The 115343-nt window shown below is 44.6% G+C and carries 107 protein-coding genes, 1 other RNA gene and 1 riboswitch (1 of these 109 only partly in view); of the genes, 37 read left to right on the top strand and 71 right to left on the bottom strand.

What is annotated here, in order from left to right; all coding sequences use genetic code 11:
• Positions 1-6: 6 nt before the first annotated feature.
• From KJ365_RS06945 to KJ365_RS06935, 3 genes are all read left to right on the top strand, one after another.
• Positions 7-504, top strand: coding sequence for a hotdog fold domain-containing protein (locus KJ365_RS06945; RefSeq protein ID WP_214450896.1), 498 nt, complete (start codon positions 7-9; stop codon positions 502-504).
• A gap of 1 nt (position 505) precedes the next feature.
• Entirely contained in the window at positions 506-1594 is a 1089-nt protein-coding gene (locus KJ365_RS06940; protein ID WP_214450895.1) for a hypothetical protein, read from the top strand.
• Between the two features lie 68 nt (positions 1595-1662).
• The gene (locus KJ365_RS06935) at positions 1663-3186 is read left to right on the top strand and encodes a serine hydrolase (protein WP_214450894.1); all 1524 of its coding nucleotides are present in this window, start codon (positions 1663-1665) and stop codon (positions 3184-3186) included.
• 160 nt (positions 3187-3346) lie between these two features.
• Here KJ365_RS06935 and KJ365_RS06930 read toward each other — a convergent pair whose 3' ends face one another.
• The 7 genes from KJ365_RS06930 to KJ365_RS06900 all read right to left on the bottom strand — a co-directional run bounded on the left by KJ365_RS06930 (position 3347) and on the right by KJ365_RS06900 (position 9475).
• On the bottom strand, positions 3347-5098 hold the full coding sequence (locus tag KJ365_RS06930) for a monovalent cation:proton antiporter-2 (CPA2) family protein (protein WP_214450893.1): 1752 nt from the start codon (positions 5096-5098) through the stop codon (positions 3347-3349).
• Between the two features lie 169 nt (positions 5099-5267).
• On the bottom strand, positions 5268-5699 hold the full coding sequence (locus tag KJ365_RS06925) for a DoxX family protein (protein ID WP_214450892.1): 432 nt from the start codon (positions 5697-5699) through the stop codon (positions 5268-5270).
• Between the two features lie 42 nt (positions 5700-5741).
• Positions 5742-6515, bottom strand: a complete 774-nt coding sequence (locus KJ365_RS06920) for an HvfC/BufC family peptide modification chaperone (RefSeq protein ID WP_214450891.1) — start codon at positions 6513-6515, stop codon at positions 5742-5744.
• Positions 6516-6613: 98 nt separating this feature from the next.
• Positions 6614-7510, bottom strand: a complete 897-nt coding sequence (locus tag KJ365_RS06915; RefSeq protein ID WP_214450890.1) for an MbnB/TglH/ChrH family RiPP precursor modification enzyme — start codon at positions 7508-7510, stop codon at positions 6614-6616.
• 32 nt (positions 7511-7542) lie between these two features.
• The gene (locus KJ365_RS06910; RefSeq protein ID WP_214450889.1) at positions 7543-7839 is read right to left on the bottom strand and encodes a BufA1 family periplasmic bufferin-type metallophore; all 297 of its coding nucleotides are present in this window, start codon (positions 7837-7839) and stop codon (positions 7543-7545) included.
• Between the two features lie 122 nt (positions 7840-7961).
• A complete protein-coding gene (locus KJ365_RS06905) occupies positions 7962-8447 on the bottom strand; it encodes a YHS domain-containing (seleno)protein (RefSeq protein ID WP_214450888.1) in 486 nt (161 codons plus the stop codon).
• A 200-nt stretch (positions 8448-8647) separates the two neighbouring features.
• Entirely contained in the window at positions 8648-9475 is an 828-nt protein-coding gene (locus tag KJ365_RS06900; protein ID WP_214450887.1) for a mechanosensitive ion channel family protein, read from the bottom strand.
• Between the two features lie 380 nt (positions 9476-9855).
• On the opposite strand from KJ365_RS06900, the gene KJ365_RS06895 reads away from it, so the two are divergent.
• Entirely contained in the window at positions 9856-11445 is a 1590-nt protein-coding gene (locus KJ365_RS06895) for an ABC-F family ATPase (protein WP_214450886.1), read from the top strand.
• Positions 11446-11471: 26 nt separating this feature from the next.
• Here KJ365_RS06895 and KJ365_RS06890 read toward each other — a convergent pair whose 3' ends face one another.
• Positions 11472-12491 (bottom strand): AraC family transcriptional regulator, encoded by a 1020-nt coding sequence (locus KJ365_RS06890; protein ID WP_214450885.1) that lies wholly within the window; start codon positions 12489-12491, stop codon positions 11472-11474.
• Positions 12492-13388 (bottom strand): GGDEF domain-containing protein, encoded by an 897-nt coding sequence (locus KJ365_RS06885; protein ID WP_214450884.1) that lies wholly within the window; start codon positions 13386-13388, stop codon positions 12492-12494.
• A gap of 312 nt (positions 13389-13700) precedes the next feature.
• Here KJ365_RS06885 and KJ365_RS06880 point away from each other — a divergent pair, with 312 nt between their 5' ends.
• The 3 genes from KJ365_RS06880 (at position 13701) to KJ365_RS06870 (ending at position 19566) form a co-directional block, all read left to right on the top strand.
• Positions 13701-16400 (top strand): TonB-dependent receptor, encoded by a 2700-nt coding sequence (locus KJ365_RS06880; RefSeq protein WP_214450883.1) that lies wholly within the window; start codon positions 13701-13703, stop codon positions 16398-16400.
• A 138-nt stretch (positions 16401-16538) separates the two neighbouring features.
• Positions 16539-18464 (top strand): phytase, encoded by a 1926-nt coding sequence (locus KJ365_RS06875; protein WP_214450882.1) that lies wholly within the window; start codon positions 16539-16541, stop codon positions 18462-18464.
• Between the two features lie 325 nt (positions 18465-18789).
• Positions 18790-19566: a substrate-binding periplasmic protein gene (locus KJ365_RS06870; RefSeq protein WP_214450881.1), complete on the top strand. Its 777-nt coding sequence runs from the start codon at positions 18790-18792 to the stop codon at positions 19564-19566.
• Positions 19567-19625: 59 nt separating this feature from the next.
• Here KJ365_RS06870 and KJ365_RS06865 read toward each other — a convergent pair whose 3' ends face one another.
• The gene (locus KJ365_RS06865) at positions 19626-19967 is read right to left on the bottom strand and encodes an MGMT family protein (protein WP_214450880.1); all 342 of its coding nucleotides are present in this window, start codon (positions 19965-19967) and stop codon (positions 19626-19628) included.
• Positions 19968-20170: 203 nt separating this feature from the next.
• On the opposite strand from KJ365_RS06865, the gene KJ365_RS06860 reads away from it, so the two are divergent.
• The gene (locus KJ365_RS06860) at positions 20171-21649 is read left to right on the top strand and encodes a methyl-accepting chemotaxis protein (protein ID WP_214450879.1); all 1479 of its coding nucleotides are present in this window, start codon (positions 20171-20173) and stop codon (positions 21647-21649) included.
• A gap of 26 nt (positions 21650-21675) precedes the next feature.
• Here the strand turns inward: KJ365_RS06860 and kynU are convergent, their stop codons facing one another.
• From kynU to KJ365_RS06830, 6 genes are all read right to left on the bottom strand, one after another.
• Positions 21676-22944 carry a kynureninase gene (gene kynU, locus KJ365_RS06855; protein WP_214450878.1) on the bottom strand — a complete coding sequence of 423 codons (1269 nt, stop codon included), beginning with the start codon at positions 22942-22944 and terminating at the stop codon, positions 21676-21678.
• 5 nt (positions 22945-22949) lie between these two features.
• Complete coding sequence (locus KJ365_RS06850) at positions 22950-23804, bottom strand: alpha/beta hydrolase (RefSeq protein ID WP_214450877.1); 855 nt, start codon at positions 23802-23804, stop codon at positions 22950-22952.
• Between the two features lie 72 nt (positions 23805-23876).
• On the bottom strand, positions 23877-24611 hold the full coding sequence (locus KJ365_RS06845; RefSeq protein WP_214450876.1) for a HugZ family pyridoxamine 5'-phosphate oxidase: 735 nt from the start codon (positions 24609-24611) through the stop codon (positions 23877-23879).
• Positions 24612-24622: 11 nt separating this feature from the next.
• Positions 24623-25492, bottom strand: coding sequence for an ATP-binding cassette domain-containing protein (locus KJ365_RS06840; RefSeq protein WP_214450875.1), 870 nt, complete (start codon positions 25490-25492; stop codon positions 24623-24625).
• Positions 25485-26528, bottom strand: coding sequence for a FecCD family ABC transporter permease (locus KJ365_RS06835; protein WP_250884060.1), 1044 nt, complete (start codon positions 26526-26528; stop codon positions 25485-25487). The genes KJ365_RS06840 and KJ365_RS06835 overlap by 8 nt, the downstream gene beginning before the upstream one ends.
• 86 nt (positions 26529-26614) lie before the next feature.
• On the bottom strand, positions 26615-27451 hold the full coding sequence (locus KJ365_RS06830; protein WP_250884059.1) for a heme/hemin ABC transporter substrate-binding protein: 837 nt from the start codon (positions 27449-27451) through the stop codon (positions 26615-26617).
• Between the two features lie 94 nt (positions 27452-27545).
• Here KJ365_RS06830 and KJ365_RS06825 point away from each other — a divergent pair, with 94 nt between their 5' ends.
• Complete coding sequence (locus KJ365_RS06825) at positions 27546-29831, top strand: TonB-dependent hemoglobin/transferrin/lactoferrin family receptor (protein ID WP_214450874.1); 2286 nt, start codon at positions 27546-27548, stop codon at positions 29829-29831.
• A 219-nt stretch (positions 29832-30050) separates the two neighbouring features.
• On the opposite strand, the gene KJ365_RS06820 is transcribed toward KJ365_RS06825, so the two are convergent.
• Positions 30051-31787: an amidohydrolase gene (locus KJ365_RS06820; RefSeq protein ID WP_214450873.1), complete on the bottom strand. Its 1737-nt coding sequence runs from the start codon at positions 31785-31787 to the stop codon at positions 30051-30053.
• Between the two features lie 308 nt (positions 31788-32095).
• Positions 32096-32503 (bottom strand): DUF4149 domain-containing protein, encoded by a 408-nt coding sequence (locus KJ365_RS06815; protein ID WP_214450872.1) that lies wholly within the window; start codon positions 32501-32503, stop codon positions 32096-32098.
• 407 nt (positions 32504-32910) lie between these two features.
• On the opposite strand from KJ365_RS06815, the gene KJ365_RS06810 reads away from it, so the two are divergent.
• Together KJ365_RS06810 and KJ365_RS06805 are read left to right on the top strand one after the other, a co-directional pair.
• A complete protein-coding gene (locus KJ365_RS06810) occupies positions 32911-33105 on the top strand; it encodes a DUF8622 domain-containing protein (RefSeq protein WP_214450871.1) in 195 nt (64 codons plus the stop codon).
• Complete coding sequence (locus KJ365_RS06805) at positions 33106-33444, top strand: hypothetical protein (RefSeq protein ID WP_214450870.1); 339 nt, start codon at positions 33106-33108, stop codon at positions 33442-33444.
• An 85-nt stretch (positions 33445-33529) separates the two neighbouring features.
• On the opposite strand, the gene KJ365_RS06800 is transcribed toward KJ365_RS06805, so the two are convergent.
• The 9 genes from KJ365_RS06800 to ilvD form a co-directional block, all read right to left on the bottom strand.
• A complete protein-coding gene (locus KJ365_RS06800) occupies positions 33530-34090 on the bottom strand; it encodes a DUF2780 domain-containing protein (protein ID WP_214450869.1) in 561 nt (186 codons plus the stop codon).
• 144 nt (positions 34091-34234) lie between these two features.
• Positions 34235-34906, bottom strand: coding sequence for an Npun_F0296 family exosortase-dependent surface protein (locus KJ365_RS06795; protein WP_214450868.1), 672 nt, complete (start codon positions 34904-34906; stop codon positions 34235-34237).
• 224 nt (positions 34907-35130) lie between these two features.
• Positions 35131-35703 (bottom strand): LemA family protein, encoded by a 573-nt coding sequence (locus KJ365_RS06790; RefSeq protein ID WP_214450867.1) that lies wholly within the window; start codon positions 35701-35703, stop codon positions 35131-35133.
• Positions 35704-35712: 9 nt separating this feature from the next.
• A complete protein-coding gene (locus KJ365_RS06785) occupies positions 35713-36741 on the bottom strand; it encodes a hypothetical protein (RefSeq protein ID WP_214450866.1) in 1029 nt (342 codons plus the stop codon).
• Positions 36742-36850: 109 nt separating this feature from the next.
• Positions 36851-38053: a formate-dependent phosphoribosylglycinamide formyltransferase gene (purT, locus tag KJ365_RS06780; protein WP_214450865.1), complete on the bottom strand. Its 1203-nt coding sequence runs from the start codon at positions 38051-38053 to the stop codon at positions 36851-36853.
• A 63-nt stretch (positions 38054-38116) separates the two neighbouring features.
• Positions 38117-39133 (bottom strand): alkaline phosphatase D family protein, encoded by a 1017-nt coding sequence (locus KJ365_RS06775; protein ID WP_250884058.1) that lies wholly within the window; start codon positions 39131-39133, stop codon positions 38117-38119.
• Positions 39134-39380: 247 nt separating this feature from the next.
• Positions 39381-39845, bottom strand: coding sequence for a YchJ family protein (locus tag KJ365_RS06770; RefSeq protein ID WP_214450863.1), 465 nt, complete (start codon positions 39843-39845; stop codon positions 39381-39383).
• 12 nt (positions 39846-39857) lie between these two features.
• Complete coding sequence (locus tag KJ365_RS06765) at positions 39858-40847, bottom strand: catalase family peroxidase (RefSeq protein ID WP_214450862.1); 990 nt, start codon at positions 40845-40847, stop codon at positions 39858-39860.
• 44 nt (positions 40848-40891) lie between these two features.
• Entirely contained in the window at positions 40892-42568 is a 1677-nt protein-coding gene (ilvD, locus tag KJ365_RS06760) for a dihydroxy-acid dehydratase (RefSeq protein ID WP_214450861.1), read from the bottom strand.
• A gap of 199 nt (positions 42569-42767) precedes the next feature.
• On the opposite strand from ilvD, the gene KJ365_RS06755 reads away from it, so the two are divergent.
• Positions 42768-43220 carry a DUF3010 family protein gene (locus tag KJ365_RS06755; protein WP_214450860.1) on the top strand — a complete coding sequence of 151 codons (453 nt, stop codon included), beginning with the start codon at positions 42768-42770 and terminating at the stop codon, positions 43218-43220.
• A gap of 130 nt (positions 43221-43350) precedes the next feature.
• On the top strand, positions 43351-44271 hold the full coding sequence (gene cysD, locus KJ365_RS06750) for a sulfate adenylyltransferase subunit CysD (RefSeq protein WP_214450859.1): 921 nt from the start codon (positions 43351-43353) through the stop codon (positions 44269-44271).
• A gap of 392 nt (positions 44272-44663) precedes the next feature.
• Here cysD and KJ365_RS06745 read toward each other — a convergent pair whose 3' ends face one another.
• Positions 44664-46796, bottom strand: a complete 2133-nt coding sequence (locus tag KJ365_RS06745) for a sensor domain-containing diguanylate cyclase (protein WP_214450858.1) — start codon at positions 46794-46796, stop codon at positions 44664-44666.
• A 73-nt stretch (positions 46797-46869) separates the two neighbouring features.
• Entirely contained in the window at positions 46870-47289 is a 420-nt protein-coding gene (locus KJ365_RS06740; RefSeq protein WP_214450857.1) for a DUF1801 domain-containing protein, read from the bottom strand.
• 167 nt (positions 47290-47456) lie between these two features.
• Here KJ365_RS06740 and KJ365_RS06735 point away from each other — a divergent pair, with 167 nt between their 5' ends.
• Together KJ365_RS06735 and KJ365_RS06730 are read left to right on the top strand one after the other, a co-directional pair.
• The gene (locus KJ365_RS06735) at positions 47457-48185 is read left to right on the top strand and encodes a transporter substrate-binding domain-containing protein (RefSeq protein ID WP_214450856.1); all 729 of its coding nucleotides are present in this window, start codon (positions 47457-47459) and stop codon (positions 48183-48185) included.
• 36 nt (positions 48186-48221) lie between these two features.
• Positions 48222-49175: a calcium/sodium antiporter gene (locus KJ365_RS06730; protein WP_214450855.1), complete on the top strand. Its 954-nt coding sequence runs from the start codon at positions 48222-48224 to the stop codon at positions 49173-49175.
• A 103-nt stretch (positions 49176-49278) separates the two neighbouring features.
• Here KJ365_RS06730 and KJ365_RS06725 read toward each other — a convergent pair whose 3' ends face one another.
• The 11 genes from KJ365_RS06725 to KJ365_RS06675 form a co-directional block, all read right to left on the bottom strand.
• Positions 49279-49863, bottom strand: coding sequence for a hypothetical protein (locus tag KJ365_RS06725; protein ID WP_214450854.1), 585 nt, complete (start codon positions 49861-49863; stop codon positions 49279-49281).
• A 720-nt stretch (positions 49864-50583) separates the two neighbouring features.
• The gene (locus KJ365_RS06720) at positions 50584-50841 is read right to left on the bottom strand and encodes a hypothetical protein (protein ID WP_214450853.1); all 258 of its coding nucleotides are present in this window, start codon (positions 50839-50841) and stop codon (positions 50584-50586) included.
• Between the two features lie 62 nt (positions 50842-50903).
• A complete protein-coding gene (locus KJ365_RS06715; RefSeq protein ID WP_214450852.1) occupies positions 50904-51560 on the bottom strand; it encodes a hypothetical protein in 657 nt (218 codons plus the stop codon).
• 80 nt (positions 51561-51640) lie between these two features.
• Positions 51641-51976 (bottom strand): hypothetical protein, encoded by a 336-nt coding sequence (locus tag KJ365_RS06710; protein WP_214450851.1) that lies wholly within the window; start codon positions 51974-51976, stop codon positions 51641-51643.
• A 231-nt stretch (positions 51977-52207) separates the two neighbouring features.
• Entirely contained in the window at positions 52208-53752 is a 1545-nt protein-coding gene (tnpC, locus tag KJ365_RS06705; protein ID WP_214450850.1) for an IS66 family transposase, read from the bottom strand.
• 87 nt (positions 53753-53839) lie between these two features.
• Entirely contained in the window at positions 53840-54190 is a 351-nt protein-coding gene (tnpB, locus tag KJ365_RS06700) for an IS66 family insertion sequence element accessory protein TnpB (protein WP_214450849.1), read from the bottom strand.
• The gene (tnpA, locus tag KJ365_RS06695; RefSeq protein WP_214450848.1) at positions 54187-54501 is read right to left on the bottom strand and encodes an IS66 family insertion sequence element accessory protein TnpA; all 315 of its coding nucleotides are present in this window, start codon (positions 54499-54501) and stop codon (positions 54187-54189) included. Before tnpA ends, tnpB begins: the two co-directional genes overlap by 4 nt.
• 45 nt (positions 54502-54546) lie before the next feature.
• A complete protein-coding gene (locus KJ365_RS06690; protein WP_250884057.1) occupies positions 54547-54741 on the bottom strand; it encodes an RHS repeat-associated core domain-containing protein in 195 nt (64 codons plus the stop codon).
• 125 nt (positions 54742-54866) lie between these two features.
• A complete protein-coding gene (locus KJ365_RS06685) occupies positions 54867-57134 on the bottom strand; it encodes an ankyrin repeat domain-containing protein (protein ID WP_214450846.1) in 2268 nt (755 codons plus the stop codon).
• Positions 57127-57366 (bottom strand): hypothetical protein, encoded by a 240-nt coding sequence (locus KJ365_RS06680; RefSeq protein ID WP_214450845.1) that lies wholly within the window; start codon positions 57364-57366, stop codon positions 57127-57129. The genes KJ365_RS06685 and KJ365_RS06680 overlap by 8 nt, the downstream gene beginning before the upstream one ends.
• Before the next feature lie 15 nt (positions 57367-57381).
• Positions 57382-57537, bottom strand: coding sequence for a hypothetical protein (locus KJ365_RS06675; protein ID WP_214450844.1), 156 nt, complete (start codon positions 57535-57537; stop codon positions 57382-57384).
• Between the two features lie 245 nt (positions 57538-57782).
• Here KJ365_RS06675 and KJ365_RS06670 point away from each other — a divergent pair, with 245 nt between their 5' ends.
• On the top strand, positions 57783-58100 hold the full coding sequence (locus KJ365_RS06670; RefSeq protein WP_214450843.1) for a hypothetical protein: 318 nt from the start codon (positions 57783-57785) through the stop codon (positions 58098-58100).
• Between the two features lie 22 nt (positions 58101-58122).
• On the top strand, positions 58123-58389 hold the full coding sequence (locus tag KJ365_RS06665) for a hypothetical protein (RefSeq protein WP_214450842.1): 267 nt from the start codon (positions 58123-58125) through the stop codon (positions 58387-58389).
• Between the two features lie 204 nt (positions 58390-58593).
• Here the strand turns inward: KJ365_RS06665 and gcvP are convergent, their stop codons facing one another.
• The 3 genes from gcvP to gcvT all read right to left on the bottom strand — a co-directional run bounded on the left by gcvP (position 58594) and on the right by gcvT (position 63236).
• Positions 58594-61530 (bottom strand): aminomethyl-transferring glycine dehydrogenase, encoded by a 2937-nt coding sequence (gcvP, locus tag KJ365_RS06660; protein ID WP_214450841.1) that lies wholly within the window; start codon positions 61528-61530, stop codon positions 58594-58596.
• A 167-nt stretch (positions 61531-61697) separates the two neighbouring features.
• Positions 61698-62087: a glycine cleavage system protein GcvH gene (gene gcvH / locus KJ365_RS06655; RefSeq protein ID WP_214450840.1), complete on the bottom strand. Its 390-nt coding sequence runs from the start codon at positions 62085-62087 to the stop codon at positions 61698-61700.
• Positions 62088-62147: 60 nt separating this feature from the next.
• A complete protein-coding gene (gene gcvT, locus KJ365_RS06650) occupies positions 62148-63236 on the bottom strand; it encodes a glycine cleavage system aminomethyltransferase GcvT (protein WP_214450839.1) in 1089 nt (362 codons plus the stop codon).
• 162 nt (positions 63237-63398) lie between these two features.
• On the opposite strand from gcvT, the gene KJ365_RS06645 reads away from it, so the two are divergent.
• The 3 genes from KJ365_RS06645 (at position 63399) to KJ365_RS06635 (ending at position 67173) form a co-directional block, all read left to right on the top strand.
• On the top strand, positions 63399-64247 hold the full coding sequence (locus KJ365_RS06645; RefSeq protein ID WP_214450838.1) for a LysR family transcriptional regulator: 849 nt from the start codon (positions 63399-63401) through the stop codon (positions 64245-64247).
• Between the two features lie 132 nt (positions 64248-64379).
• Entirely contained in the window at positions 64380-65942 is a 1563-nt protein-coding gene (locus tag KJ365_RS06640; RefSeq protein WP_214451309.1) for an amidohydrolase family protein, read from the top strand.
• Between the two features lie 112 nt (positions 65943-66054).
• Positions 66055-67173, top strand: a complete 1119-nt coding sequence (locus KJ365_RS06635) for a zinc-binding dehydrogenase (RefSeq protein WP_214450837.1) — start codon at positions 66055-66057, stop codon at positions 67171-67173.
• Between the two features lie 115 nt (positions 67174-67288).
• On the opposite strand, the gene KJ365_RS06630 is transcribed toward KJ365_RS06635, so the two are convergent.
• Complete coding sequence (locus KJ365_RS06630; protein ID WP_214450836.1) at positions 67289-68017, bottom strand: THxN family PEP-CTERM protein; 729 nt, start codon at positions 68015-68017, stop codon at positions 67289-67291.
• 332 nt (positions 68018-68349) lie between these two features.
• Here KJ365_RS06630 and KJ365_RS06625 point away from each other — a divergent pair, with 332 nt between their 5' ends.
• Entirely contained in the window at positions 68350-70491 is a 2142-nt protein-coding gene (locus KJ365_RS06625; RefSeq protein WP_214450835.1) for a TonB-dependent receptor family protein, read from the top strand.
• 143 nt (positions 70492-70634) lie between these two features.
• Here KJ365_RS06625 and KJ365_RS06620 read toward each other — a convergent pair whose 3' ends face one another.
• The 5 genes from KJ365_RS06620 to KJ365_RS06600 all read right to left on the bottom strand — a co-directional run bounded on the left by KJ365_RS06620 (position 70635) and on the right by KJ365_RS06600 (position 75556).
• Positions 70635-71021, bottom strand: a complete 387-nt coding sequence (locus tag KJ365_RS06620) for a hypothetical protein (RefSeq protein ID WP_214450834.1) — start codon at positions 71019-71021, stop codon at positions 70635-70637.
• Between the two features lie 43 nt (positions 71022-71064).
• Positions 71065-71173: riboswitch (SAM-I-IV-variant riboswitch) on the bottom strand.
• A 53-nt stretch (positions 71174-71226) separates the two neighbouring features.
• Positions 71227-72453 carry a UbiH/UbiF/VisC/COQ6 family ubiquinone biosynthesis hydroxylase gene (locus tag KJ365_RS06615; protein ID WP_214450833.1) on the bottom strand — a complete coding sequence of 409 codons (1227 nt, stop codon included), beginning with the start codon at positions 72451-72453 and terminating at the stop codon, positions 71227-71229.
• A 6-nt stretch (positions 72454-72459) separates the two neighbouring features.
• Positions 72460-73647, bottom strand: coding sequence for a 2-octaprenyl-6-methoxyphenyl hydroxylase (gene ubiH / locus KJ365_RS06610; protein ID WP_214450832.1), 1188 nt, complete (start codon positions 73645-73647; stop codon positions 72460-72462).
• Between the two features lie 2 nt (positions 73648-73649).
• Positions 73650-74978 (bottom strand): Xaa-Pro aminopeptidase, encoded by a 1329-nt coding sequence (gene pepP, locus KJ365_RS06605; protein ID WP_214450831.1) that lies wholly within the window; start codon positions 74976-74978, stop codon positions 73650-73652.
• Positions 74975-75556, bottom strand: coding sequence for a UPF0149 family protein (locus KJ365_RS06600; protein WP_214450830.1), 582 nt, complete (start codon positions 75554-75556; stop codon positions 74975-74977). The genes pepP and KJ365_RS06600 overlap by 4 nt, the downstream gene beginning before the upstream one ends.
• A gap of 174 nt (positions 75557-75730) precedes the next feature.
• Between KJ365_RS06600 and ssrS the strand changes: the two genes are divergently transcribed.
• From ssrS to KJ365_RS06565, 7 genes are all read left to right on the top strand, one after another.
• A non-coding RNA gene (ssrS, locus tag KJ365_RS06595) (6S RNA) lies at positions 75731-75914 on the top strand.
• A gap of 44 nt (positions 75915-75958) precedes the next feature.
• On the top strand, positions 75959-76855 hold the full coding sequence (locus KJ365_RS06590) for a ribokinase (RefSeq protein WP_214450829.1): 897 nt from the start codon (positions 75959-75961) through the stop codon (positions 76853-76855).
• A 35-nt stretch (positions 76856-76890) separates the two neighbouring features.
• The gene (locus KJ365_RS06585; protein ID WP_214450828.1) at positions 76891-77832 is read left to right on the top strand and encodes a nucleoside hydrolase; all 942 of its coding nucleotides are present in this window, start codon (positions 76891-76893) and stop codon (positions 77830-77832) included.
• Positions 77822-78436, top strand: a complete 615-nt coding sequence (locus tag KJ365_RS06580) for a 5-formyltetrahydrofolate cyclo-ligase (protein ID WP_214450827.1) — start codon at positions 77822-77824, stop codon at positions 78434-78436. The genes KJ365_RS06585 and KJ365_RS06580 overlap by 11 nt, the downstream gene beginning before the upstream one ends.
• 10 nt (positions 78437-78446) lie before the next feature.
• A complete protein-coding gene (gene rpiA, locus KJ365_RS06575) occupies positions 78447-79100 on the top strand; it encodes a ribose-5-phosphate isomerase RpiA (protein ID WP_214450826.1) in 654 nt (217 codons plus the stop codon).
• Positions 79101-79239: 139 nt separating this feature from the next.
• Positions 79240-80472, top strand: a complete 1233-nt coding sequence (gene serA, locus KJ365_RS06570) for a phosphoglycerate dehydrogenase (RefSeq protein WP_214450825.1) — start codon at positions 79240-79242, stop codon at positions 80470-80472.
• A 275-nt stretch (positions 80473-80747) separates the two neighbouring features.
• On the top strand, positions 80748-81518 hold the full coding sequence (locus KJ365_RS06565; protein ID WP_214450824.1) for a substrate-binding periplasmic protein: 771 nt from the start codon (positions 80748-80750) through the stop codon (positions 81516-81518).
• 134 nt (positions 81519-81652) lie between these two features.
• Here KJ365_RS06565 and KJ365_RS06560 read toward each other — a convergent pair whose 3' ends face one another.
• From KJ365_RS06560 to KJ365_RS06545, 4 genes are all read right to left on the bottom strand, one after another.
• A complete protein-coding gene (locus tag KJ365_RS06560) occupies positions 81653-82402 on the bottom strand; it encodes a DUF481 domain-containing protein (protein WP_214450823.1) in 750 nt (249 codons plus the stop codon).
• Between the two features lie 110 nt (positions 82403-82512).
• Positions 82513-83358: a DUF481 domain-containing protein gene (locus KJ365_RS06555; protein WP_214450822.1), complete on the bottom strand. Its 846-nt coding sequence runs from the start codon at positions 83356-83358 to the stop codon at positions 82513-82515.
• A gap of 57 nt (positions 83359-83415) precedes the next feature.
• Positions 83416-84234, bottom strand: coding sequence for an HDOD domain-containing protein (locus KJ365_RS06550; protein ID WP_214450821.1), 819 nt, complete (start codon positions 84232-84234; stop codon positions 83416-83418).
• Positions 84235-84344: 110 nt separating this feature from the next.
• Entirely contained in the window at positions 84345-84587 is a 243-nt protein-coding gene (locus KJ365_RS06545) for a DUF1289 domain-containing protein (RefSeq protein ID WP_214450820.1), read from the bottom strand.
• Between the two features lie 176 nt (positions 84588-84763).
• Here KJ365_RS06545 and KJ365_RS06540 point away from each other — a divergent pair, with 176 nt between their 5' ends.
• On the top strand, positions 84764-85036 hold the full coding sequence (locus KJ365_RS06540) for a hypothetical protein (protein ID WP_214450819.1): 273 nt from the start codon (positions 84764-84766) through the stop codon (positions 85034-85036).
• Positions 85037-85084: 48 nt separating this feature from the next.
• On the opposite strand, the gene lpdA is transcribed toward KJ365_RS06540, so the two are convergent.
• The 5 genes from lpdA to ampE all read right to left on the bottom strand — a co-directional run bounded on the left by lpdA (position 85085) and on the right by ampE (position 93267).
• On the bottom strand, positions 85085-86506 hold the full coding sequence (gene lpdA, locus KJ365_RS06535; RefSeq protein ID WP_214450818.1) for a dihydrolipoyl dehydrogenase: 1422 nt from the start codon (positions 86504-86506) through the stop codon (positions 85085-85087).
• Between the two features lie 164 nt (positions 86507-86670).
• Positions 86671-88644 carry a pyruvate dehydrogenase complex dihydrolipoyllysine-residue acetyltransferase gene (gene aceF / locus KJ365_RS06530; protein WP_214450817.1) on the bottom strand — a complete coding sequence of 658 codons (1974 nt, stop codon included), beginning with the start codon at positions 88642-88644 and terminating at the stop codon, positions 86671-86673.
• Positions 88645-88655: 11 nt separating this feature from the next.
• Positions 88656-91340, bottom strand: a complete 2685-nt coding sequence (gene aceE / locus KJ365_RS06525) for a pyruvate dehydrogenase (acetyl-transferring), homodimeric type (protein WP_214450816.1) — start codon at positions 91338-91340, stop codon at positions 88656-88658.
• A gap of 130 nt (positions 91341-91470) precedes the next feature.
• On the bottom strand, positions 91471-92217 hold the full coding sequence (gene pdhR / locus KJ365_RS06520) for a pyruvate dehydrogenase complex transcriptional repressor PdhR (protein ID WP_214450815.1): 747 nt from the start codon (positions 92215-92217) through the stop codon (positions 91471-91473).
• Positions 92218-92328: 111 nt separating this feature from the next.
• A complete protein-coding gene (gene ampE / locus KJ365_RS06515; protein WP_214450814.1) occupies positions 92329-93267 on the bottom strand; it encodes a regulatory signaling modulator protein AmpE in 939 nt (312 codons plus the stop codon).
• Between the two features lie 155 nt (positions 93268-93422).
• Here ampE and nadC point away from each other — a divergent pair, with 155 nt between their 5' ends.
• The 8 genes from nadC to KJ365_RS06475 all read left to right on the top strand — a co-directional run bounded on the left by nadC (position 93423) and on the right by KJ365_RS06475 (position 99996).
• Positions 93423-94271: a carboxylating nicotinate-nucleotide diphosphorylase gene (gene nadC / locus KJ365_RS06510; RefSeq protein ID WP_214451308.1), complete on the top strand. Its 849-nt coding sequence runs from the start codon at positions 93423-93425 to the stop codon at positions 94269-94271.
• A gap of 228 nt (positions 94272-94499) precedes the next feature.
• A complete protein-coding gene (locus tag KJ365_RS06505; protein WP_214450813.1) occupies positions 94500-94934 on the top strand; it encodes a pilin in 435 nt (144 codons plus the stop codon).
• Between the two features lie 103 nt (positions 94935-95037).
• Positions 95038-96249, top strand: a complete 1212-nt coding sequence (locus KJ365_RS06500; RefSeq protein WP_214450812.1) for a type II secretion system F family protein — start codon at positions 95038-95040, stop codon at positions 96247-96249.
• Positions 96250-96428: 179 nt separating this feature from the next.
• Positions 96429-97292, top strand: a complete 864-nt coding sequence (locus KJ365_RS06495; protein ID WP_250884056.1) for a prepilin peptidase — start codon at positions 96429-96431, stop codon at positions 97290-97292.
• A gap of 85 nt (positions 97293-97377) precedes the next feature.
• On the top strand, positions 97378-97989 hold the full coding sequence (coaE, locus tag KJ365_RS06490; protein WP_214450810.1) for a dephospho-CoA kinase: 612 nt from the start codon (positions 97378-97380) through the stop codon (positions 97987-97989).
• 83 nt (positions 97990-98072) lie between these two features.
• On the top strand, positions 98073-98825 hold the full coding sequence (zapD, locus tag KJ365_RS06485) for a cell division protein ZapD (RefSeq protein ID WP_214450809.1): 753 nt from the start codon (positions 98073-98075) through the stop codon (positions 98823-98825).
• A gap of 32 nt (positions 98826-98857) precedes the next feature.
• Positions 98858-99091 carry a DNA gyrase inhibitor YacG gene (gene yacG / locus KJ365_RS06480; RefSeq protein WP_214450808.1) on the top strand — a complete coding sequence of 78 codons (234 nt, stop codon included), beginning with the start codon at positions 98858-98860 and terminating at the stop codon, positions 99089-99091.
• On the top strand, positions 99091-99996 hold the full coding sequence (locus KJ365_RS06475) for an aspartoacylase (protein ID WP_214450807.1): 906 nt from the start codon (positions 99091-99093) through the stop codon (positions 99994-99996). Before yacG ends, KJ365_RS06475 begins: the two co-directional genes overlap by 1 nt.
• Before the next feature lie 7 nt (positions 99997-100003).
• On the opposite strand, the gene KJ365_RS06470 is transcribed toward KJ365_RS06475, so the two are convergent.
• The 13 genes from KJ365_RS06470 to murD form a co-directional block, all read right to left on the bottom strand.
• On the bottom strand, positions 100004-100720 hold the full coding sequence (locus KJ365_RS06470; protein ID WP_214450806.1) for an aspartate/glutamate racemase family protein: 717 nt from the start codon (positions 100718-100720) through the stop codon (positions 100004-100006).
• Between the two features lie 14 nt (positions 100721-100734).
• Positions 100735-101133 (bottom strand): 8-oxo-dGTP diphosphatase MutT, encoded by a 399-nt coding sequence (mutT, locus tag KJ365_RS06465; protein ID WP_214450805.1) that lies wholly within the window; start codon positions 101131-101133, stop codon positions 100735-100737.
• 1 nt (position 101134) lies between these two features.
• Entirely contained in the window at positions 101135-103855 is a 2721-nt protein-coding gene (gene secA / locus KJ365_RS06460; protein WP_214450804.1) for a preprotein translocase subunit SecA, read from the bottom strand.
• A 162-nt stretch (positions 103856-104017) separates the two neighbouring features.
• The gene (locus tag KJ365_RS06455; RefSeq protein WP_214450803.1) at positions 104018-104890 is read right to left on the bottom strand and encodes a M23 family metallopeptidase; all 873 of its coding nucleotides are present in this window, start codon (positions 104888-104890) and stop codon (positions 104018-104020) included.
• Between the two features lie 353 nt (positions 104891-105243).
• Positions 105244-106173, bottom strand: a complete 930-nt coding sequence (gene lpxC / locus KJ365_RS06450) for a UDP-3-O-acyl-N-acetylglucosamine deacetylase (RefSeq protein ID WP_214450802.1) — start codon at positions 106171-106173, stop codon at positions 105244-105246.
• Positions 106174-106287: 114 nt separating this feature from the next.
• The gene (gene ftsZ, locus KJ365_RS06445) at positions 106288-107424 is read right to left on the bottom strand and encodes a cell division protein FtsZ (protein ID WP_214450801.1); all 1137 of its coding nucleotides are present in this window, start codon (positions 107422-107424) and stop codon (positions 106288-106290) included.
• A gap of 68 nt (positions 107425-107492) precedes the next feature.
• The gene (gene ftsA, locus KJ365_RS06440) at positions 107493-108722 is read right to left on the bottom strand and encodes a cell division protein FtsA (RefSeq protein ID WP_214450800.1); all 1230 of its coding nucleotides are present in this window, start codon (positions 108720-108722) and stop codon (positions 107493-107495) included.
• 14 nt (positions 108723-108736) lie between these two features.
• Positions 108737-109552 carry a cell division protein FtsQ/DivIB gene (locus KJ365_RS06435; RefSeq protein WP_214450799.1) on the bottom strand — a complete coding sequence of 272 codons (816 nt, stop codon included), beginning with the start codon at positions 109550-109552 and terminating at the stop codon, positions 108737-108739.
• A complete protein-coding gene (locus tag KJ365_RS06430) occupies positions 109545-110495 on the bottom strand; it encodes a D-alanine--D-alanine ligase (RefSeq protein ID WP_214450798.1) in 951 nt (316 codons plus the stop codon). The genes KJ365_RS06435 and KJ365_RS06430 overlap by 8 nt, the downstream gene beginning before the upstream one ends.
• Positions 110492-111967 carry a UDP-N-acetylmuramate--L-alanine ligase gene (gene murC / locus KJ365_RS06425; RefSeq protein ID WP_214450797.1) on the bottom strand — a complete coding sequence of 492 codons (1476 nt, stop codon included), beginning with the start codon at positions 111965-111967 and terminating at the stop codon, positions 110492-110494. The genes KJ365_RS06430 and murC overlap by 4 nt, the downstream gene beginning before the upstream one ends.
• The gene (gene murG, locus KJ365_RS06420; RefSeq protein WP_214450796.1) at positions 111957-113057 is read right to left on the bottom strand and encodes an undecaprenyldiphospho-muramoylpentapeptide beta-N-acetylglucosaminyltransferase; all 1101 of its coding nucleotides are present in this window, start codon (positions 113055-113057) and stop codon (positions 111957-111959) included. Before murG ends, murC begins: the two co-directional genes overlap by 11 nt.
• On the bottom strand, positions 113050-114306 hold the full coding sequence (gene ftsW / locus KJ365_RS06415; protein WP_214450795.1) for a cell division protein FtsW: 1257 nt from the start codon (positions 114304-114306) through the stop codon (positions 113050-113052). Before ftsW ends, murG begins: the two co-directional genes overlap by 8 nt.
• Positions 114303-115343: the 3' portion of a UDP-N-acetylmuramoyl-L-alanine--D-glutamate ligase gene (murD, locus tag KJ365_RS06410; RefSeq protein WP_214450794.1), read on the bottom strand. It continues 330 nt past the right edge of the window; 1041 of the gene's 1371 nt are visible here — the last part of the coding sequence; its start codon lies beyond the right edge, outside the window; its stop codon occupies positions 114303-114305. Before murD ends, ftsW begins: the two co-directional genes overlap by 4 nt.

The following is a 115343-nucleotide window of genomic DNA, read 5'->3' as shown; positions in this document are numbered from 1 at the left end:
TTAATCATGGCTATTCCGTTACCACCAAAATTAGAGAAATATTTTAATCGTTTGTCGATAAAGAGCCGCTTTTTTAATAGAGTGCTTAGCTTCTTTTTTATGCCTTTTGTGCACAAAAGCGGGTTAAAAATGAACTTTGTCGAAGATGACTATTATGCCATTTTGCCTAAACGCCGCATTAATACCAACTGGTACGGCACCATGGCCGGCGGTGCGATATTAGGTAATTCGGAGCTTGCAGCAGGTTCGTACTTGTTTATGCTGAGCAAAGGCGAATATCGCATGATTTGTACTCGCCTAAACTATCGATTTTTGCTGCCAAGCCTAGATTCCATTATGTACAAGGCATATGTAGACTTAGAAGAACTCGCCGAAAAAATAAAAGCCGGTGGTAAATTCAATATCGACATGACCCTCAAAGTATTCAGAATCAACAACGACAAAGCAGGCCGACGCATTGGCTCTGGCACGATCAGCTTTCACATGTGGCCAGTAGGTAGCTAATTTGCCAACTTATCTACAGTACAGCTTTTATCTTGCCTGCTCGTGGCTGTGGTGTTTGGGTGGCTTTTTTCCGTTAATTCTCAATCGCGATTATGGATGGCCTGCGTTACTTGCCTTCACAGTGTTTAATGTGGGCGGCGCAACCGCCATGGGGTTTTACTTAAAAAACCGCGAGCACCAAAAGCGCTTTGTATCTGAACATAAAACCGCAATCACAAGCTTCTCTTACGTCACTCTTGCCTATCAGCTGTTTTTCATCGCATGGCTGGGTAGCGTTATCGGGCATCCTCTATTAATTGGCGCAGTGCTTGTCATTGCCTTAGCCATTTACCTTAGCAAAAACATGATCACCCAATGGGCTTGGGTGCTTTACGCCATTTCTTTCGGTCTGTTTATCGCCTTTATTGGTAGCGATTGGCCGCCGGTGGATTTTAGTGCAAGAGGATACTGGCCGCATGCTTTGTTACCGCTGGCTATCGGATTTATATTTTCTCCTTATTTAGACATCACCTTTCATCGCGCTTATCGACAAAGCGACAAACCTAAAGCAAGTTTTGTGATTGGGTTTTGCGTGTTGTTTTTAAGCCTTATCGGATTTGTGTTTTTATATTCGGCCGCTTTAGGCGATGTATTTTTCTTCAACGCCATACCCGCTGCCATCATTTACCCTATTGTAGGCTTTCTTGTGCTGCAAACAGCCTTTACCGTTGCTGCCCATTGTGGTGAGTTACGCGAACAAAACATTATGCAGTCTCGTGGCCTTGCTACCCTCATCGGCGGTATATCAATGGCGGCCCTTGGCATATTAACGCTGTTTAAAGACACCACCATCCCATTAGTGAATCTCCCCCTTGAAGAAACCATCTATAAGAGCTTTTTGTTCTTTTATAGCTTGGTCTTTCCGCTGTACCTGCTCCTTAAAAACGCAAAGTCTATGTACTTTTGGACCTTAGCAATATGCACCCCCGCCTACTCCATTGGCTTTTTAATCGGCGGTAGCTACAGTTTCACTTTGAGTATCGGTTCGCTGCTGATTCTTGCCGTCATTGCCTTTAAATGGCGACAAGGCGCGCGCTTGCAATATCAATAATCATTGAATTGTTGCACAAATTTGCGCACACTTAAGTTTGTTAAAAACCAAAGAGATGATGCGCTTAGATGAAATATTTTGTTGTTTTAATCCTGATATTTAGCTCGTCTAATCTTGCTGCGCAGTTAGACTCAAAAGCGCTCGATGCCGTCATTGAAGATGCGCTTAGTACCTTTCACACACCCGGCATGAGTGTCTCGATTGTTTATCAACAGCAAGTCATTTATGAGAAAGGATTTGGTAAAGCCAATATTGCAGAGCATCAAGATGTTCGTCCAGATACCTATTTTCGCCTTGCCTCCACCAGCAAAGCCTTTACCGCAGCATCACTCGCCCTTTTAGTCGACCAAGAAAAGTTAGACTGGCAAGACCTTGTTATCGACTATTTACCGCACTTTAGATTACACGACAGCTACGCCACCGAGCATTTTACAATAGAAGACTTGCTGACCCACAAGAGCGGTTTAGTAGGCGGTGCTGGCGACAGCATGATTTGGCCTGAGCCCAGTGGTTTTAGCCGAGAAGAGGTAGTCAGCAATGTAAAGTACCTCACACCAGGCTCACAATTTCGTGAGCAATATGCTTATAGTAACGTGATGTACATCACCGCTGGCGAGGTGGTTGAAGCGGTCTCAGGTAAACCTTTTGAAGACTTTGTAGACCAATATATTTTTAAACCGCTTGGCATGCAATGCTACGCCGGCGATATGCCAAAGGCCACATTACAAAATAGCGCTATGGCATATGGTCACAACGACCGCCTTGGCGTATACGAAATACCTCGCAATGCCATTCATGGTGATGCATTGATGTCAGCGGCAGCCGGCGGCATGGTGTGTAGCGCAAGCGAAATGAGTAAATGGATTAAGGCCCTGCTACAACCCAGTCAACTGCCATTTTCTGAAGAGCAACTTGAGAAAATGTGGCAACCTCACACCATTTTAGGCGTGTCAGATGTCGATACCGAATGGGACAACACTTACTTTAGAAACTACGGTTTGGGCTGGCGTTTAAGTAATTACGACGGTTATCTGCACATTTCCCATACCGGCACGCTGTCGGGTTATCAGGCCTTTGTAGTGGTGATGCCGCAATTAGAGTTAGGCGTAGTGGTATTAAACAATGGCTCTAACTATGGTGCCCGCGGGGCGGTGATGCAGAGCATTTTAAAAATGTTCACGGGCGATACCAAAGATAATTGGGTAGAACAATATGTTGATTATCAAGCAGAGCGCGAGGCGATTTTCCTTGCCAGAGACGACACCCCCGAAAGCCTAGCACCCTCATCACTTAATGATGAGCAGATTGTTGGCGTGTATTCAGACCAATGGTTTGGAGATTTCACCATCTCAAAACAAGGCGATGAGCTTAGGATAGTGTCATCGCGCATGGAAAACCTCAAAGGCACTTTAAGCGCCTTTCAAGATACCAGTTACAAAATAGACTGGGACAATGAAAACGCAGCGTCCGACGCGTTTATTCATTTCGACATCAATGTGAAACGCGAGGTGCTTAGCGCAACATTACATCCTTTCACTACTCGTGAACTTACGTCTCATGAGTGGCGGGATATGCATTTTATAAAGCAGTAGGCCAAAATTGTGTACCGACCATTGCCAGTGAAATTGCTGGCAATGGTGTTGTGAGCGAGAGTAGCAAGTGTTTGCAGTAATCGCTTGCGAGCGTTTGATGCTATACCTACATTTTTACTAAGCTACGATGCTAGATGCTAGATGCTACCCAAAGCATTGATTATTGCTTTCTGTCATTCACAAACAATTCCTGCAGCTCTTCTCTGCCTTGCTTGGCAGTTTTTACCAACTCATCAAAGGCTAAATCTTCGGTAATGACTTTGTTTAACATTTCGCGATCGTGTTGGTTAAATATCTCTACCATATTGTCAGCTTGGCCAAGAGTATAGCCATATGCATTTAGCACTCCTTTACAAGCGTTCAACCCCCCATCGAACATCTCGCGCACAAAAAACTCAATACCAAGCTTTCCTAACTCAGTGGCATGAATGCGATCCCGTGCTCTTGCGATAATTTTAACCTCTGGGTATTCTCGCTTTACCAACTTGGCAAGCGCCGTGATCTGCTGTGGGTCGTCAATGGCAATTAACAACACTCTCGCCTGGTCAATACCTGACTTTTTAAGCAAGTCTAAACGCGTTGCATCCCCATAAAACACGCGATTCCCAAACTGTTGGACAAAGGCAATGTGCTCTGCATCTTTATCCATAGCGGTAAAAGCGATGTTGTTTGCAGATAAAACGCGGGCGGTAATTTGCCCAAATCGCCCAAAGCCAGCAATAATGACCTGAGGCTCTTCACTGTCTCGTTGAGTGTCGTACACCGCGGGGCAGTTCTTGGTGTTGTAAAATAACGAATGTAAAATTACCACGGGCGATGTTAGAGCCATCGACAATCCAACAACCAAGTTAACCTGCCCGGCTAAGTCATTGCCTAAAACTGCGCTGCTCACCGCAAGGGTCATCACCACAAAGGCAAACTCCCCCCCTTGTGAAAGCATTAGTGCCACACGTGTAGAGTCGGTGTTTGATTGTTTAGCTGCGCGCAAAATAGCATAGATTATGAGTGCCTTAACCAGCACCAACAAAAGGCTCATGCCAACAATAAACACAGGCTCTGCAACGAGCAGGCTTAAATCTAAATTCATGCCAATGGCAATGAAAAACAGGCCCAACAATAGCCCTTTGAAAGGCTCAATTTCGGTTTCTAGCTGATGTTTAAAACTGCTATCCGCTAGCAAAATTCCTGCGATAAATGCGCCCATACCCATCGAAAGCCCCGACGCTGACATACCCAAGGCGGTCACTAACACAATAAACAAGGCGGCGGCTGTCATCACCTCTGAGCTGCCGTAGCGAGCAACAATGCGCAAAAACGGATTAATTAAGAAGCGACCAATCACCAACACAGCCACCACTGCGCTAAGGCTTATGTACCATGCGGGGCCTGCATCACCCTGAGAAGGTGAAAAGGAAGCCACTAGCAGTAGAATAGGGATAACGGCAACGTCCTGCATCAATAAAATAGAAAATCCCTGTTGACCGGGAGGCGTTTTGAGAATGCGCTGCTCGGTCATCAGCTGAATAGCAAAGGCGGTGGAAGATAGCGCGAGGGCAAGACCAATGGTCACACTCACAGGTATGCTTAAGTAAAACGCAAAATGACATAATGCAGCAATCATCCCAGCGCTTACAAACAGCTGACTACCACCACTGAACATAATTTGATTGCGCATGCGCCAAAGGGTTTGGGGTTGCAGCTCTAAACCAATTACAAACAACAGTAACACCACGCCAAGTTCAGCAAAGTGCAAAATAGTGTAAGGGTCGTCAATAAAATTGAGTGCTGAGGGGCCAATGATAATGCCCGCAATCAAATATCCGAGAATGCCCCCAAGTTTGAGCTTTTTAAACAACGGAACCGCGATGAGTGTCGCACCCAGAAATATTGCGACAGACCCTAATAGACTCATGCTTTGTCTCTACTTGTATGTTTACGTTGAAAGGCAGTGTAGCTTGGATTGAATATTGAGCGATAGTGTAAAAAAGCAAATGCCGCATTAAAGCGGCATTTGATGGCACAGATATTTGTGATAAGCGTCTTTATGGCATGCACCTTTTAGGCTGCTACCTTTACAAAGACTACTTAATCTTTGCGAAATGGTCAGCGCTTAATTTACCAGCACCCCATACAATATTCGCTAGCAACATTAATCCCCAAATGTAATGCAAGTTAAGGGCGGCAGGCGCGATATCTTCAAGGCTTAATACTGCTACGTAGTTAACGATGAACAAACCAATAGCTGCTTTACGAGTAAACAAACCTATTGCCAGTAACACCGGCAAAACCAACTCGCCAATCGTGGCTAAATAGGCTGCGGTAGTAAAATCTAATACAGGCACGGCATACTCATATTCAAAGAGTAAGAGCGTTGATTCCCAGTCGTTTAGCTTGGTTAATCCAGACTTAAAGAACACCCAAGCTACATAAAGACGCGCAGCAAAAAGGGCCGGGATATCTAAGTGACTCAATAGGCCAAAGATGCGATTGTACAACTCAATTAACTTTTTCATTTCAATAAAATTCCGTAGTTTAGCAGCCATATGCTGCTGCGATTAATGTGTTGATCGCACGCCGTAAAGTCGTTTTTGTGAGATTTGCTCGGTTAACCACGGTGATAATTGTTCGGGTTGCTCGGCAAACGCTGCAAAAATATTAGCGATGCTATCTTGGTTATGTAAGTGCTGAAACACTTCTTTCACGTCGTCACTTACGTTTAGCATTTCAGCTTTATAATCAGGACGCCACACCACAATAGACCGAGCTTGTTCGGAATTTATTGCATCTCGCATAGATTTATTTAAATCGCCCATAAAAATGGACCGGGTTTCTCCCTCCACTTGCAGTTGAGGTTCATGGGCTAATTGATAGAGTTTATCCACGGGGAAGACAAAGCGTGCGAGGGCAAAACCCGGGGCTGTCTCAAATACCAACTCATTGGGGTCACGCTCATTCAGCAGCCCAAAAGACTCACCATCAAATGTTTTATCTTCAGCGCGCTGAATACCTTGCAACAACCAGTCTAGTTCTGCCACCTCACTCAGGTAAGGTACTTCGCTTAAATTTGGGTGGGTCATAATAAAGTCTGAAAAGCTTTCCCCGTAATCTGCCCAATCAAAATGAGTTTTGGGTTCGGCTAAAAGATAGGCGCGTGCTAGAGCGCGAAAGTCACCTTCGTCCATTAGCGCAAATACACTTGAAAAGGTGATGCTTAAAGCGCGAATGCCATTTTCAATAAAGTTGTTGTGATACACCTTCATGCCAGGCAAGGAGTGGCGGCTCGATTCGGCGTCGAATATCTCTTGAATAATGCGTGTTTGGTAACTCACAAGACGCTCCTCGCGCTGATGGAATGGTGATAAGGCTATTTTTGCTGCGGCGCTATTTTTGCTGCGGCGCTATCTTTGCTGCGGCGCTATGTCTCTGGCTATTTTTGCTGCAGCGCTATGTCTCTGGCTTTATTCGCTTGCTCCACAAGCGTTGCCCACGGCGGCAAATTAGTATCCCACTCAATCAAGGTGGGTACACTGGGAAAGCACTTAATGGTTTGCTTATAAACCTCCCAACATTGCTGCGATACCGCTTGGCCGTGGTCATCAACGATAAAGCCTGCCACCTTCTGCTCGCTAAAGCCTGCGAGGTGAATTTCGCCCACCAGATGCTGGGGCAGTTGCTTCACGTGGCGCATGACCGCCTCGATGGGGTCTGCATGCTTTTGATTAAGAGCATTAACAATCAAATTATTCAAATCGAGCAACATGGTGCACCCTGCCGCGTCGCAAAGGCGCAACAAAAACTCAGTTTCGGTCATGCTATCGCGGCTGTATGGATCCATCTCACTGACATCTAAGTACGCCGACAAATTCTCAATTAATAACGCTCTGCCAATGGCCTCTTGCACTTGTTGGATATTGCTCACGGTTTGTGCCAAGCTCGCTTCGTTAAAGGCAATGGGGAGCAAATCACCAGAGTGATAGATTTTGTCGTCAATCATCGCTCGGTTAAAACACAAGTGCTCAGATACTAGCTTAGGCTGCGTGCTTTTCACCAGCTCGGCAAACTGACTCAAAGTCTGTTGTGGCAGCGGTAAATTTGAACCTAAACCCAACGATGTACCATGCACACTGAGTTGATAGTGCTCACATACGTCGCTTAAAAGAGCCTGTGTAATACCGCCTTTGGCAAAAAAGTTCTCAGCGTGAATCTCTACAAAATCGATGGGGGTTTGGCTTTGGTTATGTGCTAACGCTTCGTCGTAATGTAAATGACGAAGCCCGACACCTATGCAGGCGTCGGGCTTTGAGGATAACGATGAAGTATTCAAAATTATCTTAACTTTACTTTGAGGCGGCTAAATTAACCGTTTTTCTTAGCCTGCATTTTGTCAAAGATTTCTTTTGCTTCTTTGCGGCTGTAACCACCGAGGTCTTTACAAGTGCCGCCTGGTACTAAGCGCCATTCGCCGATATCGTTATCTACGGTAGATTGGCCAGCGCAGCTATGTGTACCCGCAAGGTTTCCACAATCGTTTTGTCCAGCAGGCGAAATGCCGTAACATTTTTCTTTCTTCTTGCTTGCCGCTTCAACAGCGTCGGCAACACCAAGGGTCATAACAGTAGCTAGAGCAGCGGCAACAGCGATATTCGTTTTCATAATAAATCCTCTTTTGATTATTCAGTCCCAATGACTTGGGTATTTAATTAAACCGGTGAAAATATATTTTTCTTTCACCATAGTAGTTATTTTTTACACTTTTTTTACGATTGTCTTAAAACTTATAGCTCAGATACTGACTTATCTTCAATATTCAACCAGATTGAGTCACCGCTTTCAATGTTTCCAGCGCGATCTTTGTCCCATACACGCTGTGCTCCGGCATTGAGGTTTAAGTATAGCTTACCATCTACAACAGCCCAGGCGGTTGGGTCAATATCGTATTTTTTCTCTTGTGTCACACCAAACGCGCAGTAACCGCCGTACTGAGGTGCATATTTTGCCGGTGTGCCGTTAAACAGTGCTTGATTCTCTGCACTCGCAAAGTAGTAGACTGCTCCGTTATATTCAGCGGTGAACTGCTGATTGCCCTGCACCGCATCTGCCTGCGTAAAATAGGCAACTGGATCATACCCTTTAATGGCTAAGCGATTTTGATCTACGTTTACCGCTTCAATCGCAGACGTTGCTTGAGTAGGAATCAGCCCACAAGATGTAAGCGTAAATGCAATAACAACTGCAAAGATAGTGAGTAGTTTAGATGGCATGGTAAAGCTCCGTTGTTTCGTTCAGGTTAAAGTGGTTTCATGTAACAGTCACATATAAGACCTGAGGGAATTTAAAAAGCTTTCAACTCCGATTAAAAAAATACCCTTATTTCAGCAAATCATCGTCAATTCACTCACATAAAAGGGCGCGGCATCAATGTTAAACACGGCGCCCTCACTGGCTTGCTTGTGTGATTACTTTACTCTTCTTTCACCAAAATAACTTTACGATGCGGGAACGGAATTTCGATTTTCGCTTCATCTAGCGCCTTTTTCATGAGCTCTGGCAACGAGTAGCGAATGTCAAAATAGTGCTCGCCTTTACAAAACGGTCTCACGATAAAATCCACCGAACTGTTGTTTAGCTCACTGACCTCAACAAAAGGTGCAGGGTCTTTTAATATGTGAGGATGGGCAGCAAGCACGTTGTTGATCACAGAACGGGTTTTATCGATGTCTTCGTTATACGCCACGCCAAAAGTTAGGTCTACGCCACGTATTTCATGAAACGAATGATTAGTAATTTGCTGACCCCATATTTGACTGTTGGGGATGATGATCCTTTGGTTGTCAAAGGTTTGCATCACTGTAGTGAACAGGTCAATTTCGGTGACTTTGCCAAACTGCCCTGCCGCTTCAATAAATTCATCCACTTTATACGGACGGAAAATCATCAGCATAACGCCAGCGGCTAAATTAGACATGGCACCTTGTAATGCTAAACCAATCGCTAAACCGGCAGCACCGATTAAGGCAACAATAGAGGTCGTTTCAACACCAAAACGGTTAAGTACGGCGATGAACACAAATGCAAGAATGACATATCGGGCGATACTGCCGAAGAAACGAAACAAGGTGTCGTCGAGGCGTTCGTACTTTTTGCCAATAGCAAACACGGCTTTGTACGCTCTCCCGCTTATCCAAAAGCCAACAATCAGTATGATGGCTGCAAGTAAAATATTGGTCGCCCACGCGATTGCGGCGGGCATGTATTGGTTTATGTCGAAATTTTGCAAGAATTCAGGCATCGGTCTATTCCATGATTATTGGTTTTATTGAGTGTAATGCAGCGCGTTAACACAGCGGGTAAACCTGCACATCAATCGATGCCCGACCACTATTTTCCCATTCAAAACACAGCACAATGTGTACCTATAGCTACCATACGAGAAAATGAATGCTCCCTACAAGCTTTTATGCATATCTACGAGAGTTAATTCTATGCGTGCATTCTATGTTGCGCCGCAGCAATTTTACTATGAAATGTGCGCTACGGGTGTTCATAATAACGACAATAAGGTATAGTGCGCGCGCTTTATTACGGCATTGAGATAATTTCTGCTAATGCCTCTATAGATACACGCTCCACCCGCTATTTCGCCAAAACCACCAGTATAGGAAAGTAACTTTGATTACCGCCGCTAATATCACCATGCAGTTTGGTGCCGCCCCTTTATTTGAAAACATCAATGCAAAATTTGGTAATGGCAATCGCTATGGCCTAATTGGCGCTAACGGCTGCGGTAAATCAACCCTAATGAAAATCATGAGCGGTGAGCTTGCCCCTACTTCTGGCAATATATCGATTACGCCAGGCGAACGCATTGGCACACTCAGTCAAAACCAGTTTGCATTTGAAGCGCTAAGCGTAGTAGATGCGGTTATTTGCGGCGATGCTCACTTGTGGGAAATCAAACAAGAGCGCGACCGTATTTATAGCCTGCCTGAGATGTCGGAAGAAGAAGGCATGAAAGTGGCCGACCTTGAGTCGGAATTTGCAGAGCTTGACGGTTACACCGCCGAAACCCGCGCCATCGAATTATTAGTAGAAGCAGGCATAGACGAACAATATCATTTTGGTTTGATGTCTCAAGTCGCTCCGGGTTTAAAACTGCGTGTGCTTATCGCCCAAGCGTTGTTTTCAGAGCCTGACATTTTACTGCTCGACGAACCTACCAACAACCTCGACATATACACCATTAAATGGCTAGAAGATGTGCTCAACCAGCGCAAATGCACCATGGTGATTATTTCGCACGACCGCCACTTTCTTAACGAAGTGTGCACGCATATGGCAGATATCGATTATGGCGAGCTGCGTATTTATCCAGGTAACTACGAAGCCTACATGGCGGCCTCTTCGCTAGTGCAAGAGCAACTGCACAGTGAAAATGCCAAGAAAACGGCTGAAATTGCAGAGTTGCAGAGCTTTGTCAATCGCTTCTCGGCCAACGCATCAAAAGCCAAGCAAGCCACTTCACGTGCCAGACGAATGGAAAAAATAGAGTTAGAAGAGGTCGTTGCTTCGTCAAGACAATCTCCATTTATCACCTACAAACAACATAAAAAACTGCATCGCCTCGCCTTAGAAATGCACAACTTAGAGCATGGGTTTGACGGCGAAACGCTATTTAAAGGCGGCGACATACTCCTAGAAGCGGGCTCAAAACTGGCCGTTATTGGTGAAAACGGCGCCGGCAAAACTACTTTCTTACGCTGCCTAATGCAAGAATTAAGCGCCAGCGGCGGCACCATGAAATGGTCTGAAAACGCCACCATTGGCTATTGCCCTCAAGATGTGAGTAACGACTTTGCCGTGAGCATGAACTTGTTTGATTGGATGAGTCAGTGGCGCACACCCAAACACGACGATTTGGCGGTACGCGCCATTTTGGGCCGTTTGTTGTTTACCTCAGACGATATTAATAAAGATGTAAAGGTCTGTTCTGGAGGTGAAAAAAACCGCTTAATGTTTGGCAAGTTGATGATGCAGGATATCAACGTGCTGATTATGGACGAGCCCACCAACCACATGGATATGGAAGCGATTGAAGCGCTTAATAAAGCGTTAAAGGCCTTCGACGGCACACTGATTTTTGTCAGCCATGACCGAGAGTTTGTATCGACTCTTGCCACCAGCATCATTGAGATTAAAGACAAAAAGCTCCACTTTTTCAGTGGTACGTTTGATGAGTATATGTCGGATAGGAAGCGATAGGACATACTATATAGTGCTTCGAGTGCTTATGCGCCTCGCAACTGACTGGGCGTGAGGCCTGTCCACCGTTTGACGGCCCTGCGAAAGTTTGTCACGTCATTAAAGTGCATTTTTTGGGCGCTTTGTTCATTTTTAAGCTTCTTCACTTGTAAATAATACAACGCTTCTTGGCGTCGCAATTCATCGCGAATGTGTTGAAAGCTAAACCCTTGCTCATGCAGTATCCGTTTCAAAGTAGCCGCGCTAACATCAAAACGTTGAGCAACCTCTGGCAGTGTTGCCTGCGGCTGGCTTCGTAAGTGCGATCTGACTTTATCAACAATACTCGCCGAACATCTTTTTTGAGGCAGTGCTTTTGCAAGGGCATATCTCATCAAACGCGGATTTGCTTGCTCACAAGGCGCTCGCATTTCAGCCTTGGAGATTTCAATACTCAAATAAGCATGAGAAAAAGACAATCGATATCCAAGACTTTCTTCATATTCATAGATATGACGCGGTTTTGAAAAAGGAAAACAGAAGGAACATTTGAGCCGTCTGCCAAAGCATTCGGTTAACAGCGCCATCATTGCTGAACAGGCGGCCTCCGTATAAAACTGCTTTTGTTTTTCTAGTGAATGCGCCTCTTGCAGCAGCAAGTGTACCGTTTTTTCATCACCAAATTTGTGCGCTGACATAAAAGGAAAATATTGCGCGTTAAATATAGAAATTAAACGTAAACACTGCTCAATGTTGCGTGCGCTTTTTAAGCTGATCAGCACGTCGGGATCTAGCGTTTCAACCAAATAGCGCCCTAGCAAAAAAGATATGTCATGGCCATTTGACTGCTTTTGCACGTTGCTTGAAAGTGCCAACAACTGCCTGACGCTGATGCGGGTATCACCTTCCAAATCATTCAAAAAAATACCTGTGCCATGAAGCACTTTTTGTGCATGTAAACCTCGAGCAACCGCCAGTGCATATAAACTCTTGCCGATATGTTTGGCATCATAATCCTTGCATCTTCTTGTGGTATAACAGGGACTTTTTGAATTTGAAGGCTTCATTTAGGCAGCTCTTTCGCTTTGCTTATCAAGCGATTGGTTGAGAATGCGCAAGGTTTGTTCCAGTGAACTCGCATCGGTCAAGGTACCAAGTGCGCACCTAACCCTGTTCACTAAAAGCGCGTTGCCGTTGGGCTTAAACACAACGCTTTCAATGCTATGTTGAATCTGCTTTGCTAGCACATCAGCTTGTACGATGGACATGCCGGGCAATAGCAAAATGAACCGGTCTCCTGCATAGCGACATGCCAAATCTGTATTTCTAATATTCATCAAGAGCAGTTGTGCAATTTCGCGCAAAACACGGTCGCCTTCCTCTAGACCAAATTGACGATTTACCCTTGTAAACTTGACCACATCAACGACAATCAGCGCCGCCTCTTTTTGCTCATCGATTAGCTGCTGTGCTCGCTGTTGAAAATAGTTTGCCCGATACAACAAGGTAATGGTGTCGATATCTTGATGTTGTCGGTAATTGAGCTCTCGTCGTCGCAGTTGCCCGTTTAACGCAACTTGCTCTTTGTGCCAACCGTAAAGTGCAAAACTCATTATTACCATGCCCATAGCCGCAGGAAGCGATTCAAAGACGCTTATCCATTCACCTAAAACGCCTGGCTCTGTAAATTCGTCAAAAAAATCTAGCAACGCAGAAAAGGTAAACAGATTCAGTCCAAGCACTAATAGACTCGTGACCTTTCCCGCAGGGCGCGAGATAAGAACAGCAACCGTCCAAACCACAGTGAGCATAACCACGCTGCCTTCACCAACGGCGTCAGACCACTCAACATTCAAAAGCGATGTTGACTCACTGCCCAATACACTCACGAGCACCGCTGAAATGAACATAGTGATAGAGGTCGCTGCAAGCATCCAATGTTGCTTTATTAACTCAAAATTCATTGTGTGTTTCCAAGCTTATATTCACCCCACTTTGACGCGCGACAGTCTTTCGTTGAAGGGTCATATTGGCTCAAGGATATGACAAAATGATGAATTAGAAGCTCGTATTTTTACCAATAGACGCGTATCTCTCGGGGTCATCCTGCCTAAGCAAGGGGGTCAAAATAGCTCATTGCAAGCTGAACATAGCAGATTAAATCATGTTGAGCTTGCGTGTCGTCATCATGTCAAAAATCTGTCAATGAAATGTCATATTCAACACTTAAGTTTGCTCACCTCAACATATATGCAACTCACTTTTAGGACATTTTTATGCGCTTCCCATTCAATAAATTATCGATAGCCTTAGCAGCATGTTTGGCGATATCGCCCATGACCAGTATTGCTCAAGAAACCGGCACTATTTTTGGAAAACTCGTTGATAAAGAAAACGAACGAGTGTTCAGTGGCGCAAAGGTAGAAATAAAGTCGTTAAACCGCACGTCTATGACTCGCTCAGACGGCACCTTCAGGTTCCCAAATCTGCCTGAGGGAGAATACGAACTGACCATTACCTACGTGGGCGCTCAAGCAATAACGCAGCGCATATTGGTCAAGCAAGGCGAAAACATCTTGCCCGACATTGTGCTGCTCGCTTCCGTTGAGGCAATGGAAGAAGTCATTACACGCGGACAGAGAAGCGGTAAAGCTAGTGCGATTAACCAGCAGCGAAATGCTAGCAATATCGTGTCGGTTGTATCGTCCGACGCAATCGGTGACTTTCCTGATCAAAACGCAGCTGAATCACTTCAGCGATTACCTGGTGTTTCAATTGAGCGCGACCAAGGAGAAGGCCGATTTGTTGGCATCCGCGGTATTGACCCGAACCTTAACAGCGTTACCATTAACGGATTAAGTATTCCTTCACCCGAAGCAGGCGTTCGCTCGGTCGCTCTAGACGTTATTCCCTCTGAATTAATTCAAAGCTTAGAGGTGTCAAAATCGACCTCTGCAGATATGGATGGTGACGCAGTGGGCGGCGCAATTAACGTAAAAAGCATTAGCGCCTTTGATAGAACGCAAGACACAACCATTATTTCTGCGCAACTGAGTCAAAATGATTTGCGAGACGAGTTGTCTCCAAAAGCGTCGTTTACGATTACTCGTTTACTTAGCGATACACTGGGCATTGCTGCTGCCGCATCCTATTTCAAGCGTGACTTTGGTTCAGACAATATTGAATCCAATGGCGAAGATGAAGTTGAGCAGCGTCATTACACCATTACCAGAGAGCGTTTAGGCGCGGCAATAAACCTAGATTATAGACCGAACTTCAATGATGAATACTACCTGCGCTCTTTGTTCAGTGAGTTTGCAGATGATGAACTGCGCCTAGCAAATGTATATACCCTAGATGGCGAAGACTCATCAATAGAACGCGAAGCGAGAGACAGAGAAGAAACCCAAACCATCTTTACTATCTCAGCCGGTGGCGAGCATCAGCGTGACCAATGGTTATTTGATTATCAGCTTGGCTATGCAAAATCTGATGAAGACCAGCCAGCAGCGCTAACGCATTTGTTTGCCTCAGACAACGACAGTATCGACGCGAACCTATTGGAAGTCATACCCACGATTACGGCCAATGCCGACGTTAACGATTTAGGCGCTTTTGAACTTGATGAGATTGAGTTTGAAAATAGCTTAGCAGAAGACACAGAGAGCAGCTTCCAGCTTAACGTAAGCCGTCTGTTTAACAATTCTTCGGGTTTGAGCATGCTAAAAACCGGTTTCAAATATCGTGACCGCACCAAAGAGGCCAATGTGCTTGCTAATATTTTTGGTGGTGATTTTGATGATATTGACCCAACACGTTACGCAACGCAAACACCTGACTACGGGCTTGGTGATTTTGGGCCAGGTCTAAACAAAGACCTTTTACGCTCTGATTTTAACGACCAACGAAGTGCTTTTGAATTAGAAGAGTTCGACTCACAAATTGCATCTCAAGGTGCTTCGTATGAAAACAACGAGGACATATTTGCTGCCTACGTATTAAGTGAATTCACATGGGACAAACTCACCCTTGTGGCTGGTGTGCGCTACGAACAAACTGATTTTAGTACCTCTGGCGTGCGTATAGAGCTCATCGAAGATGAACAAAACGACGTTGAAGAGCTTGTCAGCACACCCATTCAAATAGAAAAAGACTATGACAACCTTTTATTTAGCGCCAACCTTCGTTATGACTACAGCGACAAGATTGTGCTTAGAGGTGCCTTCTCACAAACAATATCAAGACCTATTTTTGAGCAATCTGCCGCATTTCAAATTATTGAGTCGGTGACGCAAGAGGATGACGGAGAATTTGTAACCGAGCGCGAGGCAGAAGTGGGCAATCCAAATCTTGAACCGCTTGAGTCTAATAACTTTGATATCAGCGTTGAATACTACCCAGGCGAAATTGGCGTCTTGTCTGCGGGGCTATTTTACAAAGAGATTGACAACTTTGTGGTCTTTGCAGATGTCGCTGGCATTGGTCAATTCGAAGGATTTGATGAGGTTGTGCAGCCCATTAATGGTGAGCAAGCCACATTGACGGGCGTGGAATTATCATGGGTCAAGACCTTTGACAACGGGCTTTTAATATCGGCCAACGGTACCTTTAGTTCGTCAGATGCGTCAACACTGCTCGACGGAGAGCGTTTTGACACCGATTTGCCTAATCAGTCTGACACCATCGGTAATCTCACAGTCGGATATGAAGATAAAAACTGGTCACTGCGCTTAACCGGCGCATACAAAAGCGAAAACTTTGAGGAACTCGACGGTGACTTCTTGTTGTTTGAAGATGATCACTTGCAAATCGATTTCTCAGGGAAATACTTTTTCAACGAGGATCTCAATGTTTACTTCAACATCATCAATATCAGTGACGAACCTTTTTACACTTACTTTAATCAACGCAATGCAAACGCGCAATTTGAAGAGTATGGACGCACCTTTGAAGTAGGGTTCCGTTGGCAGCTATAACGACGCTTGAGTGGTTCGTTCGCTAGCCATAATGCACAAAATGGCTGCAAAAGCGTTTTAATGCTTTTGTAGCCGCACTGAATTCATTGAGCATGCATTTGCCATGCTCACACACTATACAAAGGTTTACACAATAATATGAAAACTCATTCTACACTCACTTTCTACTTGTTATGCGCATTGCTCGCAATAAGCCTAAGCGCTTGTTCGAGTGCAACATCGCCAATCGAAGATGCGCAGGTACAAGCCAACATAACTGAGATGCAGGTTACGGGAGAGGCTGCCTACCCTGTCAATACTGACAATGGCATTCATTGGTTAGTTGCGAGCGCATCAGACGGGCTAAAATGGCTAGATAATAAAACCGATACAATTAGCTCATTAGACATCAGTTCTGTAACCTTGGATTGGCGTTATATAGGCACTAGCAATCAAGACATCTTGATAGCGGCGCTAGATTATCAAACAACAAGCGTGCACTTGCTTCACCTTGATACAAAAAGTGGCACGTTTACACAGATGCTCGAAATACCGGCGGTCTTAGCAGATATTGAAACGGTGTGCTTGGCCAATCATGCAAACCAACTCACCCTATTTACGGCAGATAGTCTTGGCGTTGTTGAGCAAAGCGCGATTATACTTAGGCAAGAAAGCCCGCTTAACGGCGCCTCCACCATACCAATTCGGCGCTTAAACGTAGGTCCAAATCTTTCGCATTGCTATGTCAACGATGAGAGTAACCGACTGTATGTGGGTGAGGAAGAAACGGGTATATGGATGTACGATGCCCATCCAGAAGCTGAAAATGAGCGCACTTTTATTCCATTTGCAAGCCAGGCTGAAATTGAAAGCTTTTCAGTTTTTCATGACCAGTTAGTCATAAGTGTTAGTCCAGATGAAAACCAGATTTGGCTCTCTGACATTCGCGCGCTCGATAAGGTTGAGCACAGCGCGATCGGCTTGGATAACGCCATAAGCCTTGCAAATATTGCCATGGCAAGTACCGATAACAATATTGTTTTAGGCGGCTATGATGAATCACAATCACGCCTTTATCGCGTTAGTTTCGACATGTCACCCGAACATTCTAGCCAGATAACCAACCCAAAACTGCCAGCAGATGCCACCTTTTATGCAAACGCACAAACCCACCCAGTAAATCGATTTGGTGATGCCGCGGACGATCCAGCAATTTGGTTAAACAACGCGGCCCCTGAGAAAAGCCTCGTATTTGGCACCGATAAAAAATACGGATTGAACGTATATGACTTATCAGGAAAGCTCGTTCAAAGCCTCGCCTCTGGGCGTATCAACAATATCGATATTCGAGGTAATATGGCGGTTGCGAGTAATCGCACCTACCAGTCAATGACGTTTTTTAATATCGACGAAAGTTCTGGTCTGGCGTCTGAATTAGCAAATGTGCCAACCCAGCTAAATGACGTATATGGCCTTTGCTTATATCAAAACGACGAGCAATTAGAAGTTTTTATTAACGACACTGATGGTCGCTTTGAGCACTACGCTGTTGAGCAGTCGCAAGGTGAGATAAGCGCTCGTTTATTAGATACATTTAACTCAGATAGTCAGCCCGAGGGATGCATTGTTGATGACGCCACTCAAACGCTTTACTTTGGTGAGGAGTCTACAGGCGTTTGGGAAAAATCATTAGCCCAGCCTAAATTACCTGCCGTATTAATTGCAACGGTAAACGAACGCGTTAATGCTGATATTGAAGGGATGGGTATTTACATGGTCGATGGTGAAAAGTTTCTCATCGTATCTAGCCAAGGCAACAATCGTTTTGCGGTATATGCGATTGAACGCAACAACCAGCTGATTGGCGTGTTCGACATAGGCGTTAATTACGAATTGGGCATAGACGCAGTATCTGAAACCGACGGGCTTGAAGTGATAAGCACGCCATTGGGAAACAACTACCCAATGGGCTTGCTGGTGGTGCAAGACGGCAGGAACGTCATGCCACTTGAGCCTCAAAACTTTAAACTGGTGTCAGCAACGCAGCTATACCGCTTCATTAAGGGTCAGATAGACACGAAATAAATCGGTTTGCGCACACTATGTCAGTTCAACAAGGGCATAGTGTGCATAGCTGTTGACTTATGTTTTAAATATTAAGTTGATCATGTTACCGCTAAGACCACAAAACGCGGCAATACAAGCGAAATGAGCAATATTGCTTACACAGCTGAAAAATATAAACGTTTGTAAGCAATAGGTAGCTAAACAATACGCAAAGTAATTGAAGCGCCATACCTACACTTTCATAGTGACGCGTTGAAAACTGCTGAATCGATAAGTTAGGTTGAATTATGTTGAACAATAGCTGACTATAGACCACTAAAGCCGTTATTTATATTTGAGTTCCATGAACCTTTCTGTCACCCAACGTGTTTGCTTTGCTTATCTGCTTTTGTTGGGCTCTGCATTTAGTTTTGCATCCAACCCAGCAGTGGAAAGCTCCGAACTGCAATTCTATACACATTCAGTTCGTAACGCTGTGGTCGAAAATGACGACGGCGAGCTTGTTGGTGTGGAAAATGGTGGCAGGCGAGCTCTCGATGTAGAGATTGTTAGATGGATAATGAACGACTTAGGCATTGCAAACAATATGCAAGTTGTGCCGTTTAGGCGTGGTTTGCGAGAAGTACAGACCGAGGATAACATTGTGCTTTTCAATGTATTAAAAACCGAAGAGCGACAACGTACTATGCAGTGGGTTGGTCCGCTCGATAGCTACCGCTCATTCTTTTATGAGTCGGTAGAGCGCCCAACGGGCATAACATCTTTAGAGGATGCTAAAAATGTCGACCGTATATGCGTACTCTCCGGCAACGTTCAGCATTCACACTTGCTTAAAATGGGGTTTGATAACTTAGTCTTGGCGAACTCCTATGCGCAGTGCGCCAAGCTACTTTTGCACGGCAGAGTCTCATTATTACCAGCCAGCGAGAACCTCCTATCCTTAAACTACGACGGTTTTGAAAGATTGAGACGCACGGGAATTGTCATTTACAAAAATGAGGGCTATTTGGGCCTATCAGCAAACATCTCTGAGGCTGTTGTTGAGCAAATGCAAGCATCATTAGACAAACTCAAAGGTAGTGAGGATTATCAGCGCCTGCGCCTTGAGTATTCGAATTAAAGTCATTAGCCCTTTTATGGACATACCGACACGCTCGCTTGCATAGGCAGATGCGCTGCTTAAAACTCCAAATCTTGCAGTAAGGTGAGCATATCAGGTTGCCATTGAAACGCTTTTAGCTTAACCCGATGGTTGATCACCGCCACGTTCTCTTCTTGCAATTTTCCGATTTGAAGCTGCGCCAAGTCACTCCCTTTTGCAAAGGCTATCTGGCCGTTACTTCTAAGCACCCGATGCCAATTCACCTGCATGCTTTCAGGTACATGCCCAAGTGCTTTTCCAGTGAGACGTGCTCTACCGGGTAAACCGGCTAAGTCGGCGACTTGACCGTAGCTTGCCACTTTGCCTTTAGGAATAAGATTAACCACCTTAAATATGGCTAGGTAGTGTGGATTATCCATAGCGGCTTAAACTTTAGTATACAAAAAGGGCACTAAAAATACCTCTGTAAGTCAATAGACATCTAGGTTTGCATCTAAATTAGCTTTTTATTCATGAACTTACAAGCGCTAGCCCATCTAACTATTAACCACAAAAAAAGTAAGCCGATACCTTCATATAAGATATTTTAATACCTTCCCTATAAAACAATGGTGGAAAATATATGAATTTACCTTGGATTGACAAAGGCAATCAAATTTACCGCGGCGTGTTGATATTTCAATTTATACTAACGCTTGTTATCGGTTTTCTAACAGACTCGTTGCTGTTAGGCGGCATAGTCGGTGCGGTCATATTGGCCTTGCCGCTAGCACTTTTTGCATTTGACAAGCACGCAGCATATACCCGCCACGTTGCCGTCATCGCCACGCAGTTATTTGCGGCGCTGCACATACAACAAAGTATGGGCGCAACTTATATGCATTTTGAAATTTTCGCGGTGATGGCAGTGACAACTGTGTATCGCGACTGGAAGGTTGTGCTCTCAAGCGTTTTGGTAGTGGCAATTCACCACATCGGCTTCTTCTTTATGCAATTGAGCGGCGCGCCTACCATTGTTTTTGAAAGCGGCGATTTACAATTCTCAGTGTTGGTCATACATGCCCTGTTTGCCATCGCAGAAGGCATTATTCTTGGCTTTATGGCAGTCCAGGCACGTAATGATGGCGATGCTGCGCAAGAGCTTTCTGAAGCAATTAGTACCATCATGAAAGACGAAGGCAAATTCAATATCAATGTAAAAACGTCAAATAAAACACAGAGTTTACAAGAGTTTTCAAGTCTCATTGCAGCCTTCTCTGACTTTATAGGGCAGACCAAACAAGTCACCAGTTCCATCTCAGACATGTCAGATGAAGTTGAAGCGCTTGCGAGGAATGTAAAACAGGCAAGCTTTGATACTAGCGGACAGGTAACCACGATTGCCGCAGCCACAGAAGAAATGACAGTGAACAATACAGCAGTTGCTGAAAGTGCACTCGGTGTTGCTGATTTATCCAAAAAAGCCAAAGGCGCCACTGACAAAGCCAAAGTGGCCGTTGAAGAGTCAAATAATGAATTATCCATATTGCAAGGTGACTTAGCGCAAACGTCGGGTGCAATTGGCAATCTTGCTGAAAAGTGTTTTCAAATCGAAAGCGTCATGGCGTCAATTAAGGCTATTTCTGAACAAACCAACCTGCTTGCACTTAATGCAGCGATTGAGTCAGCGCGGGCAGGAGAGCATGGTAGAGGTTTTGCCGTGGTGGCGGATGAAGTTAGGCAACTAGCTATGCGCACAAAAGAAAACACCGAACAAATCAGCGATATCACCGCGACCTTGATTACTGAATCTAAGCAATCGGTTGAAAATATGCAGCAGTGCGTATCTAAATCGCAAAATGTATCGAGCTCGTCAAATGCTGCAAAAGAGATGATTGATACGGTTGTTGAGCATATCACCTCAGTCACGCAAAACATTGATTCTGTCTCTAGCGCCATTAAAGAGCAATCCATCGCGGCGACCGAAATCGCCAAATCCACGGGCTTGTTAGATAATACCTCACAGTCTTTGTCGGAAAACTCTGAAGCGACCGAGCGCACGTTCACCGCATTAAAAGATGAAATCGTCTCACTAGAGCACCAGCTCACCCGTTTTGTATAAAAACGCGTAAACCTATGCAATCGGTATCAAGTCACGGCATGTTTGACTTGATACTGAGCTTGCATGTAGGTTTTATCTTCCATCACTTGTTTTATCCTTGTCACCGCATCGAGCAAATCGACATGGCTTAGGAATAAGGGCGAAAAGCCAATTCGCAGAATATTCGGCGCCCTAAAATCTGCAATCACCTTATTATCAATTAGCGTTTGGCAGATCGCGTAGGATTGATCGTGCGCATACGCTAGCTGACTGCCTCTAATCGCCGTATCGGTTGGACTGACTAAGGTAAAGTCTTGCTCGCTTAGATACTGTGAAAACGCGTCTTGAAAAAACTGCGTCAAACTTATCGATTTTTGTCTAATTTGTGCGGGCTTGATGCCTGAGAATATGTCTAACGCAGCATCTAAAATACTCATAGATATAACCGCAGGCGTGCCGGCTAAAAAGCTTTGCATACCATCACCCGCTTCATAATCGTGAGTAAATTCAAAGGGCCGTTTATGCCCCATCCAGCCAGATACCGGTTGCTTAATATTGCCAATATGCTTTTGTGCCGCATAAATGAACGCAGGCGCACCGGGGCCACCATTTAAGTATTTATATGTGCAGCCAACAGCAAAATCGACTTCACATGCGTCAAGGTGCAAGTCTAAGGCGCCAGCACTGTGCGCCAAATCCCATATGACTAATACGCCTTTCTCGTGGGCGGCTTGGGTAATCAATTGCATATCGTGGATAAACCCAGACCGAAAGTTAACGTGGGTAAGCAGCAAAACCGCCGCGCTGTCGCCAAACTCTTCAATGCTCTCTAAAATCGCCTCCGGCTCTACACTCACAAGCTCACATCGCGACTGACCCAATATATCGCTTAGGCCCTGAACCATATACAAGTCAGTAGGAAAGTTATCTTTTTGCGAAATCACGAGGCGCCTAGATTGGCTTTTTTGTTGCTGGATTTGCAAGGCAGCGCAAAGCACCTTCGTTAAATTTACAGAGATAGAATCACACGCAATCACCTCAGAGGGCTGGGCACCAATTAGCGGTGCGATTTTTGCCCCCACTCGCGAGGGCAAATCAATCCACTGATGCTTATTCCAGCTGGTAATTAAATCCTCTCCCCACTGCTGCTCAACCACTTCTCGCGCCCTGTGCTTTGCTTTGATGGGCAAAGGACCTAGCGAGTTACCGTCTAAATAAATACAGTCATGTGGTAACGCAAACTCTTTAATGAGATGTGATAACGGGTCTTGTGCGTCGAGCGCTTGTGCACGCTTTGCTAAATCAGTATTAGCCATAACATCTATTGTTCCAAAAGAGATAAGACTAACTTAAACGCATGAGTGTCAGGATGGATCCAATCAAAATGCCCTGCTTGCTCAATTACCCTTGATTGTGCCTGTGGGTGAAACGTAAAATTTGGCGGTACAATAGTGTCTTGGCCACCGGCTAAGCTATACACCATAAGCTTTTCATCAAAAGATACATTCAGCACGTTTGCCGCTTCATACTTTGCTGCTTGCTCACTTACCGTGCCTCCCATAAAGGCTGGTGCTGCGCTTTGACATGAATTATTACCCATAGCGTAAGCAGAAATATCAACAATAGGGGCTAAGCCCAATACTTGAATACGACTGTTTGAAGGCAACCTTAACGCATTTATATCACCAGCCGCCAGCATGCCAAGATGCCCACCAGCACTGTGCCCGAGAATGCTAATATTCGACAAGTCGATTTCGTTGCCTTTTTGCTGATTGAGCGCAGCAATCCCTAAGCGAATATCTTCAAGTGCGACGGGCCACTGGCCACCATTTCCGCTGCGGCGATACTCGATGTTCCATACAGCATACCCTTCATCTGCCAGCGCAGACGCCATCCCTTGGGTATGCGTAATATCAAACTGTGATAGCCAACATCCACCATGCACCATCACCACCACCCCTTGCATCGATTGAGAGGGGTTTGCCTGCCAATACCACACCTTTTGTTGCGTATCTTCACCATAGGCTAACACCTCGGTGGGCGCGGTAAAGGGCACCTCTAACACAGATGAGTAGGTCACATTGTTGAGTAAATGAGCGTCTTTTTGCAGTGCGGTACAACCGCCTAAAAGCGCTAATAAAGAGAATAAAACAAAAAGATGTGTAAAACGTGACATAGGATTCAAAGCAAAGTAACACGGGAGATGGAGCATGCCACTTTGCCGATCCTAGGTCAAATGCATCAGCGACTAAGCAGGTTCTAGCTGCTCGGCTCTGGCCGCCTTGGTTAAATCCACCATCGCCTTGCGCACATCATACTGGCGCCCAAGCGGCTTGATAAACTTTATGAAACGCACATGATGCTGGTAATTAACATGAAAGCCTTCTGCGGTGCAGCTTAACATTTTCACTTCGCCATCTTTCGCGTGAGACGCGGTAACATGATTAAAAATTTCGGCCAGTGCATCACTGTGGTCATCATGCATATGTTCAATCACGCCAGCAGCCTGTTTGCCCATTTGCGGGATATTCTCTTGCCAGTCGGACTGACTAAACCAGTAAATTTCGCCAAAACCACCGATGTAACGCACACGCTCTGTGCGCAAGAGATAAAAACGAAAGTCGTGGGCTTTTACGTAGGCTCTCGCTTGTTCAAACAAAGCAAAGTAACGCTCCTGTAGCGCTTCACTTACTTCGTCGGCCATGGCATGGGCCAATATTGTGACCCGGGCACTGGCTTGGCTGTCGGCTTTCGCACCGTCGTACACACATAAACTAACATGAGAGTTGGCTTTCATGTTTCGCGAATGTTGCGCAATGTCTGACGCATAAATAACAATATCGCCCTCTTCGGTCATCAAATATGGCGTTACCGAACCGAAAGGAAACCCTTTTACCGATAGGCTCTGTGTAGCAAGTACGCCGCTGTGTTGCTCGCGCATTAACGTGCGCGCCTGATGAATATGTTGGGATTTATCGCTCATAAATAGACTCCTTAATAGCAAATATCAACGTGAAAAATGGATTGTGAATGAGGTTTCTTTTGCAGCAACGTACGCCGCTTATTCTGCTTTGTGGATGCAGTTGAAGGCTCAATTAAGTTTGCATGTGGCTGATACAAATTACCGTGTACATCGAAACACGTATTGAGCATGGGTTCGACAAATACTTGCTCAGTTGAGCCGGCTGCAAGCACACTGCCTTCTTTTAAAAGCACCATGTTGTCTGCGATGCTGGCCATGGCATTGATATCATGATCAATCAAAACTACCGTGCCGCCTTGCGCTTTAAAAGCTAATAAAAACTGATACAAGCGTTTGGTTTGTTTGATATCCAAGGCACTAGCTGGCTCATCTAATAATAAACACTTATCTTGCAGCGGAGCGGATAACGAGCCAGCATTGCTTGGGTAAAGCTGTAAATACGCCCGCGTGAACTCAATCAACTGCGCTTCGCCGCCCGACAAACGCGCCATATCTTGTTCAAGCAAGTGCAGTATTTGAAAATCACTGCATGCTTGCTGAAGTGCAGCGAAGGCATCTGATTCGGACTCACAAAGATGTTCGCGAGCAAGTAATAAGTATTCAAAAACAGGTAGGCTAAACGCAAGTCGATGATGCTGCGCAACGAAGGCGCGCTGCTTGGCTAATTCGTTTAGGCTATAGTGGCTTAGTGGCTTGTGGCAAAACAAGATGTGCTCTGACTCTACTGGTAACTCACCTAACAAGGCATTAAACAAAGTGGATTTGCCTGCTCCATTCGCGCCGATGATGGCGGTTATGGTATTGACTTCAAAACTCACATTAATATCTTTAAGCAGGGCTTTGTTGCCCACTCGATAGTGCAAATCACGACATTCAAACATGAGAAAGCTTCCTTTTTTCACGAACGATTAAATACAAGAAAAACGGCACGCCAATTAACGAAGTAAGTAAGCCGATAGGTAGTTCAGCAGGAATAATCACCGTGCGTGCAAGGGTATCTGCGATGGTGACAATGAGTGCACCACAGAGCACACTGGTGGGTAAAAGCACGCGTAAATGCGCCCCAACCAACATGCGACAAATATGCGGTACCACCAAACCAACAAAGCCAACTATGCCGGTAAAGCTTACGCAAACTGCCACCACAAGGGCGACTACCATCAATGATTGTACTTTTACTTTGCCCACATCTACGCCTTGAAACTTAGCTTGTTTTTCGCCAGTGCTGATGAGCATTAAGGTGTGCACGCGCCTGATGAAGAACATCACTGCAAAGCCAACGACGAATGCGCTGAGCACAAAAATACCATGGTCGATACCGGCGTAGCTCCCCATGCTCCAAAAGGTAATTTGTCGCAGCGTTGCATCATCCACCAAGTATGTAATAAAGCCTAACAAGGTCATCGCGCCAGCATTGATGGCAACACCGGCAAGTATCAGCATAAGCGTATTAAGCCCGCCTTGACCACTGGCAATTTTGAGCAGTAAAAATAGTGATAGCGACGCACCAATAGCCGCTAGAAACGGAATGAACCCTGTTGCTAAAAAACTCGGTAACCATGGAGGCAATGCTGATGTGCTGATGAACAAAAATCCCAACGCCGCAAACAACGCTGCGCCCGACGATACGCCAATCAACCCAGGATCTGCCAATGGATTGCGACAAAGCGATTGCAGTACCACGCCACAAAGTGCCAAACCAGCTCCGGTAACTAAAGTCATACCAATGCGCGGTAAGCGAATTTCCCAAAGCACCTGCTGTGCAAGCATGCTTTGTGGGGTGTGTGACAGATCAAACAGCCAAGCACTTAAGGTATCGTAAAGTCGGATATCCAATGCGCCACTGCTCGCGGCCCATAAAACCACCACAGGTAGGGTAAACCCGCACAAAAGCATAAACCGCTTTTGTTTAAACATGTTGCGCCGTGCGAGCTGTTTAATGTCAGTGTTGTATGGGTTGCTGGCCAACATCATCTATACCTTTGTTCTGCTTTACGGTTCACTTATGGGGCTGCATTGATTGCTTGTGCCATTTGCTTTGCAGCACTAGGTAAGCGTGGCGTTAGTCCTAAAAACAATAGAGAGTCGACCACCTGTATATTGCATCCATGTAGGCTTGCCCAGCTTGAAAGCGCTGGTGTCTTACATATTGCGTCGGTGCCCAAACCTCGCGTTTGATGTTCAGGCAAAAAGATTAGATTGGCCCCACTTGCCAATAGGGACTCACTGGATATTGGTTTAAAACCATCTAGGGATGCAAAAGGATTTTCTAGAGACAATACGTCCAGCAAAAGGTCGGGTACAGTATTGCTGCCGGCCGCCATAAGGCCGCGCTCATTTGCCGACATTAAAAATATAGGTGAGACGTTGTGCTCTACTTTTGGCAAGGCGCTAATTTGATTACGAATTTGTGCATTCAACGCGTCAGCCTCAGTGGTGCGACCAACACGCTGACCAATATTACTAATGAGGGTATAGAGTCCTTGCTCGCTTCGCTCTTGTTCAAAATAAAAAACGTTCACGCCCAGCGCTTCAAGTTGTTGTAACACCGCCTCAGGCCCTGCGCCCTTGATTGCAAAGATGTGCGTGGGCAGCATTTTTAAAACGCCTTCAGTGCTCAGCTGACGATAATATCCAATTTTTGGCAATGCACTCGCCGCCTCTGGGTATGCGCTGCTGGTATCACTTGCCACAATATTTGACCCCATGCCAAGAGCAAACAAAATTTCGGTCACACTGCCACCTGCGCTCACAATCCGCATGTCTTGATTGGCTGATGCTTGCGAGTGCGAAACAAAGAGCAAACCGGCGGCAATGACAATTTTTAACAACATGTTCATAAACATTATCTCAATTAATTTCAAAAACGTATTGCAAATGATAATAGTTCTTATTAGCATTTATGTAAATACCCAATCTTGTTAAAGAGTAAAAATGTTTAATTCAATGAATCATCAAGACCCAATACCCAAGTTACATAACAAACTTCCACATAAGTGCGCTGCATCTGCATTCGCTGTATTAACCTTATTAAGCGCGCCTGTACTTAGCAAAACCTTAGAAGACAATGCTGAGCTTTCTATGGAAAGTATTGAAACCATTAGCGTAAGCGGCACTCGTACCAGCAGAGAAATAAACGAAATTGCTGCCAGCGTTACTCGAATCAGCAGCGAAAAAATAGATGCCATAAGCGCCACAAATATTCGCGACATGCTGCGCTATGAGCCAGGTATTAGCGTCGAGGGTAACGGGCGTTACGGCCTATCTAGCTTTAATATTCGTGGCATCAATGGCGATCGCGTTTTGATATTATTAGACGGTGTGCCCATTGCCGATGAGTTTAGCTTTGGACCAAACTTATCTGCTCGCAGAGACTTTGTAGACATTGATCTTATTGGCTCCGTAGATATCGTGCGCGGCCCTGCATCTACATTATATGGCAGCGACGCCATCGGCGGTGTGGTCGCCTTTAAAAGTAAAGACCCAAGTGATCTTCTTGATACAGGAGAGTCGTTTACTGCCCGCGCTAAACTGGGTTTTGCTAGTGAGTCCAACCAGTATTTAGGCAATGCCTTGCTTGCGGGTAGCGTTAATAACTGGCAATGGCTGATCAGCGTTAGCCACCAGCAAAGCGACGAATTTGAGTCCTTTTTTACCAACGACAATCAACAAGGTAGCGAGCGCAAAAGCGCAGATCCGCAAGATAACGATGGTACTAACGGTCTAGCAAAACTTATCTACAGCGCATCAGATGAGCATCGATTTGAGTTAACAATCGATGGTGTAGACCAGCACTCAACCACTAACCTCTTGTCTGAAAGCGGCGAAGTATCCCGCGGTGTCATGACCACCGCCAGCCAAGGCATAGACTCGCAAGAGCGCGCTAGAATTTCTGGACAATATACCTACCAAGCCTCTAATAGTAATGCGCATCTTCAACGCATTCATGCGCTTGGCTTTTACCAAAAAACTCGCTCTGCCCAAGATACGCAAACCTCTCGCAACACTTTGGCGACACAAGCATTAAGCACGCGCACACGCTTTAGTGAGTTTGAACAGGATATTTCTGGCCTCTACCTGCAGTTCGACCATCGTTTTGACTTCTTTGGCAGTCATTATTTAATTTATGGGAGTAGCTATGAAAATACCGACTCTATTTCATTGCGAGAAGGACAAACACTGAGCGAAACGGGCACGGTGCTACCAGAATTTTCAGTGTTTCCCGCGCGGGATTTCCCGCCGTCGGAGCTGACAGAATGGTCGGTGTTTATTCAAGATGAAATCACGCTTTTAGATGGCAGCTTAACCCTCAGCCCTGGCCTGCGATACGACCGATTTAGTTTAAACGTGTCTAACGACCCAATCTTTTCATCAGCAAATCCTGGCGTTTCAGTTGAGGATTATAAAGATAATCAGGTTTCTGCAAAGCTTGGGGCCGTGTATCGACTTTCAGACCAATATTCTCTGTGGTATCAATATGCCGAGGGCTTTCGTATTCCACCTATGGACGACGTAAACGTTGGCTTTACTAATTTTGCGGGCGGCTACACCTCACTTGCCAACCCTGAACTAGAAGCCGAAAGTGTGGTGAGTCACGAACTCGGTCTAAGGGGATACTCACAAGCTTTTGAGTGGTCGGTGAGCGCATATGTAAATCAGTATGATGATTTTATTGAATCGCTAGCCGTTGTGGGCTTCAACCCAGAAACTAGATTATTAGAATTTCAAGCGCGCAATATTGATGAGCTAGAAATCACTGGCTTTGACCTGCAGGCAACATGGTTCTTAGGTGAGCAGTTCGACGCCCTGCAAAACTACTTAATTCGTGCATCTCATAGCTATCAAGATAGTGAAGATAAAAGTACGGGCCTACCATTAGATTCCCTGCTGCCTGCCCAAAGCGTTGTAGGCTTTAGCTACGGTGATTATGATTCGAAGTGGCGAGCCGAGCTTGCGATAACCTACACCGACCGAGCAACCGTCACACCAAGCACGGAGGCTGATATCCCATTCTTCCAAGCACCTTCACACACACTTGTTGACCTGATTGGCCACTATCAAGTGAATGAAGACGTGCGCATTAACCTAGGATTGTTCAATATAACAGATGAGGAGTACTATTTAGCTTCTGAGGTAAGAGGTCGCACAGAGGGTGAAAACTTGGCACGGTTTTCATCAGCGGGACGCAATGTATCTATGAATGTGGTGGTGAACTTTTAGCTTTTAAAGTAACGCCGTAAGCTCATAGGTGTAAGAACAATTTGCATGCTCCAGTCTTCAAGAAGCTCATTTCCAGACATAACAGAAAATAGTCTAGTGCTTATTTTCACATCGATTGAGCTGATGAGTTGGCTGCACAGCTTACTCGTAGATACGGCTCAATAGTGATTATACGGCTAGCAACCTAGCTAGCCGTGTAATCAATAATTGATAATGTTATTAGGCGCTCGGACGAGTGTATAACACATTGCCATTCTTAATTGTCTGTAGCACCAATATGTCTTGTATGGCATCAGGTTCAACTTCAACGGGGTTTGCATCTAGCACAACTAAATCAGCCAGCTTTCCAACTTCTATTGTCCCTTTTTCACTCTCTTCAAAGTGTTGATACGCGCCCCAAATCGTTATGGCTTGTAAGGCCTCATAAGGCGTTAATCGTTCACCCTCGCCTATTATTTCTCCGCTACGTGAGGTTCTATTTACCGCTGTCCAAACGACACGCATTAGGTTGGGCAAAGCAACCGGCGCATCGGTATGAATCGAGATTTTAAGGCCTTTATTCAGTGCTGTTCTGGTCGGGCTTATGCGTTTACCAAGGTCAGTACCAATAATTTGCGAATGCCAATCTCCCCAATAGTATGTATGCAATGGAAATAGACTCGCGATAACGTCAAGTTTCTTAAATTCATCAAGTTGGTCGTCTCTTACATACTGACCATGAATGAGCACATTTCGACGGTCGCCCACACCGAGTTCCTCTACAAGTGGCTTCATAGTTCGTATCATTTGATCCATTGCCGCATCGCCATTGGCATGGGTAAGTGTCTGCCAATTGTTTTCAAAGCCTTTTCTGTAAATCGCGATTAGATCGTCATCATTCGGGAATGCTGGGTAGCCTGAATAGTCTTTAGCAGCGCCATCTGGTGGAATTAAATAAGGGCTTGTTCGCCATGCAGTGCGCCCTTGAGGTGAACCATCTAATGTGACTTTCATACCGCCAATTCTGTAATGGTTAGTGTATTGCTCACTTTTCCACTTAGACTGCATGTATTTGTCTACAAACAAATAATCAATATACGACACAACATCTATTTTAAGCAGTTCTTGTTCGGCTAAAGACGCAAGCAATTCATGATTCTCCATTGCTCTTCCTTCCTGAGCGGTGGTATAGCCATAAGAGAGGGCCATTTCTTGTCCTGCAGCGAAAAACTTAGCGATTGCCTCGGGGCTAGTTGGACTAAGTGCAACCATCATATGCGGAATTGCAGCAAGTTCTTCTAACACACCATTGGGTTCGTTTGAGCCTTCTTCTCGGCGAATTAAGCCTCCCTCTGGATCGGGTGTATCTGCCATTATATTTAATTGTTCGAGGGCCACAGAGTTAACCATCGCAAAGTGTCCAGAAATATGCATCACCATGACGGGATGCTCGGTTGACACCCTATCAAGGTCATGTTTGGTTAAAAAACGTTTTTCTTCTATAACACTGTCGTCAAAGCCGGTTCCTACAATCCATCCAGTGAATGCTCTGTTCTCAGCTGTATTCCATTCCTGCAATGCTGTTACAGCGGCATCAACACTATTTATTTGTGCGTCTGGAGAAGGAAGCAACAGGGCATATATGGCTTGCGATGCGAAATTTGAGAAGTGTGCATGCCCGTCAACAAAGCCAGGCATCATCGTTTTACCCTCTAAATCTACTATTTCAGTGCTATCGTTTGCCTGTTTTAGTGCATCTTGCTTTGTACCAACAAATGCTATCTTCTCGCCCTCTACCAGCACAGCTTCAGCATAATTAGGCTGCTCACCTGCCATAGTCAATATTGCGCCGCCATGATATAGAGTGCTCGTTATCGATGTGTCATCCGCTTTGTTGTCTAGATTAGTAGGCTGTTTATTTTCAGTACATGCAAAAAGCGCACTAAATACGCACAGGAGTATTGCTATTCTTTTCATTCGAGGGTCCTTTGGGAGATGCTTTTGGTGGTAGTGTACGTATAGCATAGAACTAAAAAACTGAACACACCACCTTGCAAAATGATGAGTTAGTTGTTTTTTTCTTTCGTTTTCAATGTAAAGCATGAGGTACAGTCGCGAATGTTAGAAAAACATCCAAACATTCGTTCGCTATCAGTTTGTATCAGAAACACTCCTTTTAACTTTCACTCTTTAACCTTAATGCAAGCCTGTGAATACGTGCACCTTCTTGTGCCTTGCCTTACTTATTTGTTATTTGCATAGGCTAACATTGCCAATGGGAGTTTTTAGGTCAATAGCCATAGCGCAACAAGCATAATCAGCAATTGTAGGGTATTGATGCCCACGGTAGTCCGGTGGTGTCGAGTAAAATCAGATTTTCGCTCTTCGTCGCTGGCCTTGTTAGCCAAAGGCATAAATATTTGCCTTGATACGAAGAATAATAGAGCTGTAAAGCTAAAAGCTGCTAACAACCAATATCCATAATCCTGCTCTACTAAATAGTAAGAAAGAATGCTGAGGACGATCGCAAGAAGACCAAAATATAAGTAATAAAACGGAAAAAACTTTCTGATGAATGGGCGTGCAGTTTCGGATGGGAGCTTGATAAATATCAGCGGTGCGAATAAAAACTGAAAAGTAAGCATGCCGCCCAAAATAATGCTGACTATTAGTATTTGAATATACTCAAGCATAATCGTCCTTTGTTGATATAAAATATTAGGCCTTTGAAAGTGTAAAAAAAGCCGCAATGACTGCGGCTTTCCGTGCTTTGGCTAGCGTATCAGCCAGCCAGAGGGTTGACGAAATATGGTTAGTAAGTTCGCGCCCCACTCATAGCTGATTCGCCTTTGTTCAAAACACTCGACATATGATCACCTCCTTACAATATCTGCTTTAAGTATGCCAAAATTAGCATAGCTAAACGTTTTGTAAATAGTGAGTGGGCTAGAACAATTATTTAAACGCATAAAAGTGTAAACATTTTGATATGCACATGACGCTTTGAAGCGTTATAAAAAAGAAACGCTTCGCCAAGGTTTACTTAACTCTGGATATAAATTAGTGTGCTGAGGTTTATGGGCGCAAAAGGGATGGCAAGATGGGAAGTTCTTCTAGAGAGCGAAACGAGCGTGCTTGTGAATGCTGCTTTGTTTCTGCGAGCACGCTGTTTCGTGTGCGTAGCGACGCTAATCAGCCATGGAAGTTTTTATGCCAAGCCTGTCAACAAACCTTAAAATCCACTAGCAGCACGTATCTCTATGGTGGCACGTGGAAAAAGAAAAAGCGTAACTAAATGCCCCTTTCGCCTAAACAAAGACAAACTCTACAGCAGCATTATTTGTATCTTACTTCTGAGAAATTTCCAGAGTTAGCTCGCACTGGCGCGCTTAAGTCCCCGGTAACTGAAAATCACTGTTTTCAGCGAATTATGCTCGATAATGTATGCGGTGGTCAGTGGAACACCTTTATTGCTGCTCCAGCCTACCAGCATATGAGCGACCAGCAGCTAGTTCAAATGACGTCTATGTGCAACGACGTTCTTTGCGGCAAGGCAGATTTATTTACTCTTAATCGACAGTCACTCGTTTGGAGAAGTAAAATCAAAAGTCGGCAATTGACACTTTTTACTTAACAACAAACATATAGAAGCCTAAGAACTTTTTATTGCGACAAGGAAAACATGCCTTGCCATGAATCCGCCTTCAACACAGTCATCATTATAACTGTAAGTTGGTAAAGCTCTCCATTAACAACTGCTTTGCTTCTTGCCCCTCTGGAGTATCTAGGTAGTTTTGAGCTTGCTCAACAAAGCCCATAATCATCGTTGTATCAAGCCCGAGTGCTTCAAACTGCTTGTTTAACTCATTCACAGAGCCCAAAGAATCGCTGAACTGCGCTGCTTTATCTAATAAGCCACCTAAACCGTTCTGCTCTAAATTGCTCACGTCGGGCACGGCGCTAAGAATACTCTCGGCACCTGGTAACTGGTTTGCCAACGTTGCAAATTTTTCTTCGCCTAGACTCTGTTTTGCATAATTCATCAAGCTAGCGATACCACCACTGGCCTGCTCTTCGCTTATATTTAATGAGTTAGTCAAGTAGCCAATAAGCCCCTGCACATCGAGACTGCCGGTATTAAGCGCCGCTGCACTTGCCACAACCTCTTCTGCCTGCTCACCAAAACCTAAGGTATTAAGCAATGAACTCCACCAACTCTCTTCAGCCATTACTGATGTAGACACTAATAATGCGGCACTAAAACAAAGCACTTTTTTCATGGGGTATTTCCTTATAAATAATCTGGCTACAGTATAACCGCAGTCCGAAAAGTTTTGTCAATTAACGACACCGAGTTGAAGGTGTTTATGTAATGCCCACAAAAAAGCTCGTCTTAGAGACGAGCTTTTTCAACTTGAAATCACTTATTTTTTAAAACGGCCTAACGCGCCCATTGCTAAGATGCCTAAGCCTAGTAGACCTACTACTGATGGCGCAGATACGCGAGCAAACGCATGATTGTCGGTTTCAAACGCGAAGCTTGTGCTGACCAAGCGAACACTATCGAACTCCATACCGTTAGAAAAATTGAAGTTAACAAATCGATTTGACCGCCAGCTTGCCTGTGAACCGTTAGCTAGCAATGAGTCGATATTTCCACCGTTTACAGACGCTTGAAGAACACCGTCGTTTAAAAATTCGATAGTATTATATGTATCAACTGAGCCCCAGAAAAGGCCAAAGTAGTTATAATCACCATCTAAAGTGAAGGTTGCTGAACCATTTGATAATGGATTTGGAACCGTTAAAAAGCTCTCGCCAACAGCCGTTGCCATAAAGGGAGCTGCTGATTGGTTCACATTTCCGTTACTTTCACGTACTTGGTAATCTCCCGCACAAGATACATACTCAAGTGGGCAGTTTTGTGTTAAATCTGGAAATAAAACACCTAAGCCTTCAAAATCGATTGTAGTGGCGTTACTCACAGTGCTTTTTAATACACCTTCGTCCTCTACCGATACGATCACAGCCGCTTGGGTCAAACTAACGACAGACAACAATAAAGTTGCCGCTAAAGATGATTTTAAAATGTTCATAAATTTAATCCTTTACATACTTGCGATTTCCGCGTCTGATAGCCTCTATGCACAATTCGTTCCAAAATAAAAATCAAATAAAAACAATCACCTAAAAGCAATCAGCTTAATTGGTGTAAAAATTTCTGACATTTACTATCAGGGCAAACTTACAAACACCTTTGTGCGAAGTCGGCCACAAGTTACATCATCACAGCCCAGCACTGGTATTAAAATAATACAGGTTAGAAGTTAGGCTTGTAATCAAACCCTTCGCTCGCTTGTTTATCTGAAAACACGTCGATGCGTTGCTGCTTGTTGAGCATTTGGTTCACCAAGCTGTTAGGGAAGATCTCAATGCCTTCGTTAAAGGCTTCAACATTTTGGTTAAAGATGCGGATGGCGGCGCCAATGTTTTCTTGCTGCTCAGTCATTTCGCGCATTAGGTTAGACATTAGGCCTGCGGTTTTTAAATCGGGGTAGGCCTCAACGGTGACGTTAATGCCGCCTTTTACTGCCTGCATTAATGACTCTATTTCGCCTAAACTTTGGGTATCAATTTGCTTGTCGTCTAAGTCGTTCATTTTTGAGCGAAGCTTAGTAATGTTTTCTAATATACTCGACTCAAACTCTTTATGCTCTTTGACCACTTGCTCTAAGTCAGGCAAGATTTTGTTCTTTTGACGCTCTTGCGTGATCACCCCTGCCCAAGCCCTTTCAACAGCATTCTTACGAGAAATAATGCCGTTATAAATACCCACTACAAATACAGCCGCTAGCACCACAATGGCGATGATGATAATGCTTGAAATATCCATTATAACTCCTTAAAAATTGCTGTCAGAGTGCCTGAGCACTTGTTCAATTGTTCTAAGCGCGCGATCTAATAAGCGTAACTTAGTTTGCCCAGCAAGTTCATCATAAAACTCAACGGGTTTTGTAAAATCATAGCGTTGGTTGCCCATGATCATGTTCTTATTTGCAAAAGAAAAACACATTAAACCGGTCGCGTCTATCTCTATATTGAGGTGTTGAAATAGGTTTGCCACCTCCTCAAGGGCCACCACCACCGCAGGCTTAAAAAACTTGGCGGCTTGCATTTCATCCACACTTCTTACCGTAAATAGTTTGTCAAAACGCAACGAACCTGTGGAGTAGCTCTGCGGATAAAGCCTTGGTGGTTTAAATCGATAAATTTGCAGGCTTTTAGCATATTTAAAAGGGATGATTAAACCGTACCGGTCAAATTTATCATACACCGTGCGCGTTCTGGTTTGGGTCCTGCCATTGGAGCTTGTCACGTAGGTTTCTGTGCGTTTATCGACATAATGAAAGTGGTAGTAGTCAAAGGTAAAGGTGTGAAATTCACCTTTATACTCGCCCCCTATCACCTGCTTGAACAAGCGTGTGTAGTTTCCTCTATCAAACTCAGCAAAACGAATTTGCATTTCTTGAGCATTAAATGGAGCTTTGATGCGCAAATTGTTATCTAGTAATGCATCTTTTTGAAAAGCCAGCTTGGCGATTTGTGCTACCTTTCGGTTATCGAGAAACACACGGCTGAAGCAAAAAATAGCGATGATGATGAAGATAATGTTGGTGAACACAACCCACTCATTTCCGTTAACATCCCAACGCGGTAAAAACGACCAGCCTAATGTGGGCGCCATTATCCATATCAGGGCAATTAGACTCGCAGCTGCCCCAATTGCGATAGGTTGTTTGTGATTATATACAAGGGGCCGGCGGAAGTTCTTCGCCTTCTGTGCAGCGCGAAGAATATCATCGCTACTGGTAGCAAAAGTAATATCTCGCTCTAATGTTGCCACTAGACGTTTTAACTCTTTGTTAGACATGCCTCATCCTTAACCCCTCGCCGTATTAGTAAGCAGAGTCTGCAAGTCAAAGGGGGGTAAAACGATGCGCGTTATCATCATTGTGCTCCTAGAATCGCTCTTACTTATGCTAATCGCCAAGGTGAATGGTGACTGAGTCGGTAACATTTTTCGCGATTTGCACAGCATCATCGGTATTTGCTGCACGCGCGAGTGCGACCCCCATGCGTCTGCGACCATTTACCTCTGGTTTGCCAAAAAGTTTTAGGTCGGTATTAGGCTGACTTAAAGCATGCTCTAAATTGCTAAACGAAACGTCAGTAGACTCACCCTCGACCAACAACGCAACAGAAGCTGACGGCCCATGAAAATGAATGTTTGGGATTGGTAATCCTAAAAATGCGCGCGCGTGTAAAGCAAATTCAGATAAATCTTGAGAAATCAGCGTTACCATGCCGGTGTCGTGAGGGCGCGGAGATACTTCGCTAAAATACACATCATGTCCTTTGATAAATAACTCCACACCAAACAAGCCTCGCCCGCCAAGTGCGTTTGTCACTTTGCTTGCGACGTCTTTTGCTCGCTCTAATGCCTCGCCGCTCATCGCTTGTGGCTGCCAAGACTCACGGTAATCACCCTCTTCTTGCCTATGTCCAATAGGCTCACAAAATGATGTTCCGTCGCGGTGCACGATGGTCAAAAGCGTGATCTCATAATCAAAATCCACTAACGATTCAACAATCACCTTACCTTTACCTGCCCTGCCTCCCTCCTGCGCGTATTGCCATGCAAGGGAAAGATCTTCTGAGCTTTTCAGCAACGATTGCCCTTTGCCAGAAGAGCTCATAATGGGCTTTACAATGCACGGATAACCGATGGTTTCTACGGCATCTTCAAAGCTCTCCCACGTCTCTGCAAATTCATAATTTGAGGTGGGTAGATTTAGCTCTTCAGCGGCTAAACGCCGGATCCCTTCACGGTTCATGGTCAGGTGGGCAGCTTTGGCACTGGGCACTACATTAAACCCACGCTGCTCTAGCGCCATTAAGGCACTGGTGGCGATAGCTTCAATTTCAGGCACAATAAAATCAGGCTTTTCTTCTAACACAACTGCCCGTAACGCCTTCTCATCTAACATTGAAATGCAGTGACTGCGGTCTGCGACCTGCATCGCCGGAGCGTTTTCGTAACGGTCCAGCACGATGACTTCACAGCCTAAGCGTTTGAGCTCAATCACCACTTCTTTACCCAATTCTCCCCCGCCACATAAAAGGACGCGCTTTGCGCTTTTTGAAAAGGGCGTCCCGATGCTGACTGATGGCTGTGCGCTCATATGCTATTCCTTAATCATATTTTGTAGGTTCAAATCGTGAGGCTAACTGGTTATCACAATTGATTATTTAAACGAAAGCTCGGCTAGTTTAAATGAGGCTTGGTCAAACACCTTATTCCCCAGCCCATAAGCGGTAAATACCACCTCTGTATCTTCTAGCTTGTCGGCCCATTTTAGCTCTACGATGCCGTAATGGGTGTCTCTAACTACCTCTCCGACCCTAAAGGTATTTGGCTCCGAGACTGGGCGATAAGCTTGGGTCATGCCGCTAGAGGTAAAATCCCACATAGGATAGGGAATGCGATCATTTTTTTGTCCTGTATCTTTTGAGATTTCCATGAGATGACGGTCGCCACTTAAGAAAAATACGTTTTCAGCTTGGGCTGCATCAATCAAGCCATAGAGTAAATCCCGTTGACGAGGCATTGTTCCCCATGCTTCCCAACGATGCTCATAGGCAACCACCTGAATACTGCTAACAATAATTCTCACATCTGCTGGTATTAGCAACTGCTTAGCTAACCATAACCACTGGGCATCACCTAACATTGAGCGCTCTTTATCACCGGTTGGTAGGTAAGGACCAAAGCCTTCAGGGCGAGGACCAGGGCGTCTATTTAACTCATCACGATGATAGCGTGTGTCGAGCATAATGATTTGCACGCTGCGACCATGACTCTCGATAATTTTGCTATGGTAAATGCCCTCTTGCTGGCGGATCGGGTCGTCTTTTGCAAATTCAAAGAAGTCTAAAAAAGCTTGCTGGCTCTCTTTTTTCAGCGGGAACTCTTTACCTGCATCATTAAATCCATAATCGTGATCATCCCATGTGCCCATAAATGGCGTTGTGGCTCTAAATGCCGCAAACTCTGGCTTTGCCCAAACCGCATCATATGCTTCTTTAAATCGCGCAGGATCGGTAACCGGACCGCGAATGCGGTTCCCTTCATCATCAAACTGTACGTCGGCATATTGATTGTCACCAATGAATAAAAATAAGTCCGGCTCCATCGCCGCGATGTCATTCCATATTGGCTGCGGCTCTGAGTCATATGCACATGAGCCAAATGCGATCGTCATTTGATTTGCGTTAGCAAGTGTTGATAGGAAGAGAAAAGAGACAGTGAAGATTTTAAAAAATAATGAAACGTGTTTAAGCATGACAGCTTCCGTAAGTAATTTTGCAGCAGTGCACAATAATTGCGTAAATCCAAAAGCCTAAGGGCTATTTTTGACACTACTATGACAATTCAAGTGTAGACAAAAAACGATGTAATGCGAAGGCTTTGTGGGCTTTTCAGCGCATAAACTGACCCGCATTGCTATTTCAACGGCCACAACAACGTTTAAACTTTTTGCCACTGCCGCACACGCATGACTCATTGCGACCGATAGATAGTTTGCCAGAATCTGAGAGCATTTTGCCGGTGCTATAACGCCATTTGCCTTGCTCTTGCACAAAATCAGACAATTCATGCATCACATAAACGCCATCCGAAAGACGGTAATATGCCTTAAACTCTACTTGCTTGCCACTGGCGGCCACCACCTCTAAGCCAAGCCATGTTGTGCTTTCGCTATGCTCGGATAAGCTTTCAACAGTCAAACCTAATTGTTGTTGTGAGGCATAAGTGTGCAGGATATACGCGTAATCTTTTTTGCAGTAAGCGCTGTAGCGCGAACGCATCAGTGCTTGCGGGTTAGAGGGGAACTGCTGCCCTAAAATAAATGGCTCACAACATTTCGCGTACGTTTGTTGTGAGCCACATGGGCAAGCATTAGCAACTTGCATGTAGCAATGCGCCTATTGGTTACTCAAGCGCTTGCCAAATGAAATGCCGTACGCTGGTGAGCGCATTTTAAGCACCGGGTCGTCACTGGTTTTGATGCCGGCAGGCACAACGTTGGGATCAAAGTTTGTATTGTTACATGCATCACCACCCACCGCGCTTAAGGTCAATTTACCCATGGTAATGGTCGGTCTATCTGCTGGCCACTGTTGTGATGGGTCAATCACCGTATCTTCTTCATTGCCAATGCTGGCAATTAAGGTAAAGCTTACATCGGTACTTGCCACTTCTTGGGTAAGGCGTTCTTGCAAAAAGCCGGCAGGTAAAGTCGCTGCTTCATCTGCGCTTAAACCTTGTTGGCCTAAATCAGGGCTCAAATGCCATCTGAACTTGGTTTGCTCACCGGCATCATTTTCAAAAAAGAAGGTGTGAATCCCAAAATAATCTGAGCGAGCAAAAGAGGCAGGCGCAGGGTTACTTTGCGCAAAGCCAAGGGCTGCCTGCACGCTTGGGTTGGCCGCGATGTATGCGCCGGTCTTTGCTCTATCCACTACACCATTTTCATCTGGCAATAGGGTTTGTAAAAAACCAAAGAAGGTTTCTGGATCTTTACCCGTGAACACTGGAGTGTTGTTACCTGTGACATGATAAACACCACCGTCAGGTAAGCTTAATTTAATGCCTACACCGCGCGTACCCGGGGTGCGCTCATCGGCAGAAGGGTCAGTTCCACCTAATGAAAAGCGTATTTGTGCGGGCACGCTGGTCTGAGAAAAGAGTGTTGAGTTTGAATATTGCGCGGCTTCATTTGAGGGTTCAAAACTTCCACTGGCGCAAACACCCCTTGCGTGCGCTTTGCGCATCCCAGGAAACTCACCGCCTAATTTTGCGAATAGTTCAATAAAATCATTCGCGCTAACGCTCTGTGGCGCTTGTTGCGACAGTGCTTGGCCACTTAAGGTTAAAGCGCTGGCGATTAAAACCGATATTGTGCATTTTTTCATAGTCATCTCTTTATTTTTCTTATCGTAATTGTAAGTACGGTCATTTAGATTTTATCGGTCACCGCACCGGTAGAGGCCGAGCTAACGGTTTTGGCATATTTTGCCAGCAAACCGCGAGTGTAACGAGGTTTAGGTGGTTGCCACTGGGCCTTACGCGCAGCCAATTCGGCGGCGTCAACGTTTAGCGTTATTTCACGGGTTTGTGCATCAATGGTGATGCTGTCGCCATCTTTAATTAAGGCGATGGGACCACCTTCAATCGCTTCAGGCGTGACGTGCCCAACAACAAAGCCGCGGCTACCACCCGAAAAGCGTCCGTCGGTAATAAGCGCAACATCGCTACCAAGGCCTTTACCCATAATAGCAGACGTAGGGCTGAGCATTTCTCGCATACCCGGGCCGCCTTTAGGACCTTCATAACGAATAACCACGACATCACCTGCCACTACTTTACCGCTGATAATCGCTTCAAATGCTTGCTCTTCTGAGTCATAGGCTTTAGCAGTGCCGGTAAAGCTTAAACCCTCTTTACCCGTAATCTTAGACACCGCACCTTCTGTAGCGAGGTTACCGGTTAAAATAACCAAGTGACTGTCGGGCTTAATTGGCGTTGAAAATGGCAAAATAATATCTTGGCCTTCTGGATAATCTTCAACGTCGGCTAAGTTCTCTGCCATCGTTTTACCTGTCACGGTCATACAGTCGCCATGCAGCATGCCAGCATCTAGAAGTCGCTTCATCAACGGTTGAATGCCGCCAATTTCAATGAGCTCACTCATTAAATAACGACCACTAGGGCGTAAATCCGCAATTACTGGAGTTTTGTCCCCAATTCTTACAAAATCATCGAGCGTCACCTCAACACCGATTGCATCAGCCATCGCAATAAGGTGCAGTACTGCATTGGTGGAGCCACCTAAGGTAATAATAAGTGTAATGGCATTTTCAAACGCCTTTTTGGTCATAATGTCTGACGGTTTAATATCGTGCTCTAATAAGTACGCGATGGCCTTACCGGCATTGATACAATCTTGCTTTTTGCTATCGGATACCGCATTTTGTGCCGAACTATTGGGCAGGCTCATGCCCAACGCTTCGATGGCAGAAGCCAAGGTATTTGCCGTATACATCCCGCCGCATGAGCCAGGACCGGGAATGGCTGTCTTTTCAATTTCTTCCAACTGCGTGATGGGGATATCACCACTAGCATGGCCGCCCACCGCTTCAAACACCGACACGATGTCTGTATGATTTTTACCCGGTAAAATGGTCCCGCCGTACACAAAGATGGAAGGACGATTAAGACGAGCCAAACCCATGATGCAACCAGGCATGTTTTTATCACAACCGCCTATGGCAATAATACCATCGTGACCCATACACGCCGATACCGCTTCAATTGAGTCACAAATTACCTCTCTAGAGACTAAGGAATATTTCATTCCTTCGGTGCCCATTGAAATACCATCAGAGATGGTAATGGTGTTGTAGATAACACTTTTAGCGCCTGCACTATCAACACCCTTACCCACTTCTTGTGCTAGGTCGTTAATGTGCATATTACACGGCGTCACCATGCTCCACGTTGATGCAATGCCTACCTGTGGCTTTTTAAAATCATCATCGCCAAACCCAACTGCTCTGAGCATTGAGCGACTCGGCGCTTGTGCTGTGCCATCTACAATTTTGCGCGAATATTTGCGGGTATCATCTTTACTCATGGTTGGTCCGTTTGTTAGCTCAGAAAAGTTTTTTAATCATGATAGAGTTGTTCGCGTCTTTATACAATCTAAGGTCATGAATTCCTTCAATAGATCTGATGTATGTCACGAAAAATAGGCATAAACAAAAGGCATTTTTGCGGTATTATGAGCGCCATATTGCAAAATCTATATTAATTACTCAACAGTGGAGCTCAACATGCGGATTTGTGGCGTCGAAATAAAAGGCACTGAAGCAATCATCAGTATCTTAGAATATCGCGATGGATTATTTACTATTCCTGAATGTCGAGCGCGCAAAGTTGAATTTAGCAAACAAAACCGTGCTTCTGATTTACAATACTTTCAAAGCTCATTTGCCAAACTGATGACCGATTACAAAGTCAAAATGGTGATGATTAAAGAAAGACCTTTGTCGGGGAAGTTTTCGGGCGGCGGTCTTGGGTTTAAAATGGAAGCGGCTTTGCAGCTTATTGAAGACCTTGACGTGCAAACCATGAACGCAAGCACCTTAAAGGCCATTATTAAACGCAACCCTATACCGGTAGAGTTTGGCGAGACAGGTCTGAAAATCTTTCAAGAGCAAGCCTTTGCGGTAGCGTACGCGGCTCACATGCAGATTGAATATCCTAACGCTGCCGACCCACTATAAAAGCGCGTTTATAAGCAATGCTGGCATATGAAAGATGATCCGGCTCTAATGAGGTTGCTTTAAAAGCACCTCACTTACACGTAAACTATAGCGCTTAACTACTAAGACACTTTGTATCCAAGGATTTTGCATGGCGCACATGAACCACCTGAAACTACTAGAAGCTGAAGCGATACACATCATGCGTGAAGTCGCGGCCAGTTTCGATAAGCCCTGCATGTTTTACTCCATTGGTAAAGATTCTACGGTAATGCTGCACCTCGCACGCAAAGCCTTTTACCCCGACAAAGTCCCCTTTACGCTGTTACATGTTGATACCACTTGGGAATTCCATGAAATGGGTGAGTTTAGGGATAAACTGCGTGACAAGCTCGACCTTGATATTCAAGTGCACATCAATCAAGAAGCCCTCGATTTAGGTATCCACCCTATTGAGTCTGGGTCGGTCAAATATAACGACCACATGAAAACGATTGCTTTAAAACAGGCTTTAGATATTTACCAATTTGATGCAGCCTTGGGTGGTGCGCGTCGTGATGAAGAGAAGTCGCGAGCCAAAGAACGCGTATTTTCAGTGCGTAATCGCGACCACCAGTGGGATCCTAAACAGCAGCGCCCCGAACTTTGGTCGATATATAACACCCAAATCGACAAAGGCGAGTCGGTTCGCGTATTTCCTTTATCTAATTGGACTGAACTAGATATTTGGCTATATATTTTGCAAGAGCAAATCGACATTGTACCGCTCTACTTTGCCGATGAGCGCATGAGCTGGGTAGATGAAGATAGTGGACAACTCCTTGCACTTGACGACGAAAGAATGCTGCCCTATTTAACCGAGAAAGAAAAAGCCAGCTTACAAAAACGTTGGATTCGATTCAGAACCTTAGGGTGTTACCCGCAAACAGGCGCGGTATTGAGCCGAGCCACTACCCGCGAACAAATCGTCACTGAAATGATGCTCAGCAAAACCAGTGAGCGAGAAGGAAGACTGCTTGATAAGGACCAAACTGGGTCAATGGAAAAGAAAAAGCGCGAAGGGTATTTTTAAGCCGCTATTTATCGTTAACGCAAGACATAAAAAAAGGCCTCATAAAAATGAGGCCTAAAAAAACACACTATAGGGAAAAATACACAAAACACTTAAGAATTTGGTTCAAGCAACAACTCAATTGCTCTTACGTTACAACATTCTGCAAATGTTATGTCATACACCCTAATAGACCACAGGTATTCACAAAAAATTCCATTTAATTTCAATTTTTTCGAAAATAAAGATTAATCCACTTGTTTTTTCGATGGATCATCAAACGCAATCTGCACGCTGATGACTTCTCATGCCAATGATTTGCGCTGACCTTGGTCAAAAAAGTGTGGTAACTATTGAAGTATGATTAACAAGGCGTTGTACAAAGAAAAGGTTTTGCAGATGTTCCTATATTTTTAAATTTCACCAACACTAACGCGATTGCGCCCGCTACGTTTACTCTCATAGAGCTTTTCATCAGCAAGCTCAATTAACGTAATAAAATCTTGCGAGAAATCTGTGCTTACCTTTAGCACTCCCACGCTCACGGTCATCTCTATCATAAGACCATTGTATACAAAGGTACCCTCCTCGATAGACTTGTGAATGCTCTTCACGTATTCATCATGATTTTCATATTGATCACTGGCCAACAACATGATGTATTCTTCACCGCCATAGCGCGCGACAATATCGGTCTCTCTTCTACATTTACTTTGGATCAGGTGCGCCACTTCAGAGATACACGCGTCGCCGGTAACATGACCGAAGGTGTCATTTATCTCTTTGAAATGGTCAATATCGATGATCGCTAGGGTAAATGGCTTTTTATGCCTCTGATAATATTTGTAAGTATTTTTAGCCAAGCTGTCGAAGGCGCCACGATTGTAAAGCCCAGTTAATGAATCTGTTTGAGATAACGTAACTAGGGCCTCGTTGAGGTCTTGTAACGATTGGGTTTTATCTTCCACTTGCGCTTTGAGTTCACTCTGAAAATCTTCAGAAAGCTTCTGGTACTTGATGACGTTATTAGTCACATTTTCCATTTCTTTACTGATTTTGGAGGCGGCAATTATGCGCTTGTCTGCCCCTTTACCACTCATGACTTTTTCTAAGTTCAACAGCGGGATAACGATTTTGGCCGCAAGGCCTTTAGATAAAATGGTGATAAACAACATGCTCGAGAGCAACGTGATTATGATAAGTAAAAAGTACTCTGTTACTTCCTCAAACACTCTGATGGGAGGCGTAAACGCGTATATCTTCCAACCCCTCTCGTTTTCAAGCGCGACATACAAATAATCGCTGTCGTTAATTTTCATTGCACGTTGGTCCGCTGAAAACGGGTGTGGGCCGGAGTTTTCAACAAAAGTGTCGAGCTGGTTCAGGCCGAGTGCTGGTGTAGAATAAATAATAGAATCTTCATCATCAACAAGCAAAACTGAAATTTGGTTGTTTTCAAACGCGTTAAGTACACTTTCATCTACGAACTTATCGAGCTTTATTGCCGCCTGCAACAATCCATTAAATTCATTGTTTAACAGTATTGGCGCCGTTATAGCAACAATATCGAAATTCCCTAACCCGCGCCCTCTAATAGCACGAGAAACTACAGGTGCTAATGTGCGCTTGGTGTCGTGAAAGTATTTTCTATGATTGATATTTATATCTGACAGGTCGGGCAACATAGCCGCATATCGTTGTGGCGCGGCAATAATTACCGTTGCCTCTTTGTTGGTTAACACCATGCTTTCAATGTTGACGCTTGTGGTCGAAATTGCATTGAGCATTTCATTAATAGCATCTTTGTTTAACTCACCGGCGTTTATAATGTCGGCGGTGCTTCGCAAGGTATGGATTTTGCTTTCAAACATGCCCTGAAGACTTCGGTTTAATTCTTGTACGGCTTGGCTCATTTCGCCGTTTAATCTGTCTTCACTGAGCTGCGCTGAACGCCAGGCAAAAAACAAGGTGACTAACACAACGGGTAAAATAACGCTTACTGTATTTAACTCAAAAACAAGCTTGGAAAACTCAGGGGTTTCTTGCATTGAGAAACGCCGCTGTATTGGCAGAGGCAATAACCAAACTGCCAAGAGCGACACGAACGCGCTAGCATACGCGCTTAGAACAAAAGCAAAAGCAACAAACACGGCTGACTGAAAGTCTAGAGAAAGCGTGAAATACAAAAACAAACTGGTGACGGGTAATCCCACAAAGAACCAGAAAAAGGATATGGCGCTTAAAAATCTGAACTTCTTTCGTAATAAAGTCGCGACACATACAAACTCAAGTACATGCACGCCCACAACAAATAAGTTTCCATATGACAATAAGACAGGAGCAACAGCAGCGATAAGCACAGCAAGCGCATAGCGAAGCGGCAAGGTCAGCAAAGCAAATAATACAAACATGCTGCCCAAGAATAAATTAACACTACCAAACACACTAATGACAAAGAACAAATTTAACACAGCCGCGCCTACCGACAATATCAGGGTAGTCAGCACAACAGCTTGCTTATTCAACAATGTAAAGTGTTCTTTCATGTAAGGGTTAACGGCCTGATTCAAAAGAAGTTAAGCATTTCTTGCATCATAATTTGTGGTGGTATAGAGGATACTAAAGAGGATATTTTTTACCCATTAAATTCCAGTCCTCTTGAATCATTTTATAAAGCGTATTTATATCCACATCGGCTAGCTTGTTGATATTTAAACAGGCTCTACCATGCTTGAACTTTCCGAGACTACTCAACTGTTCAGCATGCTGGCCAACCCCTGACATTAAATACACGCTTATGTATTGTTTGCGCGGTGAGAACGCACTTTTCATCCAACACTGCTCTTTTCCAGCAGCGTTTAAATAGCGGTACTCACCAAAGCCTACTATTGAATCACCCCACATTTTAGGCTTCTCATCAGTAATACGCATGTATTCATTGAGTAGCATTTGAGCATCCTGTTGACGAACCGGGTGCGCTATATTATGAATAAAATGCTCAACTGAATTATCGTTCATTTGGGTTTTTAACGTACTCATAATGCACTCATGCTGAAAAGTCTTCGTTCAAACTACCAATAATTGCCAATAAGTGAAAGCAACATATCAAGCGCCTTTGTTGTTTTTTTGGCCTAAAAATAGGTTTTCTACATAATATCGCCAGTTCTGACTATACTTTGATGCATTACTCTAGCAAAGGAAGTGATGTGAAGTCGCTAGTTACAATCGCAATATTCTTAGCAACATGCTTGGCGTCAGCGTCTGAGCCAATTTTGCTGATGTATGATGTGCGAGCACCCTATATTTTTGCTGAGGACAACAATACCATCACAGGCTTGACGGCAACCCCCTCTGCTGCAGCGTTTAGATTGGCAAACATACCCGTGAGAAACGTCGAAGTGTCTACCAATAGGCAGCTATCTGTTATCAAGTATAACGAATCTATGGCCTGCGGTATTGGGTGGTTTTCCATAGCGCAAAGACAAGCGGTTGCCCGTTTTACCAAGCCAATCTATCAAGACCGTCCGCTTGTTGTGGTCAGCCGTATTGATGCCGATAAGGTGCATCTGCACACGTCCCTTGAAACACTAATAGCCGATGGAGCGTTAAGCCTACTTGTAAAGACGCAGTATTCATATGGTTCGCAAATCGATGCATGGTTGAATAAATATGAACCTAATCGCTCTGCTGTGACGCTAGACAACTATGGGATGTTGCGCATGATTGACGCAAAGCGCGCCAACTATATGTTGATGAGCTTTGAAGAGGCCACGCATTATATTACCAATGCACATTTTGAAAATGCGGCAGCGCTTAAGTTTGCAACCTTGATGGATTCACCCAGCGGAAACCTTCGTCATTTGATGTGCTCTAAGTCTGTGCCTGTCGAAATCATTGAAAGGTTAAATGCAGTCATTGAGGGAGATATTTTATAAACACCATGATCAAGCCTCTTTTAGGAAGGTAATTTTATGCTCATAGCAGTTCTAGCAATGGTAATTGGTTTGGCACTGCTTGTATTTAGTGCTGACCGTTTTGTAGGAGGCGCTTCATCGGCAGCTCATCACATGAAAGTGCCTCCGTTACTGGTGGGTATGATTGTGGTAGGGTTTGGTACATCCGCGCCAGAAATGACGGTTTCGGCGCTTGCCGCATTAGACGGTAACCCAGGTCTGGCGCTGGGTAATGCTTATGGTTCAAACATCTCTAACATCGCGCTAATTATTGGTTTAGTGGCGCTGGTCAGCCCTATCGCTGTGCAATCACAAATTGTAAAAAAAGAGCTCCCTGTTTTGCTCGCAATTACATTGTTTGCTGGCTGGCAACTATTTGACCATAGATTAAGTACATTTGACGGCTGGTGCCTAATCGGTGCGTTTTTCGCCGTTCTCGTCTGGTCCATTTGGCAAGCATCACACCACCCAAAAGATACATTAGTGGGCACACAAGAAACGCAAAGCTTGTCGGTCAAGGCCGCTATATTCTGGCTAGTGGTAGGATTGATTTTGATGATTATTGCCTCTCGCCTGCTGGTTTATGGCGCGGTATTTGTTGCCCAAAGCTTAGGAGTGAGCGATTTAGTCATAGGACTAACGGTGGTTGCTGTAGGTACATCTCTACCTGAATTAGCATCTTCATTGATTGCAATAAAAAAAGGCGAGCACGACATTGCCTTAGGTAATGTGATTGGCTCAAATATGTTCAATACCCTAGTGGTTACCGGCATCGCAGTATTGATACAGCCTATTGATATCGACCCGATATTTTTATCTCGCGACTGGACGCTCACACTTGCTCTAACTGCAGCGCTCTTTTTTATGGGTATTGGGATCAAGAAACAAGGGCGCATCAACCGTGTGGAAGGGGCAATGTTACTCGGGGTATTCTTCGCTTACACAGGGTATTTAGTGGTGACTGCTTTTTAGCGCATAAGGTGGTTTGAAAAGCGACCAGTGGCCGCTTTTATGTAACTTTAAGATACGTTGATGGGCAATTAAAACTAAACCCAAGCAGAGCAGCCGTATCAGGCTATTTCTCTAAGGTTTTATTAGCCATACTGCTTGCTGTATAAGGGTTGCTGAGTAAGTATGTAAACACTTCCCATCGTCTTTCAGGGTTGTCTGTTGTGCCGCCATTTCGCTCAATAAAGTCGGCAACCAAGTCTTTGCCTAAGTTATAGTTGATGACATAGCTACGGTACTTATCAATAAAGCTCATACTCTGCAAAGCTCGCTCTGGTGACATTAAGAGGTACTTTTGCACCAATGCAGCGCCGCCTTCCCTATCAACATCGCCATTAATATATGCGCGCGCGACTTCGTTACGGGCGTAAGAGAGCTTTGCGCGTAAGGCTAAAATTTCATAGTACAAATCTGCTTGGGCCGGGTCGATGCCTGCTAACGGAAACAGCACTTCTTTTTCAAACTCAATACGACTTTCACCAGGAAAGGCTACGTCGATGCCATAATTGGCACTACCCTCAGCAATTAACGACTGAGGAGAAAACAGCGGATAAAGTGAGTACTCAATCCATCCTTGTTGCTTGGATAAATTTTGCTCCAAACGCATTAAGATTTCGCTTTGCAGTATCAGATATAACCATGGCGAATTCACTTTAATTCAAATACTATATTAATGTCATTAGCACAGGTGAGTATTTTAATATCGATTCATTAATCGAAGGCTTTGGCGTTTCAATCTTAACTAAAGCTCGGCCTGGCTTTTTATCTCTGTGCTTCCAATCACTTTTTCGAGCGCGGAATGTTTGCAGGTTGATACCTGGCGCTCACAAAACGCTTTGATGTTTAAACCGCTATTTTGCTGCTCATCAAAATTTGCAGCCACTGGGCTTTGGTTCGTCGTTTGTTTTGCATAAAGACCTCCAATTGATAGTTGAGGTCTTATGTTGCAGGGTTGGACTTAACTTGGAAATATGTGGTCTACTGTACGCTCACGGTACATGTGTACCCGTCTGATTTTGTTTGAGAATAGCCATTATCTGACTGTCTGAATATTTTGACTTTCGCATGTGAAAACTCCTTCGTTTTAGTTTACTGGAATTTTCTACTTATGACTGCTTTAGTTTTTTGGGGAAATTACAAAGCCGTCTTGCTGATTAACAATAAAACGGCTTTCCGCTAGCGGCTTTGTTAACGGCCGAAATCCTCTACAAGTGCAATCGCCAAGACAAGTACGCTGCAAACCAGGATGATATGTAGCTATTCTCGGCGGTCTTCACGGAGCATTTCAGTGAGGTGCGCATGCTATGTTTTTACTTTCATACAATCCCTCTTTTCAAGTTAGATGTTATGGTCGCCTATGTATCTTTTTTAGTTATAAAGTAAAAACTACGTCACCATTTCTAAAAAACACAAAAAGAATCACCGACAAAGCAAACAATGCTGCACTTAATATCATTTGATTGCGTTTTTTGAGACTAAATTCAACGGAATCTTGATCAGCTTTCTTTACAAAACCGTTAATGCCGCCAGAACCGGCGCTTACACTAAAGGACGAAAGGCTTCCGAAACCAATCATTAAGCTAATGGCTAATAAGATTAACGCTAAAACATCTGTTTCATATATATTCACTCAGTCACCTCATTTGCAAATACTACCATCTCTTTGAAGGCGAAAATAAAGAATAAAGCTGCCTATATATGGACAAATAAATGTATAAAACATAACAGCCTACCGTAATCGTTGCTAATTTTACCCGTTACAACAAATGAAAACTCAAAATTACTACCTAATTCATCAAGTACAATTTGGTTAACCTGAACATCTTTTACGCTTTTAAGATAAAGCTCTGATTTTAAACCATCTATTTTTTGCAATTGAATAGCAAATAAAAGAACAATAATCGCACTAAGAATTACAAGTGATTTACCGATAGACTCTGAGTTTTTGCTATCGCCTTCCTCGTTAACATTTTTAAAAGAAGGGACAAATTTCCTCCGAAAGCAGTAAAACGCAATACCATAGTATGTTGCAAATAGAATCAAGTGAGAGTTAAACACTCCATCATAAGTGCTCCAATCTGGCAGAGTAATTGATTCCCAATAAAATACGACAGATGAAGCTACTATAAGCACCTGAAGAATTGATAAAAAGTTATCGATATTGCTTTTGTACATTGCCAACGATAACTGCGACATGAACTTTGATACACCAAAAGCACACGAATAGAAACCTATAGCGACAATCAAAGACAAAATCACACGTAGTAATAAATTCAAATCTACCTGCAAGTCAAAGCATAAGGCTTGATATATAGGAATTGCTATACCGAGCAACACTAATACCATCACACTCCATCCTTTTGTAAGGATGGAGAATATATGTCTTGAACAGTTAATAAATAAATCTTTAATCAATTAAAAAAGCTTCTCTAGTCTAATATTTCTTTAATTTTGTTCATCGTTTCTGGAATAGAAATTGTTGTGCTTTGTTGTACTTTAACATCGCCCGATATATCTATACCAGCACCAACCACATTGTTCGTAATAGAACCTTCACCAGTCGAAGACATACCTCCAGTTGCAGAATTTGGTTGCCCAGATATATTTTCTACACCATTTTCACTAATCTTAATACCAACTAAATTAGTACTACCTCCACCACCAACTGTTGTGTCACCGACTTGAACGGCACCACTGTGATTTAAGTTTGCTGTAATGGTTGTAGAAGACGAGTTACCCGTTGCTTTACTGGGACTTTCAGTCACAGTGTAGCCTCCAGAAGCTTTACCTGCTGCACCAGATTTAATAGCTACAGAACGATCATAAGTAACCTCATTGTGTGTAGTATCGTATGAAAAGGAAATACTCCCACCTAAACCTACCCCTTTAGCTATATTGAAAGAAAATTGAACGGTGTGTTTCTCTTCCCCGTTAGGGTCTGTATATTTATAAGGATTATTCGCTACATATGAATAACGATTAAACGTAACCGTCGCCTAAAGACCGTCACCTAACTTAACATTCCAAGGCAGTAATTGCTCGATGTCAGGCTCAGGCTGCGTAAAGGCTTCGAGTAAATGGGTGATGTAATCGTAAGGCACAAGCCCATTGGCTTTTGCGCTCTCTACGATTGAATAGAGTATCGCACTGGCCTTAGCACCCTTTGCAGTTTGTGAGAACAACCATGCCTTCCTGCCATTCACGAAGGGCTTAATTGATCGTTCTGCGCGATTATTGTCAATGCTGAGGCGTCCATCAAGCGTATAACGCTCAAGCTTTTCCCATTGATTTAAACAATATTGGATGGCATCGCTTAAGTCGGTTTGTCCTAGCACTTGGCTTTTAGATTGAATGAGCCATGTTTTAAACTCATTAAGCAATGGCAGGCTTTGCTCTTGGCGAATGTGATAGCGCTCATCGATGGTTTTATCTTTGATGAGCGTTTCGACTCGATATAGCTTTTTAATGTGGTTAATCGCCCAGTTAATTTTGCCACTTTTGTTTTTGCCCATGGCTTTTTGCGCATCAGTGAACTTGCGCCTAGCATGTGCCCAGCAGCCGACAATGGTCGCTTGTGTTTTATGATAGCCAGGATAGCCGTCGGCATGCATGTACCCATCGTAACCGTCTAAATAATCCACTATCACTTGGCCGCCTCGGCCACTGTTATAATCAAACAGCACAATATTAGGAATATCACTATCCACTATTTTGCCAGCAGGCGAATCTGCCCCGCAGCCATATAACCACATGTAGGATTTTGCCTTATTATCGCCCACGACTTTGACGGTGGTGTCATCGCTAAAGATAACCGGTTGCTCCAATAATATTCGCCGCATCATGTCGTATAAGATTTCGAAGATGTTACCGCTTTTTATCATCCACTTTGACATGGTTTGCCAACACAGCTCAATGCCGTACTGGGCGAACATGCTCTCTAGTCGATAAAGCGGCAATCCGTATTGATATTTACTGGTAATAATTTGCGAGATTAAGCTGGGAGTTGCATAGCCCTTAGGAATAATGCTTGGCGGCACGGGTGCTTGTTTAATGCGATTGTGAATCCCTTGCTGCTCGCAAGCTTTGCAAGCGTATTTCGGTCTCACATTCACAATCACTTTGATTTGGGCAGGGATAAACTCAATCTTCTCGTTCGTGTCTTCGCCAATTTGATGCAGCGGATGCTCACAGCAGTCGCAGAATTTATCTTCATCAGCGATATCATGAATAACACGCTCACGGGGAATATCATCGGCTATCTTCTCAGCACGTTTTTTACGGCGAGTATAGGTGATGGTTTCGCTGCCATCGGCATCAGCTTCGTCTGCTTGCTCAACAATCTCTTCTGCTTCGTTAAATAGCTCACCTTGCCCACCGAAAGTATCACTGCTTTTGCCAAAGCGTTTTTGCTGCGCCAAGCGAAACATCTCGGTTAAACGCTGGTTCTTAGCGTTTAATGCTTGGTTTTGCTCACGCAACTTAAGTACCATCTCTTGCAAGGCGGCAACGTCGGTCGGCAGTGTGTTCTGGGCTTTTTTCATGACCCATATTTTACCTCAACACACCCCTAAATAGCTGATTTTATGTAGATTAAATCGTGATCAATAAATTGTTTTTATGATCCTAAGTTATAAGCCCATGGACGTGTAATGAAGCGTGCTGTGCCCAATAACATCATAGCCACCTAACAACCAAGTGAGCTGTTGTTCGCTTAATCTGAGGTGACTCATGTCGCTTAATTTAGGCCACTTAAATCGATTTTTTTGCAGCACTTTGCACCACATGGCAAAGCCCGTTTTATCCCAATAGACGATTTTGAGTTTGTCTTGTTTTTTATTGCAAAAGATAAACATTGCATCGTCAAATGGGGACAACTCAAGCTCACATTCGATGATCACTAACAGGCCGTTGATGCTTTTGCGGAAATCCACGAAGCCTGTGTGCAGATAAATATCGTTAGGCTCGACAAACATCTTCATGAGGCAAGGCCTTTAATGACATCCGTTAACCATTCTGGCTCTGGCGAATGCAACACGTTAATCACCACACCTTGATAGTGCAGACTTAGCTGCGGCGAGAGTGCAGTCAACTCTGTCTTATCTTTACTCACTTTCACCCATGCCTTAGGATTGGGTTTGGGCCACGGCTTTAGGATGTCGCTTTTTCTGGCATAAAACGTTTGCAGATGGATCTTATGTTTAGCGCAATATTCGGGCGCTGTTAAGCCACTGGCCTTTTGGGCTTCTAACGTAGCTTTCCATTCTTCTTTGGTTCGGCGTTTTTTTCGCATGGTGTCCTCGATGAGTTATCAAAGAGAATATTATGCGGTGCTAAATCACTTGGCAGTAGACGGGGTTTGGGCTACGGTTACAGTAAAGCCAACCGGATCATTCGAATAAAAACGACCTATGACTGGATCATAGTATCGTGCCTGCATATAGTTTAGTTCAAATTCCTCATCATATACGTGGCCAGTATAAGTTTGTTCGTTATTCGTTCCCGTATCGTTTTCGGGCATCCAAAATCTCAATATTACTAACCCATTAATTTTAATGATTAATCTCATAGTAACGAAACAGTTAAACTTGGCAGCTTTTTAGGAAAAACAGCGGTTTTAAGCCATTTTTTAGTAATAACAAAGTCAATGGGAATTACTTACCCCAGAGTTTTCAGGGAAAAATGTTCAATCTCTTTTAATGCAGCTAATACATTAGTGCTGCCAAAATACTCTGCTATACGCCAGCAATCGACACTCTGTTTCGTGTTTTTGCAGAAGTAAGTTTTTCGTGGGTCGCCGCCATTGCTAAGCATTTTGTTGAACAAACCAACTTCATCCAGTTCTGCCGCCAGCATCAGTGGGGTATAACCTGTGACATGAGCAATGTGTTCAGCATTAACATTTGCACCAGCTTCAATTAACTGACTCGCAATCAATCTCATATTTACAATGTCAATTCTCTGGTCTAGCTTCTCGGACATTAAGTTAATTAACGAGCGTGATATTTGTCGAAACCTTGGATCTGAGTTTTGAGCTAACAGAAACTGTAGCTGATCTTCCAGAGTGAAACCCGTCATGCCTGAGTTCGCCCTTCTAATCGAATCTAACACTTCAGGAGTTAACTGCATTTGAAGAACACTGTCCCAATAACGCTTTGGGTCCTTAGCTATACCAATCATCTTTATACAGGCATTCAATGCGGTTTGATTGTCAGTTAAACCTCTATTATTAACGTTTGCCCCCATAGCTAAAACTTTATCAACAATATCAGGTCTACCAGATTGAACCGCCGATATAAGAGGCTGTAGACGCTTTTTGTCAGTACAACGGTTCATAGTTTCTTTACTGTGAGGATATTCTGATAGTAGATAAAACAGAGTGTCGTCTAAAGACCTTAATGGCACCTCCCTTAAGTTTAATGTCTCTAAAGCCATTAAAATTGCGGTATCTCCAGAGCTGCTAGTCAGATTAACATCGGCACCTTGCTTTAAAAGCTTTTCAACTACTTCCGTTTTTTCCAACTCAGTAAACCAAACTAATTGAGGATATATTTTCTTCCAAATTTCTCCTATTTTCAGCTTTCTATTCGGGTGTCGATAATCTGGTTTTATCTCATCAATATCTGTAACAACATTAATTCCAATTTTAGCCGCAATTTCTGGAGTATTCGCTTCGGGAAACATTCCGGCTTTGGGGAAAACTTTATAAAACGAAGATCTCCAGATTTGTACTTCCCAATCTTCAATGATGTCAGAAAATTTATTCGATGATTCGCAACTTTGAACTGAAGGAATATCATAGTTGAACATCAGCAATGCGTTCTTTAAGTGTTTTAAAAAGACTTTATCCGGCTTTTCTTGGCTTGCCGCGACAACTATTGCCTCTTCAATTATATATTTTTGATTAATACCAGCTCTGTATAAACACTCATCAAACCCAAACCTATAAAGCGCATTAGCTTCTTCAAGCTGACCATTCAAGCTATACATCCTAGCTTTGTGCCACTGTACCCAATATGCAAAGTGAGATTTATGCTCTTTGGGAGATAGTTGTTGCTCAAGTTTATCTATTGCGGCTTTAAAATATTCAAATTGCCCTTCGTTTTTAACAATAGTTCGCTTCAACCCCTGTTGAATTTCTCCGACCAATGGCAGCAAATAACTAATCCTATCCTTATAGGCTTGTTGATGTGATTGAATTAGTTGACTAAATTCATAGGTAGGCTTTGCTCCCCACGACAACAATCGGCACTCATCTATCAACAAAGAGCTGCCTTCTTCCTTAACTGTACGATCAATAATTGACGCAATAAAAAGTAGTACTCTCACTTTTTGCCAGTCAATATGTTCAGGCCAAGGACCTTGTGACCATGATTGTAGGAAGACTAATGATTGAATGTCTGGTTTATGTTCACCATCCTTCCAAGCTTTAACTTTTGCTTTGTTTTCTTTTTCCAGAGAATTGTAATAGTGTTTCCAGCCTCCCTCATTTTCTTCTAACCAAGCAAGTATTTGTGATGTACAGGTTTCTTGAAATGAAAAGAAGGCTACGCTTAATGGCTTTTTGCTTGAAACTAATCCCAACGCACTATCGATTGTATTTACGACGTGTTTGCTTAGTAACGTCTTACAAAGAGCTATTCCTATTTCTGTTCGAGATAGTCCGTCAGCGTAAATATTTGATACATGAGTCATGTATTCCGTTAAATATGCATGAAACCCTTGTTTGAGTATTGCACCAATATCATTACCAAATGTTTTTGATAAGTAATCGAAAACCTCCTTGGAAAATTCATTTATCAAACGATAATCAGCGGTTTTATCTTTGGCTTTATCATCAAGATATTTATTACCAGCTTTTACACCTAAAACCTTGGCAAATGTTCTCAAAGTCTCTATATGAGTTGGATACGGAAAATCAGACATAGTTGCGCTCCCTGCAAATAATGGTTTGTATGTCGTTGGAAAAATTTTTAAATGCTCTTCTATCACTTGGTGATGAAGGTACTGTTATTTTCTTTCCATTTGGGGTTATCAAAGCCCCATGCTTTTTTCTATTAATAAATCGCCAGCCTATTTTACACATTCTGGTAACTAATTTATTGATATCTTTATCGCTACTGTATTTTTTCATAAACAAATAGAGGGCGTCTAACACGCCCTCGCTTCCTTCTTATTTACCACCTTTTGCTGGCGCATTCCCGCGACCACCACCAGACTTACCGCCTGTTGTACTGGGCCAGTTGCCACCCGGTCCCGGATGTGAAGAAGGACCACGACCATTACCAGAGTTTTGATTTGAGTTATTTGATACTGTTACTAATGACATTGTTAATCACCTTATGTTTTCCGTCCGACATTGGACGGTCTCAACTTTAACTAACAACTCAGATGTTCGCGGTAATCCATGTGGCGGAAAAATTTCATTTTTTACAACTCAAACAAAAACAATTAGTTATACACTTTTGGGGTTAAGTAATATAAAAACTCAGGATTACCTCCACGATTTCGCCAAAGTTTTAAATTTTGTTCAGCTATCATTACCCCATCAATTCAAAGGCATGTGAGCAGTCAATGAACACAATAGTAAAAGACTGGTACATCGTTTCTATTTTTGACGATGAAGAACCGATTGGAAAAATTTTGTGGGGGATCTGTGTTGATGACATGACATACCGATTCGCGACTAACGATTACATTAGTACATCAAAAATAGTAGAAATCTCACCTAACAATCAATTAATCAAAACAGCGAGTGGCAGTAGTTATCAAGCCATAGGTGTAGGCCAAAAGGCTAAAGTGCAAATGAAAGACTTCGAGCTACTTCGCCACGGCTTCAGTCCAGAGCAGATCGCCCAATTGAACTTGTCTTCAATCAGTTCTTTTCATTAACTTAATCAAGTGAGAGTTTATTATGCCAGCAAGAACAATTAATTTTCAGAATGCGGAATGCTCCGCTTGTCACAAAAAGCATGTAGATATTAGAACTGAAATAGTTGCACCGTCATCGGATAGACCTAACGCTATTCGCAAGAAAATTATCTTTCGATGCGAAGATCACCTCTATTATGATGTTGATGATATTGAAAAATTAGCGCTAGTTAAAATTCGATTTCAAAACATAGAAGAAAGTGATCTTATGGATGGTTTAACTTTCCTAAAGCAACTTGACTCTGACTAGAGCGTTAATGACTCAACCTAGCCCTTATTTAAAGGGAAGTACATCTGTACATTTCGAATCGTAAAAAATAACGAGCAGTTAATTGAAATTGCTAGCGGCATTATTTATAAGATTTCTGAATAGAGGGGCATAAAAATAGACAAACCGAAGTTTGTCTATTTTTAAATACAAATGTCTAATTTTTAAATACTAGACTACAAACACCTACATATCCCGATAACTATCCAAATCCGGACATGAACACACCAAGTTCCTATCACCAAATACATCATCAATACGGTTCACCGTTGGCCAAAACTTATCTTTGGCAACTGCGGCAACTGGGTATGCGGCTAGCTCTCTGGTGTAGCCTCGGTCCCAATTCGCATCGATAATATCGGCAAGTGTATGAGGTGCATTGTGCAGTGGGTTATCGGTAGCATCCCACTCGCCTGATTGGACTTTGTCTATCTCTTGGCGAATGCAAATCATCGCTTCAATAAAGCGGTCTAGCTCTGCTTTTGCTTCAGATTCTGTTGGCTCAATCATCAAGGTGCCAGCAACCGGGAAGCTCATGGTCGGTGCATGGAAACCATAGTCATTTAAGCGCTTAGCAACATCCATTTCAGTTACGCCACTGGCTTCTTTTAGTGGGCGCAGGTCGATAATGCATTCGTGGGCGATGCGGCCATTCATGCCTTTGTACAAGATGGGGTAGTGCCCTTCGAGTTTTTTGGCAACGTAGTTGGCATTTAAAATAGCCACTTCGGTGGCTTTACGTAAGCCTTCGCTACCCATCATTTTAATGTACATATAGCTAATAGGTAAAATTGAAGCACTGCCCCAAGGTGCAGCTGAAACCGCGCTGTTGCCTTGAAGGTCTTCGCCCGTGCCTGCTGCGTGCAAGTTCACTAAGGTATGGCTAGGTAAGAACGGCGCCAAATGCGCTTTTACGCCGATAGGTCCCATGCCTGGGCCACCGCCGCCGTGCGGGATACAAAAGGTTTTGTGCAAGTTAAGGTGCGATACATCTGAGCCAATCAGTCCTGGCGAGGTTACGCCAACTTGGGCATTCATGTTCGCGCCATCCATATACACTTGGCCGCCATAGTTATGCACGATCTCGCAAATTTCTTTTACGGTTTCTTCATACACTCCGTGAGTCGATGGGTAAGTGATCATGGCGCAGCTTAAGTTATCTTTGACTTCTTCAGCTTTTGCACGCAAATCTTCTAAATCTACGTTGCCTTTAGCGTCACAATTCACCACTACCACTTTCAAACTAACCATTTGCGCAGACGCGGGGTTAGTGCCATGCGCCGACTGAGGAATTAAACACACGTTTCTGTGCCCTTCGCCGCGGCTTTGATGATAACGCTGAATAGCAAGTAACCCGGTGTATTCGCCTTGAGCACCAGAGTTTGGTTGCATCGAAAGCGCATCATAACCAGTAATGTTAATGAGCCAATCGCTTAGCTCATCAATCATTTCTTTATAGCCTTGCGCTTGATTCACTGGTGCAAAGGGGTGCAGTTGACCAAACTCAGGCCACGTAACGGGAATCATTTCAGCGACTGCGTTTAGCTTCATGGTGCACGAGCCCAAAGAAATCATCGAATGATTAAGAGCTAAGTCTTTGTTCTCTAGTGACTTAATGTAGCGCAGCATTTCTGTTTCAGAATGATAGCTGTTGAATACTTGGTGAGTTAGATATTCAGTTGTGCGGGCTAAGTCAGCCGGAATAGACTCACTGCCCTGCTCAATGATTTGCGCGTCTAACTGCGCGACATCTTGACCGTGGCCTTCACCGAGTAACACGTCAAACAAGTCTGCGATATCGGTGCGAGAAGTGGTTTCATCTAAAGAGATACCCACCGCGCCTTCGATGTCGGTGCGAAGGTTCATGCCTTTTGCTAGAGCGTTTGCCACTATGCTTGCTTTATCTTCTACATTTACGGTGATGGTATCAAACCATGTATCATGCTTAAGGCTAAGGCCTTTTGCTTGTAAACCTGCTGCAAGAATATCGGTAAAGCGGTGAATACGATGGGCAATTGCCGCTAAGCCCTGCGGGCCATGATATACCGCGTAAAAACTGGCCATATTGGCAAGGAGTACCTGGGCAGTACAAATGTTCGAGTTGGCTTTTTCACGGCGAATATGCTGTTCGCGCGTTTGCAATGCCATACGCAATGCAGGACGACCGCGAGTGTCTTTAGACACACCAATGATACGACCAGGTAGCGAACGCTTGTAAGCATCGCGGGTAGCAAAAAATGCCGCGTGAGGGCCGCCGTATCCCATCGGCACACCAAAGCGCTGGGCACTACCAAAAGCGACATCTGCGCCAAGCTCGCCCGGAGGGGTAATCATGGTTAGCGCAAGTAGGTCGGTTGCAACGGCTACGATTGCTTGGTTTTCTTGGAGTGTTGCAATCAGCTCACGAATATCCACCAAGCCACCGGTGCTTGTTGGGTATTGCAAGAGGGCACCAAACACATCATGGCTTGCAGCGTCTTGCATGTCGCCAACAATAAGCTCAAAACCAAACATATCCGCACGGGTTTTTAACACGTCGAGGGTTTGTGGATGCACGGTGTTAGCGGCAAAAAATGCATTCGCTTTTTTGTTTTTTGAAACACGCTTTGCCAAGCCCATGGCTTCTGCCGCGGCAGTGGCTTCATCCAGTAATGATGCCGACGCTAAAGGCAAGCCAGTAAGGTCAATGGTAGCTTGCTGAAAGTTAAGAATGGCCTGCAAACGACCTTGTGCAATCTCTGGCTGATAAGGCGTGTAAGCCGTGTACCAACCTGGATTTTCTAGTACGTTACGTAAAATGACATTAGGCGTAAGGGTGTTGCTATATCCCATACCAATGTAAGAGCGATTGATCACGTTTTTAGCGGCAACGGCTTTTAGTTCTCTAAGCGCATCGACTTCGCGCTGCGCTTCGCCTACGTTTAACCCTTCTGGTAAGCGAATGCCCGCAGGCACGGTTTGTTGCATTAAATCATCGAGTGAAGTTGCGCCCACCTCTGCAAGCATGTCTGCAATTTCTTGCTTGCCAGGGCCAATATGACGACGAACAAACTCATTTTGATTTTCTAGCTCAGATAAGCTCGCCGATGACAAACTTACATTTGGATTCGTTGCAACATTCATTTTACGTAACCTTTATTTAGTAACTGCTATAAAAAAGTTTGTAGAAACATGAGTTTTGGACTCATAAAAACAGCACGGCAAGCAAAGCTTGCCGATTACCGCTGGTAAACATCTAGTCTGACACGCTATTGCAAGCCAGATATCAACGCCATAACGACGTTGGTAATTTAGTCTTCGTCAATAGAGTTGGTGTAAGCTTCTGCGTCGAGCAAAGACTCTAATTCAGCTTCGTCTTCAGCCTTTATCTTAAATAGCCAACCTTCGCCATACGGATCAGAGTTCACAAGTTCAGATGAGTCTTCGAGCTGTTCATTTATCTCTACAATTTCGCCAGTAATAGGTGCGTAGATGTCTGACGCTGCTTTTACCGATTCAGCTACCGCGCAATCGTCAGCTTGAGTGACCGCATCACCCACATCAGGTAAATCAACAAATACCATATCGCCCAATAGGTCTTGCGCATGATCGGTAATGCCTACTGTGTAGATACCGTCGCCTTCTGCGCGAACCCATTCGTGAGTGCTTGCGTAACGTAATTCATTTGGGACATTGCTCATAAGTTATCCTAAGTTTATTTTTTAATTGCGTTTTAAATATGTAGTTGGGCGCGATGCTGCTTATAAGACGCTCTTGCCGTTTCTTACAAAACTTGGCTTAACGACTTCTACTTCTACCCACTTTTTGCGCATCTCTACTTGCGCGGTTGCACCAGGCTTTGCTCCCTCACCTGCAGGTACGCGAGCCATTGCGATGCTAAAACCTAGTGTAGGCGAAAATGTGCCAGATGTAATCTTACCTTCACCATCTGCTGTCTTAACAGAAAGGCCCGCTCGTAATACACCTTTGTCTCTAAACACCAAGCCTACTAGTTTTTCAGTGCCTTGCGCTTTTTGCTGCTCTAGCACTGAACGCCCCATGAAGTCTCTGTCGCTTGGCTCCCACGTTATCGTCCAGCCCATGTTGGCCGCTAGTGGAGATACACTTTCGTCCATATCCTGACCATACAAATTCATGCCTGCTTCTAATCGCAGTGTATCGCGAGCACCCAAGCCACATGGCTTTACGCCAGCTTGTAGTAGCTCATTCCAAAAATCGTGAGCGCGTGCAATTGGCACCATAATTTCGTAGCCAGCTTCGCCGGTATAACCGGTGGTAGCAATAAATAAGTCTTCGGCTTGTACGCCAAAGAAAGGCTTCATGTCGGCAACGGCTTCTTGTTGCGCGGCTGAAAACAAGCTCCCCGCTTTCGCTTTAGCATTTGGGCCCTGCACCGCAATCATCGCGAATTCTGTGCGCTCTTGTATGGATACATCAAAGCCGTTTGCGACTTTATTAAGCCAGTTTAAATCTTTCTCTTTAGTAGCCGAGTTCACTACAAGGCGATAATTGGTTTGGTCAAAGTGATAAACGATTAAGTCGTCAACCACGCCACCATCTTCGTTAATCATGCCGCTGTAGAGGGCTTTGCCTTTTTGCTCTAATTTGGCCACATCGTTGGCAAGTAAAAAGCGTAAATAGGCTTTTGCATCAGCGCCAATAACATCGACGATAGTCATGTGAGATACGTCAAACATCCCTGCGTCTTGACGCACTGCGTGGTGCTCTTCAATTTGCGAACCGTAGTTGATGGGCATATCCCATCCAAAAAAGTCGACCATTTTGGCGTTTGACTCAAGGTGCGCGGCGTGCAGTGGCGTTTTATTCATGACGTTCTCTGGGTAAATAACAATGGCTGTAAGTATATGGAGCGTGACCTGTCTCGACAAATTAAAAGTTTTAATCTATACATAAGAAACTTTAATGTATAATTGATTTTTTATTTAAATAAATTATTTAAGACCTTTATTTTTAAGGCACGGACTTCCTTAATGAAACAACTATCACTAGATAACTTACGCACGTTTGTGCACATTATTGAGCTTGGCAGTTTTCATAAAGCAGGTGATGTATTAGGGCGCTCGCAACCTGCCATCAGCTTGCAAATGAAAAAGCTTGAAGGTGAGTTAGGTCGTAAGTTGTTTAGCAAAGTTGGGCAGAGCTATCAGGCCAATAAAGATGGCGAGTGGCTTTACCAACAAGCAAAGCAAATGTTGTCGATAAACGATGATATATTTCGAGAGCTAAATGCCCAGCAAACCCTACGCGGCCGCCTTCGATTTGGCATCCCTAGTGAATTTGCCTCGACTTTATTGCCCAGCATTGTGGGAGAGTTCTCCCAGCGCTACCCAGACGTAAGTCTTGATGTCACCTCTTCGCTGTCTCGTCAATTGCTGAGTAAAAACCAGCGCAGCGAGTTCGATTTGATTCTTGCTCTGGTAGATGACGCACCTGATAGTGATGGCGAGATATTGCTTGAGGACGATCTGGTGTGGGTAGGTGATGCTAGTCGCAAGCTCAACAAAGATAGCCTCTCTTTGGTATTGGCTCCTGAGGGTTGCGTTTATCGTAGCCGCGTTATATCGCAGTTGAAGCAGCAAACTAACGCTTGGAAGATTACCTATACCCATGCAGATCTATACGGCCTTATGGCAGCAATGAAACAGGGCCTAGGCATTACCGCACTGGCAAAAAGCAGCTTACCAAACGAATTAAGTATTATAAAAGACCGGCGCTTGCCGCCACTTGGCAAAATAAAAATCTGCTTGTTCAATCAAGATACGCAGCACCCTCAAGTCAGTAAAACACTTTCTGAGTATATACGAGCGCGAATATCCTGAGCGACTTGTACATCGTACATAAAGTATTACACTGCTATTTACGAGTGACCTATGAGCGAGTGGTATCATTGCTCAACTAAAAGAATGAAATTATCCATGTTGAAAACAAACTACTTTTATATCACGCGCTTAATGCGCATTTGCACAGCCGTTGTAACGATTGCAATGGCCTTTGTCATGTTTGCCGTTGCCGCGCCGGGCGCGCCGGCTCCAAATAAAGCTGACGGCGATGGGCAAGGTCCATACGAGCGCCTTATTTTACGCGGCGTCAATTTAATCAACGGTGAAGGCGCGCCTATGCGTGGGCCCGTCGATATCGTGATTGAAGACAATCGCATTGTGAATATTGTCAGCGTTGGGCACCCGGGCGTTCCTATCAAAACCGGCGGCCGACCTATTGCTAATCAAGGCGATAAAGAACTCGATTTATATGGGCATTATGTGTTGCCCGGCTTTGTTGATATGCACGGGCATATCGGCGGGTCGGCAGATAATATTCCGGCGGAATACGTATTAAAACTGTGGCTTGCTCACGGCATTACCACCGTGCGTGAGCCTGGCAGCTTTAATGGGCTTGATTGGGTGTTAGATCATGTTAAGCGCAGCGAGAAAAACACCATTGTCTCTCCCCGCATCATCCCGTATTTGGGCTTTGGCATGGGTGCAAAATCTCCTATTTTTACACCAAAACAAGCCCGCGCTTGGATTAAACAAGCCGCTAAAGATGGCGCAAAAGGCGTGAAGTTTTTTGGTGCCACCCCAAAAGTCATGGAAGCGGCGTTAGACGAAGCACAAAAACAAGGCTTAGGCACCATGATGCATCACGCCCAATTAAATGTGATGAGCATGAACGCCCTGGACTCTGCACGACTCGGGTTAACCACCATGGAACACTGGTATGGCTTACCCGAAGCGATGTTCACCGAAAAAGTGATTCAAGATTACCCTACAAGCTACAATTACAATAATGAACAAGACCGCTTCAGTGAAGCTGGAAAGCTTTGGGCACAAGCTGCACCAAAAGGCAGTGACAAATGGAATGCAGTTCGCGACGAGCTCATTGAATTAGATTTTACCATTAACCCAACCATGACCATTTACCAAGCCAGCCGTGATTTAATGCGCGAGCGCAACGCCGACTGGCATGAGCAATACACCTTACCTACTTTATGGGAGTTTTTTAAACCCAGCCGTTATGCCCATGGTTCATATTGGTTCGATTGGACTACCTCTGAAGAAATTGCGTGGAAAGAAAACTTCAATCTGTGGATGTCGTTTTTAAACGATTATAAAAACCACGGCGGCAGAGTGACCACCGGCTCTGATTCTGGCTACATCTATAAAATTTATGGGTTTGGCTACATCAGCGAGCTTGAGCTTTTACAAGAGGCTGGCTTTAACCCCTATGAAGTGGTGCAGGCCGCAACCCTTAACGGTGCTCAGGCACTGGGCATGGATGATGACATTGGCTCGGTGAGCATCGGCAAACTGGCAGACTTGGTAATAGTCGACCAAAACCCCTTACACAACTTCAAGGTACTTTACGGCACTGGCCATTATCGCTTAGACGATAACAACCAGCCTACGCGTGTTGGCGGTGTTAAATACACCATTAAAGATGGCATCATCTACGACGCTAAAGCCCTACTTGAAGATGTAAGAGCCATTGTTGAACAGGCGAAAGATGAACAATGAGCGCAGACATCATCGATAATAGTGATAGTTAACTAACAAAACAGCTTACTCGCTAACGCATTTTTTGCATGGTATTTTTGTATAACATTGAGTCTACAAATATGAGAATACCATGCAAACTAGCAAGCAACTTTTTACCCATATTTCATCCGAAGGCCTCCTCACACTCTCATTAGAAGAGCTGCAAGTACCTGCACCAAAGCCTCATGAAGTGGTGGTTCGAATTGAAGCCTCTCCAATTAACCCATCGGATATGTGGCCTATGTTTGGCCCAGCCGACCTTGCACAAGCAAGTCTGAATGATGCTGGAGATACACTCACCGCCCCCTTGTATAAAGGAATGGTCTCCCGTGTAAAACCTCGTTTAGACCAAAAACTACCCATTGGTAACGAGGGTGCAGGCACAGTGGTTGCGGCTGGAGACAGCCCTCAAGCCCAAGCTTTACTAGGCAAAACCGTTGGCGTATTAACCGGCGCTTGTTATGCCCAGTACAGCTGCGTGCCGATTCAGGCATGTATTGTTCATCATGAGGGTACCACCGCTCAACAAGCGGCCTCTTCTTTCGTAAACCCGCTCACAGCATTAAGCATGGTTGAAACGATGCGACTAGAAGGTCATAGCGCATTAGTGCATACCGCAGCGGCTTCAAGTTTGGGGATCATGCTTAATAAAATCTGTATTGCTGAAGGCATCGATTTGGTCAACATTGTTCGCAAGCAAGAACAAGTCGACTTGCTAAAAAGCCTAGGTGCTAAGTATGTACTTAACTCTTCCAGTGAGACATTTAAGAAAGACCTATACGTTGCCATAGAAGAAACCGGCGCCACCCTTGCATTTGACGCCATAGGCGGCGGTGAATTAGTAAGCGATATTCTAAGCGCCATGGAAATGGTTGGCAGTAAAGACGCCAAAGGCTTCAACACCTATGGCTCACCTGAAAACAAACAGGTCTATATTTACGGTAGCTTAGACTTTGCCCCTACAGTGCTAAATCGAGCTTACGGCATGACGTGGAATATTGGCGGCTGGCTGTTAATGCGATTTTTAGGCAAGCTAGATGTGAAAGATGTGCTTAAACTGCACAAGCGAGTAGCAGATGAAATCAACACAACGTTTAGACTTGAATTTAGTAACGAATTGTCGTTAGAAGAGGCGTTGCAACTGCCTAACATAGCTGCCTATGTGGCGAAGAAAACGGGCGATAAGTACTTTATTAATCCTCAAAAATAATCGGTGCAACGAGCTCAATGACTTACATGCTAGGGCTCAATAGACAACATTCGTTGAAAATAAAAAGCAGTATTTGAACCTCAAATACTGCCTTTTATCGCACGTTTAAAGCTTTTTATCTTTGCATGCGCTTACGAAAGCCAACACCAGCCAATACAATGCCTATCAAGGCTAGTAAACTTGGCTCTGATACATTGGATGTTGTTACATTAGCAAACAAAGTGGCAGTGTTTGACTGATTCTCAAGCGTCAGGAAGCTATCTGTGATAGTAGTTCCCCCGTCGGTGCTAAATCCAAGAATATTCACTGTGTAGTTAACCCCACCAATCAAGAACGAGTCACTTGCATCAGACACAGAAAATGAAACTAAGTCAGGACAAGGTTGCGCTCCGCCAGCTGCACAAGGGTTGCCATTATTGGGCGTTTCAAAATGCGTAAAGTTATAAAGAAAAGTACTGGCCCCAGCTGCAATCCCATCTATCAATATATCTAAGGTAACCGACAGCGTTACTGACTCTAAAGAAGGAGGTGACACTGGGAAGTTCAAATGGGTAAAATCCCCCAAGGCAAAGGCTGCTGATGGACTGGGTGGAACAGTTACGCTTGTATCAGCACCTGCAACAAAATCATACCCACTCTGTGTTGTGGAATTACCCCAACGAATTTGACTTGTACCTTCACCGGTAACCGCTGCATCTGGTTCGTCATCTACCCAGACACCTGAGATATTTTTAAACTCAACCAGGGCGGCGCTTGCGTTAAATGTCATTAGAATGCCTACCAAAAAGGCGGCGCTTAGTGTTTTGAACTGCTTTACTGCTGTAAGTTGTTTTATTGTTCGCATAATATTTCCTTATTATTGCGTTTAGTTAGTAAGTTAGATCAATCCGGAACCTTACTACTGTGTACAACACCAGAATCGTTCAAAAAACGTACAGCAATAAATGTACCTACTTTTTGTAGAGTTTTAACTTATTGTTTTTTTTGATCTTATAAATTTCTCATTCAATTTACTCAATAACGTGGTCAGAAAGTGTAAAAAGAACTGACACGGGAAAATGGCTGACCCGGCACGTATTTACAAAAAACACTGAAAATATTGCATGAACAGTGATCCTATAATACCCTAAATACGAATTATTACTATTTGCATAAGCAACTCTATAAGGAAACTCAATGTTCACTCGTAAACCTCTCGCTGTTTGTATCGCGACTGCGTTGACCATCACGTCATTTTCATCTTTGGCAGACCTAAACGCTGCGCAAACTGATCCTCAACGAAAAGACCTCGAGCGCATCGAAATTAAGGGGAATTCCAACGTTAATGACCCCTTCCCCTTCAATGTGAATGTTGTCGAAGAAGGAAAGATCCTGGCGGGCAAGAAAGTATCAGTGATTGATTTAGAGCTACAACCTACTTTTGTTGAGCCGAATCTTCGTCAAGTTTTCTCTCGCTTACCCGGCCTTTTTGTATCTGACCAAAAGATCCCAAGTATTTATAACGTGAACTATCGCGGCTTAGGCAACCCACACGAAAGTGAGTTTGTGGCTTTTTATCAAAATGGTATTCCACTGGCATCAGACATGTTCGGGTATGCAACTATCTACTATTTACCACCTGCTCAGCGCATTGAGCGCGCAGAATTTATTCGCGGTGGCGCTGGCTTACTGTACGGTCCTCAAATTGGCCCTACTATTAATTTTGTGACCAAGCGTGCAAGTGCAAACGTTGAAAACAGTGCATCCACAGAGCACAGCATCGGTAGCGATGGGTTCTACAGCACCTACAACGAAGTGCAATATGCACAAGGCGATTTTGGCTTCATGGCCAGTTTTGACCATCGTCAATCAGACGGGCCCAGAGAGAATGAAGACTCCGAAGTGAACTCTGGCTACTTCGGCATTGCCTACAACGGGTTTGAAGATATTCGCATTGGCTTTGATTTAGACGTGTATCAATCAGACTCAGGCGAAGCCGGTCGCTTAAGCTCAAGTGAGTTTGCCAGCAATCGCGACTTGGTGAAAACCCCGTTCAACCGCATTGAAATTGAGCGCGTGATAGCATCGCTTACCTACGACCAGCAGTTAAGTAACGATGCAACCCTAAACGGTAAAGTATGGTATTCGTACCAAGACCGCTTTAGCCGTCGCTCGTCGGCATTCGTCGCACCAGCTGCTGAGCCCTCAACCACCAATATCGACCAGCAAGAGTTCACAACTTTTGGCCTAGACGTAAGATTTGCCCAAGCCTGGGGAGGCGACAATATATTTACGCTTGGCACAACCATGTACACCGACGATAGCCCGCGTACACGTCATGTAAGTGACAATATCCGCTCAAACGTGCAGCTTGCTGAAGACTTGTTGTTTGAACAAGACCGCGTCATGACTTATAGCGCCCTGTTTGTAGAAAACCTATTTCGTTTTGGTAACTTGAGCATCGTCCCTACCGCGCGTTATGAGCGCGTAAACTATGATTTATCAGAGCCACTAAAGCGTGCAAGCCTGCAACGTGACGCTATCGATGTTGATAAAACTAACAACGAGCTATTGATGGGGCTTGGAGCGAGTTATCGCTTAAGTGACACCACTGAACTTTATGCAAATATCTCTGAATCATATCGTCCTCAGCGCTTTGATGATCTTGCTAACCCCAATGCAGAATTAACCGGTGAAAATGGACCCGATATTTCTAAAGCAGAAAATATGGAGTTTGGTGTTCGCTCAATGATTGTTGAAGGTTTTAACCTAGACGTGAGTCTCTTCAGAATCGACTTCAACGACAAGGTTGAGCAAATACAAGTGAATATCGTTGATATTCAGCGCGTAAACACCGGTAACTCAAAGCACCAAGGAATCGAGTTTAGCGCAGAGTATGACTTCTTTTATAACCGCAACGACGACAGTAATTTTATTGTTTTTGTGAATGGCTCACTGCTTGAAGCAGAAATCACTGAAAGTACCACCGCATCATTGGTGGGCAACACGCCAAGTTTTGCCCCAGACTATTTGATTCGTGCTGGTTTTATCTATAACCAAGAAAACTTAAGCGTTGCGTTAACCGCGACTTTTGTTGACCAACAGTTCTGGCAAGACTCAAATCTATCAAGAGGCAGTGGTGCTGGGCAAATTGATGGGGTTATTCCATCATATGAAGTCTTTGATTTAAGCGCTGAGTATCAAATCGATGACTCATGGTCTTTGCAAGGCGGTGTCAACAATCTGTTTGATGATGATTACTACAGCCGTATCAGAAATGACGGTATTGAACCGGCTGCTGAGCGAACGGCTTATGTTGGTTTTAGATATCAATTCTAGTCGTCACCCGCGATAATACAAAAGGCCCATACACAGCAGTGACATGGGCTTTTTTATGCTTACTACCCCGTTCTAAACGACGTTGATGCTCGCCAAATCTTCTTGCAGAGCATCAATCTAGTTCATAAAGCGCGTTAATGCGCTTAATTTAGCTCAAATTCTTTACCATCTACCTTCGCTGTTGCACGAGCTGGTAGCTCCTCTTGTGATTCGTATAAAAATGTACCTGAGACATCAAAGACCCATGCGTTTTTTGCGGTATGAAAAAAGCGATAATAATGAATCTCTTTCCATACAGGTAAAGTGCCTCCACTTCCTTTAAAGTGGCTTCTGACCATTTCACTGATAACATGACGTTGCTGCGCTTTAGGCAAGGCTAATGTCTCATCACTGATGTGGATTGTGCGTTTGTTTTCACACAAGCCCATCACAAAAAATGACTCTTTATCATGAACAAATAAGGTATCCACAAAAATAAATGGACGAAACGCTTTGGATTGTTTGGGCGTGAAAGGTAAAAGATTTGACATAATTTCTCCTAAAAATGAATAAAGGAGAAAGTAACCAGTTCCATGCATAGGTCGTTATGCCTATGCTTTGGCACATCCCACGTGGTTGTGGAGACCACCTTACTTAATAAAGCAGGTTGGTGAAGTCTGGCGACTTTCTCTTGATGCATATTGCGTGCGCATTATAGCAATAAATATTTAGACGTCTAGACATCTATTAAATTTTTTATTCACCCTGCGCTTGCTCAATAAAAAACTGCTTAATTGGCGTGAGCGTGTTCGCGCCCGTTAAACCTACGTTCCTGATCAGCTTTTTCAATGGATCATCACCGTCAAATAAGCGTTTAAAGCCTTCCATGGTCGCAATAACCTTTTGCGCTTGCGCTTTTCGCTCACGCTCATAAGCCCTTAATCGCTGCTTTGAGAAGAAGGGTTTGCCGTCGTCAAGGCTAGTTTGAATGTTTGCGGCTAAAGCAACGGCATCGCCAATGCCCAGGTTTGCTCCCTGACCAGCTAAGGGATGGATGGTATGCGCAGCATCCCCTACTAGGGCTATCGATTCATCTACCCACTGGCGCGCATAGCGCATAGTTAATGGGTAACTAAACCTATCGGTGATCAGTTCACACGGGCCTAACTGCATGTCAATTGCAACAGATAAGGCTTTGCAAAATGCTTCTGCATCCATGCCTAACAAACGATTTGCAGCTTCAGTTTCTTGCGACCATACAATCGAACATGTTTGACTGCGGGAATCATCTGCCTTGCCGAGCGGCAAAAAGGCCAAGGGACCTGTGGGCGTAAATACCTGTCTGGCCGTTAGTTCATGAGGATATTTGGTTTGTACATTGGCAACAATGGCGGTGTGATCATAGTCCCAAAAGCTTTGTTTAAAGCTCAATGAACGCCTTACGAACGAGTTACCGCCATCAGCCCCTACCAGCAAACGAGCAATAATAATGGCGCCATCATCAAGCCCAATATGGTACTCATCGCCTGTGTGAACCAGCTTCTCAATTGTATTGCCTAAGGCATACTCAATATTAGGATGCGCCTTGGCCGTGTTATAAAGTGCTGCGGCAAGCTGATCATTCTCAATAATGTGGCCTAGGGCATCAAGACCTATATCTGCATTGTCAAAATCTATCTTGCCAAAGCCGTCTTGCTCCCACACTTGCATATGTGTGTAGGCTTGTTTGCGGGCAATATTTTCCCATGCGCCAAGACGTTCAAAATGATGCTGACTGGCAGCGCTTATAGCGCTTACTCGGGGTGAAAATGGCTGTTCGACCTTACATTCGAGGCTTTTTTGAGCGTCGATTACCAACACACTTAAACCGGTCGTGCCCAATTCAAGCGCAAGGGTTTGCCCAACGATACCTGCGCCTGCAATCACTATATCGGCTTGTTTAATCAACGGCGTTTTTGCTGGCTTCTTATTGCTTTGTTTCATGTGAGCCTACCTTTGCCCCATTGCATAGCGTGCGAACTTATTTTTTAAGCCTGAACATAAATTTAATCCCACTAAAGCCTTGTTGCGGCCAATGACTAGCGGCTCAAAATGATTGGAAAAGGTGCTTACTAATAAATTGGTTGCGCCAATTACTCGAGATTTGTCGGTGCTTCGAGCGGTTTTATATGCGTTTAACGTCTCAAAGCTGCCAATATCTTCTGCGTCTTTGAGTTGCTCTGCTAATTCTTGCACATCCCTCATGCCTAAATTAAAGCCTTGTCCTGCAATAGGATGTAGGCTCTGCGCGGCATTTCCCACGCATACGCTGCGGTGTGAAACATAAGGATTTGCGGTACGCAGGGTTAAAGGATATTGATAGCGAGGCGTGCACGCTTGTAATTTTCCTAGGCGGCTGCCAAACAAGGATTGTAACTCGCCTAAAAACGCCTCATCGTCTAACGCTTGAATACGCATTTTCTGAGAGACATGGGTCGTCCATACCACCGACATTAAACGCCCTTGCTTGGCTTTATCTTTTGCATCGGTGTGCATGGGTAAAAATGCAATCGGGCCATGTTTAGTAAAGCGCTCGTATGCGCAGTTGTTATGGGGCAATTGCGTGGTAACGTTGGTTACAATGGCGCTTTGATCATAGTCCTGTTCATCTGCAGCAATGCCCGCAAGCTCTCGGGTTGAAGACACGCCGCCCTCAGCAATAATCAATAGCTTGCAGCGTATCTGTCGGCTTTGGGTGTCAATGTCTATATAGTCTTGATGCTTAGTTAAACTCACAATGCTGTCTGGACTGTAATATTGTGCGCGAGATTGCTGTACGTCTTTATACATCGAGATGCCGAGCTGCTCTAAGTGCACCACTTTTCCTAACGCACAAACCCCAACTTGATCAGCATCGAGAACCGCTTGACCAATATGCTTTCGATCTGACACATGAATGCGCTTGATATCGCCGCCATCGACTTGCTCGGTATCAAAATTCCAACTTTTTAGGGTATCTACTGAGGATTTGGCTAGAGCGATGACCCGGGCATCAAAGCTAGGGTGGGTATTCGATTTTTCAGGCGGATGACTTTCAATAATGGCAATCGACAAATCCGTTTTATTTACCAGCGCCAAAGCAGTGGCGCAGCCAACCACGCCGCCACCTGCAATGACAACATCCACATGCTCGGTCATGGTTACGACTTACTCGCCATGAGCGCTTCAATCTCGCTGATGGTTTTAGGCACGCCGCTGGTGAGTATTTCATGCCCGCTTTCGGTGATCACGATGTCATCTTCAATGCGAATACCTATCCCTCGATATTTGGCTGGCGCATCGCTATCGGGCGCAATATAAAGGCCGGGCTCTACTGTTAAGACGATGCCCGGGGCAAGGGGTAAATCTTCGCCCTCTTTTTTATAAATGCCTACATCATGCACATCGAGTCCAAGGTAGTGACCTAAACCATGCATAAAATACGGGCGCCACGCATCTTCTGCAATAAGCGCATCGGGCTCCCCTGATAAAATGCCTAATTCGCATAAACCTTTCACTATTACTGCAACGCAGGCCTGCATTGCTTGGGCTATGGTATTGCCAGGTTTCAAAACCTCTAACGCCGCTAACTGCGAATCGAGCACAAGCTGATAAAGCGCGCTTTGCTCAGGATTAAATTTGCCATTTGCCGGAAAAGTGCGGGTGATATCAGCCGCATAGCCTTGCAACTCACAACCTGCGTCAATGAGTACTAAATTACCGTCTTTGATGCAGTCGCTATTTTCGGTGTAGTGTAAGATGCAAGCGTTGTCACCGCTGCCTACGATAGTGCCGTATGCTGGGTATCGAGCACCGCGCATAGCGAACTCATGATGAAGTTCAGCCTCTAATTGATATTCATACACGCCTGGCGCTACAAAGCGCATTGCGCGTTTATGGGCGTCGCTAGAAATTACAGCCGCTTCACGCATAAGCGCAATCTCTGCGCTAGATTTAATGTTACGCATTGCGTGTAGCAACACGCTAACATCGACGATATTAGCGGGGGCAACCATGCTCTGCTTAGGCGCTGACTTGCATTGCGCGAGCGCCGATTGCACAATTTCGTCGGCCTGAGGGTTTTCGTCGAGCGAATAATACAAATGCTCGTGCCCGTTTAATAATGCTGGGAGTAACTCTTCTAGGACATCGAGTTCATACGCCTCATCTATACCTAATTGTTCCACTGCTTTTTCAGGACCCATGCGCCGACCATGCCAAATCTCTGCGTGCGGGTCTTTTGGCAGCACAAACAACATGCTTGATAAGTCATCGCCATCCTCGTTGGCAAGTTGGTTTGATAACACAAGTAGTGCATCTGCTTCGTTGAAGCCGGTTAAATACCAAAAGTCACTATTTTGCCTAAAAGGATGCTCGGTATCGTTGCTACGAGTAACTTGGCTGGCGGCGGGTATAACAACAATACTAGAGGGCTTACACTGCGCTAATAATTGCGCCCTGCGCCTTTGAAACTCAGCCAACGTAATCAATGAAACACCTGCGATTGAGGTGCGCTATCGAGCAATGATTTGCCTAACTCATTAAAGCACAACATCGCACTGATACGCACATATTCGACGACTTCAAAAAATGCCTGTTCAGATTCTTCGTCTTCGCTCATTTGCTCGTCCATACGCGCTATTTGTGAAAAATCTTCAAGCGCTTCTTTGACATCTTCCGAGCACTTTGTCAGGTCGGCCTGATGTAAGCCAAAGCCCAACAGAAAGCCTTGCACCCAATGCGTCAAAGCCTGGCCACGTTCATTGATGGGTGATGCGTCATCGGGTAAACACAACGTTAGTGCAAAGTCAGGTTCAATAAACTGTTGGCAAATCTGATTATATGTCTCGATGATGATGCGCTTTAAATCCTCAGCAAACGGTTCACCCTGATTGGTGACATCTGCTAATGCTTCAATCCAATTTTGATCGTCTAAGGTCATGCCACCGGCAAGCATGCCACATAAAATGCCATGCACCTCTGCGCCATCAACAATCACATTATATTGATTTAATAAATTACTAAACGATTCGTAGCGGGTTGGGTCTTGATTTTGATTATTTGACACGCAGACTTCTCTTAATAAACCTACGGTAATCGTAGCAAAACATGCCCATAAATGAAATGTACATAGCTTTATTTACAGTGATTTAGCTACGCCTGATGAATGTCACTTTTAAGTACTTGCGCTTTGCGTTAGTATGCACTGCTCAGACAGTCGTATGACTGTGAAAAGTTACAATGCTTCCTGAGATGTTTGCCAGTATGCTGCATGTTCCTGGCCGATGCTTAAAACCCAGGGGGTTGCCTCTGTTGCTATTGTGCAAGCTCGGCTCGTATCGAGAAGCCTACGGTAACGATAATACCTCCGCCGTGTCCTTTTCGGCACACGGACGACGAGCATATAGCGGCATTTCGGGAGGCACCTTATTATGTCTGATATATCTATCCTTATATAATGGAACACTCAATGGCTGTTTATAATTTTGGCTCCATCAATATTGACCATGTTTATCAAGTACCCCATTTTGTTACACCCGGCGAAACCCTCTCTTCAAGCGATTATCAATCGATCTTAGGGGGCAAGGGTGCAAATCAATCGGTTGCAAGTGCAAAAGCAGGTATCGATACGTTTCACATAGGCGCCATTCATCAAAGCGACTTGCCTATGTTGAGTGCCATGAAAGATGCAGGTGTTGATATGAGCCACGTATCGGCGCAAACCGAGGTCGCTTCAGGTCATGCAATTATTCAAGTGAATCCAGAAGCCGAAAATGCCATCTTTTTGTTTCCAGGCGCCAATCATTTGTTTAACGAAACGATTATTGATAAGGCACTTAGCACCGCCACTTCACAAGACTGGGTGTTGCTGCAAAACGAAACCAACGCGATCGATAAAATCATCGAGCACGCCTTTGCGGCTAACGTACCTGTCGCTTTTAATCCTGCGCCGATGACCGATAGTGTGCGCCAACTTCCTCTTGATAAAATAACGCTGTTAATCGTCAATGAAGTCGAAGCCATGCAACTGACAGATTGTGACAATGTCAAAGACGCAAGAGAAGCATTACTTGTGATGTCTGACAACACGCAGGTCTTACTTACATTGGGTAAAAAAGGCGTGTGCTACATGCATAAAGGCCAGCAGACTCAGGTGGATGCATTTAGCGTAGACGCCGTTGATACCACCGCTGCCGGTGACACCTTTATTGGTTATTTTTTAGCAAACTTTGCTCAAGGTAAGCCCATTACAGACGCCTTGCGTACCGCGTGTGCAGCATCAGCAATCAGCGTAACGCGGGCAGGTGCAGTACCCTCTATTCCAAGCGCTATGGAAGTGGATGCGTTTTTAAGAAAACATGCTTAAGACACAAAATAAACACAACAAGAATTGAAGCACCTATGACACATAAAATAATATTAGACACCGACCCGGGCATCGACGATGCAATGGCTATATTTTTTGCCTTTCAAGCACCTGAAATTGAAGTCCTTGGTTTAACGACCGTATTTGGCAACGTGCCTGCAACGATGGCTGCAAAAAATGGCCTGAGTTTGGTAGAGCTTGCAAATAAGAATATTCCCGTATGCCTTGGGGCGGCCATGCCGCATGTTGGTCCTGAATCTACCTATGCGCATTTTGTGCACGGTGACGATGGGTTTGGCAATATTAATCACCCTGCCCCTACAGGCGACATTGACCCGCGTACCTCTGCTGAGTTTATTGTAGAAATGGCGCGTAAATACCCGGGCGAAATCACCATCGTAGCCGTCGGCCCGCTAAGCAACCTAGCATTAGCTTTGAAATTAGAGCCGCAACTACCGTCTTTGGTAAAAGCGGTCAATATAATGGGCGGCGCCGCTTTTGTGCCAGGCAATGTCACGCCGGTTGCAGAGGCCAATATTTGGAACGACGCATATGCGGCCGAAATTGTCTTTGGCGCATCGTGGCCGATTAATATGTTTGGCCTAGACGTCACCTACGACTTGCCGTTTCCACCTAATTTCACCGCTACTTTGCGTGAACAAAACCAAGTATTAGGCGGCTTTGTAGAGCGTGCAGCTCGCTTTTATACCGAGTTTTATTCCCAAGGCAAAGATGAGCCACAATGTTTTTTCCACGACGCTTTTCCACTTGCATATCTAATAGACCCTAGCTTATTTGAGATGACCGAAGGGCACTTACGCGTAGGTACGGACCCTTTGCATCAAGGACAGACAAGTTTTGCGCCAGTGGGCACCACCACCAGTGAGCATTGGCTAAAGATGCCGCTGATACGCGTGGCGACGAAGGTCGACCACCCTCGCCTTACTCGATGCTTCATTGAGACCTATGGCAAATAGGGATACCATCGAACCGCTCAGCGCGCGAAATGATGCGCGCCGAGCTTATCGAAAAGCACGAAATTCACTGTCTAAAGACCAGCAATCATCTGCCGCTATAACACTCACCGCACAGTTTAAACAGCACTCGATTTATGCGTCAGCGCGTCGCGTCGCATTGTATTTAAGTAACGACGGTGAGGTGAGCACTGAGCATCTGATTGACCACTTATGGGAACACAAAACTGAAGTCTATCTGCCGGTATTACATCCCTTTGCTTCTGGGTATTTATTGTTTTTACGCTACCAGCCCCACACACCCATGAAAAAAAATCGCTTTGGCATATTAGAGCCCACGCTAGATTGCTCAGCGGTTTGCCCGGCCTCGCAATTAGACATCATTTTCACTCCCCTAGTGGCCTTTGACGTGCATGGCAATCGCCTAGGTATGGGTGGTGGGTTTTACGATCGCACCCTTGCAGGTATAAAAAGTTCAGGCGCAGACCGCCCCGCCATTGTCGGACTCGCGCATGAATGTCAAAAGTCAGCAAATTTACCTGTTGAAACATGGGACATTCCATTATCCTATGTACAGACGCCCTTACAACTTTACCCATTCACTTAAGGAAGTTTTTGTGACTCAAGATGATAAAAAACGCGCCGCTGCTATTGCCGCCATTGACTATGTTGAAGAAGGTTCGATTGTCGGCGTTGGCACCGGTTCAACGGTCAACTACTTTATTGATGCATTGGCAGATAAACGTGATTTTATTAAAGGCGCAGTATCTAGCTCTGAAGCCTCAACGGCTCGTTTAAAAAAGCACGGCATTGAAGTGTACGACCTCAATGAAGTTAGCAGCTTAGATATTTATGTAGATGGGGCTGATGAAATCACTGAGCACAAAGCAATGATAAAAGGCGGAGGCGCAGCCCTCACCCGCGAAAAAATTGTCGCCGCGGTGGCAAAGCGCTTTATTTGCATTATCGATGACACAAAGACTGTGCCGGTACTAGGTCATTTTCCGCTCCCAGTTGAGGTGATCCCCTTAGCGCGCTCATATGTTGCCAGACAAATCGTAAAGCTAGGCGGCGACCCCATGTATCGACAAGGCGTGGTAACAGACAATGGCAATGTCATCATTGATGTGCACAACCTAACTATCCTTAACCCATCTGAATTAGAAAGCCAGCTCAATCAGATTGTTGGTGTAGTCACCAATGGGATTTTCGCCCATCGTGGTGCAGACGTTGTTTTAACGGGCACCGATCAGGGCGTCACCACCCGCTAGTAGCATCTGGTTTTATCAGCAAAGCACTATTTTGTGCTTTGCGTTTGACAGAAAGTTTGCTATCTTGCATCGCCTATAGACGTCTAGATGTCTTTTTACCAAATCACCTGCGGGTGACGTATCCATAACGAGTCCAAGCATGAGCAAAAAATCATTAGCCAAAGATAAAATCAAAATTCTTTTGTTAGAAGGCCTGCACAACAGTGCATTAGAAACCTTTCAGGCCGCCGGCTATCACAATATTGAGTCACTTAAGACATCCTTACCCGAAGATGAGTTAATTGCCAAAATTAAAGATGCCCATTTTGTTGGAATTCGTTCACGCACCCAGCTTACCGAAAACGTCATAGCACATGCTGAGAAGCTCGTTGCCGTAGGCTGTTTTTGTATTGGCACCAATCAGGTCGACCTAAAGGCAAATCTCGTTCGCGGTATCCCGGTGTTTAATGCGCCTTTCTCGAATACCCGCTCTGTAGCTGAATTAGTGCTTGGTCAAATTATCCTTCTACTTCGTGGTATCCCTAGCAAAAATGCAAAGGCGCATCGCGGGGAGTGGGAAAAAAGCGCAGTAGGCTCTTATGAAGCACGAGGCAAAACCCTTGGCATTATTGGTTACGGCCATATCGGTACTCAGCTTAGTATCTTAGCGGAACACCTTGGCATGCGCGTACAGTTTTATGATATTGAAGATAAGCTTGTATTAGGCAACTCTATGCAGGTGAAGTCGCTGAAAAAACTGCTCAACACCTCAGATGTCATCAGTCTGCACGTACCTGAAACCACCCATACTCAAAATATGATTGGTGAAAAAGAACTGAGCGAAATGAAAGACGGTGCCATCTTGATTAATGCCGCACGCGGCACTGTTATCGATATCCCAGCGCTTTGTCAGGCTTTAGAACTTGGCAAGATAAGCGGCGCAGCTATCGATGTTTTTCCCATTGAGCCAAAGTCAAACAGTGAAGAGTTTGAGTCACCTTTGCGGCAATATGACAACGTTATTTTAACGCCGCATGTTGGCGGTAGCACACAAGAAGCACAGCAAAACATTGGCATTGAAGTCGCCGGAAAGCTAATTAAATACTCCGACAACGGCTCAACATTATCGGCTGTTAACTTCCCTGAAGTATCCCTACCGGCTCACGTTGACCGTTCGCGCTTGTTGCATATTCATAAAAATCGCCCAGGTGTAATGACGCAAATTAACCAAGCGTTTGCCGATAAAGGCATCAATATAGCCGCACAATACCTACAAACTAATGAAGAAATAGGGTATGTAGTGGTCGATGTAGAGGCAAAAAATGCAGATGAGGCATTTGAACATCTTATGCAAATCGAGGGCACGATTAAGACTCGCATGTTGCATTGGTAACCTGTGATAGCAATAAGTGAAGCTTCCAGATGTTTCTAAAGGGGCTCGCTGTTGCTTATTTTTTAAAGCCTTGGTGCATTGAGGATGGCATTCATCCTTAATGTTCTCATGTATACGCACTACTTTTGCGCTAATACGACTGAATGCATTGCTCATTTTTTAAGTACTTCCCTTAGCTCCTCAAGATGAATTAATTTGCTATAGAACCGTTTAAAACCTATTGTATTACCATTAACTTGCCAATTGTTTAACGTCATTAGGATGGTTGTAACGCCATGAATTCATCTGCTGTGCGCGGCTCAATAACCGCCATCACACTATTCTTTTTTTGCACCTTGTCTTACGCAGAATTACCAAAAATTGAGATAGTCTCGGAAGTCGATTGGTCTGAGGGCAAGGACGTAAGCGATTATAAAGGTAGCCTAATCAGCCAAATCTCTACCTTAGTATTGGAAGAAATGGGATATGAGGTAAACGTCTACTTCACACCTTGGGCAAGGGCGTTAAGGATGACAATGGACGGAACTGCTGATGGCGTAGCCGGTATTTACTACACAGAGCAACGAGCAGAGTCTTTAATATATTCAAGTCCTGTCGCTACCCGTGAGTTAGCACTTTTTAAAAGAAAAGATCGCGACATTGTCTTCAACGGAGATTTGACCGCTTTAGCACCGTATAAAGTGGGCGTTGTGCGAAACTACACTTATGGCGAAACGTTCGACAATGCAAGCTACCTTGAAAAAGTCGTAGCGATCAAACCTAGCAATAACCTGAGAATGCTATTAGCCAACAGAGTAGATTTAATTATCGATTCCACCAGCACAATCGAGGTTTTACTCAAGCAATTTCATCCAGCACAGGTAAATGACGTTATCGCCTTAGAGCCAATTGTCCAAACAGAAAATGTCTACTTTGCTTTTTCTAAAACGTTAGAGAATCACCAGGAGCTGACGCTACAATTTAACGAGACACTATCAAAATTAAAACGCGACGGTTCAATCCAAGCGCTCGAGAGTAACTATATTATCAATCAACAAGCCCCTTAATTACAGCGTGTGTGATCTCGATGCTATTGGGTGTGAAGACACAACTTGCCCAAAAAAGCACGCTGCCAAAGCCTTTACTTGTGCATAAAAAAGGCGCCTTCAAAACACAGGCGCCTATTCTCAAGATAACAACGTTAAAAGAAGTTATAAACCAAAGTAACCGCGGTCTCTGTATCTAGGTTATCCAAATCATCAGCAACTTCTGAGTTGTGATCAAACTTAATGGATACCTTAAGCGACAGTCCGCCAGCTATTTGTGCAGTAAGTGCAGTTTCTGCTCGTGATTTTATGTTGTCAGAGCCGTATTCGGTTGAAAACGTTTGCGTAAAGCGCGCCGTTTCAGACACATTCCATAGGTAAGAGAATGCGCCACGGATAATCGGGCTATCAAAGCTCTCGCCATCTTGAGTTTCAGCAAAAGAATAACCAGGACCGATACTGTAATCAAAAGCAGAGGTTTCATTTTCCCATACTTTTTGGTTCCAACCGCCGGCTAGCGTGCCTTGGTATTTAAAGTTACTAAAGCGGTCGTCTTCAAACGATGCGAAGCCAAATAATCGATGGTTAGGGTTTTCTAGCTTGTAGTTACCTTGGGCTGACGCGAAGAACTTCTGAGCAGTCGTACGGTCAAGCTCTTCACCCAAGTCATCTTCAACCGTATCGCTCTTGTAAAGTCCTTCGATAAGATAGGTATTGCTCCACTTATCAAACTCTTGTGACGCCGATATGCCTGCTGAGATTGAGGTTGTTTGTGTGTTACCGGTGGTGACAATGAAGCCAAACTCGCCATCCATAGTAAAGGTTTTCTTTTCCTCGTCTTGAGCAAGTGCAGCGGTCGAGCCTAAACATAGTGCTAGAGCTAGCGTGAGGGATTGTATTTTCATATCGCATCCATTTGTATAGTGTGGTTATCTAAATTGCCATATCCGACTTGGGCAGCACACCCATATAGCGCTGAGGCGCGTATAATATAGAAAGCAGCCCTATAAACCAATTAAAAAAACTGATAAACCATAGAAATACTGGTTTGCGTCGTAAACGTGTCTACTTCTTGTGAGACATTTTCATCAACGGCCATTTCAAATGAGAACTTCATTGCCAAGCGCTCGAATATTTTAGCTGACACCGACGTTTTTGAGCGCGCCCGCGTATTGACCTCTCCCATCTCAGCGCTAAGGGTTTGCCTGAAGCGGGCATCGTTTTTAAAACGATATTGATAATCGGCTGTTGTCCTGATGATAGCTTCGCTTACTTTCAGTCCAGTATCGTCCTGCTCAGAGCGCGTATAACCGGGCCCAATACTGTAACGAAATTCCGTATGACGCTTTTTCCACGCCAACTGACTCCATCCGACTACCGCGGTAAACTGATCTCTGACACGTAAGAATTGATTATCGTCATACTCCGCATAGCCAAATAATCGATTGTTAGGATGGGTAAGTTTATAGTCAAATTGCGCCGACACTTGGATACGATTAGTCTCTAGATCTTGTACGTCATCATCATCAAGCTCGGTCTTACGCCTGAGGACTTGCAAGAAGTATTGATTGCTCCAGCTTTGTAGCTCTTGTTTGGAGTCAAGCGCCAATTTAAGCATGCGCGTCGACGTATTGCCAGTGGTCACCAGTGCCCCAAATTCGCCATCTAAATCAAAAGAAGGGCCCTGTTCATCTGTATCTGACCAATCATCAGATACCGTGGTATTGAGCAACTTAATCAGATTTCGACTGGCACTAGGATTTTTGAAAAAGTCAGAGGCTTTTTCTTGGGTATCTATTTTATTTTCTGCAAAACTCGAGGCTGAAGCGACGAGCAATGCTAGCATCAACATGTTTTTCATTTAGCGCGAACTTTTTAGTTTGAAGAAAATCCGTTCGCGCGTTTTACTAAACCAGATTTATTTTAATGATGCTGCTATTTTTAGAGATTCAGCCGACGCGAACTCATAAATAATATCATAATCTTCCCGTGTTAGGTCAATTTCCTCGAGGATAGACTTTGCAATATGAGGGTGTTCCAGCACATCGCCCCCCTCCTCAAGTGTGGTCATGACATTTGCAACGAAAAGCACCTTGGCATCTAGACCCAAACGACCATTAGTATCTTCGAGTTCTAATAATGGCTGCCACAAAATTTCTGGTAACGCCCATGTTTTCATGATCATGCCGCTGCATTTAGCAAATGTGCTACCAAAGATTTTAGTTTCGGCATGCGGCGCAAACATCTGTGTTTTTAGCTCTGCGTAGTTTGCATACTTTTCTGGAAGGTAGGTCGCGCAAACCAATTCGCTTAGATTTTCCAATATACCCATGGCAAAAAAGCGTTCGCTGCCGCGCATTTGCATTTGTTGTGCGAGCGCTTTTCCCATCAATCCATTGAGTACCGCTTTGTGCCAGAACTTGTCAAAGTTGATAAGGGATGAATCAAAAGACTTAAACGCAAGGTTTGCGGTTTCTGCCATTGAAATATTGTACGCAGCCTCACCGCCAATGACGTTTAGCGCCTTTTGTACCGACGACACTTCAGACGGAAAACGGAACAAGGCACTATTGGCGAGTTTAAGCACCTTTGCACTTAGTGATGGGTCAAGTGACATCAACTTAGCAATATCTGCACTGCCAGAGGTTGGGTCATCCAATAAACTGCGAAGACGCACACACGTGCTTGGCAGGGTGAATGATTTGGATGCGAATTTCACAATAGGAGCTACAGTCATTGCATTTACTCTGTTTTCTAGACTGAGAGGATACTACTGCAATTTAAGGGTGTGTGGGGTTCACTTTTTGATACCTACTAAACGGGATTGATACCCAATCGGTAGGCGACCTAAAACAAAGACCCTTGATTGAAATGCGTATCGCTTTGCTGTTGCTGTCGCTGCCTGGCAATGTGTGAACGTTTACGCCGAGTGCAGGCTTGCACAATGATACGCTTGGTGGCATCGTCAATACTATGCCAATGGGTGCGCTCTTCTCGGCTGCGAAAACAGCCAATGCAGTAGCCACGAGGACCCGACTCGCATACACCGATGCAAGGACTGGGAATGTCAAAAAACTCGAGCTGCTGCATACTTAACCTAGCGTCATAATCGGACGATTATTATAGTCTGTGCCCTGACAAATACTATCCTGCGTTTTTGTACAGCATTAGCCATGCCCTATTGTTCTGTGCCGAGGTGCAGTTGTGCTTAAAAATCATAAAATTAAAGTAATGCTTTGCAACTCATACAACGCCAAGGAGGGCACATGCAAAGCACAAACTACTTTAAACAAAAACGGCTGGAACCGTCTCAAATGCATATTAAACAACGTTGGATAGAAAATACTTATTTGTCACCAGAATTTCGACTGTTGCAATCAGATGGTCGGGTGAGCCTGTTTTCAAAAGTATCAGAAATGAATAATCAATATCTGCGACTGATTTTGTTAAAAGATGGCAAAACGGTAAGAGACGCTTATTTTGATAAGCACTTTAACCCGAGGATGGCTGCCAGAGGATTACGTGGGCGCCGACTATAAAAAAAGGTGAACGTCAATGTTCACCCTTCTTGCTTACATTGTGTATGACTACTTTTTCTTTGCTTTCGGGTTTGGCATATCTGTGATGCTACCTTCAAAAATTTCAGCGGCTAAACCGATTGATTCATTCAAAGTAGGGTGAGCGTGGATAGTCAGTGCAACATCTTCTGCATCTGCACCCATCTCAATTGCCAAGCCAATTTCTCCAAGCATTTCGCCAGCGTTAGTTCCGATAATCGCACCACCGATAACGCGACCAGTGTCTTTATCAAAGATCATCTTGGTCATGCCGTCAGTCGCAGCAGAGGCAATCGCACGACCCGATGCTGCCCATGGGAAAACAGCCGCTTCGTAATTAACACCCTGCTCTTTTGCTTCTTTTTCAGTTAAGCCAACCCAAGCAACCTCTGGCTCAGTATAGGCAACGGATGGAATACCTTTCGGATCAAAGTAGTGCTTCTTGCCAGCAATTACTTCTGCGGCCACGTGACCTTCATGTACCGCTTTATGCGCAAGCATCGGCTGTCCAACTAAGTCACCGATGGCGTAGATGTTCGCTACGTTGGTGCGCATTTGCTTATCAACATTAATAAAGCCACGTTCATCGACTTTTACGCCTGCTTTGTCGGCCGCAACAAGAGAACCATTTGGTCTACGTCCAACCGCAACTAATACTCTGTCGTAGCGCACGGGCTCAGCTGGGGCATTTTTGCCTTCAAACGTTACATACAGGCCATCGTCTTTTGCGTCTATTGCGGTAACCTTAGTTTCAAGCATGACGTTAAACTTGTCTTTAATGGTTTTCATGTAAACTTTAACGATGTCTTTGTCTGCCGCTGGCATTAGTTGGTCTAAAAACTCAACCACGTCGATGTTTGAGCCTAGCGCATGGTATACGGTACCCATTTCAAGGCCGATAATACCACCACCCAGTACTAGCATTTTTTCTGGAATATCTTTCATTTCCAACGCGCCAGTAGAATCCATTACACGCTCATCGTCATGCGGAATGAAAGGTAGGGTCACCGGCTCAGATCCCGCTGCGATAATCGCATTGTCAAAGGTAATGGTTGTCTTACCATCAGGTCCATCTACTTCTAGGGTGTTTGCGCCTGTAAATTTACCATAACCCTGCACATGCTTAACTTTGCGCATTTTTGACATGCCGCTAAGACCCTTGGTCAATTGACTCACTACGGAATCTTTCCAACCGCGAATCTTATCAAGATCAAAGGTTGGCTCTCCAAAAGTAACGCCGTGGCTAGACAGGTGCTTTGCTTCTTGAATAACCTTTGCAACATGCAAAAGCGCTTTAGAAGGGATACAACCTACATTAAGACATACGCCACCTAGGGTTTCTCTAGCATCCACAATTACTGCATCGATGCCTAAATCAGCAGCTCTAAAAGCGGCTGAATATCCGCCAGGACCTGCACCAAGTACCACTAACTGCGTTTTTATTTCGCTCATTATGACCTCAAATTACTGTGTTAAGTTAACCGCGTGTTTATTGTCCGTAATTGTACGGCAAAGCGGTCCTAAGTTTGAACCCTAAATACAAGAATTCTCACTTAAATTTCATTATTTTCGTATTCTTTATAAGCTCTTACGAAAAACGGCTCTATTTTCGTAATTTATAGCAAGATACGACGAATATCAGCTAAGCACTCACCAAGGTGAACGGCAAACCGTGCTGCCAATGCGCCATCAATCACTCGATGGTCATAAGACAACGATAATGGCAACATTAAGCGAGGCTGGAACGCTTTACCATCCCACTTTGGTTTGATCTCACTCTTAGATACACCCAAAATCGCAACATCAGGTGCATTGACAATAGGTGTGAACGCTGTACCACCAATGCCGCCCAAACTTGAAATAGTGAAGCAACTGCCCTGCATATCGGCTGATTTCAACTTACCATCACGTGCTTTCACACTGATTTCCATCAGCTCTTTAGATATTTCCATCACGCCTTTCTTATCGACATCACGCACAACCGGCACTACAAGCCCTCCTGGCGTGTCTACCGCGATACCAATATGATAATACTTTTTGTGTATCAAAGACTCACCGTCTTCAGACAACGAGGTATTGAACGTTGGGTATTGCTTTAAGGCATCGGCAACGGCTTTCATCATAAATACGAGAGGCGTTATTTTGACCCCAAGCTTACGCTTTTCAGCAATAGCGTTTTGTTGCTTTCTAAAGTCTTCTAAATCGGTAATATCCGCCTCTTCAAATTGGGTCACGTGAGGGATGGTTACCCAATTGCGGTGCAGATTTGGACCCGAAAGCTTCTGAATACGAGTTAGAGGCTTGACTTCAATTTCGCCAAACTTGCTAAAATCAACTTTAGGTTGTGCAATCACCTGCAAGCCACCAGCACCTTGAGTAGCCGCAGCACCCGGGGCTATCTTAGGACGTGAAAGCTCATACTTAACATACGATTGCACATCTTCTTTAACAATCCGGTTTTTACGACCTGAGCCTTGGACCAAGGTAAGATCGACACCAAACTCACGGGCTAATCGACGTACAGAAGGAGATGCGTGCACAACACCAGTTTTCGCTTTTTCACCCGCAGATGGGTGATGTGGCACTGGTGGCGCTTTGGCAGCCGGCGCAGGTTTTGCTGGCTCAGGAGCCGCTTGTGCCGGTGCAGGCGCGCTTGGCGCAGACGCGGCCTCAACATTATCCCCATCACCTTCAACTTCTAACATGAGTACAAGCGAACCTTCAGAGACTTTGTCTCCTACTTTTATCTTCAGCGATTTTACCACGCCCGCTTGTGGTGCTGGCACATCCATCGTTGCTTTATCAGTTTCTAAGGTAATCAATCCATCTTCAGCTTGTACCGAATCGCCCTCGGCCACCAGTACTTCAATCACATCTACGTCGGTATCACCGCCGATATCTGGCACGGTCACCTCGATAGTGCTAGTGCCCGCTGCTTTTGCTGGTGCTGCTGACTCTGTTGCTTGACTTGGCTGGTGCGCAGGAGCGGCCTCTGGCGCACTACCTGAAGCACCGGTAGATAGCGTTAAAATCAAACTACCCTCAGATACTTTATCGCCGGTTTTCACTTTCAAAGACACGACTTTACCCGCCTTTGGTGCAGGCACATCCATAGTGGCTTTATCGGTTTCTAGGGTAATCAGGCCATCTTCTTCGGCAACTTCATCTCCCTCACTGACCAACATTTCAATGATTTCAACATCGGTTGCATCACCAATATCGGGCACCACAACTTCAATAACTTCACTACCGCCGGCGCTTGATGCCGAAGGCTCAGGTGAAGCACTGGGTACTTGAGGCTCAGCTTGCGCTGGTGGAGCGCTCGGCGCGGGAGCTTCTGTGCTCTCACCGCCAGCTTCTTCAGCCTTACCAAGCACATCACCTTGCTTAATTTTGTCACCCACTTTGACGGAAATCTCTTTGATGACACCGTCAAATGGAACAGGAATATCCATGCTGGCTTTATCGCTTTCTACCGTAACAAAAGCGTCTTCAGCCTGCACTGTCTGGCCAACTTCAACACAGATCTCAATAATTTCAACGTCATCTTCACCTACGTCGGGTACAACTACATCAACTAAATTTGCCATGAAAAGTCTCCTTACGCGTAAAGTGGGTTAATTTTGTCAGGGTCAATCTCTAAATCCTTATGTGCTGCTAGTAAGTCTTTTTCAGAGAAATCACCTTGCTTGAATAGTTCATACAATGCCGCATAAGCAATATTGTTTGCATCTACTTCAAAATGACGTCGTAAGTTTGCTCTTGAATCAGAGCGGCCAAATCCGTCTGTGCCAAGCACACGATATGCACCAGGAACATGCCCACGTACCTGCTCGGCGTATGCTTTAATGTAGTCGGTTGCCGCAATAGTGGGCCCATCAAAACCTTCATTTAATACTTCGGTAATGTATGGCACCAAAGCTTTCGCTTTAGGGTTACGCAGATTGGTTCGGTCACAATCCATCGCATTTCGTCCAAGTTCGTTAAACGAAGTCACACTATATACTTCAGCCGCTACGCCATATTTATCATGTAATAAGGCTGCCGCCTCTCTCACTTGAACCAATATGGTGCCACAACCTAACAGCTTCACCTTCTTCTTAGATTTAGCCGTACCGACCTTATCAAGCAAATACATGCCTTTTAAGATCCCCTCTTCGCAACCTTTCGGCATTTCAGGTTGTACGTAGTTTTCATTCATCACAGTGAGGTAGAAAAATACGTTTTCTTGGTCTTCGAGCATACGGCGAATACCGTCTTGCACGATGACCGCAACTTCGTAGCCATAGGTAGGGTCGTAGCTCACGCAATTAGGAATAAGACCGGCTTGAATATGGCTGTGCCCATCTTGGTGCTGCAAACCTTCACCATTTAGTGTGGTGCGTCCTGCCGTACCGCCAACCAAAAACCCGCGACACTGCGAGTCACCGGCAGCCCATGCCATATCACCTACACGTTGGAAACCAAACATGGAGTAATAAATATACACAGGAAGCATTGGTAGGTCGTTCAAAGAGTATGACGTGCCTGCCGCGACAAATGACGACATCGCACCAAGTTCATTGATACCTTCTTGCAATACCTGGCCTTTTTTATCTTCACGATAATAAGCGACTTGGTCTTTGTCTTGAGGAATGTATTTTTGGCCAGAGTTGGAATAAATACCTACCTGACGGAACAAGCCTTCCATACCAAAAGTACGGGCTTCATCTGGAATAATCGGTACCACGCGACTACCCATCTGCTTGTCTTTGAGCATGACCGTTAAGACGCGTACAAATGCCATAGTGGTGGATATTTCACGATCACCAGAGCCTTTCGTCACAGCATCAAACGCTTTTAACGGCGGTGCTGGCAACTCTTCTGTCGACTTCGCTCTGCGCACCGGCATGTAACCGTTTAACGCTTCGCGTTTTTGGCGCAGATACTTCATCTCTGCGCTGTCTTCTTCAAACTTGTAGTAGCTTAATGACTCACACTGCGCGTCAGATAATGGAATGTTGAAGCGATCGCGATATTGCAAAATCGATTCTGCGGCCATTTTCTTAACGTTGTGCGCAATATTTTTACCTTCGCCTGCTGAGCCTAAACCATAACCTTTTACGGTTTTGGCCAAAATAACCTGGGGTCTACCTTGAGTTTCAGTCGCACGTTTATACGCTGCATATACTTTTACAGGGTCATGTCCACCCCGATTCAGGCGCCAAATGTCTTCGTCTGACATATTCGCAACCATGTCTTTAAGCTCAGGATATTTACCAAAGAAGTTTTCACGGGTGTAGTTACCGCCTTTGGCTTTGAAGTTTTGATATTCACCGTCAACGGTTTCGTTCATCACATCTAATAGTTTGCCATGGGTATCACGGGCAAGTAGTGAATCCCAATAACGACCCCAGATGACTTTAATCACTTCCCAACCAGCGCCTCTAAAAACGCCTTCTAATTCTTGGATAATTTTACCGTTACCACGCACAGGGCCATCTAAGCGCTGCAGATTACAGTTAATCACGAAGGTTAAGTTATCGAGGTTTTCGCGAGAAGCTAAACCGATTGCGCCTAAGCTTTCTGGCTCATCTACTTCGCCATCTCCCATAAAGCACCATACGCGCTGGTTAGAGCAGTCTTTTAAACCGCGATTGGTGAGGTATTTTAAGAAGCGTGCTAGGTAAATAGCCTGCATAGGACCTAAGCCCATAGATACCGTTGGGAATTGCCAGAAGTCAGGCATGAGTTTAGGGTGAGGATACGAAGATAGTCCTTTGCCATCCACTTCTTGTCTAAACATATCAAGCTGGTCTTCGCTCAAACGTCCTTCAATGAAAGAGCGAGCATAAATACCCGGTGAAGCATGACCTTGAACAAACAAATAGTCGCCACCGTTATCGTCGGTCGGGGCACGGAAGAAATGGTTGAAACCTACATCGTAAAGCATGGCTGAAGAGGCAAAACTTGAAATATGCCCGCCAAGCTCTAAGTCTTTTTTGGAACCGCGCAATACCATCATGATCGCATTCCATCGAATGGCATTGCGAATCGATGTTTCAATGGTTTGGTCGCCTGGCATGGTTGGCTCTTGGCCTGCCGGAATAGTATTGATGTATGCAGTAGTTGCATCGTAAGGCAAATGCGCGCCGTTACGTCTTGCTTTCTCAATCATTGACTCTAATAAAAAGTGCGCGCGGTCTACGCCGTCTTGCTCTAAAACGGCTTCTAATGCGTCTAGCCACTCGGTCGTTTCTTGCGGATCTAAGTCTGGGAGTTCGTTTGTAAGCCCGTTATCAGCCATAGTTCTTTCCTATTCTCTTGTTCGAAAGCAGCATCGCTGTTGCAATTTTGCTTATGTCCATGTGCTCACTTGTTAAAGGTGAACAACGTTTATTTAGTCTGTTGTATTCTTATATGTGACCGTCTTGGTGCTATTCAGCCGTTATTCGACGTAAACTTCTTTGCACGGTGGCATCACGTTGATTAATGTCTAAAAGGGTTTGTTCAATAAATTCTAGATGTTTGTGACTGGCGCTGCGCGCTTGGATTGGGTCGCCCGCCACGATTGCATCGACAATCTCTTTTCGCTGCTGCTGTATGGTCTGCTCTACATCAGCACCGCTTCTCAACATCGCTAAGTTGCCTCGAATATTTTCAACCAACATAGGCTGCATCGTGCGCATGACATGCATCAGCACATTATTATGAGCAGCTTTCGACATGGCAATATAAAATTCAGATAAGGCCGCGGCTTCGGCTTCTTTGTCTTGTTGTAGCGCAGGATTACTTAGCGCTTGTAAAGCATCTTGGAGTAGCGCGAAATCTTTACTCTGCCCGCGTAATGCTGCGTAGTAAGCAGCCATACCTTCTAAGGCATGTCTAAATTCCAGTAAGTCGAATTGCGTTTCAGGACGGCTAGCAACCAAATCCATTAGAGGATCGGTCATCGTCTTGTTAAGGCTTTTGGTCACAAAAGTGCCACCACCCTGCTTTCGTATAATGAGGCCCTTTGCTGTTAAATTTTGGATGGCTTCACGCAAGGATGGTCTAGAAACTTGAAATTTTTCTGCCAGTAATCGCTCAGGCAGTAACTTTTCGCCGGCAATTAATGTGCCGTCGAGGATCATCGATTCAAGCCGCTCGGTGATCATATCTGAGATTTTTGCTTGTTTAATCATTAGCTTACTCAATAAAGTTGCATCGCATTGAATGCAATGTGATTGCTTTGGTTAAATGGTATTACCAATCAACCAACGCATTGTAAGCAACTTTTATCTCTGCGTAAAGCGTTAAGCAACTAATCCGACCATTGTAAGCAACGACACGCTCATCAGAATAAAGACCACATTACGCTTTACCAATTTAACTAATTGTAAAGGTTCGGTGAGATGTTCATCCATAGTGCTAACATCCTCAGCGGCTTTAGATACTTTTGCTAGCGCGTCATATGTGGAAATAGATGGATTAAGCAAAATCTCAAACCAAGCGCTCATCGCATTGGTGAAATGACCAACAACCAAAAAACCAAAAGCGGTAATGCGAACCGGTATCCAGTCAATAATAAACAGCAACTTGTTAACGGCTGAATCATTCGGTGCTAATGGCGTGACTTCTTTATTGGCACTGAGCTTTGCTTCTATCTCTTCTTGGGTGGGTGCGCTGGGCTGTGCATCATCCTCATCACTAGTATCGTCATTCATTGTTAATACATTTTGTTCAGCGCGCTTTTTTTGTTGAACAGCCCATTCTTTTACCAGTGAATAAAACACCACACCTGGCGCACCAAGTAAAATAAAAAACAGAATCACAGAAGCATACTGACGGTAATTAACCAGCACTAGCTGTTTACCTACATTAGATAATGCGCCGCCTTCATTCCCAAACGACATACTGTGCAGTGCACAAGCCTGAAAATCCTCTCGATGCGCAGCCTGAAGATATTGTTTATAGGTTTTTCGTGTGACCGGACATCCTAAGCAGACCCACAGCACAAAGACGTTAGCAATAAAGACGGCCAATATCGGTAACCATGACAGTACTATATATAACAGCAATGCTGGAATAAGGGCGAGCATCACGCTGGCAAGCATATTTGGACGTTCTTTTACATATTCTCTATTAATGAGAATGTTGAAGTATGATTCTGCAAGCGTTGCAATATGGAACTGTTTGGACTTGTTGGTAACGCGTTCTAGCGCCATCACGATAAGTAACGAAAGAAGTGTCACGTCAACCTCACTATCAGTGGAGTAAAGTATGAGTATATGTGTTGCGCGCACAGGTTCAATATAAATGCACAAGTTTTTATTTGTTGCTAGCGAAGCGATGTGCAAGTCATTACACTATGCACACGAAAAATCCAGGACCACAGCAATCACTTATCATGGTATTTGAATTCCCCCAGATTATAAAAGACGATGTTGCCGTTGCGCTTCAAGAAGACTTAGGCGGCGAACTGCGTTGTGAGAACGACATTACCGCAAACCTTATTGACAAAGATGCAACCGCACGTGCACATATTATTACCAGAGAAGCGGGCATACTTTGCGGTCAGCAATGGGCAAGCGAAGCATTCTATGCCTGCGACAGTGCAGTGCAGTTGCAATGGCACAAAGAAGATGGCGACGTATTACTCCCAAGCGACCGGCTATTGAGTATCAGTGGCAATGCTCGTGCTATCTTAACGGCTGAAAGAACGGCGTTGAACTTTCTACAGTTTCTCAGCGCAACCGCGACGACTACTCACCGTTACGCTCAGTTTTTAAGCGATGTAAAGACACAATTACTTGATACACGAAAAACGTTGCCAAGATATAGACAAGCACAGAAATATGCGGTAGTTTGCGGCGGCGGTACAAATCACCGTATTGGCTTATATGATGCTTTTCTGATTAAAGAAAATCACATCAAAGCTTGTGGCAGTATTCAAAAGGCAGTCGAAAAAGCACGCACCATGGCCCCCGATAAACCCATAGAAGTAGAAGTAGAATCCCTCGATGAACTCAATCAAGCTATTTCGGCAAGTGTCGATATAGTAATGCTAGATAATTTCAATAACGAACAGATCTTACAGGCAGTAGCATGTGCAGATGGGCGTTGTAAACTAGAAGTATCTGGCAATATTGTGGAAGAAAGGCTACGGGAATTAGCGCAAACCGGTGTCGATTTTGTTTCTTCTGGCGCGTTAACTAAGCATGTTAATGCATTGGATTTATCGCTTTTAATTGAATAGTTTCATGGACTTAACTAATAATTAAATGGTGAAGAAATACGCTCGGTGTGTAATTCCGAACACTTAGGTATGCAACTGCATACTTCACAACTGAATTGCTGGTTTTATAATCGGTTCCGAGGTTGAGAAGGAAGTGTTGTTTAGGCAGGTCTTTTGAAGCCACATTTAACTTTACTTACTATTTGTAACTATGAATGCGTTAGTAGCGCAACTTGAGGATTAAACACCATGTCAAACTTTACTAAATCTACTCAAAAAGGTTTTACCCTAATCGAACTAATGATTGTTGTTGCAATCATCGGTATTTTGGCTGCTATCGCGTTGCCAGCTTATCAAACTTACACAGACCGCGCTAAGTTCTCTGAACTAGTAAGCTCTTCAAGTGCTGCAAAGACTGCAGTAACTGTATGTTTACAAATTAATGGTGATGAAGCTCAGTGTGGAACTCCTGAAGATAACGGCATACCGGCAACAACACCTGCAACTGACACCAATGCTGGTGTGGCTGTAGGGGCTGGCGGAGTTATTACTGTAACAGGTAAGACCAACAATCCAATCGCTGGTGAAGATACTCCAACATATACACTTACTCCAGATTATACTCCTGCTACTGGCGTAATCGTTTGGGATGAGGCTTGTTTCCCAGTGACTCTCTGTGGTTAATTAAGCATATAGTAGTGGAGATTGTAGATTCCCACTATTAGCCAAGAGCCCAGCCATGCGTTGGGCTTTTACTCTTCCATGTTGATATAAACAGAGAAACATTATGGCAAAAGTAATAGAAACCTTTATTTGGCAAGGCGCTGATCGTAGCGGTAAAAAAACGAAAGGCGAAATTACTGCCGGCTCCGCAGTGGAAGCCAAAAACCTTCTTAGGCGTCAAGGCATTTCAGCAAAGACAGTAAAGAAGCAATCTAAATCACTTTTTTCGTTTGGCGACAAAAAGCCAGACGCAAAAGATATTGCCCTACTTACGCGACAATTAGCGACCATGCTAAACGCTGGCGTAACGCTTATACAATCTCTTGAAATGATTGGCCAAGGTCATGCAAAAGCCAGTATGAGAACGATGGTGGGCGAAATCACCAATGAAGTGCGCTCCGGTAACCCGTTGAGTGCATCCCTAAGAAAATACCCCCTTTATTTTGACGACTTGTACTGCGACTTAGTCGAAACTGGTGAGCAATCAGGTTCATTAGAAACCATATACGAGCGTATTGCGGTATATAAAGAGAAGGCCGAAGCGCTTAAATCAAAAATCAAAAAGGCGATGTTCTACCCAATTGCGGTATTAGTCGTAGCCTTTATTGTAACGGTGATCTTGCTGGTATTTGTTGTACCACAGTTTGAATCCATCTTCGCTGGATTTGGCGCAGAACTCCCCGCGTTCACGCAAATGGTGCTAGGCATATCGAAGTTTGTGCAAAACTACGGGATTTTTATTGGCATAGGCATGGGTATCGCTGGCTTCTTATTTGTCAGAGCCTATCGGGCATCCCCAAAATTGAGAGACTCTCTCGACGCAAAATCGCTTAAGATTCCTGTGATTGGCGAAATATTAACAAAAGCTTCGATCGCGCGCTTTAGCCGCACATTGTCCACCACTTTTGCAGCGGGTGTTCCCTTAATCGGTGCCCTTGAATCATCTGCCGGCGCATCAGGTAATGCGGTTTATCGAGACGCTATTTTGTACATGCGTAAAGAAGTTTCTGCGGGTATCCCGATGCACACCGCAATGCGCGCAACGCAAGTATTTCCATCTATGGTGGTACAAATGGTATCCATCGGTGAAGAGTCAGGCTCGGTAGATGAGATGCTCAGTAAAATTGCGACTATCTATGAGGCCGAAGTAGACGATATGGTTGACGGTTTGACTAGTCTTCTAGAGCCGATGATTATGGCTGTGTTAGGCGTCGTAATTGGTGGCTTGATTATTGCGATGTACCTTCCGATATTCGCAATGGGCGCAGTGGTATAAGACATCTGCTCCAATGAATCGAAAAATACAAGGCTTGCATTCATGCAAGCCTTTTTTATGCCGTTAACCCTAGTAACATATTACAATATTTGCACCTTACAAATGCGCATCAGTATTATTTGATACTGCACAAGCGCTAAACGGTGCTAAGCTAGAGCAAAGCGATGCAGGACCTATACATGCTTACATTGATTGAAAACTCGCCCACCTTTTTTATTGCCTTTACCTTTGTATTAAGTTTGCTAGTAGGTAGCTTTTTGAACGTGGTTATCTATCGACTGCCCATTATGATGAAGCGGGGTTGGGAAGATGAGATTTTTGCTTTTCAAAATCCAGATAAAGAACCTCCTGTCAGAGATACCTTCAATCTCATCAAACCGGATTCATCTTGCCCTAAATGCCAGCATAAAATCCGCGCGTGGGAAAACATCCCAGTATTAAGCTATTTATTCTTAGGCGGTAAGTGCAGCAACTGCAAAACGTCTATTTCAATGCGCTATCCTTCTATTGAATTGCTCACCGGTTTGCTAAGCGCATTGGTGGCCTGGCAATTAGGATATGCGCCCATTACCCTAGCGTTTATTTTTGGCACTTGGCTATTGGTTGCCATGACCTTTATTGATATAGATGAAATGTTACTTCCCGACACACTTACCTTGTCATTCTTATGGCTTGGCTTGGTAGTCACGGCGATATTCCAAGTTGAACAGTTGCAAGACGCAGTATTTGGCGCTGCCGCTGGCTACTTATCGCTATTTATCGTGTATTGGGCGTTTAAACTGGCTACCGGCAAAGAAGGCATGGGCTTTGGCGACTTCAAGCTTTTGGCCGCTATTGGTGTATGGGTTGGCTGGCAACATTTGCCTATCGTGATATTACTGTCGTCAGTCGTTGGCGCAGTCGTGGGTATTGCGCTGATGATTGTACAACGCAAAGGTGGCTCTGTAGCTATTCCATTTGGCCCCTATTTGGCCGCAGCAGGCTTTTTGACCATGCTTTATGGCGACGATATCGCTACTTGGTATTTAAAGACGCTGATGTAACACTACGGGCATGTAAAGCCCACACTCGCACAAGCAATTTAATCGCGGTACACTGATATTCTAAAATGTAATCAGAGTGTTGTAGATGAGCAATTTTGTAGTGGGCGTGACCGGCGGCATCGGTTCAGGCAAAACAACCGTCACCGATGCCTTTGCCAAACTTGGCGTTACCATTGTCGATGCCGATGTTATTGCCAGAGAAGTGGTAGCGCCAAACTCTGAAGGGCTCGTTGCCATCACTAAACGTTTTGGCAATGACATACTCACCCAGGATGGCCATTTAAACCGCACCGCATTGCGCGAACATGTGTTTTCCCATCCGCAAGACAAGCAATGGCTCGATAGCCTGCTACATCCTCTCATTCGCGAACAAATGATCAGCCAAACTCAAATGGCATCCACACCCTATTCTATTCTTTCAATCCCGCTGCTAGTAGAAAACAAGCTACAGACTTTGGTGAATCGAGTGTTAGTAGTCGATGTTCCAGAGACGGTTCAATTGAAACGGGCCAGTGCACGAGACAACGCCGATGAAGCATTGATAAAAGCAATTATGAAAAATCAATGTAGTCGCGATCAGAGACTTGCAGTTGCCGACGATGTGGTCGACAATAGTAATGGTTTTGAATACGTAACACCGCAAGTACAAGCATTACACGAAAAGTATTTAGACTTAGCACAGCAACACAATACATAAGCATGTTTTTAACGCGGCACTAAAAATCAATATAAACACCGCGTGAAGCCCTCATATGATGTTAATAAGACAAGGAGAATACGATGACAGTCGCACTTTATGAATTTCCACTTTGCGAAAAAGTGCGAAACTATTTGCGACTCGAGCAACTTTTTCTGCAACTCGACGGGGCTGCATCCGCAGAGTCTGAGTATCAATACCTATACTTTTTTGAAGTGCTTTTCGACTTAATTGATTTAATTGAGCGCTTAGACTTGCGCAGCGATTTTGTGCGCGATTTTGATCTTCAAGAAAAAAACCTCGTGCACTGGTCACAGCACCCCGACATCGACAGCACTGCACTTGAACAAGTACTAACTACTTTGCGAGCGCTTAACGCTGAGATTAAAAGTAATAAAAAGATGGGCGCAGGCGTACGAGAAGAAAAGTTGCTGAATAATATTCGTCAACGTTTTGCTATTCCAGGCGGTGCGACAAGCTTTGATTTACCCAATCTATTTTGTTGGTTAAAACAACCCATAGACGTTAAAAATGCCAATGTGAAGGTGTGGCGAGCGCATTTGTCTTTGGTCGAAAATGCGGTTCAAATGCTGATGTCTTTTTTGCGTGAAAGAGGCCGGTTTACCCCAGCGATGGCTACGAATGCTTTTTATCAAGGAAACGTAGAAGACAAAACCGAGCTCATTCGGGTAAAATGCGATAACACTCAGGGATTTTACCCTGTACTAAGCGGAAACAAGTACCGCTATGGAATTAAGTTTATGGCATTAGATCAGCAAGACGGTAGCAGCGAAGCCATTACCGACGACATTCCATTTGAAATTGCCAGCTGCTAAGCCATACGACTATTAATTAGAGCCTCAACACTATGCCTACTATTGTAAAATGTCCGAGTTGCCAAGCCTCAGTGCCTTGGGTTGCTGCCTCAGAGTTTCGCCCTTTTTGTTCTAAGCGTTGCCAGTTAATCGATTTAGGGCAATGGGCTAACGAAGAAAATCGCGTGCCTGCCGGCAAGAATAACGATGCCGAAACTAGCATGCAGATTGATATTGAAGACATAGAAGCACTTTTATCAGACCACCCCGATGAGTTTTTTAAATAATGGATACCATCAATAAGATTCTGATATGCGGTGGCACCCATGGCAACGAGCTATCGGGCATTTATGCCGTTTCTCACTGGCTTAAGAACGATAGTGTGATCAAACAACACATCACAAGTGCTCAGGTCAATTATCTACTGGTCAACGAAGCTGCCATAGAAGCGAATGTGCGCTTTATAGATGAAGATTTTAACCGCCAATTTGCCAAGACCACATTGCAAAAAAATGCGTCGTCTGGCGAGAGCTTGTGCCATGAAGCCGCTTTAGCACAAACGCTTAATCAACGCTTTGGTCCTAAAGAGCTGCCGCAACTTGATTTTTTAATCGATATTCACAATACCACAAGTGCAATGGGCCCTACCCTTATCGTGTTGTCTCAAGACGCGTTTAATGTCGGTTTAGCGCGGCATGTAAAGTCCCATATGCCCAGTGCAAATATATTGGTAGAAGAGCATCTGCCATATGAACAACTCCCCTATTTTTGTACGCTCGGGCGTCGTAGCGTGATGATTGAGGTGGGTGCGCAGGCCCAAGGCACACTGCGCGCAACGGTGTATCAACAAACGGTTGAAATGACGCAGCACATCTTAAGCTTCATTGAGATATACAACGAACACGGCCGAACGCAAACTGAGATGCCAGCATTATCTGAAGTCGAGGCTTATAAATTTCTAAAAGATGTATCTTATCCCCTCGATGAGAGCGGCGCGCGCACGGCGATGATCCATCCTAACTTAGACGGCAACGATTTTAACGCGCTCAATAAAGGTGAACCCTGTTTTATTGATTTTGACGGCAAAGACATTATCTGGGAAGAAGATACCGTGTATCCACATTTTATCGGAGAGGCTGCGTATAACAAGTTGCATTTGGCCTTTGCAACCGCCTACAAAACCAGTATTTAAGAAGTAGTTATGGCAGCGTAAGCGCCATGTCCACAGCTGCATTGCAATGTAGCTCGGTGGTATTAAACACATGCATATCGGGCAAATCAGCTTGGTTAATCAATAAAAATATCTCAGTGCATCCTAAAATCACACCTTGAGCGCCTAAACTCGCGAGTTCTTTACACACATCAAGATAATATTGTTTGGACGTGTCAGGTGTGAGTCCTTTTACGAGCTCATCAAAAATAATACGGTCAATATGATGCTGTTGCTCCGGCGACGGCACGACAATATCGATGCCGTATTTTGCATATGCTTGCTTAATATATTGCGCCTTCATAACCGGCTGTGTGCCTAACAGCGCTACCTTTTTTAACCCTTTACGCACAATCGCTTCTGCTGTTGGGGTAGTAATAGGAATAAATGGAATGGAGACAATCTGATCCATACGATCCAATACACGGTGCATGGTGTTTGAGACACATACGATTAAGTCGGCACCACCGGCTTCAAGGAGTTTAGCCTTTTGCTCGAGATATACTCGGGCTTCTTCCCATTCGTCATTGCGAACGTAGTATTCAATATTGCCGAAGTTAACGCCCTGTATCAGCGTTTCACCTATTTCCCAACCGCCTAAGCGCGCATTGATTGCGTTGTTGATGAACTTATAATATTCCATCGTGGCTTTATCACTCATACCACCAAGAATACCAATCGTTTTCATAGGACTTGGTCTATTCATATTTGCTAGCTCTGTCACTGACACAATCCCCTGCGTCTAAGCTCGTCAATAATCTCAACATTTGCATCGGGGAAGGTATATGTGGATAGGCTTTTAGCATCCGCCCAGATGGCTTCTTGCCCTTCAGCTCCTCTCGCCGTGCCGGTGAAACCATCGACAAGAAATACATGTAGGCATACCGTTTTCTCTGGGTAAGTAAATTCGATGGTAACTAACGACTCACTATGCTCAGTGATGATATCGATTTCTTCTTTTAACTCACGCTTTAAGGCTTGCTCGGGTGTTTCTCCTGCATCGACTTTGCCGCCAGGAAACTCCCATTTATTGCCTTGATGTTGCTGAGCACTTCTTCGGCAAATAAAAAAATGGCGGTCATGGTATACAACCCCAACCGCCACATTTACAGTCTTCATGCTAGCTTAACTTACCGTGGCACTGCTTATATTTCTTGCCCGAACCACAAGGACATGGATCGTTACGCCCTACTTTTGGTCCTTGACGCTGCATAGGCTGCTGAGGACGCGCCGCTTGCTGCTCTGGCTCTTGCGTAGGCGATGTAGCAGACTTATGTTCAAAGGTCTTTTCTGCCTCATTACGTTTACGCTGCGCTTCAACCGCCTCTACATCTTTTTGTTCTTGCACCTGCACTCTGGCCAAAATGCTGATCACTTCTATTTTCAAGTTATCGAGCATGTCAGAGAACAGCTCAAATGATTCGCGCTTATATTCCTGTTTTGGATTTTTCTGAGCAAAAGAACGAAGGTGTATGCCTTGACGCAGGTAATCCATAGAAGCTAAATGCTCTTTCCAATGCGTATCAAGGGTTTGTAACATGACCGCTTTTTCAAATTGACGAATGACCTGTGGGCCAACCGTTTCTTCTTTAGCGTTGTATGCAGCATCTGCTTTTTCATGAATAAATTCACGCAGTTTTTCTTCATATAGCTTGTCATCGTCATCCAACATTTTACGCAATGGCAAGTCTAGCGAGAAGTCTGAACGCAAACGGTCCTCTAGCCCCTCTACATCCCACATTTCTTCTAACGATTGTGGCGGGATGTATTGACTGATCACGCTGTCCATTACGTCGGTGCGGATATTAGCGATGGTATTGCCGATTTCACCTTCATCGAGCAATTCATTTCGTTGCTCGTAGATAACTCGGCGCTGATCATTAGCTACATCGTCATATTCAAGTAACTGCTTACGAATATCAAAGTTTCTGCCTTCAACCTTACGCTGAGCGTTCTCAATAGCACGAGAGACCCAAGGGTGTTCTATCGATTCGCCTTTTTCCATGCCTAAGCGCTTCATCATCGAACCCATTTTGTCAGAGGCAAAAATACGCATTAGGGCATCGTCTAATGACAAATAGAAACGAGAAGAGCCAGCATCACCCTGACGACCTGAACGACCGCGCAACTGATTATCTATACGACGTGACTCATGTCGCTCTGTACCAATTATGTGCAAACCGCCGGCTTCTAGTACCGCATCATGACGAACTTGCCAATCGGCTTTTACTTTTGCAATTTGTTCTTTAGTTGGATTGTTTAACGCATCTATCTCGGCTTGTAAGTTACCGCCTAAGACAATATCGGTTCCACGGCCTGCCATGTTAGTGGCAATGGTAACGGCGCTTGCTGTGCCCGCTAAGGCAACAATTTCAGCTTCCTGCGCGTGGAATTTAGCATTCAATACTTTGTGTTTGATTTTTTCTTTTTTCAGGATGCTCGACAGTAACTCTGAGTTCTCAATCGACACTGTACCCACAAGCACAGGTTGGCCTCGCTTCACGCAATCTTTGATATCAGCGATAATGGCGTCGTATTTTTCTGGCGCGGTTAAATAAATTTTATCAGGGCGGTCATCGCGCACCATTGGCTTGTTGGTCGGAATAACGACGGTTTCAAGACCATAAATATGATTAAATTCGAAGGCTTCTGTGTCAGCTGTACCGGTCATGCCGGCTAATTTGTCGTACAATCTAAAATAGTTCTGGAAAGTAATGGATGCTAGCGTTTGGTTTTCATTTTGAATCTTCACGCCTTCTTTCGCTTCAACTGCTTGATGCAGACCTTCAGACCAGCGGCGCCCTTCCATTGTACGACCAGTATGTTCGTCAACGATAACAATCTCTTCACCGTCTTTAACGATGTAGTCTACATCTTTGGTAAACAGCTTGTGCGCTCGCAAGGCCGCATTTACGTGGTGAAGCAACGGAATGTTGGCGGCAGCAAAAAGGGATTCCCCCTCAGGTAAGAGCCCTTCTTTTTGCAGTAATTCTTCAACAAAAAGTTGACCGTTTTCGGTTAGGTGTACCTGTTTACCTTTTTCATCGACGGTGTAATGCCCCTCACCGTGATTGTCTTCTTCATCTTCTTTGTCTTGTTTATTCAGGTTAGGAATAATGGTATTAATTTTCTTGTACAGCTCAGAGCTGTCTTCAGCAGCGCCAGAGATAATCAATGGTGTTCTTGCTTCATCGATTAAGATGGAGTCAACTTCATCGATAACCGCATAGCTAAGCGGCTTTTGCACGCGGTCGTTTGGACTAAATGCCATGTTGTCACGCAAGTAATCGAAACCAAACTCATTGTTGGTACCATAGGTAATATCGGTAGCGTATGCATCGCGCTTTTCTTGCTGAGTCAAACCCGGAATATTACAGCCTACGGTTAACCCTAAGAATTCAAATAAGCTTCTGCTCCAATCAGCATCACGCTTTGCAAGATAGTCATTAACCGTGATGACATGAACACCATTACCGCTAAGAGCGTTCAAATAAGTAGGGAGAGTAGCGGTTAGCGTTTTACCTTCACCAGTGCGCATTTCAGCTATTTTTCCTTGGTGTAACACCAAGCCACCTAGCATCTGTACATCGAAGTGACGCATACCATAAACGCGTTTACTGGCTTCTCTTACCACAGCAAAGGCTTCTGATATCAGACTGTCGAGCTTTGCGCCATCTGCCAAACGTTGCTTGAACTCGTCTGTCTTCGCGCGCAGTTGCTCATCCGTTAGCGCCTCCAGTTCAGATTCCAGTGCGTTTATCGCGTCAACTGACTTGCGCATTTTTTTCAGCAGGCGATCGTTGTGCGTGCCAAAGACTTTCTTGAAGATACTTGCAAACATGCTATTGAAACATCCGAATTCATATATTTAAAAAACGCGTCATAGTAGCAAAAAAAGCATGGCTATGACTAGGATCCTTGAGCTTCTTGCTCAAAGAATTCATTGAGGTAAATGAGGGCGGTCAGAGCGTGACCTTAAATGCAACTGTGTATCGGGGATGACTTAACGATATACAAACGGTAATGGGTCTATTTGCTTACCGTTTTTTAGCACTTCATAATGCACATGTGCACCGGTTGACCGGCCCGTGTTGCCCATTAAGGCAATGATTTGCCCTTTTGTTACAACATCGCCCACTTCGACATTTAACGAAGCGTTGTGGCCGTAACGTGTTCTCAAACCGTTGCCGTGATCAATTTCAACCAAATAACCATAGCCAGAACGATTACCTGACCAAGTGACAATACCCGCACCCGTTGCAATCACACCGGTTCCAGCTTTGCCAGCAAAATCTACGCCCTTGTGCATCGTAGGTCGACCATTAAATGGGTCCTTTCGAATCCCATAATATGAAGACAACCAACCTTTCTCCACGGGTCGCCCCGCTAATTTACTCTCTTGTTCTATATTGAGACCTATTAGGATAGATTCAAGGGCATCGAGCTGTTGAATTTTATATTCTAGCGCTTGCGCCATTTTTTCAACGTTTTCATTGAGGGTATGCTCGCTACGTAATGGGGCTTGAAGTTCTTCTGGTAGGGCAAAATTTTCGGGGGTTAAACCGCTTTTTTGTGCAAGGGAGGCGGTTAAAGAATCTAATTGGGTTAGCTGCGCTTGCATGCTGCCAAGCTGCTGCACAATGCTGAGCACTTGAGTATCGGTATTTTCATGAAGCTGCTCAACCAGTGCGACTTGCTCTTGCAGACCGGTTTTCACCATATTAAGTCTGATTTGATTTTCGTATACCGACTCAGTAGACCGACTTGAAACCAACATCACGAGAGATAAAAGCACAAATCCGCTTACCACGCGCTTGAGTGACAAACGCTTTGCGAATCTCGTATTTTTACCTTTTACTAATATTGTGACGTTCATAATGGCCTTTGGTCTGACATATTTGTCAGTTTCATACTACTCATCTTAAAGTTTACATCGGCAGATAAACAGACTTCAACACACACTCACTTATGGTTAGATATACATGTAACCAATGATCCTTTCGCATTTATTGTGGTGCTCAGCAGGATACTTTTCATAGTGCTGTTGCTAAAAACACACACCTTTTTATCATGAAAGTGCACTTAAAAAGTACAAATCTCTCATTTAGAAGCGGTTATGGTGATGTTGTAAGCCTTATCCGACGGCGTTTCTTATTACTGCAGATTTTAAAGCAAAAACAATACCAACAGTCAGTAATGACTGCAAGATAATTTATTGCATTAAGTCTACTATGCGAATCGCGTACCTAAGCTTGCGACTGATTCTATATACTTAATAGGCATGCTTGCTTCGCTTTCAAATTCAACATATTCCCAAGCGTCAGTCTGCGACAAAATTGCATTGAGTAGTTTATTGTTGAGTCCGTGACCGGTTTTGTACGCCACCAATTCGCCGATTAAGTTATGTCCGCCTAAGAACAAATCGCCTACTGCATCGAGGATCTTATGCTTAAGAAATTCATCTTGATAACGCAAACCTTCTGGGTTTAACACTCTAAACTCATCTAGCGCAACGGCGTTATCCATGCTGCCACCTAAGGCTAGGTTCATCCCGTTCATCATCTCTAAATCTCGCATAAACCCGAAGGTCCTCGCGCGACTGACCTCATCAATGTAGGAATCTTTCGAAAAATCCAAGACACAGTGTTGCCTAGTGCGTGAAATAGCAGGATGGTTAAAATCAATCGCAAAATCGACTTTAAAGCCGTTGAAAGGTCTAAACTCCGCCCACTTGTCATCTTCTTCGACACGTATCGTGCGATTTACCTTGATAAACTTCTTGGGTTTATCAAGCTCTTGTACACCTGCACTTTGCAACAAAAAGATAAAAGGGCTAGCACTGCCGTCAAGAATAGGCAACTCATGGCTATCTACCTCAACAATAATATTATCGATACCTAAGCCGGATAGCGCTGAAGCTAAATGCTCTACGGTATGGATGGAATGGCCTTGTGCGTTAGTAATGCAGGTGCATAATGTAGTGTCGGCCACGTCTTTTGCGTTAGCCTGAATGTCTACATGGGGAGTTAAATCGACGCGACGAAATACTATGCCCGTGTCGGCGGGTGCCGGACGCAGGGTCATACGCACTTTTCTTCCTTTGTGCAAGCCAATGCCGGTTTCCGTAACGGCAGTTTTTATGGTTCGCTGTTTAAGCATGTGCAGTCAAATATCGTCAAAAAATTCGTAAAAGTGTAACGAAAAACCCCTTGAATGTATAGGGGTTTTCGATTTTCAAGTACTTTTTACTGCAAAAACGTCTGTTCGGACCAGTTAATCTGCCTGACGACGTAAAAATGCAGGAATATCGAGATATTCTAACTCTCCAGCAGGGGCTTCTTCTTCTAGCTTCTGCTGCCCGCCTTGCTCAACGCTGCCACCTAAGTTATCGGTACCGGTCGCCTTGTGTACTGGGCGGTTAGTATCATTCACTAAGGTGATATCAGGCTTTCGTTCAGTACCTATCCCCGTCGCAACCACAGTGACGCGAATTTCATCACTCATTTCAGGATCGATGACCGTACCAACTACGACCGTAGCATTTTCCGAGGCGAAGGCTTTTACTGCATTACCAATGGTTTCATACTCATCAATAGCAAAATCAAGACCAGCAGTGATGTTTACTAGAATGCCGCGTGCACCGGATAAATCGATATCTTCCAATAGCGGGCATGCAATGGCTGCTTCCGCAGCTTCTTCTGCACGGTCTTCGCCAGTGCCTACGCCACTGCCCATCATCGCAGTGCCCATTTCAGACATAACCGTTTTAACGTCAGCGAAATCTACGTTGATTAAACCGGTACGCGTAATAAGTTCAGCAATACCTTGTACCGAGCCACGTAATACGTCGTTTGCAGCGCTAAACGCCTGCAGTAAAGGCACGCCTCGACCCATTACTTTAAGTAACTTTTCGTTAGGAATGGTAATCAATGAATCAACGTATTTTGATAACTCGGCAATACCTTGATTGGCAAACTCAGCGCGCTTTTTCCCTTCAAATGGGAAGGGCTTAGTCACGACCGCAACCGTTAAAATACCCATATCTTTGGCGAGCTTTGCAACCTCAGGAGCTGCACCAGTGCCGGTACCACCGCCCATACCTGCGGTGATGAACACCATATCAGCGCCTTCTAGACACTCTCTGATCTTTTCACGGTCTTCTTGCGCGGCATCACGTCCTACATTAGGATCTGCGCCTGCACCTAGGCCCTTGGTGAGTTCAGTGCCTATTTGTAGTTTGACCATTGCCGTTGAGTTCTTCAACGCCTGCGCGTCAGTGTTCATAGCGATAAAGTCAACACCTTCGATGACTTGTTTCACCATGTACTCAACCGCATTGCCACCGCCGCCGCCTACACCGACAACTTTAATGACCGCTTCGTCACTTGGATTATCCATCAGTTCGAACATTATAATTCTCCGATACCTTGCTAGTCTGTGCGCACAGACTAATGATTGATTTAGCGCCTAAAGGTCCCCTAAAACTCACCTTTAAACCAACTTTGTATGCGTTTTAACACGCTCTCTTCGCCACTTTTAGGTGACGTTTTCTTATTATTAGAATTTTGCTTTCCATATTGTAAAAGACCTACTGCTGTTGCATACGTTGAGTCATCAACATATTCAGCAAGCCCTTTAACAGAATGAGGTTTTCCTACTCTTACTGGCATTTGGAATACTTCTTCTGCAAACTCAACTGCTCCTTCCATTTTAGCAGTACCACCGGTTATTACTAATCCAGCGGCGATTTGATCTTCTAATCCGCTGGCTTTAATTTGTTCATAAGCAATCTCCAGCAACTCGTGGTATCTGGGTTCAATTACTTCGGCAAGGGTATGACGAGACATTCTCCGTGATGGGCGGCCACCCACACTCGGGACTTCAATGGTCTCTTCCATGCTAACCATATCTTTTAATGCACAAGCATAATTCACTTTGATTTGCTCTGCATTGTTCATGGGCGTGCGAAATATCTTCGCGATATCACCCGTAATTTGATTCCCGCCTAACGGGATTACCGCGGTGTGACGTATCGCACCGTCGGTATATATCACAATATCTATGGTACCGCCGCCAATATCGGCAACGCATACGCCTAATTCTTTTTCATCTTCAGTGAGCACCGCATAGCTCGACGCAAGCGCACTGAATATGGTTTGGTCTACTATGAGATCACAATTCTCAATGCATTTCACCATATTTTTTGCCATATCGTCAGCGCAAGTGATGATATGCGCCGCCGCCACCATTCTGACGCCCGACATGCCAATGGGGTTTTTAATCCCTTCTTGTACATCAATCACAAATTCTTGTGGCAATACGTGCAATAACTTTCGCTCAGCTGCCATGGGCACAGAGCGAGCGGCATGAATGACATTATCAACATCATCCTGCGTTACTTCTTGATTGTTGATAGGTACCATGCCAGTTTCATTTTGGCATTGAACATGGCGACCGCTAATCGACATAAATACGCTCGACACATGGCAGTCTGCCATCAATTCCATTTGCTCAATAGCATTACGAATAGACTGCACGACTAAATTAAGGTCGTTAACACCGCCTTTTTCCATGCCTCGAGACTTATGTTCACCTACACCAACAATACTGATGTCGCCGTCTGGCAATACTTCGCCCACCACCGCTTTCACAGTGCTTGTGCCAATATCTAGGCCAACAATGAGATCTCTTTCTAACGCTTTAGACACGCTGAATAACCACCTTAATTATTAATATTGTTATCGGTTTCAGCTTGAACAATTGGGAAGGCATCTGCCCACCCTACTGCCAAGCCTGTATCATACCGCAAATCAATGTAATTTATCGCTTTTTTTTCTTTTTGTAAGAGCGGATATACATCAATAAATCGCTGTAATCGTTTTATATATTCCTGTCTGCCAATATTCAGCGTTATGCCGCTTTTTAGACGCACTGTCCATGCAAATCTTTCGTTCAATGAAAGCTGTGCAACCGACTCATTGCTACTGCGCAATAAACGCCTCATATTGGTGTAACCTGTAAGGGCTGTTTTTTCACTGCCACCAGGCCCAAACAGTTTCACTAGGTCGTTTAGCGCCTGCTGGGCTTCGTCTCTTTTTGTGCCCTCAGACACGCCCATACCATCAAAGCTATCACCATATTTGTTTAATAGCAGGTCATCATTCCATCTGGCCACCGCTTGTTGCTCAACCACGTGAATATACAAACTGCTCGGCCAGCGCTTGCGAATCGAAGCTGAATACACCCATGCCTGTTGCTCCACTAGCTGATGCACTTCGTTCACATCAATGGCAAAAAAACTGCCGGTATTTTGCTGACGAATGAGGCGCTCTAAATGCTCAGGGTTCAACATCTTGATGTCACCGCTCAATACAATGCTTTGCACAGGCAGACGTTGTTCGTCTTGAAGCCAGCTGTAGCTCTTATATGCACCAAACATTAAAGCCATAATCACCAATGCAAACACACTCAACCCTACCGGCAAGGAGACCTTGTCGGGGTCAGGGGTGCTTGTTGTGGTGACAAGTGCTTTACTCATGTTCGTCTAGGGTCTCGCTTAAAATATTAATGACCAAGTCGGTAAAACTCATTCCTGCTTGTTTTGCCGCCTTTGGCACTAAGCTTTTTTCTGTCATACCCGGTACGGTATTTGACTCCAACAAATAAAACGTCCCGTCGTGGTCGCGCATAGCATCAACCCTGCCCCAGCCTTTTCCAGACAAGCTTTCAAATGCGGTAAGCGCCAAGCGCGCTAACTGCTTCTCTTGCGCCATCGGCAGGCCACTCGGACAAAAATACTCTGTGGTATCGGTTTTATATTTGGCTTCATAGTCATAAAAGACATTAGGAGATGTCATGCGAATAGACGGAAGCGCTTGCCCATTTAAAATAGCAACGGTGTATTCAGGACCGTCTATGTAAGTTTCAACGAGCACGTTGTCGTCATAAACGAAGGCTTGCTCAACCGCTTTTACCAATTCGGCTTCGGTTTGCGCGCGCGCCATGCCAATACTGGAGCCCTCATGAGAGGGCTTGACCATAACGGTGCCACCTAAATCAGCAAGGATTTGACTGCATTCACTGACATTATAGGTCGATTTCTCAAGCACTCGATAATCCGCCGTAGGCAAATCCCGCGCTGACCAAACTAACTTGCTGAGTACTTTGTCCATAGCTAACGCTGAACCGAGCACGCCTGTGCCTGTGTAGGGAATTTTAAGTTGCTCCAATGCGCCTTGCATCACCCCATCTTCGCCGCCACGTCCATGTAAAATGATAAAAGCGCGGTCAAAACCTTCGCTTACTAATTCATAAATGGAACGCTGTGAAGGGTCAAATGGATGAGCATCAACGCCTGCGCTGACTAAGGCTTTCAGCACGCACCCTCCTGAAGCAAGACTCACCTCTCGCTCAGCAGAGTCTCCGCCCATCAAAACGGCTACTTTTCCATACGCATATGGTGATTTGGTCATTAGGCTCATACATCATCCTTTTGCTTCGCTTGCATAAGCGAGATGTTGCACTGCATAGATACAAGCTGCTGCGCTAGGTTTCCAACATTACCTGCGCCTTGCATAAATAAGACATCGTTAGGCTGCAAAATATCCGGGAGCACATCAAACAACTGCTCTGGTGCGCCCACATAAATAGGGTCAACTTTGCCGCGCTGTCGAATGGAGCGGCATAATGCTTTGCTATCCACCCCGTCGATAGCTGACTCACTGGCGGCATATACATCGAGCAACAACAAACAGTCGAGCCCAGAAAGTACCTCTACAAACTCTTCGTATAAGTCTCGTGTTCGCGTGTATCTATGGGGCTGATACACCATCACTAAACGTCTATCTGGCCAGTTACTGCGAGCGGCCGCAATGGTCATGGCAACTTCAGTGGGGTGATGTCCATAGTCATCCATCAACGTAACAATGTTATCGCGATGGTCTGGGTTAAACACAAAATCCCCTAAATGTTGGAATCGTCTGCCAATGCCGCCAAACGCATTGAGTGCGGTTAAAATGCTGTTGTCATCAATGCCTTCGTCGGTGGCCACCGCAATAGCCGCCGTGGCATTTAGCACATTGTGTACGCCAGTGATATTTAAGCGAACCTTCAGTTCAGTTGAATCCGGCCTAGTCACCGTGAACTCGCTGCAATTAACGCCATAGCTAATGTTCGAAATCACAAAATCGTTGTGAGCTTGTAAGCCATAGGTAAGATATTTACGTTCTATTTGCGGTAACAACGCAGTGATAACAGGGTCATCACCACATACAACCGCTAGGCCATAAAATGGTAGATTGTGTAAAAACTCAACATATGCCTGCTGCATTTTTGCAAAGTCACCGTCGTAAGCGTCTAAATGGTCCGCTTCGATGTTAGTCACAATGGATACCGTTGGCTGAAGGTGCAAAAAAGATGCATCTGATTCATCTGCCTCAGCAATCAAGTATTTACTTGATCCTAATTTAGCATTTGTACCTGCACTATTTAGCAAGCCTCCAATAACAAACGTAGGATCTAAATTCGCTTGGGAATAAATTGTAGCCAGTAAACTTGTGGTCGTAGTTTTACCATGTGTACCGGCAACAGCGATCCCATATCTAAAGCGCATAAGTTCAGCGAGCATTTGTGCACGGCGGATAACGGGCACGCGAAGGTTCTGTGCGAAAAGTATTTCTGGATTACTTGCATCAATCGCGCTTGAAACCACCACTAAATCTACGTCGACCAAGTTGTCTTGATGATGACCAAAATATACCTGCGCGCCCAAGCTTGTTAGCCTGTTTGTCATGTCACTGCTTTGTGCATCAGAGCCACTGACTTGATACCCAAGGTTTAACATAACTTCGGCGATGCCGCCCATACCGGCGCCGCCAATACCAATAAAATGAATTTTATCTACTGAGCGCATTTTATGCTGCGCCGCTTCGATGGATGTTGTGCTAATGACCATTTTGCGAATCCTTGTGAGCACTTACTAACGAAATACAATGCTCTGCTACAGCATCACCTGCATCAGATAAGCTAAGCTGCTTGGCTCTAGCGCCCATTTCCTGCACACCCACTTTATCATTGAGCAATCGAGCCAAGGTGTCAGGTAAGTTATGTTTAAGTTCACTTTGACGAATCAAAACCGCTGCGTTTTGACGAGCGAGGTTCTCAGCATTTTGCGTTTGATGATCATCCACAGCAATTGGCAAAGGGACAAATACTGCAACGCGTCCTGCACTAGACACCTCTGAAACGGTCAAAGCGCCCGCTCGGCATATTACGATATCTGCCCAAGCATAGGCCGACTCAACGTCTTCGATAAATTCAGTGGTGATGACATCATCTTGGTCTTTGTAAGCGAGCTCCACCGGTGCAAGTTTGTCTTTACCGGTTTGGTGCCAAATACTAATGGCATGCTGCTTGCGCAGGTCTAACAAGATCGACGGTACAATCTCATTGAGCGCTAATGCACCGAGACTTCCACCCACAATTAATATATTGGTATTTTCAGATTGATGAGATGTGATTGCAGGAATGTGCGCAAAGCCTTTGCGGATGGGATTACCCACGAAAATAGTATTGCTAGGCGCCTTACTTCTCGCTTTGTTAAGAGACACATCAAAGCCGCATAAGACTTTGTCTGCCACTTTTGCTAAGTATCGATTAGTTAAACCAAACACGGCGTTTTGTTCATGAACCACAAGTGGAATACCGAGTGTGTAAGCCGCTAAGCCACCTGGACCGCTGGCATATCCACCCATACCTAAGACAACGTCTGGACGTAGTTGTTTGAGTTTTTTTCTGGCTTGCAAAAGCGCTTTGAAAAGCACTACAGGCATGGTTAATTTTCGCAGCCAGCCCTTGTTACGTAGCCCTGCAATATCAATAAAATGAATATCAAAGCCGTGCTTGGGAACCAGTTGCGCTTCCATTTTTTCAGCGGTGCCGAACCAATCTACGGACCAACCTTTCGATGCCAGTATCTCTGCCACAGCTAAACCTGGGAAAACATGCCCGCCGGTACCACCTGCCATGATCACAATCTTAGACATCTTCGAGCTCCTCTTCAGAGGGCTTTGCCTTTGCGCGTTTCTTTATGCTGGCTTTACTCGCTTTTGAGCGGCGTTTACGCGAGATAGCTTGCACCCCTTCAACACGCATTTCAAAATCGATACGTACCAGTAGTGCAACCGCAATACTCATGATAATCAATGAAGAACCACCAAAACTGACCAAGGGCAAGGTTAAACCTTTAGTAGGAAGGACGCCCGAGCTCGCGCCAATATTCACGGCAGTCTGAAAGCTAAACCACACGCCAATGCCGTAGGCCACAAAGCCATCAAAGGGTCTGCCATTAGCAATCGCTTTACCACCAATTTGCAAGGCGATTACCACCATAAACAAAATCAACATCAATACCGTCATCACGCCAACAAAGCCGAGCTCCTCTGCCAAAATAGCAACGATGAAATCGGTATGGGCCTCAGGTAGAAATTCAAGTTTTTGCACACTGTTGCCAAGCCCCTGACCAAACCAAGAGCCTCGCCCGTAGGCCATTAATGATTGGGTAAGTTGATACCCAGTGCCAAAGGGGTCTGCCCAAGGGTCAAGAAATGCGGTAATGCGGCGCATACGATATTCAGAAAATACAATGAGCGTGACAACCGCCGATAGACCCGCAAAGGCGACCGCGAAAAACTGCCATAATTTTGCACCGGCTAAAAATAATAAAGCCATGGTGGTAGCGAACATCACAATCACAGTGCCTAAATCAGGCTGAAAAAGCAGAAGTGTTGCTAACACAAAGAATACGGCAAGCGGTTTAATGAAGCCTTTTACATTTTCGGTAACTTGCTCGTGCCGGCGCACTAAATATCCGGCTAAATAGCAAAAGAAGAATAGCTTTGCTGGCTCTGCGGCTTGCACGGTAATGGGGCCCACTACTAGCCATCGAGTCGCGCCGTTTACGGTATTCCCGACTAACAAAACGGCCACTAACAAAGCAGCGGCAAGTAACAATAAGTAAGGATTGGCAAATCGCCAAAACTGCATGGGTATGTTAAGCACAACCATCGAGCACACCAGCGCAATCACAATATAGATTGCATGGCGTATAGCAAAATGAAATGGATTGTCGTGTAAGCGCTCAGCGATGGGCATCGAGGCCGAGCACACAATGACAAAACCAATGGAAAATAAGGCAATAGCAATTAATACAAGCGGCAGGTTGTAAGCGCGCGGCGCCTGATTATCGTGTTTGGCAGAAAACAGGTCTGCAAGTGATAGCTGAACACTGGTCATGCTGCTACCCTCATCACTGCCTGTTTGAATGCATTACCTCGTGCTTGATAGTTTGCAAACATATCGGTACTAGAGCAAGCTGGAGAGAGCAAAATAAGGACTTTATCAGCAGTTTCTTTTGCAATATGAATAGCAATATCGACGGCCTCATCAAGGTTGCTCACTGATTTCACGTTGTTAAGTAAGTCTGCAAATAGCTTTGCGTCTTTGCCGTAAACGATGGTAAGGCTAACATTTTCATCAATAATGGGTTTTAACGCACTTACGTCTGCCCCTTTAGCATCGCCCCCTGCAATAAGTATGATGTTGCCTTGCAGGCGAGTTGCACAGTTAATTGCTGCGGCGCATGCCCCTGGATTGGTTGCCTTAGAATCATTCACAAAGGTCATGTTGTCGCTTTCGAGCACAACTTCAAAACGGTGTGCTAAGCCTTGATAGCTTATTAAGGCATCGATGGCTGGCGCAAGCTCAATGTGCAAAGCGTTTAGCATTGCCAACACAAACTGCATATTTAACATCATATGAGTAAGCGGCAATGGCAAATCTGACGCTTCTATTAAACAGAGGTTGCGTTGATGCACGCCGCGCTCATCTTGCCAAAAATCGTTTTCATTTGCCGCAGCGCTCTGCCCCACGCTGGCAAAAACCGTGACGTTTTTATTGATACTGGGCAGCGGTAGTGTCGCGGCATCGTCTCTATTGATAATAGCGGCATGCGCGTGCTTAAAAATATATTGTTTTGCCAATGCATAGTTAGCAAAGCTTCCGTGACGGTCAATATGGTCTTCGGTTACATTGAGAATACACGCAATTTCAAGGGGAATATTCTGACTGATTTGTAGCTGAAAACTCGACAGCTCCAATATGATGTAATCCGCTTCTATATCGAGCAAATCAATCGCGCATGTTCCAAAATTACCGCCTAACAACGCCGTCTTTGAGCATGCCTGCAAAGCCTTGTGCAACATATCTACCACGGTACTTTTTCCATTAGAGCCTGTTACGCCAATACACTTCACTTTGTTGTGACGAGTAAA

Origin of the sequence: Glaciecola sp. XM2 (assembly GCF_018595715.1) — a bacterium.
Classification (GTDB): Bacteria; Pseudomonadota; Gammaproteobacteria; order Enterobacterales; family Alteromonadaceae; genus Glaciecola.
The sequence above is the reverse complement of the archived record's forward strand: the minus strand, read 5'-3'. Positions and strand labels throughout refer to the sequence as shown.

Bases quoted from the DNA above. Each gene is read 5' to 3' on its own strand.
- KJ365_RS06945 (WP_214450896.1), top strand. From the start codon at position 7: ATGGCTATTCCGTTACCACCAAAATTAGAGAAATATTTTAATCGTTTG.
- KJ365_RS06935 (WP_214450894.1), top strand. From the start codon at position 1,663: ATGAAATATTTTGTTGTTTTAATCCTGATATTTAGCTCGTCTAATCTT.
- KJ365_RS06930 (WP_214450893.1), bottom strand. From the start codon at position 5,098: ATGAGTCTATTAGGGTCTGTCGCAATATTTCTGGGTGCGACACTCATC.
- KJ365_RS06925 (WP_214450892.1), bottom strand. From the start codon at position 5,699: ATGAAAAAGTTAATTGAGTTGTACAATCGCATCTTTGGCCTATTGAGT.
- KJ365_RS06910 (WP_214450889.1), bottom strand. From the start codon at position 7,839: ATGAAAACGAATATCGCTGTTGCCGCTGCTCTAGCTACTGTTATGACC.
- KJ365_RS06905 (WP_214450888.1), bottom strand. From the start codon at position 8,447: ATGCCATCTAAACTACTCACTATCTTTGCAGTTGTTATTGCATTTACG.
- KJ365_RS06900 (WP_214450887.1), bottom strand. From the start codon at position 9,475: ATGCCTGAATTCTTGCAAAATTTCGACATAAACCAATACATGCCCGCC.
- KJ365_RS06890 (WP_214450885.1), bottom strand. From the start codon at position 12,491: ATGAAGCCTTCAAATTCAAAAAGTCCCTGTTATACCACAAGAAGATGC.
- KJ365_RS06885 (WP_214450884.1), bottom strand. From the start codon at position 13,388: ATGAATTTTGAGTTAATAAAGCAACATTGGATGCTTGCAGCGACCTCT.
- KJ365_RS06880 (WP_214450883.1), top strand. From the start codon at position 13,701: ATGCGCTTCCCATTCAATAAATTATCGATAGCCTTAGCAGCATGTTTG.
- KJ365_RS06875 (WP_214450882.1), top strand. From the start codon at position 16,539: ATGAAAACTCATTCTACACTCACTTTCTACTTGTTATGCGCATTGCTC.
- KJ365_RS06870 (WP_214450881.1), top strand. From the start codon at position 18,790: ATGAACCTTTCTGTCACCCAACGTGTTTGCTTTGCTTATCTGCTTTTG.
- KJ365_RS06865 (WP_214450880.1), bottom strand. From the start codon at position 19,967: ATGGATAATCCACACTACCTAGCCATATTTAAGGTGGTTAATCTTATT.
- KJ365_RS06860 (WP_214450879.1), top strand. From the start codon at position 20,171: ATGAATTTACCTTGGATTGACAAAGGCAATCAAATTTACCGCGGCGTG.
- kynU (WP_214450878.1), bottom strand. From the start codon at position 22,944: ATGGCTAATACTGATTTAGCAAAGCGTGCACAAGCGCTCGACGCACAA.
- KJ365_RS06850 (WP_214450877.1), bottom strand. From the start codon at position 23,804: ATGTCACGTTTTACACATCTTTTTGTTTTATTCTCTTTATTAGCGCTT.
- KJ365_RS06845 (WP_214450876.1), bottom strand. From the start codon at position 24,611: ATGAGCGATAAATCCCAACATATTCATCAGGCGCGCACGTTAATGCGC.
- KJ365_RS06840 (WP_214450875.1), bottom strand. From the start codon at position 25,492: ATGTTTGAATGTCGTGATTTGCACTATCGAGTGGGCAACAAAGCCCTG.
- KJ365_RS06835 (WP_250884060.1), bottom strand. From the start codon at position 26,528: ATGTTTAAACAAAAGCGGTTTATGCTTTTGTGCGGGTTTACCCTACCT.
- KJ365_RS06830 (WP_250884059.1), bottom strand. From the start codon at position 27,451: ATGAACATGTTGTTAAAAATTGTCATTGCCGCCGGTTTGCTCTTTGTT.
- KJ365_RS06825 (WP_214450874.1), top strand. From the start codon at position 27,546: ATGTTTAATTCAATGAATCATCAAGACCCAATACCCAAGTTACATAAC.
- KJ365_RS06820 (WP_214450873.1), bottom strand. From the start codon at position 31,787: ATGAAAAGAATAGCAATACTCCTGTGCGTATTTAGTGCGCTTTTTGCA.
- KJ365_RS06815 (WP_214450872.1), bottom strand. From the start codon at position 32,503: ATGCTTGAGTATATTCAAATACTAATAGTCAGCATTATTTTGGGCGGC.
- KJ365_RS06810 (WP_214450871.1), top strand. From the start codon at position 32,911: ATGGGAAGTTCTTCTAGAGAGCGAAACGAGCGTGCTTGTGAATGCTGC.
- KJ365_RS06805 (WP_214450870.1), top strand. From the start codon at position 33,106: ATGCCCCTTTCGCCTAAACAAAGACAAACTCTACAGCAGCATTATTTG.
- KJ365_RS06800 (WP_214450869.1), bottom strand. From the start codon at position 34,090: ATGAAAAAAGTGCTTTGTTTTAGTGCCGCATTATTAGTGTCTACATCA.
- KJ365_RS06795 (WP_214450868.1), bottom strand. From the start codon at position 34,906: ATGAACATTTTAAAATCATCTTTAGCGGCAACTTTATTGTTGTCTGTC.
- KJ365_RS06790 (WP_214450867.1), bottom strand. From the start codon at position 35,703: ATGGATATTTCAAGCATTATCATCATCGCCATTGTGGTGCTAGCGGCT.
- KJ365_RS06785 (WP_214450866.1), bottom strand. From the start codon at position 36,741: ATGTCTAACAAAGAGTTAAAACGTCTAGTGGCAACATTAGAGCGAGAT.
- purT (WP_214450865.1), bottom strand. From the start codon at position 38,053: ATGAGCGCACAGCCATCAGTCAGCATCGGGACGCCCTTTTCAAAAAGC.
- KJ365_RS06775 (WP_250884058.1), bottom strand. From the start codon at position 39,133: ATGACGATCGCATTTGGCTCATGTGCATATGACTCAGAGCCGCAGCCA.
- KJ365_RS06770 (WP_214450863.1), bottom strand. From the start codon at position 39,845: ATGCAAGTTGCTAATGCTTGCCCATGTGGCTCACAACAAACGTACGCG.
- KJ365_RS06765 (WP_214450862.1), bottom strand. From the start codon at position 40,847: ATGAAAAAATGCACAATATCGGTTTTAATCGCCAGCGCTTTAACCTTA.
- ilvD (WP_214450861.1), bottom strand. From the start codon at position 42,568: ATGAGTAAAGATGATACCCGCAAATATTCGCGCAAAATTGTAGATGGC.
- KJ365_RS06755 (WP_214450860.1), top strand. From the start codon at position 42,768: ATGCGGATTTGTGGCGTCGAAATAAAAGGCACTGAAGCAATCATCAGT.
- cysD (WP_214450859.1), top strand. From the start codon at position 43,351: ATGGCGCACATGAACCACCTGAAACTACTAGAAGCTGAAGCGATACAC.
- KJ365_RS06745 (WP_214450858.1), bottom strand. From the start codon at position 46,796: ATGAAAGAACACTTTACATTGTTGAATAAGCAAGCTGTTGTGCTGACT.
- KJ365_RS06740 (WP_214450857.1), bottom strand. From the start codon at position 47,289: ATGAGTACGTTAAAAACCCAAATGAACGATAATTCAGTTGAGCATTTT.
- KJ365_RS06730 (WP_214450855.1), top strand. From the start codon at position 48,222: ATGCTCATAGCAGTTCTAGCAATGGTAATTGGTTTGGCACTGCTTGTA.
- tnpC (WP_214450850.1), bottom strand. From the start codon at position 53,752: ATGAAAAAAGCCCAGAACACACTGCCGACCGACGTTGCCGCCTTGCAA.
- tnpB (WP_214450849.1), bottom strand. From the start codon at position 54,190: ATGAAGATGTTTGTCGAGCCTAACGATATTTATCTGCACACAGGCTTC.
- tnpA (WP_214450848.1), bottom strand. From the start codon at position 54,501: ATGCGAAAAAAACGCCGAACCAAAGAAGAATGGAAAGCTACGTTAGAA.
- KJ365_RS06685 (WP_214450846.1), bottom strand. From the start codon at position 57,134: ATGTCTGATTTTCCGTATCCAACTCATATAGAGACTTTGAGAACATTT.
- KJ365_RS06675 (WP_214450844.1), bottom strand. From the start codon at position 57,537: ATGTCATTAGTAACAGTATCAAATAACTCAAATCAAAACTCTGGTAAT.
- KJ365_RS06670 (WP_214450843.1), top strand. From the start codon at position 57,783: ATGAACACAATAGTAAAAGACTGGTACATCGTTTCTATTTTTGACGAT.
- KJ365_RS06665 (WP_214450842.1), top strand. From the start codon at position 58,123: ATGCCAGCAAGAACAATTAATTTTCAGAATGCGGAATGCTCCGCTTGT.
- gcvP (WP_214450841.1), bottom strand. From the start codon at position 61,530: ATGAATGTTGCAACGAATCCAAATGTAAGTTTGTCATCGGCGAGCTTA.
- gcvH (WP_214450840.1), bottom strand. From the start codon at position 62,087: ATGAGCAATGTCCCAAATGAATTACGTTACGCAAGCACTCACGAATGG.
- gcvT (WP_214450839.1), bottom strand. From the start codon at position 63,236: ATGAATAAAACGCCACTGCACGCCGCGCACCTTGAGTCAAACGCCAAA.
- KJ365_RS06645 (WP_214450838.1), top strand. From the start codon at position 63,399: ATGAAACAACTATCACTAGATAACTTACGCACGTTTGTGCACATTATT.
- KJ365_RS06640 (WP_214451309.1), top strand. From the start codon at position 64,380: ATGCGCATTTGCACAGCCGTTGTAACGATTGCAATGGCCTTTGTCATG.
- KJ365_RS06635 (WP_214450837.1), top strand. From the start codon at position 66,055: ATGCAAACTAGCAAGCAACTTTTTACCCATATTTCATCCGAAGGCCTC.
- KJ365_RS06630 (WP_214450836.1), bottom strand. From the start codon at position 68,017: ATGCGAACAATAAAACAACTTACAGCAGTAAAGCAGTTCAAAACACTA.
- KJ365_RS06625 (WP_214450835.1), top strand. From the start codon at position 68,350: ATGTTCACTCGTAAACCTCTCGCTGTTTGTATCGCGACTGCGTTGACC.
- KJ365_RS06620 (WP_214450834.1), bottom strand. From the start codon at position 71,021: ATGTCAAATCTTTTACCTTTCACGCCCAAACAATCCAAAGCGTTTCGT.
- KJ365_RS06615 (WP_214450833.1), bottom strand. From the start codon at position 72,453: ATGAAACAAAGCAATAAGAAGCCAGCAAAAACGCCGTTGATTAAACAA.
- ubiH (WP_214450832.1), bottom strand. From the start codon at position 73,647: ATGACCGAGCATGTGGATGTTGTCATTGCAGGTGGCGGCGTGGTTGGC.
- KJ365_RS06590 (WP_214450829.1), top strand. From the start codon at position 75,959: ATGGCTGTTTATAATTTTGGCTCCATCAATATTGACCATGTTTATCAA.
- KJ365_RS06585 (WP_214450828.1), top strand. From the start codon at position 76,891: ATGACACATAAAATAATATTAGACACCGACCCGGGCATCGACGATGCA.
- KJ365_RS06580 (WP_214450827.1), top strand. From the start codon at position 77,822: ATGGCAAATAGGGATACCATCGAACCGCTCAGCGCGCGAAATGATGCG.
- serA (WP_214450825.1), top strand. From the start codon at position 79,240: ATGAGCAAAAAATCATTAGCCAAAGATAAAATCAAAATTCTTTTGTTA.
- KJ365_RS06565 (WP_214450824.1), top strand. From the start codon at position 80,748: ATGAATTCATCTGCTGTGCGCGGCTCAATAACCGCCATCACACTATTC.
- KJ365_RS06560 (WP_214450823.1), bottom strand. From the start codon at position 82,402: ATGAAAATACAATCCCTCACGCTAGCTCTAGCACTATGTTTAGGCTCG.
- KJ365_RS06555 (WP_214450822.1), bottom strand. From the start codon at position 83,358: ATGAAAAACATGTTGATGCTAGCATTGCTCGTCGCTTCAGCCTCGAGT.
- KJ365_RS06550 (WP_214450821.1), bottom strand. From the start codon at position 84,234: ATGACTGTAGCTCCTATTGTGAAATTCGCATCCAAATCATTCACCCTG.
- KJ365_RS06545 (WP_214450820.1), bottom strand. From the start codon at position 84,587: ATGCAGCAGCTCGAGTTTTTTGACATTCCCAGTCCTTGCATCGGTGTA.
- KJ365_RS06540 (WP_214450819.1), top strand. From the start codon at position 84,764: ATGCAAAGCACAAACTACTTTAAACAAAAACGGCTGGAACCGTCTCAA.
- lpdA (WP_214450818.1), bottom strand. From the start codon at position 86,506: ATGAGCGAAATAAAAACGCAGTTAGTGGTACTTGGTGCAGGTCCTGGC.
- aceF (WP_214450817.1), bottom strand. From the start codon at position 88,644: ATGGCAAATTTAGTTGATGTAGTTGTACCCGACGTAGGTGAAGATGAC.
- aceE (WP_214450816.1), bottom strand. From the start codon at position 91,340: ATGGCTGATAACGGGCTTACAAACGAACTCCCAGACTTAGATCCGCAA.
- pdhR (WP_214450815.1), bottom strand. From the start codon at position 92,217: ATGATTAAACAAGCAAAAATCTCAGATATGATCACCGAGCGGCTTGAA.
- nadC (WP_214451308.1), top strand. From the start codon at position 93,423: ATGGTATTTGAATTCCCCCAGATTATAAAAGACGATGTTGCCGTTGCG.
- KJ365_RS06505 (WP_214450813.1), top strand. From the start codon at position 94,500: ATGTCAAACTTTACTAAATCTACTCAAAAAGGTTTTACCCTAATCGAA.
- KJ365_RS06500 (WP_214450812.1), top strand. From the start codon at position 95,038: ATGGCAAAAGTAATAGAAACCTTTATTTGGCAAGGCGCTGATCGTAGC.
- KJ365_RS06495 (WP_250884056.1), top strand. From the start codon at position 96,429: ATGCTTACATTGATTGAAAACTCGCCCACCTTTTTTATTGCCTTTACC.
- coaE (WP_214450810.1), top strand. From the start codon at position 97,378: ATGAGCAATTTTGTAGTGGGCGTGACCGGCGGCATCGGTTCAGGCAAA.
- zapD (WP_214450809.1), top strand. From the start codon at position 98,073: ATGACAGTCGCACTTTATGAATTTCCACTTTGCGAAAAAGTGCGAAAC.
- yacG (WP_214450808.1), top strand. From the start codon at position 98,858: ATGCCTACTATTGTAAAATGTCCGAGTTGCCAAGCCTCAGTGCCTTGG.
- KJ365_RS06475 (WP_214450807.1), top strand. From the start codon at position 99,091: ATGGATACCATCAATAAGATTCTGATATGCGGTGGCACCCATGGCAAC.
- KJ365_RS06470 (WP_214450806.1), bottom strand. From the start codon at position 100,720: ATGAATAGACCAAGTCCTATGAAAACGATTGGTATTCTTGGTGGTATG.
- mutT (WP_214450805.1), bottom strand. From the start codon at position 101,133: ATGAAGACTGTAAATGTGGCGGTTGGGGTTGTATACCATGACCGCCAT.
- secA (WP_214450804.1), bottom strand. From the start codon at position 103,855: ATGTTTGCAAGTATCTTCAAGAAAGTCTTTGGCACGCACAACGATCGC.
- KJ365_RS06455 (WP_214450803.1), bottom strand. From the start codon at position 104,890: ATGAACGTCACAATATTAGTAAAAGGTAAAAATACGAGATTCGCAAAG.
- lpxC (WP_214450802.1), bottom strand. From the start codon at position 106,173: ATGCTTAAACAGCGAACCATAAAAACTGCCGTTACGGAAACCGGCATT.
- ftsZ (WP_214450801.1), bottom strand. From the start codon at position 107,424: ATGTTCGAACTGATGGATAATCCAAGTGACGAAGCGGTCATTAAAGTT.
- KJ365_RS06435 (WP_214450799.1), bottom strand. From the start codon at position 109,552: ATGAGTAAAGCACTTGTCACCACAACAAGCACCCCTGACCCCGACAAG.
- KJ365_RS06430 (WP_214450798.1), bottom strand. From the start codon at position 110,495: ATGAGCCTAATGACCAAATCACCATATGCGTATGGAAAAGTAGCCGTT.
- murC (WP_214450797.1), bottom strand. From the start codon at position 111,967: ATGGTCATTAGCACAACATCCATCGAAGCGGCGCAGCATAAAATGCGC.
- murG (WP_214450796.1), bottom strand. From the start codon at position 113,057: ATGTCTAAGATTGTGATCATGGCAGGTGGTACCGGCGGGCATGTTTTC.
- ftsW (WP_214450795.1), bottom strand. From the start codon at position 114,306: ATGACCAGTGTTCAGCTATCACTTGCAGACCTGTTTTCTGCCAAACAC.